Source organism: Rhizobium brockwellii (genome assembly GCF_000769405.2).
GTDB lineage: Bacteria > Pseudomonadota > Alphaproteobacteria > Rhizobiales > Rhizobiaceae > Rhizobium > Rhizobium brockwellii.
In genome coordinates this window covers 57,672-170,863 of the sequence record NZ_CP053441.1, presented here as the reverse complement: position 1 = coordinate 170,863, position 113,192 = coordinate 57,672, and the positions used below count along the sequence as shown (strand labels likewise).

Sequence of the window (113,192 nt, the reverse complement as noted above, 5' to 3'; positions counted from 1 at the left end):
GACCTTGCCTGGCGCACCCGCGAAGCCAATCAGATCGGCGTCAACGAATTCGTCGACTGGTGCAAGAAGGCGAATACCAAGCCGATGCTCGCCGTCAATCTCGGATCACGCGGCCTGGATGCCGCCCGCAATTTCCTCGAATATTGCAATCATCCGGGCGGCACCTACTGGTCTGATCTGCGCCGCAAGCACGGCTGGTCCAATCCGCACGATGTCAAATTGTGGTGCCTCGGCAACGAGATGGATGGTCCCTGGCAGGTCGGCCACAAGTCGGCCTATGAATATGGCCGGCTGGCGGATGAGACGGCCAAAGCCATGCGCGGCTTCGACAAGTCGCTCGAGCTCGTGGTCTGCGGCTCGTCCAATTCCGACATGAAGACCTATCCCGAGTGGGAGGCCCAGGTCCTCGAGCAGTGCTACGACAGCGCCGACCATATCTCGCTGCATATGTATTTCGCCAACCGCGAGAAAAACACGCTCAACTATCTCGCCCGCGCAACGAAGCTCGACCGCTACATCACCACGATCGGCGGCGTGATCGACTACATCAAGGCGAAAAAACGCTCGAAGAAGACGATCGGCATTTCCTTCGACGAATGGAATGTCTGGTATCATTCCAACCAGCAGGACAAGGAGATCCTGGCGCGCGACGAATGGCCGGATGCGCCGCATCTCTTGGAAGACATCTATAATTTCGAGGACGTGCTGCAGGTCGGCGGCATCCTCAACACCTTCATCCGGCGCTCCGACCGGGTGCGCATCGCCTGCATCGCGCAGCTCGTCAACGTCATTGCCCCGATCATGACCGAGGATGGCGGTGCGGCATGGCGCCAGACCATCTATTACCCCTTCTACTACACCTCCAGATATGGCCGTGGAACGGCGCTGCAGCTGGTCGTCGATGGCCCGACCTATGACAGCGACGAGGAGAACGACGTCCCCTATCTCGACGTATCGGCAGTCCATTCCGAAGACGGCAAGACGCTGACCTTCTTTGCCGTCAACCGCCATCCGAGCACGGCGCTCGATCTCGATGTGCGGCTGGAAGGCTTCGGAGATGCCCGGGTGGTCGAGCAGGTGGAGATGACCCACGGCGACCTCGGGGCCGTCAATACGGCAGCGCGGCCGAAGACGGTCGCCCCCGTCAATGTCGAGAGTGGAAAGATCGAGGATGGACGGCTGCGGGCGGCGTTGAAGCCGTTCTCCTACAACGTCATCCGGCTGTCGGTGTGACAGCTAGCGCCGGGTAGCCCATTCGGGCGCCCCCGGCTAGAACAGGATGATTTTAGGCCGGGGCGGCCTAAAATCTGAATCCTGTTCTAAATTAAAGAGTTAGAGCATGATGTCGTCCGAAAACCGCTGACACTTTTCGGCATTATGCTCTGGGATATTCGGCTCGCTGCGAGGAGGCAGGGAGCCGGAGAGATGGTTCACTGAGGTCCCGGACCTGACTGTTCAAGTCCTGACGCTTCTGCGAACCGACAACCGCGACGTGCCCATGCGTGCCCTTGCGGCCGCCGTATCGTCGCTTTCTAGGGAGGAGTTCATGCAACAGTGGAAGAGGCTCGCATTTGGCGTCGCGCTGGCCGCACTCGGCCTGACAGCCACGGCCAAGGCCGATGACTACACCTCCTTGCCGCGCAAGGAGACGCTCATCGTCGAAAATCCGGAAGGGACGATCAAAAATCCCGGCTGGTTCAACATCTGGGTCAATGGCGGCGGCGGCGTTTCGACCGGCCTGCAGCAGCTGACCATGGATACGCTCTGGTATATCGACCCCGAACAAGGACTTGGCGGCGCGACCTGGGACAATTCGCTGGCTGCCGACAAGCCGCAATATAATGCCGACTTCACCGAGATGACCGTGAAACTGCGCAAGGGGCTCTTCTGGAGCGACGGCGTGGAGTTCACGGCAGACGACGTGGTCTATACCGTCAAGACGCAGATGGATCATCCCGGCATGGTCTGGAGTGCTGCTTTCTCGGTGCAGGTTGCAAGCGTCGAGGCGACCGACCCCTCGACTGTGGTGTTCAAGCTGAAGAAGCCCAATTCGCGCTTCCATGCCATCTTCACCGTTCGCTGGAACGGCGCCTGGATCATGCCCAAGCATGTCTTCGAGAAAGTCGAAGATCCGCTTCGTTATGATTTCGCCAATCCCGTTTCGCTCGGCGCCTACAAGCTCAAGTCCTTCGACCCCCAGGGCAAGTGGTATACCTGGGAGAAGCGCGACGACTGGCAGCGCACCTCGCTTGCCCGCTTCGGCGAGCCGGCCCCGAAATATGTAACCTATGCCGATCCCGGCCCGCCGGATAAACGCACCATCGCTCAGCTCGAGCATAATCTCGATATCATTCACGACAACACGCCTGAGGGCATGTTCACGCTGAAGGAAAAATCCAAGACGATCGAAACCTGGTTCCCGGGCTTCCCCTTCGCCCATCCGGACCCGACGCTTCCGGCCGTGATCTTCAACACCCAGAATCCGCCCTTCGACAGCGCCGATGTACGCTGGGCGCTTGCCCTGCTGATCGACATCAAGGCGGTTGATATGGCGAGCTATCGCGGGGCAGCGACGCTTTCGGCGCTCGGCGTGCCGCCGACGGCGGCCACGATGAAGGACTATCAGGCGCCAATGCAGGATTGGCTGAAGAATTTCGAGATCGATACCGGCAAGAGCAAGATCAAGCCTTATGACCCGACGGTCGGGCAACAGACCGCCGATATCCTGCGCAAGCAGCCGAAGTTCAAGGACCAGATCCCGACCGACCCGGAGGCAATCAGCGGTGCCTTCGGCTATGGCTGGTGGAAACCGGATCCGAAGGCTGCCGGCGAACTGCTGGAGAAGGCAGGCTTCAAGAAATCCGGCGGCAAATGGCTGACCCCTGATGGACAGCCCTTCAAGATCCGGATGACGGTGGAAGGCGACACACGCTCGGTCTTCACCCGCGCCGGGACGCTGATCGCACAGCAATGGGCGGCATTCGGCATCGACGCCAAAGCCGTGCCGGCCGCGAAACTATGGCAGACGGCGCTACAGCCCGGCGATTTCCAGGTGGCGATTGCCTGGAGCGTCGAAACCTGGGGCGGCGACCCCGACCTGTCGTTCTTCCTCGATAGCTGGCATTCGCAGTTCGTGGCCAAGAAGGGTGACAATCAGCCGCCGCGCAACTGGCAGCGCTGGAGCAATCCGGAGCTCGACAAGATCATCGAAAGCATCCGCGGCATCAGCGCCGACGATCCGAAGGGCGTCGAGCTCGGCAAGGATTATCTGAAGCTGGTCGCCCGCGAAATGCCGACGATCCCGCTGATGTCGTATAACGTCTTCACCTCGATGGATACGACCTATTGGACCGGTTATCCGACGATATCGGATCCCTATACCGATCCGGTGCCGAATTGGGCAAACTCCAGGCTGATGATGGTCAAGCTGAAGCCGGCACAACCGAAATAATCCTCCCAACGCCGGCGCGAGTGTTGCGCGCCGGCCTCCTAATCGACGGGCATGTGGCATGTCCGTCGATCCTTTCCACTTGATGAAGGGAACCAGAGAGGAACCACCGCCCTATGACGTCCTATCTGATCTTTGTGCTGAAGCGGTTCGGTCAGTTTCTGCTCGTTGTATTTCTTGGCGTGACGATAACATTCTTCGTCACCCACCTGACCCCGATCGATCCGGTCGAAGAAAGCATAGGCGCCATCACCCAGATGGGGCAGTCCGATCCGAATGCGATCGAACTGATGCGTCAGTCGCTTCGCGAGCTTTACGGCATGGAGGGTTCGATCTGGCAGCAATACCTGCATTTCTGGCTTCGGCTAGCGACCGGTGATCTCGGTCCCTCGCTATCGGCTTTTCCCACGCCCGTTTCCACCATCATCCTGCGGTCCCTGCCCTGGACCATCGGTCTGATGACGGTGTCGACGCTGATCACTTTCGTGCTCGGCAATGCGATCGGCGCACTCGCCGGCTATTACCGCAAGGATATGGTGCTGAAGGCCGTCAGCCTCGTCTTCATCGCGCTACTTCCCATTCCCTATTACATTCTGGCCTTCGTGCTTCTGATTGTCTTCGGCTATCTCTGGCCGGTGCTGCCGATCAATGGCGGCTATGAGATGAACGCCAATCTGGACCTCTCCTTTGCCCTGGTCTTCGATATCCTGAAACACTCGATCCTGCCGGCCTTGTCGCTGATCATGGTCGGCGCCGGCAGCTGGCTGATCGGCATGCGCGCGCTCGTTTCCAACATCATCACCGAGGATTACGTCGTCTTCGCCGAGCTTGGCGGCGTTCCGAAGCGAAAGATCCTGCGCTCCTACATCGCCCGCAATGCCATGGTGCCGCAGTTCACCGGGCTTGCCATGTCGCTCGGCGCGATCTTCAACGGCACGGTCATTACCGAAATCGTCTTCGGCTATCCGGGCATCGGCAACCTGCTGATCGAAGCAGTGCATGCCGGCGACTACAGCCTGGTGCTCGGCCTCAGCGCATTGTCGATCGTCGGCGTCGCCGCCGCCGTCTTCATCATCGACATTCTGAGCCCGCTGATCGACCCGCGCATCAAGGTGGAATAGAGCATGTTTACGATCGTCCGCGACCTCGCGCGCCAGAATATGGAATTCCTCTGCGGCCTGCTGCTCTTTGCCGTCATCGTGGCAATAATAGTGGTGTCCTATTTCTCGCCTTACGGCGCGACCGACATCTATCTTCTGCCGCCTGACATGCCGCCGGATGGCGACTATTGGCTCGGCACGACGTCGCGCGGCCAGGACGTTTTCTGGCAGCTGACGACCGCGCTTCGCAACACCCTGTTTTTCGGCATTGGCGTCGCCTTCATTTCACGCATCATCTCGCTGGTCGTCGGCCTTGTCGCCGGTTATGCCGGCGGCGCGGTCGACCGGGTGCTGATGGCCATCAACGACAGCGTCATGGTCATCCCGCAATTTCCGCTGCTGATCCTGTTCTATTTCGTGCTGAAGGACAGCATGACCTGGACCGCGCTGATCCTCATCATGGCCGCGCTCGGGTGGTCCTATGATGCACGCCTCATTCGTTCGGTGGCGATCAGCCTGAAGACGAGGTCCTTCACCACCCAGAGCGTCTATTCCGGCATGAGCATGCGCAAGATCCTCGTCGAGGAGCACTTGCCCTATGTTCTGCCGATCGTCTTTGCCACCACGATGAACAACATGATCTGGTCGATCGGCATGGAGATCACCCTATCGGTGCTGGGCTTCACCGATATCGAGACGCCGACCATGGGCATGATGATCTATTGGGCCAATGCGCATTCGGCGCTGATATCAGGTATATGGTGGTGGGTGGCCGCCCCCGTCGCCGTCATCGTCGTCCTCTTCCTGGCGCTCTTCCTGCTGTCCATGTCGATGAACGAATACAATGATCCGCGCAGCCGGCTGAACCGGATGGGAAATTAGTATGGATCCTCTGGTCGAAATTGAGAACCTGAAAGCCTATTACCGTGCCTTCCTCTACGGCGTCGATCGCGAGGTGCGCGCCGTCGACGATATCAGCCTGACGATTGCCCGCGGTGAGGTCTATGGCGTTGCCGGTGAATCGAGCAGCGGCAAGACGACCTTGATCAAGACCATCGCCGGCGCGATCCGGCCGCCGCTGAGGGTCGTGTCCGGGAAGGTGACATTCCATTTCGACGGCGGCACCCAGGATATCTACGCGATGAAGCCGGAGGATCGGCTGGCGCTGCGATGGAAGCATCTGTCCTATATCATGCAGGGCTCGATGAATGTGCTCAATCCGGTGCGCCGGATCCGTCATTCCTTCACCGATTTCGCCTTTCGCCACATGAAGGTCAGCGGCCCGGTCTTTCTCGAAAGGGTCGCAACCCATCTGCAGCGGCTGAAGCTGGATCCGCATCTGCTCGATGCCTATCCCCACGAACTGTCGGGCGGCATGCGCCAGCGCATGACCATTGCGCTGGCGACTATCCTGACGCCGGAATTCATCATCGCCGACGAACCGACGACCGCGCTCGACGTCATCGTTCAGCGCGACGTGCTGTCGATGATCCGCGAGATCCAGCGCGAGATGGGCTCGTCCTTCCTGTTCGTCACCCATGATATGGGGGTTCACGCGACGGTCTCCGACCGCATCGGCATTGTCTATGCCGGGCGTCTCGTCGAGGAAGCGCCGACCGCCAAACTCTTCAACAAACCGCTCCACCCCTATACGCAGCACCTCGTCGGCAGCCTGCCGCGCATCGGCGATGCGACGGCTCGCCCTTCGCTGGAGGGGCGGCCGCCGAACCTCGCCATGCCGCCGGAGGGCTGCCGGTTTCACCCGCGCTGTCCGAAGCGCATGGAGATCTGCTCGCAGAAGGTTCCGCCGCTCGTCACCGTCGAGCCGCAGCGGCGCGTGGCGTGTTTTGCCGTTACGGGAGATCAGGTTTGAGCGCTCTTCTTAGCCTCTCGCATGTCACGAAAGTCTACCGGCAGGGCGGCATGCTTGGCCGGCGGCTGATCACGGCGGTCAAGGACGTCAGCTTCGAACTCGGAGCGGAGCCGGAGATCCTCTCGATCGTCGGAGAATCCGGCTCGGGAAAATCGACGATCGCGGCGATGATCCTCGGCCAGACCGAACCGACGGAAGGCGAGCTTCAATTCAGCGGCAGGACCGTCGCCATCCATAGCCGATCCGAACGCAAGGCTTTCATGAAGGAGGTCCAACCGGTTCTGCAGAACCCCTTCGAAGCCTTCAATCCGCTGAAACGGGTCGATCGTTATCTCTTCGAGACCGCCCGCAATTTTTCGTTCTCGGGAAACCGGCCGGACCGAGAGCAGGCGGAGAAGATGGCGGATGCAGCCCTCGTCCATGTCGGCCTGACCCTTGAAGAAGTGAAAGGCCGGTTTCCCCACGAACTATCCGGCGGCCAGCTCCAGCGCGTCGCCATCGCCCGCGCGCTGATCCCGCAACCCCGCCTGCTGGTGGCCGACGAACCGGTCTCCATGGTCGACGCATCGCTGCGCATGGCGATCGTCAACCTCTTCGGCCGCTTGAAAAACGAGCTCGGTCTTTCCATCGTCTACATCACCCACGACCTCGCCACCGCCTATTACATCAGCGACAACATCATCATCATGCGCAAAGGCGAAATCGTCGAGCGCGGACAGGCGCGGGCCGTGTTGGATAATCCGCAGCATGAGTATTCGCGGGCGCTCAAGGATGCGGTGCTGGCGGCGGATTTTAGTGCGGCGGTGTAAGTGCTGTGTATAGGGAGATGCGGCGAGTGCGAGCGTCTATCACCCGGTGATTTCTTTGCGGCGGGAGACGAGAAAAGGTGCTCATTCGCGCAAGTCAGCTAACGACAGCGACCGAAAAATCGGCCGCGGAAATCGACATAGGCACCCTGAGACGGGGTGGCTTGGACTTAATCGCAGTTCCCTGGCGTCAACCATTTGTTTGCACCACATGGATAAAACCGGTTACGTTTCAAATCGGTTTGGAGCCGAGACAATTTTCCAAAAATAGGCACGCGAGGATAGCATATGAGCACGCTCTCGGACGAACAAAAGCTCCAAATCCAGCAGTCGCGCGAAGCCACAGCACCCACCAGGAGAATAGTAGCTCCCGGCCTGGAAGAAATACTTTATGAGGCGATCCCAGTACTCGACCACGGTTTCGTCCGGGTTATTGACTATATGGGCGACGATAGCGCTGTTGTTCAGGCAGCACGGGTCTCCTACGGCCGCGGTACGCGACAAGTCAATGAAGATCGTGGCCTCATCAACTACTTGCTACGTCATTGGCACACGACTCCGTTCGAAATGGCCGAGATCAAGCTTCATGTGAAGATGCCGATCTTCGTTGCCCGCCAATGGATCCGCCACCGAATGGCGAACGTCAACGAATACTCCGCTCGCTATTCAATCCTCGACCGTGAGTTCTACCTACCTGCACCGGAGCAGCTGGCTGCCCAGTCGGTACAAAACCGGCAGGGTCGTGGTAACGTCGTTGGTCCGGCGGAAGCCAAACACATTCTCGAGCTGCTAAAAGAAGATTCCCAACGATCGTATGACCACTATTTGGACATGCTAAACCATGATGAGACTGGCGAAAGAATTGATGAGGACAGGCAAGGGTTGGCTCGTGAGCTTGCGCGCATGAACCTTTCGCTAAACTTCTACACCCAGTGGTACTGGAAGACCGACCTCCACAATCTTATGAATTTCCTTCGCCTTCGCGCTGATTCCCACGCGCAGTACGAGATCAGAGTTTACGCCGACGTCATTTTGGACGTTCTGCAGAAATGGGTCCCGCTGACCTACGCCGCGTTTCGCGAACACCGCCTCGACGCGGCGACTTTCTCAGGCGAGGGCGTCAAAGCCCTGCGCCGGATGCTGGCAGGAGAAAAAGTCGAGCACTCCGATACTGCGATGTCAAAGCGCGAGTGGGACGATTTTTTGTCGGTATTGGCGAAACGGTAAGTCTTTCAACTATGACACCTGGCGCAGAAATTCGTGATCGCCTCGCCCAAAGCGCCGTGTATGATAGACTCGAGTCAGTCCTCGGTCTTGTCAATGAGCGCTCAAGCAGCCTGACCGTCCCAAACAAGTGGCCTTTCGAGGCCAGAGCCGGCGGCTCGGTTAGCGGTGCACAACTGGCAATAACCTGGTCGCGCCGCAATGAACCTTCAGCAACACTGCATCTCAATGGCGATGTCGATCCAGAACACGCTGCCGAGACGTTACTCGACCGAACTTATGGATTAATCGCTGCATCCTTCGCCGATCGCATTATTGGCCGCGACGGCAAGCGTGACGTTACGGCCGGCATGCTGCGTTTGGTGAGCAAACGTCTAAACAAGCTCTATACTGGGACATTTGACCAAATAATCCACGGCCAGTCGCTTCCGTTGGTCTCAATCGATCACCTAGAGCGTGATGGCCCCAACCCGTTTCTCTATCATCCCCGAACCGGTGAGGTATTGGGTGATTTCACCGGACTTGTCCGACAAGCTTTGGTCAGGCTTATCAAGCGAAATAGGCTTCGCATGGAAGATGTAGATGCCGAGTTGCTTGCGAGTCTGTTTCGAGAACTCTTTTCGAACACACATCTCCACGCTCGGACAGACCTCGAAGGCGCACTCTACCGGCGTTCAGCTCGCGGTATTGTGTTCGCTCTCCGGCCGGTCGACATCCCCCATGAGGCGTTTTCTGCGGGCCTCTCCGCGCTCCGCGAATATATCGAAAGCATGGAACGTCTTGCAGCTCGGCCTCGCGTCGAGTTTCTCGAAGTCTCGGTTTTTGACAGCGGTCCGGGGCTCGCCGCGCGGGCCTTCGGTGCGCCAATTCCCGATGAGATGCCGATTGGAGGGGAGTACGAACTGGTTCACAAGTGCTTTCTGAAGAGCATTACTACGGTTCCCAATCCATCGCACGGATGGGGCCTTCCTCGAGTGATGCACGCCTTGAAATCCGCCGGAGGTTTTATGCGGCTGAGAACCGGCCGACTATCGCTATGCAAATGGTTTCCACCTGGAATGACAGAACCGCGGGTTACTGACGATGATCTTCGGTTTCTCGACATCGACGGCGGATCGCCTGAACAACATGCGCGAGTTGAGGGCGCTGTTTTCACAATTCTCATTCCGATTGGGCTCGGCAACTGATGAGCGCCTTCTACCATTTTCATTGGGCACGCAAGGAGCACGCTGATTGCCTTGTCCTCGTCACAACGCTTGCAGAGTTTCGGCAGCAGGATCTGGTTGAAATCGTCGATCAGGACATTCTGAGCGGCAATCCATATCCTGAAGCCCTGATTATCATCGCGCCGGCTGATGCTGCGCCAGCGATGAGAGATGCTCTAAGAGATATGATTCAAACGGACACCCTAATCCGATTGCCGGAAGGCACCGCGATCGTCCTTGCGTCATTTGATTCCTGCGGCCGAGTGACCGCGCCGACATCCTCGGTTTTACAGGGCAGCTTAGAGCTTGGCAGCGCCGACTTCCACAGCATCATTCAGGCCGGCACGCTCTATCTTGTTTCCTCGCGCGAAGCCGTTTTGGTTGCGCCCCATGCGCACCATTTCGTCCATCCGCGCCGACGCCATTCGCGCGCTTTCTTCAGAACAGCGAATACACTGATCCAAGGCGAGGAGATCGGTTTCCTCGCACTAGCTCTGCTACCCTATCTTGGCGAGCACGACGAAAAGGTCTGGGTCGACTCGTCCTCGATTGCCGCCTTGGTGTATGCCGCCTACGCATTGAAGGGGCGGCTAACCAACCGGACTTCGAGTATCCAGATACAGAGCTTTCTTTCTTACGAGGGATTGGATCGGCTCTGGATCCAAGATCCATCGAAGGAATTGGTGCTCATCTCCGCGACCGCCAGCGGTTCGCTTCCAGAAATTGTGGCAGGAAAGACGAAACTGCCACCGGAGCGCATCATTACCCTGTTCTCGACCACGAGGCAGCCTTCAGGGACGATTGTTTTCGACGCTCGCGAAACGATCAAGGAACTTGAGCCGCTGATGCTTGAGACTTTCGAGGAAACCCAATGCCCTTGGTGCCGTGATGGATCCCGTGTGATCACTTTTGTCGGCGACCAGTTTCTCGCCGATGCCGCCACAATCTCCGCGTATACGCTCGTCGAGGCAGCTGCCACGCCGGCGCTTATGGCGGTGATGAAGAAGTATCGTGGCCACAACGCATTCAGCCTGCGACAGCACAAAGAGCGGGCAGGTCACGGTCTGTTTGTCGACCTGGAACACACACTACTTGATGCCGGCAATCGATCCATCATCAGCAAGCTCGTTCAGCGAAACGTCCCGGCGTCCACTTCCCACATTTTACCGACCATGGGTAGGGACAGCGAGATACTGGCAGAAATTGTAGCGGATGAAGTCCACAAGCTCGGTCTTCCTAGACCGCAAATTCTGTCGAACTCAAAGCCTGATGATACAACGCGAAGCCGCAAAGGTGTGGTGATTGTCGCAGCTACCTTAGGATCAGGCCAGTCGTTTCAGGACGCCTCTCGAGATCTTCGCAAACCTTTCGAAAACTTGCCACGAACCTACCTTGCCGGCGTAAACAAACACAGCCTTGCCGAATATCAAGGAACGTTGCTCAAAGACCTTGAGCACAACAATAAGGAGCATAAGCATATCTTTTGCGTCGTGGATGCAATGACCTTGCCCCACGAGAACCAGTATTCGACCTGGACAAAAGAACTGGCCTTCTGGAGGAAGGTGAAAGTCGACCTGTCGATGGGCACTGCGAAGCAAAAGGTGATCCGCTTTATCGACCGGCGGATCCGCATTCTGTCCCGCACGATTGTTGGAGACGACTTCTTTCTCCCCAATACCTCCGTTCAGCCTCTCGAGTTGAGGCCAAGCTTTGCATTTTGGGACGGCGCTTATGGGTCTGAGATCAAGCAAGGAGATGTGTTTGCGACAATCGCAAGCATCCTTGAGAGCCGTCGAAAGCCATCGAAAACTGGACAAGCGTCCCCTTTGGCGCAATCACCTTTCCATATGAACGTGCTATCGAGCGAAAACTTCACGCGCTTCAATGACGGCATAATCCAAGCGTCCCTGCTTCGGGCGGCCTTCCCCCACGAATTGAGCTATGCCCACGCCGCCACGGCGAACCACAGCGCTAAGATCAGCCATTTGATATTAAAAATGCTCGAGCACCATGCGGACAGCCAAGGCGAGGCAATACTTGAATTTTTGGTGGCGCTTGCGACACGCCAGATGACCTTGGCCAATATTGACCTGCAACGGATTGTTGCGTTTCCCAAGAACAGGTTGCCGTCGCTGATCTCCGCCATTCTTCCCTACCTCGTTGAGGAAAATCCGAAAGCCATCATAGACGGTTTAGAAACGTCAAAGCCTGCCTGATAATTCGGGCCAGGCGAGCAATAGCTCGTTACAGTACAAAACACGAACCACCTTAAGCTTCACCGCACTTTGCGTGTTTTGAAACGCTCGCAGGTTTAGCGTTGCCTTAAAGAAACCGTGCAAGGATGAGGGCCTGTCACCCACGCCGGTAACCTGATGAAGTTTCGAAGCAATCTCGCTCGCTCTGTAATAAGCCATACCAGCGCATTCGCTCCGGCAATATTTGCGGCAATTATTGCAGCAATCGTCGTCTGGGTCGCAACGAACTGGCGGCTGGAGCGATCGCTGGCCGATGAACGCTCGATCGTTGCCGGCGAGCTTGCCACCATATCCTCCCGGCTTCAGACGAACCTCAACAGCAATGTGAAGCTGTTGCAGGGGCTGGCGGCCGGCATCGCAGTCAATCCAGAAATGGGCCAAAACGGATTTTCCAAACTTGCCGCGCAGATCCTGCAGCCCGATTCACAATTGCGAAGCTTCGCCGCTGCGCCCGACATGGTGGTCAGGTGGGTTTATCCGGAGAAAGGAAACGAAAAGGCCATCGGGCTCGACTACCGAACCAATGAGAAGCAACGGGCTGCCGCGATGCTGGCGCGCAACACGCACAATATCGTTCTGACAGGCCCGGTGGAGCTTGTTCAAGGTGGAACCGCTTTTGTGGTCAGATGCCCGATCTACATCAACAACGGAACAAGCCAGGTCTTTTGGGGCCTGCTTTCCGGAATAGTCGACATACCAAAGCTTTATCAGGAAAGTGGCCTTGGTTCGGCCGAGCTTGAGATCGCCATCAGCACCGTCCCCGAGCCGAATTCGCCCACACAGGTTTTTTTCGGCAGCCTGGCAACCTTTTCCAGGAAGCCGGTCCAGACATCCGTTGACATGGTTTATGGCCGATGGACCCTCGCCGCACTGCCAAAGCAGGGATGGGGCCAAAATAGCGGGATCGGCATTTTTGAGTTCTACGCGAGCCTGTTGGCCTTATGTGTCGTTGCGCCGATTGTCTGGATCGGTTTTCTGACCAGATCACGCCAAAGAACGATCGAAAAGCTTCGCCTTCACAAGAAGAAGCTTGTTCGAGCACGGCAGAGGCTGGAGTACCTGTCACTGCATGACGCATTGACGGGGCTTCCCAATCGACGATTTGTCGACCGGATGATCTCGCAACCGCCGAGACCGCGTCCACAAGATTGCCTGATCCTCATTCATATCGACCTGGATCGATTTAAAGAGATCAACGACACCAAAGGGCATGCGGGCGGTGACGCGGTCTTGCAGGCAACGGCTTCGCGCCTTGCCGATTTGGCTGGTCCAAACGATGCAGCGGCTCGGATCGGTGGAGATGAGTTCATCTTCGCCAGTTGGAGTGCCGATCCCGAGCCGAAGGCAAACGCATTGGCCCGGAAAATTGTCGATACGCTCGATCAACCCCTCTTCATCGAGGGTGCGGCCTGTGTTGTCGGTGCAAGCGTCGGCGTCGCCTGGGAGACTGAAGGTGCTCTCGGGCGGGACCTCGGCCAATTGCTTCTCAATGCCGATTTGGCTCTGTACGAGGCGAAGAAGGCGGGCCGCGGCCGTGCGGCGGTTTTCACGGAAGAGCTTCGTAGCGCCGCGATCCATTCGAAAGAATTGGCGGACGAATTCACGCATGCGCTCGATCGCGATGAACTCGTTGCATTCTTCCAACCGCAGTTCGATGCAATCACATTGGACATTGCCGGCGTCGAGACACTTGCCCGTTGGGATCACCCGCAAAAAGGTCTGCTCGCCCCGGACAAATTTCTTGAGGCCGCGGAAAAGCTGGGGCGCACCGGCGACATGGATAGGCTGATCCTGCACAAGGCCCTGTTCGAGCTGACAAGATGGGACAGCCTGGGAATGCAAATTCCCCGTGTCTCGGTCAACATTTCAGCGCGTCGGCTAGCGCAGGCAAATCTACTTGCCGAGCTGGCCGAGCTTCCCATCGCGAAGGGTCGCCTATGTTTCGAGCTGCTCGAGACAATCTCCTTCAATGATCTTCAACCTGTTCTCAAGGAGATCATTCCAGCCGTCAAAAAGCTTGGCATCGAAATCGAGATCGACGACTTCGGCACCGAACATGCCAGTATCGTCAGTCTGCTGCGATTTGAGCCGCGACGCCTGAAGATCGACCGCGAAATTATCAAGCCGATTATCGCGTCTCCATCTCAGCGCCGTCTGGTCTCCTCCATCATCGAAATCGGCCGATCGCAGAACATCGACATCGTTGCAGAGGGCGTGGAGACAATGGAGCATGCGAAGATCCTGAAAGATCTCGGTTGCCATATCTTGCAAGGTTACGCTCTGGCACGACCAATGACCTCGGAGCAGTTGATTGAATTTTGCCGTATGAAGGACAAAGGAATGACAGAGGCAGGTCGGTAGCCAAACCCTGCATTCGGGGTATGACTATTTACCGTGCGTGTTTCCCGATTGTTTTGTGGCTGCCTTTTTCGATAGAGCGGATTTCAACTCAGCACAGCCGTATGTAAGTTCCGATTGGCCCCTATTGCTATTCAAGCTCCACCTCGGGAAAACGGCCGGACCGGCAGCAGGCGGAGCGGATGGCGGATGCAGCCCTCGTCCATGTCGGCCTGACCCTGGAAGAAGTGAAAGGCCGGTTTCCCCACGAACTATCGGGCGGCCAGCTCCAGCGCGTCGCCATTGCCCGCGCGCTGATCCCGCAACCCCGCCTGCTGGTGGCCGATGAACCGGTCTCCATGGTCGACGCATCGCTGCGCATGGCCATCGTCAATCTCTTCGGCCGCCTGAAAAACGAGTTCGGTCTCTCAATCGTCTACATCACCCACGACCTCGCCACCGCCTATTACATCAGCGACAACATTATCATCATGCGCAAAGGCGAAATCGTCGAGCGCGGACAGGCGCGGACCGTGTTGGATAATCCGCAGCATGAGTATTCGCGGGCGCTGAAGTATGCGGTGCTTGCGGCAGATTTTAGTGCGGCGGGGTGAGTACTGCGAGGGAAGAGGGCGAATGCCTGCGACTGTTAGCTCGACACTGGAACCAGGTCCGGCGGCTGGAGGAAAGTAATAAAACACTTCCACGTGTGATCTGCCACCTCGACGTCCAACGCACAAAATGCTATTAATCCGGTAATCGTCATACTAAGGGCAGTGTAATGATCCGAATGCTCAAGATTATATTCCTAGTAATACTTACATTCTTGTCTCCGCCTGATTTAATGGCAGGTCCGGGGGGCGATCCCTGTTGCTGCTATCATTGCAATTAACGGGGACTGCGCAATGAACCTAGACGTCGTCGCGTTTATACTGAGCGTTATTTCTGCGGTTGCAGCGGTTTTAGCTGTGCCGGCTTTACAGCCGTACTTACAGCGCGCTCCCAAAAACATCTATGAACCGATCACACGATATCGTGGGCGCACCATTACAATCTTCAGTGTTCTTACAGTTGCAGTTTTGGCTGTGTATATCTTCTTTTTTTACCCGTGTCCTTGGTACAAAGCGAATTCGCTTCAACTCGACGCATTGAGATATTTCGAGCAAAAGCAGTGGACTTCCGCAAGCCGAGCTGGCGAAATGCTTTGCGATTGCGGTGCCAAGTCGATCGGCTGGGACATCCAAGCCAAAAGCAAATACGCGATGCGCGACTACCGGGGGGCAATAGACGCATGGAATAAGGCAATAGAAGCCGATCCAGATAACGGTGCGACCAAGCGCGCTAACATCGCAGATGCTTCAATCTGGATTGACGACTATAAGACGGCTGTGGAGAGATATGGAGCGTTATATAAAGGCGATCCTGAGAACAGCCGCTATCGTTATGGCTACGGGCGTGCCTTGGTCTTTGACGGCGATTATTCAAACGCACTCGATATACTTCGCGGCGTGACTAATGATGATGGCGGCAGCTCTGGGCAGTCGCGCGTCTTTGAGGGAATCGCTCGGCTCGGGCTTTCATCGACGAGTGGTGTGGCAGCTGATAAAGGGAAACATTTAGAATCCGCGATTAAAAACCTCTGTTCCGCAATCCAGATCGAACCGCAGTGGCGAGAGTGGCTCTTTCCAGACACCAACTCCGATGTTGGCCACCTGCGGGTTTTCCGTGATCTTTTGGCTACAATTTCGCCGTTGTCATGCACCTGAGGCCCTTTACCTAAGAATCCTGTTGGAGCCAACGGTAGACATTCGACCCTCGCTGAACGGAGCTGAACCACGAGCTCTCGTCTAATTGGGCGCAACTTAGGGGATGACGGTGCATTGGATGGGTCAGAAAACGAGGATAAAACCGCCGTCCAAAAGCGTTTCGCTGATATCTCGGGTAGCGCAGGAACTCGCTCAGCAAACGACGAGGGTGCGCGATGCGCCGGCTGCCTGATTGGCGCGGGCGCGGCGACGCAGCCAATTATCCAGCCCGGGAACGCCGGAACTGAATTGGTGCCGACGGGCGATGCGGCAGCGGAATTCGAAGAGATGGCCGTGAAATCGATTGCCGCCAGGATGGTCAAAGACCTCGATATAAAACGCGCAATATCAATATCATCTGCCAGCATGTCAGCCTCAATCACTCTCCGATACCGGCACTTATCGAAGCTGGCCAGATCGACGAGCAACTCCTCTTTTTGCAGGAAAAGCTGCCGATCAGACTGGCCGAACTATCTTAGTGCCTCTCACATCAACGGGAGTCACAGGTCCCAATGTCGCAAGCAAGACATACGCTGAATTACGTATAAACTTCTGCATCCCAACAACAGATAAATATTTATGGAAGCCATCAGGCATGCCTGCACCAAATTGATTGACAGAAATTATTCGATGTGTTTCCCTTATTGGTAGAGTGCGTGATGGGAGGTATATATGCCAAATAGAATTAGGGGTCTTTCTTTCGATTGCCGAATTAATGGTTCTGCCGGACTTTCTAAGCTTTTTCTCGGTGTTCTTGGGATCGAATATCCGATTCCATTCGTCTCTGGCGGCGTACAACACTTCGATGTCTACAGCATGGCGGCTACAACAAAGCCAACCGCTGACAAATTGCTATACGATTACATCAATCGAACAGCAAATCGGGAAGAATGGGCTTACTCAGATGGCGTTCTGCCCGTATATCTCAGGTTTCAGCCAGACGTTGGTTTCCCTCTTGACCAAGCTGCAAGTGGCGTTCCGAGCGGAGCAATTTACAATAGTTATTGGGTTGAACTCGACGAACCCGTCGTCACGATCACCGGTCAAGAGAGCAATGTCGACGACAACGGCTCTGTGACATATTCGGACGAACCCGTCACATTCGTCGTTCCGGTCAATCCCCCTGCGATCAGAAAGGTTCGCCTTTCGGTTCAGGATGGATTGATGCTTTTTCTCGCTCGTATAAGGTAGGCACCGATGCTCCCGGTTCATATTACATATTTCAATGTTTCAGCCGAGCAAGAATGGAATAACAAGAAGGGAAGTTTCGTTGACCTTGCCTACGAGGTCGACATTCAGGATTTGCCGGAGCAGCTCAGAGCGTTTGACTACTTGGAGAATATCCTTTTCCGGATGGAGTGGAAGGAATTCCTCGATGGCGACGAATACTTGATTACAAGCCACGAACTGTCCCCTTTTCCTGAAAAAATCATATTGATCGGGAATGAAGACAAAATAGTTGGTCGAAGAAAATGCTTTCTCGATCGGGAGAAGTTCTTGGCTTGGGAAAGCAAGTTCTACAACCTTTCCAATCTCCTATGCCGCGTCTCGCTCACGCCCGTTCTGGCCTCAACGCGAAAGTCCATCGCGATGGATAGGCAGATAGGATATTACCGACTGATCGCAACCACAGAGGGCAGTCCGCCATTGTCGTCGGTAACTGACTCCGTCACGTATTGAATAATGGAAGATGGAAGCGAAGGTTGTCTCAATCTGAGGTTATAGCCGCTTCGGCCGTGCGCAAGTGGGGTTTATCTGATGGTTATATGTGGAGTTCGGCTGTGACGCTTACGATCACCTTCATCAAATTGGGCACAAATTCCGAGGGCGGTGTTTTAGGCGAGCTTACACTTCTGGACAATGCAACGGTCGTGAAGCGATCGACTGCATTTTCCGGCGGCAGGTCCTTTAATCCTTTGGACGACGGGCATTACCGTATGCGCCTGGATATTCGTGGCGGTGAAGATACGAACGAAGCGAATACCGACGGAACTTTAAAGCCGTTCTACGGCATTCAGCAAGTTAGTCGAGACGTCCAGGACCATCAAGGTACCCACTGGGACATGCAGGTTGAGTGGGGTACGATACGCGCGCGCTTGAACCCTACAGCCGGAGCTCCCGACCACGGGGACTACATCCATGGAAAGCATAGAGCAAGAGATTACACACATGGCTGCATATGTGATCGATCCGAGGTCATCTTGGATCACCTATGGAACTTAACATCACCACCAGCTGCGATCGATGTGTTTGTTTCTGGCGGCGCCAACGTCGACTTGGAGAGTGTCATAAGAAAGAATGTTGGGAAGAAGCTGGAATCCATCGAGAAGACTAAGCAAGCGGGGCCGAAAAAGTGACCGAATAAGTTTCGGTGCTCGGTAGGCTGCATTCCATCGGCGACCGCCGGACGTAAAAATTAGTGCGTTCGCAGGTCAAATCGTCGAGCGCGGGCGGTGTTGGACGATCCGCAGCATGCGTATTCGCGGGCGCTGAAGGATGCGGTACTGGCGGCGGATTTTAGTGGGGTGGGTGATTAGCGTGGGGAGATGCCGCGAATGGTTTAGCGGCTTTGTGGATAGTCTGCGGATCAATCCTGAAAGGGATCCCCGGTAAGAACGAGAACCGACAGATCGGCCTTTGATGATTTCAGGGCACCGACCTCGATAACATAGTGCTTCGGCTCCGCATAGGGGATCGCGACACCGGACATACTGTCAAGGGACAGCATTTTCATTTCAAAGCAAGCTAAAGCGCTGCCGACGGTAATCAGCTTGCTCGCAAGAGGCGTTACGACAAGGCGGCTTCCACCAATCACTGACAATGTATTACGAAAGCGCAACACGGCCTCTAGCAGTTGCCTGTAAACTTCGAACGGATGGCCCCTTCTGCGCACAGATGCGCCGCAAGGGGAGGCAGGAGTGCGCGGCGAACGTGCGCCTAAGCAAAATCGACAAGCGGTGTCAAGCCTTCAGCGCGCTCTTCAGATCATACCATGACCGGGTCAAACCATCGGATCGGTCGTCAAAGTTTCAATTGACCGTTTCCGATGGCGAGGCGACACTCGCAACCTGCAGCGAGGCAGGAGGAAAAACGATGGACGACACAGACCGCTGGCGCGACATGGCAAGCGCACCGAGAGACGGTAGCCGGATCCTCGTCACGATTCGCCCGTCCGAACAGGGGCCGGCGGAAGTTGACCTCGCCTATTGGTCGCATGGCGATCAGTTCGCTGGAGAAGGCTGGCGCGCCTCTGATTCCTCGCCAGGGCACATCATCGAATATGCCGAGCCGGAATTGAAGTGTTGGATGCCGATGCCCTCGGCCAATCGCACCTCGATGCCCTCCCCTTGGGAAGGCGACGATGACCAGGAGCTCTACGGGTCGGGGATTTAGGAGATCGCGCGCAGTAGCATAGGTTCCTGCCTCAGCGAACAAGTCCAGATTGCCGTCAGCCACGACTGCGGCGCGTCGAAGTCGACTGATCACATTGAGGTTCAACCGTATAGATCTTTGTTTTTATGCATGTCGTTGTCCCGGAACCGCTGCACACTTCCGGGCGACATGCATTAGGCACTTAGGCTGCGCGCACCCTGTCCCGGCCGCTTAACTTGGCCGCATAGAGTGCTTGATCGGCGCGTCGATAAAGGTCGGACGCGCTGTCTGACGGGGCACAAGCGGCAATGCCGGCAGAACAGGTGTAGCTGAAGTCGGGAGATTCAGGCAGAGGCCGAGAGAACCGGATCACCGTCAGCATGCACTCGACGATGGCAATGGCGTCTTCCGGCCCGGTTGCCGGCATCACGAGCAGGAACTCTTCTCCGCCGACCCGCCCAAAACAATCGTTGCGGCGAACATTCTGATGAATGCGATGGGCAAAATCGCGCAGGACGACATCCCCGGCATGGTGACCAAGCCGATCGTTGATGTGTTTGAAATTGTCGATGTCGAAGACCGCAAGGCATCCGTTGTTTCCGTGCTCAGCGGCTGCCAGCATGTCATCGACGCGTGCCATCACAAAGCGGCGGTTGGCGACACCCGTTAGTTCGTCGGTGTAAGACGCCTTGATCGCCTGATCGCGATCTTGCCGGACAGTCCTGCCATGGGCTCGCAGACTGGTGATGTCGCTTGCAATGCACATCATCCAACCGTTCTTCTGGACCGCCTCGGTCATCCAAAACCATCGGCCATCGTAGAGGTCCGTCTCGAAAGCGCGATAGCCGATCTTGCCGCGGCGTGACTGTGTCGACCGCAGCCACTCGTCGAAATTGCTCGTCTGAATGACGGTGCCGCGCCGCAGCTCAAAATTGCGCCGCATGAGATCCGGCCAGAGTGGCGTTTCATCCGGCTCGATGAAATAGACCGAACGAAAGGCGCCGTTGGCGTATCGTAGCCGGTCATGACTATCGTAGACCGCAATCAGCGTTTCGGTGCGTGCGGAAAGGTGCAGCAGCTGTTCGAATATCTCGTCCATACCGAACCCCGTCTGGTTGCCTTGGGATGAGATGGCGCAGAAACCCTATGAGAAAAGAGCCAGTCAGCAAGCAAAGCGCCTGCAGTGATTACGGAAACGTCAACGAGATGCCGTTTTCAATCGTGATTGGACATCAGCTGCGACCTGAGAGACGCTATTTTCGGGAGGCGGACCATCTATTTTTCCGGAGATAGGAGGCCGAAATGGAACAGTACGCACTCGATCAGTTGAAAACCATCGCCAAGGTCAGCCCGACCTGCAAGCGCCTGGAAATAACGCGGCGCGAACGGCTTGAACGCTGGGCCGAAAGTCTGGAACGCAGCCCCAGGCCGTTTCTCAAGACCCTGCACGAAACCGAATATCAGCCGATGGCCGATCGGCTTGCTCTGAGAGATGACGGCACCCCGATCTCCGTTGCATTCGCTGATCCCATTCTGCGCGCGGCAGGAATGGAAAATGACAGCTATGGCGAAGCCAAACGCTTCTTCGAACTCAGTGATGAGCAATTGCATGATCTTGTCTGCTTCTGCCATTTCGGTGAACGCGTCAGCGCGGCAGTCGTCGCTCGCCGTTTGCGGAAGATGTCAGGCACCAAACCAGACGGGTTTTTCGCTCAGCTTCGTGCGTGGTTTGCCTGATTGAGGCCAAAGGCCACCATCTGACGTGCTGGTCGGGGATGCATCGATCCCCGTCGGCCTGTCGTGGGTGGCACAAACAGGCCGCACAGGCCATGGTCACGGCCTCCATTGGGCAGTGGCCGACACTCCAACGACCATTATGCCGATTGCAGATCATGCGCTTTCCGCAGCCGACGTGACAAATACAGAGGCTAGAGCGTTTCCGTTTTTCTCCGAATCACGGAAATGCTCTATCTCTTTGTTTTTGCGAAATTCCGGACGCAAAGCCGCTGCCCACTTTTGCTGGAATTGCTCTAGGTTCCGTGCGACAGTTGGGCTTTAAGCCTCAATATTGTCGAGCATCGAATTCTTCAATCGTTTCCGGGTCCTGCTTATATTCCCATTGCACACCGTTCAGCCGGCGCCAGATTTGTCCCGATGGGTTTCGGGCGGCGCCATCGACGAGTGGCACCGGGAGGAGTGTCTCGTGCTTGTGCCAGAGTGTGACGTCAGTGACGTTGGCCAGCTTAGGCTTCCGGAACAGGTTGAAAAGAAGTGCGAAGTCCATTGGCCGATTTTTCTCCAACGGATTCGACTATAGGGACATTTTGGGTACTTTCAAGTACCCAAAATTTTAGGAACCCGCCGCGTGGAAAATATTGGACCCTTACCAAGTACGCCAACAATGCAAGAATCGGGTGCGTTCCAGTTTCTGTCACGATTCCTCGGCATCGAGAAAATAAAGAACGAGGACTACCGATAGGTGACCGGCATCAGGTCAAGACTGTTGAGAATTCCTCTTACAGCTTTCGGCAGGTAGGCCGTCAATGGCGACAAATTGATGCGCGGTATCCGTCGATCGATGAACCCTTGGCAGCCGATGAACGCCGAAAGCCGCTATTCCAGCCTGTCATCGAAACTTTGGCATTGCTGCCCGAGAAGCAGTCGAGGTGCCGGCCGCGAAAATGTCTGGCGACCATCCTTCCAGCCCGTCACTGCGGGTGAAAGCCTGGCCACGGCGTCAGCGCCGGAGATCGCATCGAACAGAACGAGCGTGGCGGGACCTCCGATTTCAAGCCGGTACTGTTTCAGCCCCACAAGCCGGGCAGCGTTAATCGTTATCATATCGAACACCGCTTCAAGGCCACTGGCGGTGCCGATCTGCGCGACATTTGCATAGAGATTAGCCATGCGGATGAGGCTGACATCGCCGAAGGGGGTGAACGGATTGAGGACGTTGTTGGTCGAAAGCGTCGTGACGACGCCGAGTTCCGCCAGCCGATGCGCCGGCGTAACGCCGCGCGGAACAAGATGGGTTACCGCCCGCCCCGTCAGAAACAGATCCGTTGCCGGCAACACCGTCACGGCAATGCCGGCTTGCGCCAGACCACGGCCAACGGCCTCGAATGCCTCCGGCGGCAGGGCAGACAGCTTCGTCACATGACCGACCGATACGCGCTCCTGGTAGCCACGCACCAGAGTTTCAGCGATCACCAGGGGAAGATTGGATCCAGCCGGATCGAGATCGAAGTCCAGATGGAAATCGACCGGCACGCCGTAACGCTCGCCAAGATCGAAGATCCTGCGGATATGGTCGTCCGGGTTCGGATCGGTGTAGGGGCATCCGCCGACGAGATCCGCGCCGGACGCCAATGCCGTGTCCAGCATTTCCTCCGTACCCGGATCGTTGGTCAGCCCTTCCTGGGCGAAGGCGCAGATTTCGATGTCGATGGCGGCGGCGTAGTCGGCACGCAGCCGCTTGATGGCGTCAAAGGACCGGAACCCGGCGCGCCCGTCGATCTCCACGAATGTGCGCAGCCGGTTCGTGCCGTTGAGGATCGCCTGCTCTATGATCCCGGCAGAGCGCGCGTAAACATCCTCCTCGGTGAAGGCAGCTTTTGCCTTCGACGTCTCGCTGACGGCTTCAGCCAGCGTTCCCGTGCAGAGCACGCATCGACTGATAATCCCAGCCTTGTCGAGATGGATATGCGTTTCGATCAAACCCCCGCTGATCAACCGGCCGCGGGCATCGTACTCCGGCGCATCGCAAACGAAACGGGGCGCCATCGCAGCAATACGGCCATTCGCGAACGCGATATCCGTAAAGCCATCGGACCCCGGCAGAAATGCATTGCGGATCACGAGATCGATGGCCATGCTTGTCTCCTGGGCGTGTATTGGTGACACGTTGAAAACCGGTTTTGCCCAAAAGACAAGCCTTGGAAGAAAGAACGCATGACGCCGAACGAACCAGCGACCAATGGACCCGGATTTGCGCAGGGACGAGGTGGCATGGTGACGAGCCCGCATGCGCTGGCGAGCGAATCCGGCGCTCGTATTCTGCGGGATGGCGGAAATGCACTCGACGCCGCGATCGCCATCGGCGCGACGATTGCGGTGGTTTATCCGCATTTCTGTGGTCTTGGCGGCGACGCTGTCTGGATCGTCGCAGATGAAGAGGGCCGAAAGGACTGCTTCCTCCCGCGTGGCGAGGGGGTCGCATTGCTCGTGGAGCAGACGTGATGACTTACATTGGAGTAGCACCGGACACGGTAGTGGGCGCGAATTCCCCGTGCGGGAATACTTCCAAATCGGGCGGTCGTCTGCCCGACAACTTTCGATGCTCTTGATCGGAGTTATTGCAGGCACGACCAGCGAGCTCCCCGGCTGGCATGAAATATGCCTCTTCTCAAGCTTGTTGCACCGTTCGACAAGGGAAGGCTGATCATGATGCGACAGGCGAATGGGATGATGGATGTGCGTCTGATGCGCACGCTCCTGACCTTGCTGACGGAATGCAGCGTTTCGAAAACCGCCGACATTCTCGGGCAGGCCCAGCCGACGGTCAGCCTGACGCTGAAACGGTTGCGGGAAATGCTGGACGATCCGCTTCTGGTCAGATCAGGAGGGGCGCTGGTACCAACGGAGCGAGGTCTCGCCCTGAAGGAGACGTTGCGCGACATTCTCGGCCAGATCGACGCGCATCTGTCGCCTCACGCCACCTTCGACCCGGACAATGCGACGCGAAACTTCCGCATCATCGCGGACAATTGCCTCGGAGCCGTGTTTCTGCCTCAGCTGGTCGGAAAAATTGCACAAAAGGCACCCCATGTCGGCGTCGATGCGTCCCACATGCCGAGCTATGATGACCTTATCAGCCAGCTTGCGGACGGGTCCATCGATGCGGTCATCGGCAATTGGCCCCATCCGCCGGAGTATCTGCGGATGTCTCCCCTGTTAACGACCGACATTGTCTGCGTCGTCCGCCCGAACCATAGACTGGCAAGTCAACGTGAACCGATCTCGATGGGCGAGTTCCTGAAGGAAAAGCATCTTTCTCCGACGTCCGACAAGCGGGCCCATCTCAGCCCGATCGACGGGCGGCTGATCGAACTCGGGCTCAAGCGCAACATCGCTGTATCCGTGCCAGAATATGCGATCACGCCCTACGTGCTGACACAATCGGACCTCGTGTTCACGACGGGGCGGATTTTTGCCGAGCAAATCGCTCAGGCCTTTCCACTCGTCGTTCTGGAGGCGCCGCGCGAGCTCGGACAGATGCAGTTCTACATGCTCTGGCATGAGTGCAAGCACCAGTCTCCCGATCACGTCTGGCTCAGGCAGATGATCAAGTCGGTTGCGGCCGGCGTCCGCGTCTGCGATCCGACGGAGTCGGTACCGATCACATTCCTGCGGTCCGGCGCGCCGATCTTCGTTTAAACCAATCTCGCCGGATCGCGGCAGAGGTCTCCCGGCTTTTGCGCAGTGCAATATAGTCTATTTGGGTTCGGTTATAGGCTTTCCTGTCCAAACAAACGACATTGGTCGCAGTTCACTCGCAACCAGATGAGGGCATGATGGCAGGTTCAGGAGTTAGCCGACGTGAAGTGCTTGCAGGGATCGCCGCCGGCGCGGCGGCGGGGATGTTCGGTTCACTGAGCAGTGCCAAAGCTGCCGTTTCCGAAATGGTCTGGGCGACCTGGGATTCCAACGGGCACCCTGAATACATTGCGGCCTTCGAGGCGCAGACCGGCGTCAAGGTAAAGCTGTCCTATCTTTCCAGCGAGGACGCGCAGTTCGCGGCGCTCAAAACCGGCACGGCTTCCGACTGGGACATGATCAATCCGTCGCTGAATGGAAGCTGGCGCTACATCAAAGCAGGCCTGCTCGAAGAAATCGACATGGCGAAGATCCCCAACGCCGCCAAGATGTACGACGTCTTCAAGACCACGCCCAAGGTTCTCGATGCCTCGGGCAAGCAGTTCGCGGTTCCCTATCTCTGGGGCCTCAATCCAATCGTATACCGAAAGGACAAGTTCGAGAGCGAGCCTGATTACACGACGTTGTTCAACGAGAAATACAAGGGCCAGCTCGCCATGCGCGACTATGCGCTGGAATCCATTGGCATCGCCGGTCTGGTCGCCGGCGTGCCGCGCGACAAGGTCTTTCTCATGGAGACCAAGGAGCTGGCGGAAGCCAAGAAGCTTTTGGTTGCGCAAAAGCCGCTGCTGCGCACCTATTGGCAGACGATCGGCGATCTCACCAATCTGTTTGCCACCGGCGAGGTTTCCTGCGCGTTTTCGTGGCGGGTTCCCTATGATGCGTTGAAAGACAAGCTGGCGATGGGGATGGCCAAGCCGAAAGCCGGCATTATGGGCTGGTGCGACTGCTTTGCCATGCCGGCCACGCTGTCTGCGGAAAAGAGCGAGATCGGCTACAAGTTCATCGATTATCTGCTTGGGGCGGAATTCGCGACCCAGATCGCTAAAATCGGCAACTATGCGACCACGTCCTCGATCATCCGCGACGAATTGTCGAAGGAGCAGCAGGCAGCGATCTTCGTCGACGACATGGATGTCATGAAGTCGTTCATGTGGCCGGTCGCCCCGGAGAATTATTCCGAGTGGCTGAAGATCTGGAATGAAGTCAAGGCAAGCTGATCATGACGACGACGCCTGACATGGCGGCCGATCCGTCAAGATCCGGGCTTTTGCTTTCGGCGCGCGGTCTGACCAAGAATTACGGCAAGGACCGCGCGGTCGATAGCGTCGATCTCGATATTCCCGAAAGGGCTTTCACTACCTTTCTCGGCCCTTCCGGATGCGGCAAGACCACGATCTTGCGCATGATCGCCGGTTTCGAGACGCCGGACGCGGGATCGATCGTGCTTGACGGACGGTCGCTTTCTGGCGTTCCGCCGGAGCGACGTCCGGTCAACACCGTATTCCAGAGCTACGCGCTGTTTCCGCACCTCACCGTATTCGGAAATGTCGCGTTCTCGCTGACACTGCGGCGCCACAGCAATGTCGATGTGGCCGCGCGCGTCAAAAGGGCTCTGGATGCCGTGCATATGGCGGAGTTCGGCGATCGGTATCCACACCAGCTCTCTGGCGGCCAGCAGCAGCGGGTCGCGGTGGCCCGCGCCATCATCGCCGAGCCGCATCTGCTGCTTCTCGACGAACCCTTGTCTGCACTGGACAAAAAGATGCGCGGGCATTTGCAAATCGAACTGAAGGATTTGCAGCGGCGTCTCGGTATTGCCTTCGTCTACGTCACGCATGATCAGGAAGAGGCCTTTGCGCTCTCCGACATCGTCGTTGTCATGAACAAGGGGCGCATCGTTCAAAGGGCTGCGCCGCTGACAATCTATGCCCGTCCTGCCAACGCTTTCGTTGCCGACTTCATCGGCGCGGCGACACTCATTCCAGGCGAAATCGTCGATGGCGGCGGGGCCTGCGGATCGGCTGCGATCGATACGGCCATCTCTACCGTGCAATGCCCGGCAGTGGAGGGATTGGCGAAAGGGGATAAGGCAGTGCTCGCCATTCGGCCGGAGCATGTCCGTATTGGCACGGATGGCCTGAACGCGACGATCCGGCATGTGGTGTTCAAAGGAGATCGCTACCTTGTCGAGGCCGAGGTTAACGGTGTCATTTTGCGGTTCATGGCGGATAACCCGCTTTCGCCTGGCGCGAATGTCGGGCTCGTCGTCGATCAGGACCGCGCCTTCATCACGAGGATCGACTGATGGCTTCGGTTCTTCACCGGGCACATCTCGCGGTGCCAGTCGCCTTTATTTTAATCCTCGGATGCGTTCTACCGCTTGCCGTGCTCTTGGTTTTCAGCGTCTTTGAGGTGGATCTCGATGCCTTCACGCTCGTTCCGGCCTTTTCCGGACAGAGTTGGACTCAGATGTTTACCAATCCGGTCTTCACCTTTCTGATCGGGAAGTCGGTCGTCTCGGGCGCGGGCACGGCTTTACTGGCGGCTTTGATCGGATACCCGATCGCCGTCTCGATGACGCGGCTGCCCGTTCTCTGGAAAGGCATCGGCAGCATCGTCCTTTTGACGCCGCTCTATACCGGCGAGATCGTCCGGATATATGCCTGGCGGGTCGTTCTCGGCTCCGAAGGACTGGTCAACGCCGCTCTGAAATGGTTGGGCGTGATCGATGAGCCGGTGAAATTCCTGCTGTTTTCGCCGTTCACCACGCATCTCGTGCTTCTCTACAACAATTTGCCCTTCATGGTGCTGGCCATCTGGATATCGGCGGAATTGATCGACAAACGGTTGATCGAAGCCGCACGGGATCTCGGGGCTCGCCCGATAGACGCGTTCTTCAAGGTCATCTTGCCTTTGACCACGCCCGGACTGGCTGTCGGCGTCTTTACGGTCTTTGCACTCGCCGCCGGCGACATGATGACGCCGAGCCTTTTGGGCGGGACGTCGGGCGCGACGCCGATGGCGATGATCGACAACCTGTTCGGGACGGCGTTCGATTGGCCGCTGGCCTCCGCGTTATCCCTGAGCCTTCTCGTCATTCTGTTCGCCTTCGCCACCGGGTTTGTGACCATCCTGCTTCGGTTCGATGGCGCCCGCGCGGTCTTTCGACGGGGGGCACCATGAGCCGCCTGGTCATCCTCACGCTCGGTCTTGCCGTGTGTTTCTTCTATTTGCCGATCGTCGTTCTCGGAATTTTTTCCTTCAACGCAGCAAGCACGATGGCCTTCCCGTTGAGCGGTTTTACCCTCTCCTGGTATGCCGATCTTTTCGGCAACGAAGCGTTTCTGGGCGGCTTCGTCACCAGTTTTCTGATTGCACAGCCCGTCGGTCTGCTCGGCGCGCTGATTGGGTTGATGGCAGCATTGGCGGTGACGTCGCCACGCATGAAGTTCCGCGCAGCATTCGCCATCCTTGTCCTCGTGCCCTTTCTGGTGCCGAAGACGGTGCTTTCCATTGCGCAGGCCATGCTTATGAGCTGGGTGGGATTGGGCCGTGGGGCAACCGCGCTCATATTGGCGCAGACTTTGGTCGTCATTCCCTTCACCACTACAATCCTTGCCGCGGTGATGGTCCGGCTCGACCCGCGACTTGAGGAGGCGGCGCGGGATCTCGGCGCCACCCCATGGCAGAGTTTCCGGCGCGTTCTGCTGCCGCAGTTGAGCGTCGCGCTAAGTGCCGCCTATTCCATCGGGGTCATCCTGTCGCTGGCCGATCTGACCATTTCCATGTTCCTCGCCGGCCGCACGCAGCCCCTGTCGCTGATCGTCGCATCGGAATTCCGGCGCGAGCTGAAGCCCGACCTCAATGCCATGCAGGTGGCCGTCCTCGTGTTGACGGTCCTGATCGTGGCGCTGACCGAAATCAATCGCCGACGCCGCCTGCGCGGACGTATGGCCCATATACGAGATGACCTATGATGATTGCCCCAATCGATGCGCCGCGCGTGACGCTTGATGACCTGAAGCAGGCAGCCCTTGCCGATCTTGCCGCCCTCGGCTACCCGAGCGCAGCATGGCTCAGCGACCTGCCGAGACCAGACGCGGCTGACATCGCCGATGCGATCATCGTCGGTGGTGGCCAGTCAGGCGTCACGATCGCAGCAGCCCTGAAATGGGACGGGCTCCGGCACATCCGCGTCCTGGACAGCGGAGCGCCGGGCGCTGAGGGGCCATGGCTGACCTTTGCCCGCATGGAGGAATTGCGCACCCCGAAGACCCAGGTCGGCAACGAGTTCAACGTCGTCAATCTCTCCATCCGCCGCTGGTTCGAAACGCGCTATGGGCAGCAGGCCTGGACGGATCTGCCCCGCATTCCGCGAACAGACTGGAAGGCCTATCTCGACTGGTATGCCGACGTTTTCGAGATCGCCATCACCAATCATTGCGACGTCCTGGACGTCGCGCCGGAGGGCGATCTGATCGCGGTCACGACCCGCATCGGAGGCAGGATTGAAAAATCTCTGGCACGAACCGTGGTGCTGGCCACCGGGTATGATGGCGCCGGCGCATGGCGGGTGCCGCCCTTTGTGTCAGAAGCACTGGCGCCCGAAAAGTTCGATCACACGAACGGTCCCGTCGATTTCGACGCTTTGAAAGGATTGCGCGTCGGCGTTCTCGGCCATGGCGCCTCTGCGTTCGACAATGCGATCAAGGCGCTGGAAGCCGGTGCTGCCTCCGTCGATCTCTGCTTCCGGCGCGCGCGCCTGCCGCGCACCAATCCCCACCGCGCGGTCGAGACGCCCGGCATGATGACGCATTACCCTGAGCTTTCCGAGACCACACGCTGGGATATCGCCCGGTTCTTTCGCAGCGTCGATCAGCCGCCGCCGGTGCGCAGTTTCGAGACCGCAATGCGCCTTGAAAATTTCAAGCTTCGTCCCGCAACACCATGGCTGGAGGTCTCTCAACAGCCAGATGCGATCCGCGTCACCACCCCGGACGGTATTCTGGAGTTCGATCACCTGCTTCTTGCAACGGGGATGGATGTCGATCTCGCCGCCAGGCCTGAACTCAAAACCATTCATGACAAGGTCGCGCTTTGGGGCGAACGTTACACGCCGCAAGACGGCCGCGCGGATGCCCGGCTGGCACGGTTTCCCTATCTCGACGGATTCTACGGCTTCATCCCGAAAGATCCGGATGAGACGTGGGTCAGCCGGGTATTTGCCTTCAACAGCAGCAGTTTCGTCAGCCACGGTCCGCACTCGACGTCGATCAGTGGGCACAAGCATGCCATTCCACGGCTCGTGCGCGGCGTCCTGCGCCGGCTGCTGCTCGATCGGGAAGCGGTCATCCTGCCGGAACTGGCATCTTATGTCTCACCGGATCTGCCGATCGCCGACGACTTCGAGATCGTGATAGCCAAGGCCAATCGGCAATCGGCAAGCTCGCAAGATACCGGCAAGCCGGCCATGCGGAGTGGCGCATGACGCATTCCTTTTACTGGGCCGATTATTCGACCGCGGATTTTGCGTCCCGCGACCTGAGCGAGACCGTCGTCATCCTGCCGATTGCGGCTGTCGAGCAGCATGGCCCCCATCTTCCCGTACAGGTTGACGCCGCCATCAACGCAGCCATCATCGATCGGATGGTGCCGTTGTTTGACGCAAACGCGGACGTCCTCATCCTGCCGGCATTCGGTGTCGGCAAGTCAGATGAGCACCTCGCCTATCCGGGGACGCTGACCATATCGGCGCAAACCCTGCGGCTCGTCTGGCTCGATATGGCCAGAAGCGTGAAGCGGGCCGGCGTCCGAAAGATGATCCTGTTCAATTCTCATGGCGGGCAGATCTCGCTGATGGAGATGACCTGCCGCGATATCCGTGTCGAACTTGGCATGCTGGCGGTCGCCTGCTCCTGGTTCAGGATCGCGCCGGTCGACGATCTGTTTTCGTCCGCGGAAATCGTTCACGGCATTCACGGCGGCGATATCGAAACCAGCATGATGCTGGCCATCGCGCCGGAGCTGGTCGCCATGGACAAGGCCGAAGATTTCGTGCCGCTGACCGTCGACATCGAGCAGTCCGGCAGTCCGTTGACGGCGGAAGGCGCGGTCGGCTTTGGCTGGCAGGCCCAGGACCTTCATCCCGCAGGCGTTAGCGGAAATGCCGCCAATGCCGACGCCGTCAAAGGCGCGCTGGTGCTTGACCGGGCCGCGGCAGGTTTGGTGCGCCTCATCGAGGCGACGCGCAAATTCGACATGAAGAGGCTCACCTCCGAAACCCGCTTTTCGGTCATGAGATAAGCATGCTGGCACTTCGCGACATCGAAACTCTTCGAATGCGCATGGCGGACGGCGTTCATCTCGCAGCCGACGTCTATCGTCCCGTCGGCCCGGAGCGCCATCCCGTTCTGGTAATGCGCCTGCCCTATGGGCGAAAGGTCGCCTCGACGGTCGTTCTGGCCCATCCCGCATGGTATGCGGGCCAAGGTTACGTGGTGCTGGTGCAGGATGTTCGTGGCCGTGGAGATTCGGAAGGGGTCTTCAGCATTCTCGAGGACGATGTCGCTGATGGCGCGCAGACATTGTCGCTGGCGGCCGATCTTCCCGGCGGCAACGGCATGGTGGCAAGCTATGGCTTCAGCTACCACGGCATGAACCAGTTCCTGGCCCTTGCCGGCGCCCGAAAATCCGGCGGGAAAGTGCCCGATGCGATGGCGATCGCCATGGCGGCTTTTGATGTGCGCAACCACTGGGCCTTCGAAGGCGACGGGTTCCGTCTGCAGTCCAACCAGATGTGGGCGTGCCAGATGGCCGTCGAAAATGCCCGGCTGGCCGGCGACCTCGCCGTTGCTCATATGTTGCATGCGGCTTTGCCCTTTCTGCATTCTGGCGTGATTTCGGGACGGCCGGAGGTGCTTGAGCTGGCATCGAGGTACACACATTACCATGACTGGCTTGCCGATGATCTGTCCTATTGGCAGGCAAGGTCGCCGCAATCGCTGCTTGAGGGCGTGACGCTCGACGTTCCCGTCCTGCATATGGGCGGCTGGAACGACATTATGCTTGAGGGTACATTTGCTGCTTTCGAGGCCTTTTCCGCGGGCGATGGTCTGCAGCGGCTCTCGATCGGCCCGTGGTCGCATATCCCCTGGGGTCGAAGGGTTGGGGCTCTGGATGCCGGGGCCGGTGCGGCAGACGGCATCGACCGCGAGATCGTCGCATTCTTCGACGAGGCGCTCAAAGGCCGCGAGAATCCTTACCCGAAGGTCCGGCTCTACGATGTCGTCAAAAAGGCCTGGGCCGGTTTCGAAAGCCTGCCCACAGCCGAGATGCTGGTGCTTCATCTCTCATCTGGCGGCCGGGCGGCCGCGACGAGCATCGATGGAACGCTTGCCGAGAAGCCGGGGCTCGCGAGCGCCGATTATCTCGTCCACGATCCATGGCGGCCGGCCCCGAGCGTCGGGCTGCATCTCGGCACGCCGCCGGATTTTGCCGACCGGGCGGCCATCGACGACAGGGCCGACGTGTTGGTCTACACCTCCGATCCCCTCGACCGGCCGCTCCTGCTGACCGGAGCCCCGAAAGTGGACCTCTTCGTCACCGCCGACAGGCCGAGTTTCGACCTGGATTGCACCTTGAGCATGCTCACCTCTGATGGGGCCGCCATCAGCGTGACGTCGGGACATAAAACCGTAAAGGCCGACGGCGCAGGATCGCCGGTTTCCGTCGCGCTGCGGCCCGTTCACGTTACGGTGCGGGCGGGACATTGCCTGCGTCTATCGATACAGGCGGCGTCGTTTCCCGCTTTCCCCGTCAATCCTGGCACCGGCGCACGCCCGCAGGACGCGGCCGTAACGGATCGGCTGGTCACGACCCTCGTGCTGCGGTCAGGCGATGGCTACCCCTCCACCCTGCGATTGCCGGTGATGCGGCAGGCCGATGCGAAAGACAGCCAATCGCATACGGTAGAGGAGAACGGACATGAGCCTTGATCACGAAAGCCTTCTCAGATTGACCTTCGAGATTGCGCACCGGGCCAAAGCCCATGGCAATATGCCCTTCGGCGCGCTTCTTGCCGGTCCCGGCGGTGAAATCCTTCTTGAGCAAGAAAACGGATATTTCCCCGACCTCGATGCAACGGCCCATGCCGAGCGCCTGTTGGCGACGCGTGCCTCGAAGCTCTATCGCGAGCCGTTTCTGGCGCAGTGTACCTTGTACAGCTCGGCGGAACCCTGCGCCATGTGCGCCGGCGCCATCTACTGGGTCGGCATCGGCCGGGTCGTCTACGGCCTTTCCGAACATCGGCTGAAGGCCATGACAGGGGATCACCCGGACAACCCGACAATGAATTTGCCATGCCGCGATGTGTTTTCGGCGGGCCAGAAAAGCATCGAGGTCATCGGACCCTTGATTGAGACGGAAGCGGAAGCTGTTCACCGGGACGCCTGGCAACCAACTGTGTGAATGCAAGCGGGCATTCCGTTTTCAACGAGGAGTTTAGATCCATGGTACCAAAAGAAAGCACTTCGGACGAACTGAGAACGCTGCTAGCCGACATGCCGGCATGGGGTTCTGAATTTTCGCGCACATTCGCCAATCATGCGCCGATGGTCCTCGTCGCGCTGGACCGGATCGGCGGCGGGTCGGCTCAGCTTCGACGGTTCTTCCATCACTACCGAGACGCCAAGCAGCTTGCGCCCTTCGCCCAGCCATTGAAGCGCTTGGATGGCAAGAGCTGGAAAGCCGCCGTCGGAATGCGTGAGCGTGAGCCCGATCTGCGCGTCTTCTTTGCCGGCGAGGTGGCGCGGCTCGGAATACACGAGGCACTGGAGCTTTATCTTCCCGATCTTGCCGACGGCATTGGCGCCAGCGCTTTTCACGCGCTGATGCGGGCGGCCTACGGGGTACTTCGCGTCGACGAGACCGATGTCGCCATTGCGCTCGCCTACTGGAGCGCCACCTATCTGCCGCTGCCCGAAGCAAAAGGGACACCGGCGATCACGCACGACCCGGCCGAAGTCTTGGCCATGACCGCTGCGATCAAGCCCTTGCATGGCATGCAGCTTCACGACCTTCTTTGGCAGAACATGCGTGACGCCGGCAACGTGCTCGAATTTGCGCCCGTCGTCGATTGGCTCGACATCGGGCCGGACACGATGGAAAAAATGGCGGCAACTGCGCTCGCCATATTTGCAGCAACCCAGCATTTCGCCGCATTGCACATCATTACAGGGCTGCATTGGATCCGTCTCCTTGAGCCGCATTGCGATGAGGCGACCCTCCATCGGATGTTGCGGGTGTTCTGGCAGGGGATCGCCGCTCTGATGGGCGAACTCGGGTTTCCCGAGATGCCGGATAGAACGGCAGTCGATCGCTGGCGTCATATCCAGGTGCCGGATTGGCCCGAAATGCATGCGATCGCCGCGCAAAGCTACGACGAGCACGATATCAGTCTCGCCTTTTCCGCCAGCGAGGAAATGAAAGTCTATGGCGACCCGCTCTACCGCGTCGTGGTCGCTCGCCGCCTCGGATTGATCGGAGACTACACGAAATGAGCCTTGAAGAGCCGATGTCGGGTGACTGCATCATTGAAGCCGGAACCGTGCTGTGCGGTATTTTGCCTGACGGCACCATGTCCATGCGCCACGACGTGGGCCTCCGTGTCGCTGGCGGCATGATCGCGCAGATCGGGCCTCTTGCCGCCGTTGGCTACGGCAACGAGCATCTTGCCCGCTTCGGATCTCCCGACATGATCGCCATGCCGGGGCTGGTCAACAGCCACCACCATTTCGGGATCACGCCTTTGATGCAGGGCGTGCCCTTCGCGCCTCTGGAACTATGGCTGCCGCAGTTCCGGGCGATGCGGCAGGTCGATGTCCGGCTGGATACGCTCTATTCGGCGATCGAGATGTTGGAAAGCGGTACGACGATGGTGCAGCATATCAACAGTGGACTTGCGGGCGCACCCGAGAGCTGGATGGCGACGGCCGACGCCACGCTCAAGGCCTATACCGATATCGGCATGCGGGCCGGCTTTTCCTTCATGATCCGCGATCGCAATATTCTGACCTATGACGAAGACGCCAGGGTGCTGGCCACCCTTCCCGAAGCCGTTCGCAGCTGGATCGCCCCCAAACTCGACGCCTCGAACATCCCGATCGCAGACCTGATGACATTTTATCGCGCGCTCAGGGAAAGCTGGTTCGACGCACGGCCGGATCACGTCCGCATCAATCTCGCCCCCGCCAATCTGCACTGGTGCACCGACGAGTGCCTCCAGACGATTTTCGAGACGGCCCGCGAAACCGACGCGCAGGTCCATATGCATCTTCTGGAGACCGAGCGGCAATCAAGCTTCGCCCACAACACTTTCGGCCACAGCGCCGTCCAGCATTTGAAGGCACTCGAATGCCTCGGGCCAAACGTCACGCTCGGGCACGGCAACTGGATGAGCCGTGAGGATCTCGACATTATAGCCGATTGCGGCTGCAGCATGTGCCACAATGCCTCATCCGGCCTGCGGCTCGGCAGCGGCATCGCTCCCGTCAACGAAATGCGCCGTCGCGGCATTAAGATAGCGCTCGGCATAGACCAGTCGAACATCGCCGACGACCGGGACATGACGCTGGAAATGAAATTGGTCTGGGCACTGCACCGCGAAACGGGCCTGTGGAACGACCGTCCCGATGCTGGTGCCGTGCTGCAGATGGCGACGGAACATGGCGCCAAAACCGTCGGCTTCGGCGGCTTTACGGGCCGGCTCGAACCGGGTCAACAGGCCGACATCGTGCTGATGGACCGCCGCAAGATCGGCAGGCCGCATGTGAACTCCCGCACGCCGGCTGTGGAGAGTGTCATGCATCGCGGCGGACGGCATGCCATCACGCAGGTGTTCGTCGGCGGCCGTCTCGTCGTCGATAGCGGAAAAGTTGTGACAATCGACAGGGAAGCGGTTCTTGCGGAAATCGGCGAGCAACTGGAACGGCCCGAAACGGCAGGTGAAAGGCAAGCCTGGGATGCGATCGATGCCCTCCTGCCCCATCTTGCGGCCTATCACCGCAATTTCACGCCGTCAGCCGGATATCGCCACTATCGATATAACGCAATGGCAGACGGCGAGTAGAAGCGACCTGCGCATCGTGATGGATCCTCGCAGAATATGCGGTATACGACTGAAATTGTACCGGAAAGTTCGATTATTTTTACCCTGTTTTGGGTCGTTTTGGCCAGTTAGATTAGGGCCGGCCCGCCTTCTTCCCAGATTGGCCGCATCGCCGGCGCATTGACCTGGCTCGATGTCCATGGAAAGGGCCCCAGGAAGCCTCGGCCACATCACGAGATCGAAACCAAGGAATATGACATCGCCCGCTTTGAGGAGATCAAGGTGACTTATGTGAAGGCGCTCGAGCGGCGAGGGCAGGCGGCAAGATCCAGTTTCCTCACTTCGAACGAAGCAACGTTAAGTTTGTCGCAGGATGCCGGCCTCCTTCGCCGCAGCCTCAAATGCAGCTCGCGCTTCCGCACCGGGAACAACGCCATTCGCCGCGTCCAGACATACCTTCCGCGCTGTCGCGTAGCTTGCGCTTCTGTTATCGGGCCAGGATTTCTTCAAAAATGCGACCGCCTCTCGAGCGCTCCTGATGACGTGATGACGATCATCTATCTTCAATTCGACGTTCGCATCCCAGATGCTGATCATGGCGTCCTCCGTGGGGCAGGCTTCCCACAAACGTATATTAGGAAGATCTGTTCCAAGCGGACGATCCGGCCGGAATTTTGGCAGCAGCATGAGGCTCTTTCGTTTTAACCCAACAACCGCTCGCGATAGCCTTCGCTGTTGCGCTGCGTCCTACCGCCGTGCTTCGAAAGCCTCGCCTTATCTTCGGTTAAGCGCCTTCGATTCGGCTCTGAAGGGGCATTCAAGAAAGGGGTGACAGGATGTCGATCCGGCCATGCGAGTCACGTCCCCAAATCGCCAAACGCCCCATCCCCACGCAAAAGCCCCGCGGTTGTTGCGACCGCGGGGCTTCTTGACGCCTCACCCGGGAGAGGGGGTGTCAGGCGGCCTGTACTTTGCGGGTCGTGCGTGCCCATTCGGGCAGCCAGTCGCCGTGGGTGGCGAGCAGATCGTCGACCAGCGACCAGATCTGGTCGAGGTCGAGTTCGGCTGCCGTATGCGGGTCCATCATCGCGGCGTGGTAGATGTGCTCGCGATTTTCCGTCATCAGCGCCCGCACCGTCAGCTCCTGCACGTTGATATTGGTGCGGATCAGCGCGGTTAGCTGCGGCGGCAGGTCACCGATGAAGGTCGGCTGGATGCCGGAGGCATCGACGAGGCAGGGCACCTCGGCGGCGCAATTGGTCGGCAGCGAGGTGATGCAGCCATTGTTGCGGACATTGCCGTAGATCACCGAGGGTTCGCCGGTCCAGACCGAATTGATGATCGAGGAGGCATATTCCTTCGACGGCTGAACCTCGATCTTGTCGGCTGAACGATAGGCCTCCGCCTGCCCTTTCCAGCGCTCGATCTGCTCGATGCAACGCTTCGGATATTCATCGAGCGGAATGCCGAATTTCTCGATCAGGTCGTCGCGGCCCTCCTTGATGAAATAGGGCGTGTATTCGGCGAAATGCTCCGAGCTTTCGGTGACGAAATAGCCGAGCCGCGTCAGCATCTCGTAGCGCACCTTGTTCGGGCAGCGCGGGTTCCAGCCGGGCTTCGGCGCCCTGCCCTCGCGATAGGCGCGCAAGAGGTCGGGATAGAGGTTGCGGTAGGATCCGTCCGGCTGGCGATGCTCGAATTTGAGATAGAAGGCCATGTGGTTGATGCCGGCCGCCCGATAGCGGATTTCCTCGTAGGGGATGTCGAGGTCGTGGGCCAGTTCCATCGCCGTGCCCTGCACCGAATGGCAGAGGCCGACCTGGCGGATGGTTGGATATTTCTCCGATATCGCCCAGGTGTTGATCGCCATCGGGTTGACATATTGCAGCATGATCGCCTCGGGGCAGACGGCGAGCATGTCCTCGCAGACCTTCCAGAGATGCGGCACGGTGCGAAGCCCGCGCATGATGCCACCGACGCCGAGCGTATCGGCGATCGTCTGGCGCAACCCGTATTTCTTCGGCACTTCGAAATCGGTGACGGTGCAAGGCTCATAGCCGCCGATCTGGAAGGCGACGACGACGAAGTCGGCGCCCGCAAGCGCCTTGCGCTGGTCGGAATAGGTCTCGGCCTTCGCCTTCACGCCGAGCGTCGAGATCAGCTTGTTGACAACGATGGCGCTTTCTTCCAGCCGCTGCGGATTGAGATCCATCAAGGCGATGGTCGCACCTGACAGCGCGGGACGCTGCAGCACGTCGCCGACGATGTTCTTCATGAAGACGGTGGAGCCAGCTCCGATGAACGTGATTTTGGGATTTCTTGCCATTATAACCTCCGGCATTCGGCAATCATGCTACCTCGAAAGCGGCCTTGACGAGCCGTTCGGTGTAAGCGGTCTTGGGATGGGATAAAACTTCGTTGACGGGACCCTCTTCGACGATCTTGCCATGCTGCATGACGATGACGCGATGGCAGAGCGCGCGCACGACCTTGAGATCGTGGGAGATGAAGAGGTAACTTAAGCCGCGCTCGTCCTGCAGCTTGCGCAGCAGTTCGATGATCTGCGCCTGGACGGAAAGGTCGAGCGCCGATGTCGGCTCGTCGAGCAGGATGAATTCCGGTTCCAGCGCGATGGCGCGGGCAATGGCGATGCGCTGGCGCTGGCCACCGGAAAATTCGTGCGGGAAGCGCGACAGGATATTGCCCGGCATGCCGGCGGCGACAAGCGCCTCGCGCACCCGGTCCTGCCGTTCGCCCTTGGTCGCGCCCAGCCTGTTGACGACCAGCCCCTCCTCGATGATCTGGCCGATCGTCATGCGTGGGTTGAGCGATGAAAAAGGATCCTGGAACACCACCTGCATACGGGCGCGCAAGGGCCGCATCTCGGCCCGGGACAGTCCGTGGATCGGCTGATTGTCGAAACGGATCTCGCCGCTGTCGGGCGTGTTCAGCCGCAGGATCGCCTGGCCGAACGTCGTCTTGCCGGAACCGGATTCGCCCACCAGCCCCAGCGTCTCGTGACGGCGCAGCGTCAGGTCGAGGCTGTCGACGGCGACAAGCTCACGCATCGCCGGCTTGAGAAAGGTACCGTGACGCATCATGAAGGAGACGCGCACGCCCTTGGCATCGAGGATGACATCCGACCCTTCCGGCAGCGGATTGGCCTCGCCACGCGGCTCGGAGGCAAGCAGATGCTTGGTGTAGGCGTCCTGCGGATTGGCAAACAGAGCTTCGGTGGTGTTGTGCTCGCGCACTTCACCATACTGCATCACATAGACGTAATCGGAGAACTGCCGCACCACGGTCAGGTCGTGGGTGATGAGGATGACGGCCATCCCCAGTTCCTTCTGCAGGTTGCGGATCAGGTTCAGGATCTGCGCCTGCACGGTGACGTCGAGGGCCGTCGTCGGCTCGTCGGCGATCAGCACATCCGGATCGTTGGCAAGCGCCATGGCGATCATCACGCGCTGTCGCTGGCCGCCGGAAAGCTGATGCGGATATTGCATGAGCCGCGCGGCGGGATCGGGGATTTGCACATGTTCCAGCAGTTCGAGCGCGCGCTTTTGCGCATCCCTTTTGCTGATCCGGCGATGCACGCGGATCGCTTCGACGATCTGGCTTCCGATCGTATAGATCGGGTTCAGCGAGCTCATCGGCTCCTGGAAGATCATCGAGATGCGGTCGCCGCGCAGCTTGCGGCGCGCCCGCTCGGAGAATTTCAGGATATTGCTGCCGTCATAGGCGACCGTCGATTTCTCGGAGACGACGGCGCGCTTCGACAACAGCCCCATCACCGTTCGCGCCGTTACCGATTTACCTGATCCGGATTCGCCGACGATCGCGATCGTCTCGCCGCGATAGAGCTGGAAGGAGACGTCCTTGACGGCTTCGACCATGCCGTCTTCGACCTTGAAATTCACCGCCACGTTGCGGGCGTCGATAACAGGTGTGTCCGAACGGCCATCATGGTCATGGCGGACGGGTGGGGCGAAGGAATTGACCAATGCAAGTGCCATATCAATCACCTCAATAAGGATCGACCGCGTCGCGCAATCCGTCGCCGAGCGCGTTGAACGCGAAGACGGTGGCAAGCACGAAGCCGACGGGAGCGAGAATCCAGGGATAGGAGCCGATGACCGAATAGGTCGCCGTATCCTGCAGCATCAGCCCCCAGGAGATCAGCGGCGGCTTGACGGCGAAGCCGAGGAAACCGAGGAAGGATTCCAACAGCACGACGCTCGGTATGTGCAGCGTCACCGCGACGATGACGTGGCTCATCACGTTCGGGAAGATGTGCTGCATGATGATGCGCGTGTCGGTGGCGCCGACGGCCATGGCCGCCCGGACATAATCGATGCGGGCGAGCGCCAAGGTCTTGCCGCGCACCTCGCGCGACATTTGCGCCCAGCCGAGCGCCGACATGACGACGATGACGAAGGCAAGGAAGACATTGGTCGGCGCCGTCACCGGGATCAGCGAGGTCAGCGCCAGGTAGAGCGGCAATTGCGGGAAGGCCAGCACCAGGTCGACGAAACGCTGCAGCCAGACATCGAAGGTCCCGCCGAAGTAACCCGACACCATGCCGACGGTCGTGCCGATGATGGTGACGATGAAGACAACCGTCAGGGCGATCGTCAGCGAGATGCGCGAGCCGATGATGGCGCGCGACAGCACGTCGCGGCCGAACTTGTCGGTGCCGAGAAAATGCACCGGCTGGCCGTCGGTCGATCCAAAGAAGTGCCGGTTGGCCGGGATCAGGCCGAAAAGCCGGTATTCGGCACCCTTGACGAAGAAGCCGAGCAGCCGCGGATTATCGTAATCCATGCCGACGATCGGCTGGAAGGTAACCGGATCGAGCTCTTCGGAATCCGACAGCGCGTAGACGCGCGGCTGGAAGACGAAATTGCCATCCTTGTCGTGGAAGCTCATCACCTGTGGCGGCGCGAAGCCGACATCGGTCGCCTTCGGATCCATCGGCGCAAAGAAATCGGCAAAGATCGCCATGAGGATTAGCATCACGACGAGCACGAGCCCGGCCATGCCGGTCCAGGAACGTCTCAACCGGCGCCAGACAAGGGCGATATAGCTCTCATGCCCACGCGATGGCTTGGTCACGATGTCGGTTGTCGGCGGCGTTGCAGAAGAGTCGAAAGCAAGCATCTCAGGCTCCTCCATATTGGCGGACACGCGGATCGAGAAGAGCGAGCAGCATGTCGGCGATGATGTTGCCGATGATCAGGGTGGCCGACAGCACCATCATGAAGGTGGCGGTGACATAGACGTCGCCGACGGCCATCGAGCCGACGATCGCCGGACCGACGGTCGGCAATGCGAAGATGATGGCGGTTTCGATCTCGCCGGTCAGCATATAGGGCAGCACGACGCCCTGGTACATCACCAGCGGGTGCAGCGCGTTCGGCACCGCATGACGCATCACCACGGCTGCTCCGGAAAGCCCCTTGGCCTTGGCCGTCTCGACATATTGGGCGTTCAGCGTATCGAGCAGATTGCCGCGCATCACCCGCATGTTGTAGGCGAGCCCGCCGAAGGTGGCGATCGCGACGACCGGCCAGACATGGTGGACGAGATCGACGAATTTCGCCCAGGACCATGGCGCGCCGCCATATTGCGGCGAGAAGAAGCTGCCGATCTCGGAAACATTGAGCTGGAAGACCAGGAGATAGACGATGATCAGCGCCATCAGGAAGCGCGGCACCGTCATGCCGAGGAAGGAAATTCCCGATAGCAGGCTGTCGATCCAGCTGTACTGTCGCGTTGCCGCCCAGATGCCAAAACCGATGCCGAGCACCGAGGCAAAGAGATGGCAGACGAGCGCCAGAAGCAGGGTCCTCGGCAGGCGTTCGCCAACGACATCGGCGACCGGCTTGTTATAGAACATGCTGTATCCGAAATCGCCGCGCGTCACGATGCCGCCGATCCAGTTGACGTATTGGACGACCAGCGGCTTATCGAGCCCGTGTTCGACACGGTAAGCCTGCGCCTGCTCTTCGGCCTGCGCATAGGACGCGCCACCCTGGTTGATCAGCTGGGAGCGGATGTAGTCGGCGTAGTCGCCGGGTGGGGCCTGGATGATCGCGAAAGTCACCACGCTCAGGATGAAGAGAACGGGGATCGCGGAGGCTATGCGCACGAGCAGGAATCGTAACATTAGACGGTTCGCTTCTCCTTGCCGCCAGTCGCTCCTCGTCAGCGCGGCCGGCTTGTTGGTCTTGCCCGGCCGCGCGCTGCACGCGCGGCCGGAAGCTCACTTCAGCTGGGAGGGAGCTCTAGTTTATTGGACCCTTGTCGCCGGGCTTGCCGGGCAGCTGTTCGGGGAACAGCTCGTATTTGCCCTGCTTGTCGGCGGCCACCCACAGGCGTTCGCGGATAACCGAATCTTCAGCCCAGTTGAACATCATGATCGGCGTACCCTGGGGCACGTTGGAGAACCGCTTGTTGACGATCAGGGCGCCCGGATATTCCGTCAGGCCGACGGTGTTGACGTGCTCCGTCGAGATCTTCTGATACTGCTTCATCAGATCGACGCGCTCGTCGTTGCTTTGGCTCGTCCTGAACTTGTTGACGACATCGACAAGCTCCTTCTCGAACGGCATCAGATCAAGCTGATCATCCTTGCCGGCGCGATGATGCCAGCTGGTGCGCGGACCGACAGGGGCAAGCTGTTCGGTATTCTGCACCACCGACGACAGTTCCGTCGTGTTGCGCTGGATCAGCCAGTCGAAGCGGCCGGCATAATGGGCGTCATCACGCTTGGCGCCGTCGAGCGCATTGATGACGATCTTCAGCCCCAGCTTCTCCATCTGGCCGACGACACCTTCGGCAAGGCTCTTGTCGGTCGTGTACTGATTGTTGATCAGCATGACGATTTCGACATCCTTGCCGCCGAGCGTGCCGGCCGGGAAGTTCACGATGCCGTTGCCGTCGGTGTCCTTGAGGCCGGCCTTGGCGAGTTCCTCCTTGGCGCCCTTAAGATCGAAGGGATAGTAGACGGTCGAGTTGCGGTCGTAGAAGCTGGTGCCGGAGGAGAGCCCACCGGGATAGATCGCGGTGAACGGCCCCTTGACCAGCGAGTCGCCGATCGCCTTGCGGTCGAGCGCCATGGTGACGGCCTTGCGGAAATCCTCGTTGCGGTTCAGCTCGCGGATCGCCTCACCGCGCTCGTCCGGGTTGCCCCAGCCGTTGGCGGAGAAGTTCATGCGAAGATTGTAGCCGATGAGGCGCGGGCCGAAGGCGAGACGGGCGGGTGCGGTCTTTTCCGCGGCACGCTTCAGCGAGGCGACGAAATTCTCGGGTTGCTCGAGGTTGGAGAAATCGGCTGATCCCGCCACGGCCTGAACGTCGCGGTCGGCCCAGGTCGAGAGCTTGTAGTGCAGCTCGTTCAGATAGGGCAGCTGATCGCCCTTCTCGTCGACCTTCCAGTAGTAAGGGTTGCGGCGCATGACGATGATATCGTCGGAGCGATATTCCACCGGCACCCAGGCGCCCATGACCGGCATGTTCATGAACTCCGGCGGGAAAGCGTTCTTGAACTGGTCGTAGGTGTTCTTCGAATATTTCGGATGCTTCGGCTTGAGGATATGCGACGGACCCGGGCAGAAGTTCGGGTAGGACATCGTATAGAGATATTGTTTCGGGAAGGCCTCCTTGAAGGTCCATTCGACGGTGTAATCGTCGACCTTCTTCAGCGTCGTTCCGACGCCGAAAGCTTCCGGCGAGGCGCCGCCGCCAAGCGGCGAGACGTTCGGGTCGACGACTTCATCGTCCCAGTAGAACATGATGTCGTCGGCGTTGAACGGCGCGCCGTCGGACCATTTGGCGCCTTCGACCAGGTGCATGGTCAGCTTATGGCCGTCTTGCGACCAATCCCAGCTCTTGGCGAGGTTCGGCAGCGGCTCGGTGTCGGAGGCCTGCACCTGGAACAGCGGCGCGGTGCGCGTCAAGCATTCGGAAAGGCCGATATCGATGCCGCCCCAGCCCTGCGTCTGGCCGGCGCCATAGTTCCAGCCTTCCGGCCGGCCGCCGATGACGTGGCGCATCGTATCGCCGTAGACACCGATGCCGTCGGGCATATTGCCGGTCTTGAAGACCATTGGCTCCTTCGGCAGGCGGTCCTTGACCGGCGGCAGCTTGCCGGTGGCGACGAAATTCTTCGTGACCCAGTCGGGCTCGTGATATTCGGGCAGCGCCTTGAACTCCAGGATGGAGTCGCGCGCAACATAGTTGATCTTGCCTTCGGCCGGGAAGTCCGCCGGCGCCGGCGGAACGGTTGGCTCGGAGGCATATGCATTCAGCGCCGCGGCTGAGACGCTGAGCGCCAGTCCGGCCAGAATGCCTGCGTTACGAAAATTCATCATCGTTTCTCCCTCTTGTTCCGGAGCACGGCTCACGCGGCTCCTTTTTCCTCGAACGACATGAAAGCGGGCCTGACGCCATGGACTTCCCTCCCGGAAACCCATGACGACCCATCCTTCAAGAAAATCAGACGGCCTGTTTCAGCGCCGCCTTTTCCGCGCGCAGCTCCTCGATCGAGCGGACGTTGCGGCGTGCGGCCCCCGCCCAGTCGCGGGTCTGCACCTTCGATTTCGACAGCCGCTCCCTGGCGGCCGGCACGGCATGCGCATATTGCGGCAGCCAGCGCGCCTGGGCGACGACCATTTCATCGACCATCTGCCAGACCTCTTCCGGCGTCGAGACGGCGCCGACCAGCGGATCGTGCAGTACGGCAAGCTTTAAGAGGTCGATATCGCCCGATATTGCCGCATGCACCGACATGCGCTGGACATTGATCGAGGCGATGCAGGTGGCCGCACAAGCTTCCGGCAGGGTGACGCCGGAGACCATGTTGATGCCGAAGCGATCCACGAAGCCCGGCGATTCGATGATCGCATCGGACGGCAGGTTGGTGATGACGCCGTTGTTCTTGACGTTGAAATGGCCGCGATAGACCCGGTTCGTCTCCAGCGCCTCGAGGATATGGCTTGCATGTTCGTTCGAGCGCTTGGCGGGATCGATCGGCTTTGCAGCGGATTCCAGGAATTGCGGATATTCCGTCTCGAACCAGTTGCGCGTTTCGGTGGAATGGCGGAGATAGCCGCCGGTCTCGCCGTGGATCCAGTCGGACATGTCGATCCAGCGGGTGATTTCGTCCGGCCGCTTGCGATACCAGGGCAGGTATTCCGAGAGATGGCCGTTGCTTTCGGTGGAATAGACGCCGAAACGCTTCAGCACGTCGATGCGCAATTTCTCCTGCTGCGAATAGACGGGATGCGCCTCGAAGGCGGAGATCAGCTCGTCCTTGCCGATCCTGCGGCCGTTGAGGCGCAGGTCGATGAACCAGGTCTGATGGTTGATGCCGGAGCAGATATAGTCGAGCTCGCTCAGCGACTTGGCGCCGAGCACCTCGGCGATCTGTTCGGCGCCATGCTGGACGCCGTGGCAGAGACCGACGGTATCGACCTTGCCATATTCGATCGCCGCCCAGGTGTTCATCGCCATCGGGTTGGCATAGTTCAGGAATTTCGCGCCGGGCTCGGCGACCTCGCGGATATCCTTGCAGAAGTCGAGGATGACCGGAATGTTGCGCTGGCCATAGAGAATGCCGCCCGCGCAGATCGTATCGCCGACACACTGGTCGATGCCGTATTTCAGCGGGATCCGGATATCGTCGGCATAGGCCTCGAGCCCACCGACCCGGACGCAGCTGATGATATAACGCGCGCCTTCCAGCGCCTGGCGCCGGTTGGTCGTCGCCGTCACCTTCGTCGGCAGCCCGTTCGCCTCGACGACGCGGTCGAGGATTGCCTTGATCATTTCGAGATTATGCTCGCTGAGATCTGTCAGCGCGAATTCGACGTCGCGAAACTCGGGAACGCACAATATATCGGTAAACAGCTTCTTGGTGAAACCGACGCTGCCCGCACCGATGATAGCGATTTTGAAACTCATGATCTTCACCTCGACCCAATCGAATGCTAAGGAAAAGAAGGCCATGGAGGATCAGGCCGCATGCTGACGCATGTGGCTGAAAACGCCGTAAAATCTGCCTTTTTCCTCCCGGCCGCTCTGTCGACCGTGGTCTCTTCCTCTTGTCGGCCGGGATTATGCCCGAAATCGGCAGGGCGACCAGAGAAGGATTATGCTTTCGGGGGTAATTTTGTGCTGCAAGATTTGATCGCCAACGGACAGTCGATGAGGACGGTTTCTCTGCCCCGCGGCCGCCAGCGATTGCATGCCATGCCGACCAGCGCCGGCTATGAGGTGCGCGAGAACGAGAGCTATGACTGGGACGGCCGCCGGCGCGGCCAGACGCCCTTCACCGTGTTGCAGCACACGATCAGCGGCAGCGGCAAGTTGCGCTATCAGAATCGCAACTATCGCCTTCAGGGCGGCGATACACTTCTGGTGCTCGTCCCGCACAATCATCGCTACTGGCTGGAGAAGGGCGACCGCTGGGAATATTTCTGGATCTCGATGAATGGCGAGGAAACGCTGCGCATCCACCAGATGGTGCTGTCGACCGCCGGGCCGGTGCTGAAGCTGCAGCCCTCGACCATCGATCATCTCGCCGATTGCAGCCTGCGCCTGGTCAAGGGCGCAACGTCCCCGGGTGCCGCCTCGGCGATCGCCTATGAAGCGGCGATGGCGCTTTACGACGATGTCTTCGGCTCGTCGGCCTTTGCCGCTGAACTCAGCCTCATGCAGCCGGTGATCGACCATATCAATGCCAATCTCGAAAAGCCGCTGCCGGTGAGCGAACTCGCCGGTATCGTCGGCCTCAGCCGCGCGCATTTCTCGCGCAGCTTCGCCGAGAGCGAGGGCATGCCGCCGGCCGAATTCGTGCTGCAGCAACGCCTGCAGCGCGCCGTCAAGCTTCTGACCAAGGCCGACTTCCTGCCGGTCAAGGAAGTCGCCATCATGTGCGGCTTCGAGGACCCCAACTATTTCTCCAAGGTCTTCCGCCGCGTCTACGGCACCAACCCCACCGAATTCCGCACGACGGGCATGTATGCCAGCATCGGCAAGCTGAGATAGCCGGCCGCCTGGCAACCCGGTTGTTTCAAGCCCGCACCTCGAACACCATGTTAAACGGCGTTTCCGTCGCACGACGGAAATGCGTAAATCCGGCGTCGCGCGCGACCTTGCGAAGTTTCATTTCTCCCGCCTGCGCGCCGAGCCCGAGCCCCACCTCCTGGGAGAGCGATGCCGGCGTGCAGATCATCGTCGACGCTCCATAATAGACGCGCCCGACCGGGTTGAGATTGTCCTTGAGTTGGTCATGGGCAAAAGGCTCGACGATCAGCCACGTCCCATTCGGCCCAAGCGTGTCCTTGACATGTCGGCCGGCGCCGACGGGATCGCCCATATCGTGAAGGCAATCGAACATGGCGACCATATCATAGCCGCGCCCCGGAAATTCCGCCGCCGAGCCCTGCTCGAAGGTCACACGGTCAGCAACACCCGCATCCTTCGCGGCGGCCTTTGCTCTTTCGATCGACGGGCCATGATAGTCGAAGCCGGTAAAGCGGGACGCGGGATAGGCTTGCGCCATCAGGATGGTCGATGCCCCATGACCGCAGCCGACGTCGGCGACACTGGCGCCAGCCTTGAGCTTCGCCTCGACCCCGGCCAGAGCCGGTATCCATTCGGCGACGAGATGGCTGTTATAGCCCGGACGAAAGAACCGCTCCGTTCCCCGAAAGAGGCAGGTGCTATGCTCATGCCAGCCGAGACCCTTGCCGGTGCGGAAGGCATCGGCGACCTTTGACTCGTCCATCCACATGGATTGGACGACCTCGAAGGCTCCGACGAAGAAGGCCGGGCTGTTTTCCTCGGCAAACACCATCGCCTGTTCCGGCGTCAGGCTGAAACGATCGGTCTTTTCATCGTACGCAACATAGTCCGCAGCGGCCTGGGCGCTCAGCCATTCCCTGAGATAGCGCTCCTTTACTCCGGTTTTCGCGGCCAGATCCTGGACGCTCATCGGCGTTCCGTCGGCCATCGCTTTGAAGATTCCGACCTGGTCGCCAAGCACGACCAAGGCACCTGACATGGCGGCGCCGACGTCACCAACGAGACGACCGACGAGCGCATCGAGTTTCTGCATATCTGGCTCACGCATTGTAACCTCCCGGGTGCGTGATAAGGGGCTTTAAAATTAGGCTTTAATAATATTCAGTCAATCAACCTCCCCTTTCACTGGATGAGCGGAGTTATTAAAGGTCGAAAGAATCTCGTCGCGCGATAACATCTGGATTCCATTCCAGCGAACGGCAACCGCCTCTCGGCACGGCCCCAATCCATGTGTTTGCTCTCATCATCGCTTGTATCGAGATTGCGTTTTTAATATAATCTTCCCGAGGCAGAATCACACTTTTGATGCAAGGTTATTGTTTTGTGTCTATCCTCCGCTCAATGCCGCGCTGCTCGTGCCCTTTTGGCATGGTCACAGGACGACCTGTCTTCGGCCTCGAAAGTCGCCAAAGCGACGATTGCTAATTTCGAGGCGGGGAAGCGTTCTCCCTACGAACGAACCCTTCAGGATGTGAAGCACGCCCTGGAAGGCGGCGGCGTTATTTTCATCCCTGAAAATGGTGGGGGTGCGGGTGTTCGCCTTGCAAAACGCGCGCATGCGTCGATCGACACGAATGAAACCGAGACGGTTCAATATGAAGAATATCTCAAAAACGACGCACCGCCCGGTGCAGGTGGCTGAATGATGGCAAAGAAAGAAAAGCTCGAACACTCCGAACTGGCGGGAGAATTCACCGACGACGGGATCACCGTGCTCGTCGATATCTTCCGCACATTCGGCAGCAATGAAGACTGGACGATGGAAGTGGTCACGCAGGCGGAAGATCTGATCCGCTGGGACGAGCCATTTGCGACCGACCGGGATGCCTTCGACGAATTCCTGGCCGTCGTCGCGCGCGACGGCATTCGATCGTTTCTCGAAGATGAAGAGCCATCCGTGCATTGAGGAATATTTGTGAAAAGCATCAATGATCTCGTCGCATCGGCGAAGACCGTCTGCGATCGATACCGGGCCGGGCGGATGGAGCGCGAGACCGTGCGGGAATGGGTTCTCGGACTTGGCGCCTATCCGCCGCCGCATGGTGACCGCGTGCGCGAAGCAGCCGAATGGTTCCGGCTGCACAATCGCGAGCCTGTTTCCGAAGACATCGTGCTGGTGGACATCGACCGACTTGCAGCGATTGCAGCGCCTTGATCGTCGCGGCGCCGGCGCTGTTTTGCGGTTGTCTCGCCGCCTCGATCCGGACTGGCGCAATTACGCCGTTACTAGGCGGCGTAGGACCAATGACGATCACGCGCCTTATGCATAATACCCTCATCGCAGCTTCCATGCGGAGCGGTCTGGGGGTTCCGCTGTTTCGGCAAATGTGACACCCCTTACGAGGCTGGCATGGCTCCTGCATCTCACGCGCGAAGCGTACGTCAAGCGCGGCTAGGTCATTTTAATTCGTGCGATAAATAGAAGGAACAGCACGTGGCAGCATTTCCGGAAAAGGCAAAGGTCGTCATCATCGGGCTCGGCGGTATCGTCGGCGCCTCCATCGCGCATCATCTCGTCGAGCGGGGATGGGACGATATTGTCGGCATCGATAAGTCGGGCATACCGACCGATATCGGCTCGACAGCCCATGCCTCGGACTTCTGTTACACCACCAGCCATGACTATCTGTCGGTCTGGACCACGCAATATTCGATCGATTTCTACGAGAAGATGGGCCATTACGCCCGCATCGGCGGCCTCGAAGTGGCGCGCACCGGCGACGATGCCTGGATGGAGGAAATCAAGCGCAAGCTTTCCTCGGCACGCGCTTTCGGCACGCGCGCTCACTATGTCAGCCCTTCCGAGATCAAGGAGAAGTTCCCGCTGATCGAGGAAGATCAGGTGATGGGCGGCCTTTACGATCCGGATGCCGGCCTCGTCATTCCGCGCTCGCAGACCGTTGCCGGCAAGCTGGTCGATGCCGCCGAAAAGGCCGGCAAGCTGCAGGTGTTCGGCAACACGCCGGCGAAGTCGCTGATCGTCGAAGGCGGTCGCATCAAGGGCGTCGTCACCCATCGCGGCACGATCATGGCCGACCACGTCATCGTCTGTGCCGGCCTCTGGGGGCGCCTGATCGCGGAGATGGTCGGCGAAGACCTGCCGGTCATGCCGGTCGACCACCCGCTCACCTTCTTCGGTCCGTATAACGAGTTTGAAGGCACCGGCAAGGAAATTGGCTTCCCGCTGCTGCGCGACCAGGGCAACTCCGCCTATATGCGCGATACCGGCGACCCGGCGACGACGGAGGGCGGCCAGATCGAGTGGGGCTATTACGAGACCACCAATCCGCGCATGTGCCATCCGCGCGACATTCTCGAAAAACACGAAGCGCGCCTCTCGCCCTCGCAGCGCGACCTCGAGATGGAACAGATCATCGAGCCGCTCGAGCGCGCCATGGAACTGACGCCGATCCTCGGCGAACTCGGCTATAACGAAGGTCACTCCTTCAACGGCCTGTTGCAAGTTTCCGCCGGCGGCGGCGCATCCTGCGGCGAGAGCCAGAAGGTGCGCGGTCTCTGGTATTGCGTTGCCATCTGGGTCAAGGACGGCCCGGGCTATGGCAAGCTGATCGCCGACTGGATGACCGATGGCCGTACTGAAATCGATCACAACAGCATCGACTATGCCCGCTTCTATCCGCATCAGTTGACGGAAGAGTTCATCGAGGGCCGCTGCTACGAAGCCGCCCAGAAGATCTATTTCCCGGCTGTTCACACCCGCGAACCCTATGCATCCGGCCGCAATGCCAAACGCTCGCCCTTCTACGAGCGCGAAAAGGAGCTTGGCGGCTACTTCATGGAACTTGGCGGCTGGGAGCGTGCGCACGGCTACGCCGCCAACGAGCACCTTCTGGAGAAATACGCCGACCGCGTCCCGGTTCGCGAGAACGAATGGGACAGCCGCCATTTCTGGCGCGTGTCGAATGCCGAGCATCTGGCGATGAGCGAGGATTGCGGCATCGTCAATCTTAGCCACTTCCACATGGTCGATATCGAGGGACCTGACCATGTCGAACTGATGGAATGGCTGTGCGCCGCCAAGATCGGCGGCGATGCAAACATCGGCAAGGGCGTTTACACCCACTTCCTCGACGACGAAGGCATGGTCCGCGCTGACTTCACCGTCTTCCGCATGGCCGATCGGTGCCGTCTCGTCAACGGCGCCGATGCCGGACCGCGCGACCTGCACTATATGAAGCGCGTCGCCGAAGACCGTGGCCTTGACGTGATCATCACCGACGTCTCGGAAAAATTCGTAACGATCGGCATCTGGGGTCCGAACGCGCGCGACACGCTGAAGAAGGCTGTCGCCGATCCGGCCGGGCTCGATCAGGAAAACTTCGCCTTTGCGGCGATCAAGCCGATCGAAATCGCCGGTAAGCCTGTCACCGCCTTCCGCATTTCCTATGTCGGCGAGCAGGGCTGGGAACTGCACATGAAGTACGAAGACGGCCTCGCCGTCTGGGATGCGCTGCGCTCGACCGGCGTGATGGCCTTCGGCGTGGAGACCTATGCGAATTCGCGCCGCATGGAAAAGAGCCTGCGCCTGCAGAACGCCGACCTCTTGACCCAGTACAACCTGATCGAAGCCGATCTCGCCCGTCCGAAGGTCAAGGAAGCCGACTTCCGCGGCAAGGCAAAACATCTGGAATACAAAGCGCGTGAGCACCAGCCGGCCATGCTCTGCACCCTTGTGATGACCGAGAATACCGACAAATCAGGCGTGAAGCGTTATCCCGTCGGCAACATGCCGGTTGTCGATCCCGCCACGGGCGAGGTTCTGGTCGACGAGCTTGGCCGTCGATCCTACACGACCTCGGTCGCCTACGGCCCAACGGTCGGCAAGAACATTGCCTTGGCCTACCTGCCCTGGTCGCATTGCCAGGTTGGACGCCGGCTGAATGTCGAGTATTTTTCCGAGAGCTATCCGGTGGAGGTCGTCAGCGTCGGGTACAAGCCGATCTACGACCCAGAAAATCTGAAGCCGCGCACCTAAGCGCATCAGCCCCGCAAATCGGAATCGATTTTCGGAAAGCACGTGCGAGGATTGAAAGTGTTACAGCGCCGCGTGTCTTAAAAGACGCGCGGCGCTGTATGCGTTCCAGAACTTGTGACGCCGCAAGGACGGGGCGCCACAGACATGAGGTTGATTGTCAGCGCCACTCTGAACTGCGGCTCGGATGGTCGCTGGTGACCGGATCCGTCACCTGTCCGCTTCCGACGCTCTGGATGCTGGCGCTATTTTACGGTTGCCTCGCAGTCGGATTGGAAGTCAGGATGCGCGACGTCATCATTGGAATTCAATAGCGAGGGATTTTGACCGACAACCGCTCACACTTTTCGGCATCATGCTCTGGCGAGTGGACAGTCGATGCTTGATAATCCCACATGGTCCGGAGTGCTTGCCGATCCTGTCGTCCAGGCAGGGACGTTGGCTGTGGTCGGTGCGATCGTCACGCGCATAGCGCTTCGGCCCTTCCCGAGCTGGAAGCTCGCCGGCCAGGTGTTTTTCTTCGCGGCGCTCACCGTCCTGCTGCTCTATCATGACATCGTGCCCTACGAAGTCGGGCCGGCGCCGGCTTCGACCTTCGAACGCGTCTTCATCGCCCTTGCCAAGGTGGTCTGGTGGATCAATGCCGCCTGGGCACTGATCGCCTTCGTCCGCGTCTTCCTGATCTTCGAACGCCAGCCGAGAGAAGGTCGCCTCGTTCAGGATCTGGTCATCGGCCTGATCTATCTCGGCGCAATCCTCTCGGTGGTCGCCTATGTCTTCAGCTTTCCCGTCGGCACGCTGATCGCCACGTCGGGTGTCTTTGCCATCATCCTCGGCTTGGCGATGCAGAGCACCCTGAGCGACGTCTTTTCGGGCATCGCGCTCAATCTCGGCCGGCCCTACGCGATCGGCGACTGGATCGTGCTGAATGACGGTATCGAAGGCCGTGTCGTCGAAACCAACTGGCGTTCCACCCATCTGCTGAACGGCTCGAACGACCTTGTCGTCCTGCCCAACAGCTTTCTGGCCAAGATCGGGCTGACCAATCTCAGCAGCCCCGACCGCAGTCATGGCGCCTCACTGACGGTCCGGGTGGTGCCGACGATCGGGCCGTCGGCGATCATCGAGGTCATGCGCGCCGTGCTTTTGAGCAGCGACTCGATCCTGACCGAGCCGAAACCCGGTGTGCAGATCAAATCGCTGACATCGGATGCAGTGGAACTGGAACTCTCCTTCCGCGTCAGGGATATCGGCCAGGCGGGACCGGCAAAGAACGAGATATTCGATCTCCTCTACCGCCATATCAAGGCCGCAGGCCTCACCTTGGCCCGACCGCTCGACGCCGCCGGTCCACCGCCCGACCAGTTGCAGTCGGAAGAGGTGATAAAGCCGCACCGGCCGACGCCGCTCAAGCTTCTCGACGCCATCCCGCTGTTTTTCTCGCTGACCGAGGACGAGAAGGAAACGCTGGCAGCCTCCATGACGCGGCGGACCTACAAGAAGGACTCCATTCTCATCGAGCAGGGCGATACGGTCGCATCGCTGATGATCGTGCGCAGCGGCGCCCTCGTCGCCACGCGCCAGGAAGGCCATAAGGAAATCGAACTCGGCCGGCTGGCGCCGGGCGATTATTTCGGCGAAAGCGGGCTGCTGATCGGCGTCGGCGAGGCCGCCAGCCTGCGGGCGCTGACCTTCGTCGTCGTCTACGAGATTGCCCAGGCAAGCCTGACGCCGCTGCTGCACGACCGGCCCGGCATCGCCGAAGAGCTTGCCGCCACTTTGTCGCACCGCATCGAGACCGGCCAGCATTCCTTCGCGACCGAAGGCGCCGCGCTGAACGGTGGTTCGGTTGGCTCGCTGGTGACGCGTATCCGCCACCTGTTCAAGGTGCCGCAATAGGCTCCGCGCTATCTGATGTCGCCGCTTCCAGCGTCGGCGGCATCATCCGGCGCGCGGCTCGGAACGAACCGCTTCGAGATCAGCCAGCAGCCTAGCGCCCAGAGGGCGCCGGCGCACCACCCGGCGAAGACATCCGTGGGATAATGGACACCGAGATAAATCCGGCTCAAGCCGATGATCACCGCAAGGAAGACGCCGGTGCCTATGACGAAGATCCGCGTCGACCGGTAACGCTGTGTCCGGGCCAGCAGCGCCCCAAGCGTCAGATAGGTCACCGCCGAGACCATCGCATGCCCGGAGGGAAAGCTGAGATCGCTCACCTCGACCAGATGCGGCACGATATCAGGACGCGGCCGCGCGACGAGGATCTTTAAGAGCGTGCTCGCCAGCCAGCCTGTTAGTACCGAGGAAAAGACGAAGATCGCGATCGGCCAGCGCCGGTCGAGCAGAAGATAGACGGTGACGAGAACCGTCATCAGCGAGAGAACGGTGATACCGCCGAGGCTGGTGATATCGTCGACGGCATGCGTCAGCCAGCCAGGACCGATCGGCACGGCAAGTTCACCCGGCCGTCGCAACGCCAGCAGGATTGCCTCGTCGAAGCGAAATGTCTCACCCTCTAGGACTTCGCTCGTCAGCCGCTGTAGCACGAACAGTCCGCCCGCGATCGACGCGACCGTAATCAGCGTCAGCGGTTCATAGGCGGTAAGCCTTGTCAGAAAACCTCGTCGTTGAACCTCGGTCATGCCTGCCGTCGTGCTCCCTTTACACCATGTCGGTCTTCGCCAAATCGGCAATGCAACCCCGGGATTCAAGGTCCAGCGGCATTCTTTGGCCGCCATCCATGGTTCATCGGACACCCACCGCAAGATGGGGAAAGGCATTGACTCGGTTGCGTCCTGATAAAGGACTGCCGCAGCCGGGTCGGCAAAAATGTGTTACTGCCGCACTCCGTCAAGCGGCAATCGAACGCCGACCGTCGTCCTTCGAAGCGCAATGTCTACCGCCCCGATCCACTCACGATCCAATGCCTTAGTGGCCGCAATGAGCGTGGCTCCGGAAAATTGCTTCCGCAGAGAAGCAACGCATCCCACCCTTTCCGCCTCCGCCTCCACGGAGCCGGCTTCCAGCGCTGTGATGAAAATCACCGGAAGAGCTGTCCCCTCGGCCTTCAGCCTGCGTTGCCGACATCATGGGCCTCGCACTCCAATACAGTCTCAAGCTTCGACGGCGGCCGGTGGCGTTGAAACACGCGGAAGTTCTGGCGCGACGAGGCGTGGGGACCGGGAGATTTCGGACCTCATCGGGCAGTTGAAGCAGGCGATCAGCGGAAAATAGGTATTTTAGCTTGTTCAAATGTACTTCTCGCTGCACAGTGCTGACTGGGGACAGCAGTGCCGAGGCGGCCAACGAGATCGGGGGGATTCTCATGAAAGCCATATACCTGCGTGCCGTGCTTTTATTGGCGAGCATCTGCTGGGCGGCGGGCGGCAACGCCGCCGATATCACGCCGCTAGCGCCAGAGGCGAAGTCAATCGAGAGCCCGAGCGGCTGGGAATTCACATTCGCTCCATATTTCTGGGCGGCCGGCATCTCCGGCGACACGGCGCAGTTCGGGCTTCCGGAAGTCCATCTCGACTCCAACTTCAGCGATATTCTCGAAAATCTCGACTTCGCGTTCATGGCGGCAGGGGAAGCAAGATACGATCGCTTCAGCATCGTCGGAGACGTGATCTACACCAAGCTGGGTGCGGATGCCGACACGCCGGCCGGTATCCTTGCCGACAGCGTCGATGTGACATCGAAGACCTTCGCGGGATTTCTTGGCATCGGTTACGCCATACTCGAAGACCAAAATGGCCATCTCGACGTGGTCGGCGGCATGAAGGTCTGGTCGGTCGAAACCGAAATCTCCTTTAATGGCGGCATTCTGGCGGGAGTGGATGTCGAGGACAGCGCCACATGGGTCGATGCCGTCGCCGGCGTCAGGGGCAACTACTTCTTCACGCCGGAGATCTATCTCACGGGATGGGGTCTGGTGGGCGCCGGCGGCGCCGATCTCGACTGGGACTTGGCATTGGGGCTCGGCTACAAGTTTAACGACAGCATCTCGGCGATCGCCGGATATCGCGCACTGGGCGTCAATTACGAGAATGACGGCTTCGTCTTCGACGTCGTCCAGCAGGGGCCGATTTTCGGGGTCGCCATACGGTTCTAACGCCGGACTGGCGAACTTCGTCCGCGAGCGATTGTCCTCCCAACATGCTCGCCTTTTGAAGGCCTGGCCCAGGAGCCGGAACAACGCCCCCAGGAAGCAGAGAGCCGCCTTGGCAAGAACGGTGGTTCGCAGTTCGGTATCAAACACGGATCGATCCGAGCGATATCGTTTCACTCCGGAGGTAGCGTGCTTGGCGGGCTGGGTTCAATCGGATGATGGAGGGATTGATGAAGAAATCGCTTCGGACCAAGGGGAGACGAGGTTTCCTGTCATAGGTGCAAATCAACAAAGAGTCAGCTCAGACAGTTCAAGGATAACTTCTGCAAAAGGGGGAAGCGATGAACAAGATATCTGCGAAGTTGATAGTGGCGGGGCTCGTAGGCCTGGGCTCTGCCTTGCCGGCTGCGGCCCAGGAGACCACCGACATAGGTAGTCTGGACAGCGCGAAGGCTGGAAAGGCGTTTTCCAGCAAACCTGTCTACTCGCCCTATGCGGGGCGCAATTTTCCGACCCGGCCGCTCTTCGGCGACACGCATCTCCACACCGGAGCTTCGTTCGATGCCGGCGCATTCGGCGCACGGTTGACGCCTCGCGACGCCTACCGCTTCGCTCGCGGCGAGGAGATTACGGCGTCGAGCGGCCAGCCCGCTAAGTTGTCACGGCCGCTCGACTTTCTGGTGGTGGCCGACCACTCGGACAACATGGGCATGTTCCCCGACCTCTTCGCCGGCAAGCCGGAAGTCATTTCCGATCCGCAGGCCAAGACCTGGTACGAGGAGATCAAGGCGGGACAAGGAGGCAAGGCCGCACTCGAGATCATCTTCAGCTTCGGCAAGGGAACGCTTCCCAAGAGCATGATCTACGGGCCGGAGACACGTCCCTACAAGAACGCGTGGCAGGACACGATAAAGGCCGCCGAGGAATACAATGATCCGGGCCGCTTCACCGCCTTCATCGGCTATGAGTGGACCTCGAACACGGGAGGCAACAATCTGCATCGCAATGTCATCTTCCGCGACAATGCCGACAAGGCCGACCAGGTCGTGCCCTATACGACGCTTAAGCCCTTGGGTAGCGACAATCCGCGCGATCTATGGAAGTGGATGCAGGCCTATGAGGACAAGACCGGCGGCAACGTGCTGGCGATTGCGCACAACGGCAATCTGTCCAACGGCCGCATGTTCCCGTTGATTGAATCCTTCACCGGCAAGCCGGTCGACAAGGAATATGTCGAGCAGCGCTCCAGGTGGGAACGCCTCTACGAGACGACGCAGACGAAAGGCACCGGCGAGGCGCATCCGACGCTCTCGCCCAATGACGAGTTCGCCGACTTCGAGATCTGGGACTTCGGCAATCTCGACGCCAGCGTGCCTAAGACGCCCGATATGCTGGAGTTCGAATATACACGGTCCGCGCTGAAGAACGGCCTCAAGCTCGAAGCCGAGCTTGGCACGAACCCCTATAAGGTCGGGCTGGTCGGCAGCTCCGACGCGCATACGGGCCTTGCAGCCATGGAAGAGGAAAACTTCTTCGGAAAGACCACGCCGCAGGAGCCCAGCCCGGAACGCCTGACGGCAACATTCGTCAAGGATGCCAAGACTGGTATCACGGTGATGGACTGGGAGGTTGGCGCGTCGGGCTACGCGGCGGTCTGGGCGGCGGAAAACACGCGCGAGTCGATCTGGGACGCCATGCAGCGCAAGGAAACCTACGCGACAACCGGATCGCGCATGGCCGTGCGCTTCTTCGGCGGGTGGGATTTCTCGCCAGCCGATGCCGAGAGCCGCAACCCCGGCGCGATCGGCTACGGCAAGGGCGTTCCCATGGGTGGCGACCTGACAGCCGCGCCGGAAGGCAAGGCACCGGCGTTTCTCGTCGCCGCGCTGCGAGACCCGATCGGAGCCAATCTCGACCGCTATCAGATTATCAAGGGCTGGCTCGACGACAAGGGCGAGACACATGAGCAGATATACGACGTCGCTTGGGGCGGGGATCGCAAACCGGGCGCCGACGGCAAGGTGCCATCGGTCGGCAGCACCGTCGACATCGAGAACGCGACCTGGACCAACTCCATCGGTGCGCCGGAACTGATCGCTGTGTGGAAGGACCCCAGCTTCGATCCGAAGCAGAAAGCCTTCTACTATGGACGCGTCATCGAGATACCGACGCCGCGGTGGACCGCCTATGATGCCAAACGCTTTGGAACGAAGCCGCTTGAGGGTACGCGGATGACGATCACCGAACGCGCCTATACCTCGCCGATTTGGTACACGCCGTGACCGCGATGCCGGCGGCTGAACCGGCCGCCGGATCGTCGACCGCCCCAGCATACGGCAAAGTGTGGACGATCCTGTTGAAACCTGTGTTGAGGGAGCCGCTGGTCCACTTCCTGCTGCTCGCGCTGCTTGTCTTTGCGGCTTATGGGCTCTTTGGCGCCGATGCGGACGACAAGACGGACAGCATCGTCATTACGGCGCCAAAGATCGAGCAAATGGCCGCCGTGTTCGCGGGGACCTGGCAACGTCCGCCAACAGCCGAGGAACTAAAAGCCCTGATCGACGACTATGTGAAGGAGGAAATTCTGGTACGCCAGGCGCTGGGGCTCGGGCTCGACAGGGACGACACGGTGGTTCGTCGCCGCCTGCGCCAGAAGATGGAATTCCTGAACGTCGCCGACGCCGAAGCGCTGGCACCGACCGATGCGGAGTTGGACGCCTATCTGAAAGCCAATGCAGCCATGTTCCAGATCGGTTCGATGCTGGCCTTCCAGCAGGTGTACTTCAACCCTCAGCGGCGCGGCGACACGACCGCACAGGACGCAGCTTCCGTTCTCGAAGCGCTGCTGACCGATTCGGCCACGGATCGCACCCTATTTGGCGACCCCACGCTGCTCCCGCCCGACCTGCCGCTTTCGAGCAAGACATCGATCGGACAGACCTTCGGCGCCGATTTCGCGGAAGAACTCGACAAGATCCCTGCGGGCCAGTGGACGGGTCCCGTCAATTCCAGCTTCGGGCTGCACCTGATCCGCGTGACGGAGCGCGTGCCCGGCCGAGTGCCGACGCTCGACGAGGTTCGCGACGGCGTTGCGCGGGAGTGGACGAACGCTAGACGTAAAGAACTCGAGAACCAGCGCTTCGCCGAACTCCTTAAGCGCTATGTGGTGAGCGTCGAAAGCCCGGCCGGCGCGGGAACCGACCCATGACGCGGCTTGCGGCGCTGCTGGCCGTGCTGATGCCGGTGTTGCTGGCCACACCGGGGTACCCTCATGAGATTCGGCCGGCCTATCTCGACATGCGCGAAACGGCGAGCGATGAGTTCGCCGTCGTTTGGAAGGTTCCGGCGCAAGGCGACATGCGTCTCGGGCTTTATGCAAGACTGCCGAAGCGGTGCATCGAGAAAGCCGAACCGGCGATGTCGATCGTGGACGGAGCTTATCTGGAGCGAAGGACCGTCGCCTGTGCGGGGGGATTGAGGGGCGGCGAGATCGGCATCAACGGCCTCAAGTCGACCATGACCGAAGCGCTCGTCCGCATCGAATACGAGAACGGCGACACGGAGGTCGTGCGCCTCATGCCGGACGCGCCCTCCTTCACCGCAGCCGGCGCGCAGACCAGCCTCGAGTTCGCCCAGACCTATTTTCTGCTGGGCGTCGACCATATACTCTCGGGTCTCGATCACCTGCTCTTCGTGCTTGCGATCATGCTACTCATTCGAGACCGCTGGATGCTGGTCAAGACGATCACGGCCTTTACGATCGCACACAGCATCACGCTGGCTGGAGCGTCGCTCGGATATTTCAGTTTGCCGCAGAAACCGGTGGAAGCGACGATCGCCCTCAGTATCGCATTCGTCGCAAGCGAACTGATCAAGATGAAGCCGGGCGAAAGGCGGCTCTCCGAGAGCTACCCCTGGGTCGTTGCCTTCGCGTTCGGGCTGCTGCACGGCTTCGGTTTCGCCGGTGCCTTGATGGAAATCGGCTTGCCGCAATCCGATGTGCCACTGAGCCTTTTGACATTCAACCTGGGTGTCGAGGCAGGACAGCTGATCTTCGTCGCCGCGGCGCTGGTCGTGCTTCGGGCAGCAGGCGCGCTGAGCACGATACAGCCCGCACCGGCGCGTCAGTTCGGCGCCTACATAATCGGGACCGCCGCGATGCTGTGGCTGGTTTCGCGGATCGCGGGGTTGGCGGCGTGAGCAGCGCGATCCACTGAAGGGCAGGTAGAAACATTCGCCCATGACCAAGACATCATAGTCAGCTCAGTTCAGTTCGCCGCAGCGTCCAGCCGAATCTTAGCCGAACTCACAGCCAGAGGCGGCAAGCGGGAACAGCAGTTCAGACTGCTATAGCGTCCATGCACATGAAAAGTCGCGCGGCGCTTTAGTAGCAAAAGCTCAACCTTCTTTTGCTATTGCTGGAGCCGATTGCGTTGGAGATGGTTCGGCGATGAAAATTCCGACAGTGATGGTTCTGATGGCAGCCCTCCTGCAGCCGGTCTGCGCCTTCGGCGAGACCGAATGGATGGGCGGCGCGAGACAATGGTCAGTTGGCTTTGCGAATGAGAGCCCGCATCCCTATTGCCGCCTGCTGTGGGACAGCGAGATCGGCAAGACCATGGAATTCCGCCAGAGCGCAACCGAGACCTTCTGGCTGGTCGCAAAGACCACATGGGACATTCCGGCCGGGACCAAAACCGAGGTGACGCTGACGGACCGAATGGCGACGAAGGTAATCGCTGCCGATTTCTTCGACAAGAATACGCTTCGCCTCTGGGGCCCGGCCAGCAAGGGGAGCGCCGGTCTGAAGAAGATCATCAAGAATTCCTTTGCCGGAATGCCTGACGTGCAGATCACCTTTGCCGGTGACGAAGGCGACTGGACGCTGCCGCTCTCGCGGGTGGATCAGCTCTACCCCACCTTCGTCCAGTGCCTCAAACGTCTCGAGTCCGGCGAAAAGTCAAAGCAGAACTCCGAAACCCAGCCGTTCTGAGGCCGATTATACCGGCGGCGCAGTCTCGCGGATCAGGCTGCACACGGCTTCGATATCGCCGTTGAGCGGCCGTTCGTCACCATAATGCGAAACATGCTCCCGCACAGCCTTGTAAACCAGGTCCGTGCCTGCCGCCCGCGACGCCGTCGCTGCCAGAAAATCATGCGCCTGTGCCGCCGCCATCAGCTCGATCGCCAGGATATACTCGGCGTTGTCGATGACGGCGAGCAGCTTGCCGGCGGCAGCCGTCGGGTGTGCGAGGAAATCCTCCTGTAGGCCCGAGGTCAGCCCGCCGTCCATGGCCGCGGGTGCGGCAAGGCGGCGGTTCTCGTTGCTAAGGGCCGCGGCAGTATATTGGGCGATCATTAAGCCGGAATGGCTGCCGGCATCGCTGGCGAGGAAAGCCGGCAGACCGCTCACCAGCGGATTGACGAGCCGGTCCATGCGCCGCTCGCTGATCGCGCCGATCTGCGCCAGCGCAATGGCCAGGCTATCGGCCGCCTGACCCAGCGCCGGGGCAACCGCATGCGCCTCGGAGGAGACGATCGGCTGTTCCGGCGTGCCTGAAACAGCCGGATTGTCCGTCACCGAAGCAAGCTCCTGATCGGCGACGCGGGCGGAATTGTCGAAGATATCGCGGGCAGCGCCATGCGCATGCGGCACCGAACGAAGGCTGAGCGCATCCTGCGTGCGGCGGCCGAAGGCGGCGGCGACAAGGCCGCTGCCCTGAAGCCGCGCGCGCAGCGTCGCTCCCACTTTCTCTATTCCCGCCGATGGGCGCAGCGCCAGCACGGCCGCGTCGAAGGCGGCGATCTGGCAGCCCGCCGCTTCCAGCGTCAATGCTGCGATCGCATCGGCCCAGTCGAGCAGCCGTTCGGCGCGCGAAAGCGCGACAGTGGTCAGGCCGGTGGCGCAGGCGGTGCCGTTGACAAGGCTCAAGCCCTCCTTGGCGCCAAGCACTAAGGGCTCGAGGCCGATCGCGGCAAGCGCTTCGCGACCGCTCATGCGCCGGCCGTCCAGGTGAGCGCTGCCTTCGCCGATCAGAACAAGCGCAATATGGGCGTTGTGGACGAGGTAACCGGCAGAGCCCTTGGACGGCACGTCGGGAATGCAATCATGTTCCAGCAGGGCTGTGAGATGCTCGACGAGCTCGCGCCGCACGCCGGAATGGCCATGAGCGAAATTGGCGATCTCAGCGGCGATGATGGCACGCACCTCGCGGGCAGCCAGCAATGGCCCGACGCCGCAGGCATGGCTGAGCACGATACTGCGCGACAACAGGCTCTGCGAGGCACGATCGACCACCGTATCCGCCAGTGCCCCGACGCCGGTATTGACGCCATAAGCGCGCACGCCGGTCTCGACGATGCGCGCGACGATGCGGCTTGCCTGCTCTATGCGCGCCCAAGCGGCGGGCGACAGCGCAAGCGCTTCCCCTGCCCCGACGCGCGCGACATCGCGCCAGGTAAGCACGGCGTCGATGGTGATCGTCATTGACCGCTTCCGAAATGGCCGATGAACTGGCGAAACGCGGGTGTCGCGCCGCCGGTAAACATCTCGTCGGGCTTGCCACTGCTCTCGATCAACCCTTCGCGCATGAAGACGACGCGGTTCGAGACGTTGCGGGCAAAGCTCATCTCATGGGTGACGACGAGCATGGTCATGCCTTCCTCGGCCAGCGCGCGCATGACGCGCAGCACCTCGCCGACAAGTTCCGGATCAAGCGCCGAGGTCGGTTCGTCGAACAGCATCACCTTCGGCTTCATCGCCAGCGCCCGGGCGATTGCGGCGCGCTGCTGCTGGCCACCGGAGAGATGGGCGGGATAGGCGTGGCGCTTATCGGCGATGCCGACCTTTTCGAGCAGCGCTTCGGCCTCGGCGATGCAGTCGGCGCGCGGTCGCTTCAGCACGTGGATCGGCCCTTCGATGACGTTCTGCAGGATCGTCATATGGGACCAGAGATTGAAGGACTGGAACACCATGCCAAGCTCGGAGCGGATATGGTCCACCTGCTTCTGGCTGGCCGGCTTGCTCCGCCCGTTCTTGTGCACCATGCGGATCTCCTCGCCGTCGACCCAGATCTCACCGTCGCTGGCGGTTTCGAGCATGTTGATGCAGCGCAGAAAGGTCGATTTGCCGGAGCCGGAGGCGCCGAGCAGCGAAATCACGTCGCCGTCTTCCGCATCGAGGGAAATGCCGCGCAGCACCTCGTGCGTACCGAAGCTCTTGCGGATATTGCGGACCGATAGTCGGGTTACGCCTGGCATGGGTGCTCCAATCGGATCAAAAACTGCTTACGCCTTCAGCGCGTGCGGGGCTGCGCGGCGGTGTCGGGAGAGCGAATATTCGAGCAGAGCCATGCCCTGCAGGATGATGAAGTTGAGTACGAGGTAGATGATCGCCGCACAGAGAAAGACTTCCATTGTGCGGTAGGTCTGCGAGATCAGCCGCTGGGCGACGCCGGTGACTTCCCAGACGGTGACGAGGCTTGCGAGCGCCGTCGACTTCATCATCAGCACGATCTCGGTGGAATAGGCCGGCAGCGCGTGGCGGAAGGCGATCGGCGCCAGGATACGGCGCACCAGCAGGAAGCCGGACATGCCGATCGAGCGTGCCGCTTCGATCTCCTTCGGCGAGACGGCACGAATGCCGCCACGAAAGATCTCCGCCGTGTAGCCGGCGGTGCAGAGCGCCAGTGACAGCACCGCGCAGACCATCGGCTCACGCAGGAACGGCCAGAGGAAGGAATAGCGGATGAAGCCGAACTGGCCGAGGCCGTAGAATACCAGGAACATCTGGATCAGCAGCGGCGAGCCGCGGAAGATGAAGATGTAACCCTTGGCGAAGCCCGAAAGTACCTTGTTGCCGCTGGTCCGCATCCAGACGATGACGAGCGCCAGCAGGCCGCCAGAGACGATCGACAGGGAAAACAGGATGAGCGTCGTCGGTACGGCCTTGAGCAGGGTGACCAAGGTCGAGGCGATGAAGGTGAAATCCATAGTCGCCCCTTACGCCTGGCCCATGGCGGATGCCGGCATGCTGCGATTGGCGCGGCGCTCCGCCCCGTTGAAGATGCGGTCCGAAAGGCTGGTCAGGAGCAGATAGAGGCAGCCGCCGGCGATGAAGAACAGAAAATATTGCCGGGTCGAGCCCGCCGCCACCTGGCTGGTGCGCATCAGCTCGGCAAGACCGGTGACGGAGATCAGCGCCGAATCCTTGAGACTGAGCTGCCAGACGTTACCGAGGCCGGGAATGGCGAGGCGAAACACCTGCGGCATGATGATGCGGCGAAGGCGCATGCCGCGATGCATGCCGATCGCCGAGGCGGCCTCGAGCTCGCCCTTGGAGATGGCGAGAAAAGAGCCGCGGAAGACCTCCGCCTGGTAGGCGCCGGAGATGATGCCGACGGCAAGCGCGCCGGCGACAAAGGAGGGCAAGCCGAGGAAACCCTCGTAACCCATCGCCTGGCCGATCGAGGTGACGGCCGACGAGCCGCCGAAATAGATGAGATAGATGATCAGCAGTTCGGGCACGCCGCGAAACACGGTCGTGTAGACGTTACCGAGCGTGACAAGGACAAAATTGCCGGAGAGTTTCGCGGCCGCGACGATCGCGCCCAGCACCGCGCCGATCGCCAGCGCCGTCGCCGTGACAGCCAGCGTCATCAAGGCGGCGGCAATAAGCAGCGCGCCCCATCCCGTCGAGCCGAAGCCGAGAAGTTCCAAGCTTGCCATATCGTCCGTTCCCCGTCCGTGGCAGTGTTTTGCGGATTGACACCAGAGCATGATGCCGAAAAGTGTAAGCGGTTTTCGGACGACATCATGCTCTAACTCTTTAATTGAGAACAGGATTCAGATTTTAGGCCGACCCGGCCTAAAATCATCCTGTTCGAGCATGCGGTCTCCGGCGATGAAGCCGGAGACCGGTGTTTGCGGCCGAAAGGCCGAAACGCTTATTGCGGGCTGACGTCGACCTTGAACCACTTCATCGAGAGGTTCTTGACGGTGCCGTCGGCAAGCGCGGACTTGATCGCCTCGCTGAACTTGTCACGCAGGTCCGTATCGGCCTTGCGGACACCCAGACCTTCGCCCTCGCCCCAGATCGGACCGATGATCTCGGGGCCGGTGAAGTCGAGCGCGCCGTTGGCGGACGCGAAGGCATTGGCGAAATAGACGGCGTCGTCGAAGCCGAGGTCGATGCGGCCGTTCTGCAAGTCGAGGTCGCGGTCGGCACCGGTCTTATATTCGCGGATCTCGGCAATATCGCCGAAATTGTCATAGACGAACTTGGCGTAGACGGTGGCGGCCTGGATGCCGATCGTCTTGCCCTTGAAGGCGGCCTTCAGCGCGTCGATTTCCTTCACGCCGGTCTGGCCGGGTGTCATCTTGATCGTGGCGCCGGTGCCGGCGGCCTTTGCCAGCGGGCTATCTTTGGCGGTGGCAAAGGCGGCAGGCGTGGCGGCATAGGGAATGGTAAAGTCGATGACCTGCTTGCGCTCCTCGGTGATCGACAGCGCATCCATGATGACGTCGAACTTGCCGGCGTTGAGCGCCGGGATCATGCCGTCCCAATCGGAGGCGACCAGCGTGCATTCGATCTTGGCGCGCTCGCACAGCACCTTGGCGAGTTCCGGTTCGAAGCCGCCGAGCGTGCCGTCGGCATTGGTGAGGTTCCAGGGCGCATAGGCGCCTTCGAGTGTAATGGTCGCCTTCGTCCAGTCTTTGGAAAAGGCAGGCGCGGCGAAGGCGGAAAAAGCCGCCACGCCACAAAGCAGGATTGCGCTGAATTTCATTTGTGAATTCTCCTCTGGAATTGAAACAGACCTTGCGTCACCACGGCCGATCTTCGCCGGCTTGCCCTTTCCTGTCCTATTTCAATTTCTAGGACCAATTGGGAGGTTGTATATGGTACCATATGAAATATTTTATGATATGCAAGAGGAAAGTAGAATTATGTAGCGAATTCCCTGCGTGCAAAAGGAATAGGCAATGAAGCGTCCCGGCGAGATGAAGCGCGAACTGGCGGAGAATGATAGCACCCCGCTCTATGCCGGCGTCAAGCAAGTGATCCTCGACCGCATCCAGAGCGGCGAGTGGCCGCCGAAATATCGCGTGCCGTCGGAAAACGAACTGGTCGTCGAACTTGGCGTCAGCAAGATGACCGCCAACCGGGCGCTGCGCGAACTTGCCAATGAGGGCGAACTTGTCCGCATCCAGGGCGTCGGCTCCTTCGTTGCCGAGCGCAAGGGCTATTCGGCGCTGTTCGAGGTCCGCAACATTGCCGAGGAAATCGCCGAACGCGGGCATGTGCACGAGGCCTCCGTCGTCGTTCTCGCCCAGGAAACCGCGTCTCCCGAGGTCGCCGACGCGCTTGAACTGCCGATCGGTGCTGCGGTTTTCCATTCGCTGATCGTCCACAGCGAAAACGGCGTTCCGGTGCAGATCGAGGACCGTTTCGTCCATCCGGAAGCCGCCCCCGAATATCTCGCTCAGGATTTCGCGACGCTGACGCCGAACGCTTATCTGACGGCTGCGGCCCCGCTCAGCGGCTCCGAGCACGTTGTCGAGGCGGCGATGCCGCAGGCCTGGGAATGCAAGCTCTTGACCATCATGAAGACCGAACCGTGCCTGACGATCCGCCGGCGCACATGGTCGGCAAAGCAGGTGGTCTCGACCGCCCGCCTCGTCTATCCCGGCCACCGCTACCGGCTGGAAGCGCGCAGCGGCAAGATGTTCGAGGAATGAAAACACTGCCCATGTTGTATATGGAACATAGCAGACTTATTGTGATGCCGGCGTGAAACGCGCCACCAGCGCGTGGCGATCGCCCGGATAGGTGAAGCGCACATGCGTCACCGGGCCGGCGCCGCTCCAGGTCCGGCGTTCGACCACGAGGCAGGCGGTATTGCGCGCTATGTCGAGGACGGCGGCGACTTCGGCACTGGCCGAGACGGCGTGGATCCGGTGTTCGGCCGTGCTCCAAGGCACCTGGTTGAGCAGCCACGGCCCCGGCGCCATCGTCAGGAAATCGGCATTGGCGGCCTCTGGCACCGTCGCAAGACTGATCAGCCGCTCCTCCAGGCAGAAGGGCCGCGCACCGGCATTGTGGATGCAGACGACCTCGACGACCGAGGATGCCACAGGCAGTTCCAGCCTTCGACTGTCTTCCGCCTTGGCCTTGCGGCTCGTCTTCTTCGATACCGCATAGGAATAGGGCAGGTTCAGCGACTGCACCTCGGCCTTGATATCGTGGATTTCGAGAACCGCCGATTGCGCCTGCGGCTGGGTGACGAAGCTGCCGGACTTCTTGCGGCGCTCGATAAGGCCGGCCTTGGCGAGCTGGGTCAGCACCTTGTTCATCGTCATGCGCGAGCAGTCATATTGCGTGGCGAGATCGACCTCGAAGGGAATACGGTGCCCCGGCGGCCAATCGCCCGAGACGATACGGCCCTCGATGTCGCTGAGGATGCGCTGATGCAAGGTGGGATCCCTGCTTTGGTTCATCGCCACGTTCCGATTGGTCTCCCGCTATCTCTTTGTTTTTACGCAATTCGGGACGAAAAACCACTACACATTTTTGCTGGAATTGCTCTAATTCGAATGCCTGGACAGGAAAAGCTCTTTTTCAGGCAGCCAGCAATTCGCCCATCGCAGCGAGGAATCGCCCGTCGATGGCATCACGCCTGAGATGGCGGCCGCCCTCCACCTGCTTGCGGCCGCGTGCCCAAACGCAATCGATGGAAATGCCGCCTGCAAACAGCCAGTGATCGAGGATCTGGTCGCCTGTGAGATAAGGAACGGCTTTGGTGTCGAGTGAGACGATATCGGCGGAATGGCCCTCAACGAGGCCGGCCGGCGCCTTCAGCGCGGCACCGCCGCCGGCAAGTGCATGTGTGAACAGTGAAAGCGCAGTCGAACCGCCGGGTGCCGCGACGACGTTGCGGGCGCGAAGCGCCAGACGCTGCGAATATTCGAGCTGGCGCAGTTCCTCCGGCACGGAAATCAGCACGTTGGAATCCGAGCCGATGCCATAACGCCCGCCCTCTTCGAGGAAGAGCGGCGCGGCAAAGGCGCCGTCGCCGAGATTGGCTTCGGTGATCGGGCAGAGGCCGGCAATCGCGCCGCTTTTCGCCATCCGCCGCGTTTCGTCCTCGGTCATGTGCGTCGCATGGATCAGGCACCAGCGCTCATCGACAGGCGCATGATCGAGCAGCCATTCCACAGGCCGCGCGCCGGACCAGGCGATGCAGTCCTCGACCTCCTTCACCTGCTCGGCGACATGGATATGGATGGGACCGTCGCCCGCCATCGGCACGAGCCTTGTAAGCTCGTCCGGCGTCGCAGCGCGCAGGCTGTGCGGCGCCAGCCCGAGCTCGGCGCCATCGAGCCGGCCGGTCATCGTCCGGCATCCTTCCATCAGCATTTCGAAGCTTTCGAGCGAATTGATGAAACGCCGCTGGCCGTCGATCGGGGCAGCTCCGCCGAAGCCGGAATGGGCATAGAAGACCGGCAGCAGCGTCAGGCCAATACCGGTCTCTTCGCTTGCCGCGCCGATGCGTTCGGCAAGCTCGGCGATATTGGCGTAAGTGCCGCCATCCCTGTCGTGGTGGAGATAGTGGAACTCGCCGACGCGGGAAAACCCGGCCTCCAGCATTTCCGCATAAAGCTTGGCCGCCACCGCCTCGACATGATCAGGCGTCATCGCCAGGGCAAATTTGTACATGACAGTGCGCCAGCTCCAGAAGCTGTCATTGGCTGGGCCGCGCACTTCGGCAAGGCCGGCCATCGCCCGCTGGAAGGCATGGCTGTGCAGGTTCCCCATGGCAGGAACAAGGAGAGCGTGGCGTTCGTCGCCGGGCTCGGGAGCAGTGCCGATTTCGACCCGCGCGATGCGCCCGGCCTTAAGCGTCAGCCGCACGTCCTTCTGCCAGCCCTGCGGCGTCAGCGCCGTGCCTGCGTGAAGTGTGGTCATGACCTTCCCTCTCCTCTTGCCGTGCCGCCGATCTTTCTTTTCCAGAAAAGCGCACAAAATTTCTCTTGTCACCTGTCGATTATGTATATACATGTTTTGACATAAGGAAAGGCGCAAAGCTGATGACCGGGAACAATTTTTCAGAGAAAGCCCCATCTGCCGACACCCGCCCAGTGCTGTGGCGCAATGCGCGGCTCGCCACGCTTGCGCCTGATAAAGAGGGTCTCGGCATCGTCGAAAAGGGCGTTTTGCTTGTCGAAAACGGCCGCATCGCCTTTGCCGGCGCCGAAAGCGAGCTCCCAGCATCGGCCATCGAACACTCCGAAATCGTCGATCTCGAAGGCCGCTGGGTGACGCCCGGCCTCGTCGACTGCCACACCCATATCGTCCATGGCGGCAACCGAGCCCGTGAGTTCGAAATGCGCCTTGCAGGCGCCACCTATGAGGAGGTCGCGCGTGCCGGAGGCGGCATCGTCTCCTCGGTGAAAGCGACCAATGCGCTGTCGGTCGAGGAGCTTGTCGCGCAGGCTCTGCCGCGGCTCGACACGCTGCTTGCCGAAGGTGTCACGACGATCGAGGTCAAGTCCGGCTACGGACTGAACCGGAGCGGCGAAGTGAAGATGCTGCAGAGCGCCCGCCTGCTCGGCCATATCCGCCCGGTCCGCGTCGCCACCAGCTATCTCGGCGCCCATGCGACGCCTGTGGACTACAAGAATCGCAACGGCGATTATCTCGATGATGTCGTCCTGCCCGGTCTCGACGACATGCATGGCCTCGGTCTTGCCGATGCTGTCGATGGCTTCTGCGAGGGCATTGCTTTTTCCACGGCCGAGATCGCCCGCGTCTTCGACAAGGCGAAGGCGCTTGGCCTGCCGGTAAAGCTGCATGCCGAGCAGCTCTCCAATCTTGGCGGCGCCAAGCTCGCCGCGTCCTATGGCGCACTGTCAGCCGATCACCTCGAATATCTCGACGAAGATGGCGTTGCGGCGATGGCCGCAGCCGGCACCGTCGCCGTGCTGCTGCCCGGCGCCTTCTACGCCATCCATGAAAAGCAGAAGCCGCCGGTAGAGGCGTTGCGGCGGGCAGGCGTGCCGATTGCGATCGCCACCGATTGCAATCCCGGCACCTCGCCGCTCACCTCGATGCTGCTCACCATGAACATGTCGGCGACGCTCTTCGGCCTCACCGTCGAGGAATGCATCGCCGGCGCCACCCGTGAAGGCGCCCGCGCCCTCGGTCTGCTCGACAAGACAGGAACGCTCGAAGCCGGCAAATCCGCCGATCTCGCCATCTGGAATATCGAAAGCCTCGCCGAGCTCGTCTACCGCATCGGCTTCAATCCGCTTCACGCACGCGTCTTCAAGGGCGAAAGGAACGGTCGATGACCATCACACTCCACCCGGGCTCCGTCTCGCTCAAGGACCTGGAAACCATCTACTGGACCGGTGTGCCGGCAAGGCTCGATCCCGCCTTCGATGCCGGGATCGCCAAGGCCGCTGCCCGCATCGCCGAGATCGCCGCCGGCAATGCGCCGGTCTACGGCATCAATACCGGCTTCGGCAAACTCGCCTCGATCAAGATCGACAGCGCCGACGTGACCACCTTGCAGCGCAATCTCATCCTGTCGCATTGCTGCGGCGTCGGCGCGCCACTGCCTGAGAATATCGTGCGGCTGATCATGGCGCTGAAGCTGGTCTCGCTCGGGCGCGGCGCCTCCGGCGTGCGGCTGGAGCTGGTCCGGCTGATCGAAGGCATGCTGGAAAAGGGCGTCATTCCGCTGATCCCGGAAAAAGGCTCGGTCGGCGCCTCCGGCGATCTTGCGCCCCTTGCCCATATGGCGGCGGTGATGATGGGCGAGGCTGAAGCCTTCTTCGCCGGCGAACGGCTCCCGGGCGCGCAAGCCCTCGAAAGGGCCGGCCTCAAACCGGTCGTGCTCGCCGCCAAGGAGGGCCTGGCGCTGATCAACGGCACCCAGACCTCGACGGCGCTGGCGCTTGCCGGCCTCTTCCGCGCCCATCGTGCCGCACAGGCAGCTCTCATCACCGGCGCCATGTCCACCGATGCCGCCATGGGTTCTTCGGCGCCCTTCCATCCGGACATTCACACATTGCGTGGCCATAAGGGCCAGATCGACACGGCAGCCGCGCTTCGCGCGCTCCTCGAAAACTCCATCATCCGCCAGAGCCACATCGAGGGCGACGAGCGCGTCCAGGATCCCTATTGCATCCGCTGCCAGCCGCAGGTCGACGGCGCCTGCCTCGATCTGCTGCGCTCGGTTGCCCGCACCCTTGAGATCGAAGCCAATGCGGTCACCGACAATCCGCTGGTGCTGTCGGACAATTCCGTCGTCTCCGGCGGCAATTTCCACGCCGAACCCGTCGCCTTCGCCGCCGACCAGATCGCGCTTGCCGTCTGCGAGATCGGCGCGATTTCGCAGCGCCGCATCGCGCTGCTGGTCGATCCAACCCTTTCCTACGGCCTACCGGCCTTCCTCGCCAAGAAGCCGGGCTTGAACTCCGGCCTGATGATCGCCGAGGTGACGTCTGCGGCGCTGATGTCCGAGAACAAGCAGATGTCGCACCCGGCCTCGGTCGATTCGACGCCGACGTCGGCCAACCAGGAAGACCATGTCTCGATGGCCTGCCATGGCGCCCGCCGCCTGCTCGCCATGACCGAGAACCTGTTCGGCATCATCGGCATCGAGGCGCTGACCGCCGCCCAAGGCGTTGAACTGCGCGCGCCGCTATCGACAAGCCCGGAACTTGGCAAGGCGATCACCGCGATCCGCACCAAGGTTCCGAGCCTCGACGTCGATCGCTACATGGCAAACGACCTCGCCGCCGCCGCCGAACTGGTGGCGACGGGCGCGCTGAACGCCTCGGTTTCATCTGGCATATTGCCGGTATTGGAGGGTTGAGACGATGGCGACGGAAAAAGTCTCCTCTCCATGCGAAATTCGCCAAGGCACCTCGCCCGTCATCCTCGGTTTCCCCCATACCGGGACCGACGTGCCGGCTGAGATTGCCGACCGCCTCAACGGCAACGGCAGGATGCTGGCCGACACCGACTGGCACATCCATGAGCTCTATGACGGCCTGCTCGACGATGTCACGGTGGTGCGTGCCACCTTCCACCGCTATGTGATCGACGCCAACCGCGATCCGGCGGGCGTCAGCCTCTATCCCGGCCAGAATACCACCGGCCTTGTTCCTGAAACGGATTTCGACGGCAAGGCGATCTGGAAGGATGGGCAGGCGCCTGACGAAGCCGACGTCGCGGCGCGGCTGCGGGACTTCCATGCGCCCTATCATGCCGCACTTGCCGCCGAGATCGAGCGCGTGAGAGCAATCCATGGCGTCGCAATTCTCTACGACTGCCACTCGATCCGCTCCCACATTCCCTTCCTCTTCGAAGGCAAGTTGCCGGATTTCAATATCGGCACCGACATGGGCAAGACGTGCGACAGCGCGATCGAGCAGGCGACGCTCACCGTCGTCGAAGCCGCCGAAGGTTACGACAGTGTGCTGAACGGTCGCTTCAAGGGCGGCTGGACGACACGCCACTATGGTCGGCCCGATACCGGTGTGCACGCGATCCAGATGGAGCTCGCGCAATCGACGCATCTCCAAACCGAGGCGGCGCCCTTTGCCTGCGATGGCGCCAAGGCAGACAGACTTCGCGTCCATCTCAAGAACATTCTGGTGCGCATCGAACAGATTGCGCCAGGCCTGAAACGATAACGATCACTCGACAGGGGAACCGCCATGAACAATCCACGCCACAATATCCGCGAAATCCGCGCGCCCCGCGGCAACGATCTCAATGCCAAGAGCTGGATGACCGAAGCGCCGCTGCGCATGCTGATGAACAATCTCGATCCCGACGTCGCCGAAAATCCGAACGAGCTCGTCGTTTATGGCGGCATCGGCCGCGCCGCCCGCACCTGGGAGGATTTCGACCGCATCGTCGCGACGCTGAAGACGCTGACGGAAGAAGAAACCCTGGTGGTACAGTCCGGCAAGCCGGTCGGCGTGTTCCGCACCCACAAGGATGCGCCGCGGGTGCTGATCGCCAATTCCAACCTCGTGCCGCATTGGGCGACCTGGGATCATTTCAACGAGTTGGATAAGAAGGGCCTTGCCATGTACGGCCAGATGACGGCCGGCTCGTGGATCTATATCGGCACGCAGGGCATCGTGCAGGGCACCTATGAGACCTTCGTCGAGGCCGGCCGCCAGCATTACGGCGGCAATCTCAAGGGCAAATGGATCCTGACCGGCGGCCTCGGCGGCATGGGCGGCGCCCAGCCGCTCGCCGCCGTCATGGCCGGCGCCTGCTGCCTGGCCGTCGAATGCAATCCCGACTCGATCGATTTCCGCCTGCGCACCCGCTATGTCGACGCCAAGGCCGAGACGCTCGATGAAGCGCTTGAGATGATCGACCGCTGGACCAAGGCCGGCGAGGCGAAGTCCGTCGGCCTGCTCGGCAATGCTGCCGAAATCCTGCCGGAGATGGTCCGCCGCGGCATCCGCCCCGATATCGTCACCGACCAGACCTCGGCGCACGACCCGATCAACGGCTATCTGCCGAAGGGCTGGACGATGGGCGAATGGAAGGCGAAGCGCGAAAGCGATCCGAAGGCCGTGGAAAAAGCGGCCCGCGCCTCGATGCGCGAGCATGTCGAAGCGATGATCGCCTTCTGGAATGCCGACGTGCCGACACTCGATTATGGCAACAATATCCGCCAGGTCGCCAAGGACGAAGGCCTCGAAAACGCCTTCGCCTTCCCAGGCTTCGTACCGGCCTATATCCGCCCGCTGTTTTGCCGCGGCATCGGCCCCTTCCGCTGGGCGGCCCTTTCCGGCGATCCGGAGGATATCTACAAGACCGATGCCAAGGTGAAGGAGCTGCTGCCTGACAACAAGCACCTGCACAACTGGCTCGACATGGCCAGGGAGCGCATCGCCTTCCAGGGTCTGCCGGCCCGCATCTGCTGGGTGGGCTTGGGCGACCGCCACAAGCTTGGCCTCGCCTTCAACGAGATGGTGAGAACAGGCGAACTCTCCGCCCCGATCGTCATCGGCCGCGACCATCTGGACTCCGGCTCCGTCGCCTCGCCGAACCGCGAGACCGAAGCGATGAAGGACGGTTCCGACGCCGTTTCCGACTGGCCGCTGCTCAACGCCCTGCTCAACACGGCGTCGGGCGCCACCTGGGTGTCGCTGCATCACGGCGGCGGTGTCGGCATGGGCTTCTCGCAGCACTCCGGCATGGTCATTTGCGCCGATGGCACGGACGATGCCGCAAGACGCCTCGAGCGCGTGCTCTGGAACGATCCGGCGACCGGCGTCATGCGCCACGCCGATGCCGGCTACGAGATCGCCATCGACTGCGCCAAGGAAAAGGGCCTGCGCCTGCCCGGCATTCTCGGGAACTGAGCTCTCATGAGGGTCTTGCGCGCCGGCGATCACAAACGCATGCCCTGGAAAAACGGCAAGGGACAGACGGTGGAGATCGCCGTCTGTCCGCCTGACGCATCGATCAACGACTTCGATTGGCGCATCAGCATGGCGACGGTCGCAGAGGACGGCCCGTTTTCGATCTTTCCAGGCATCGACCGCACGCTGGCGATCCTTGATGGCAAAGGCATGGTGCTCGATGTCGCAGGCAGCACGCCGGTGCTGCTGACAATGGCAAGCGATCCCCTGGCCTTCCCGGCGGATATCCCCGTCGCAGCCAGGCTCGAGGACGGAGAGATCACCGATCTCAACGTCATGACGCGCCGTGACGGGCTCACTCACACGCTGATCCGGATCGATGTCGACGGCAGCAAGACCGTGCCGCTGCCACCCTCGACATGCCTGTTCCTCTGCCATCGCGGCACACTATCATTCCGGCGGGACGGCGAGACCGGCGCGCTTGCGGCCGGCGATGCACTGCTGATCGAGGACGCGGCCGCAACCGTGCTCGAAATCGATGGCGAAGCCAGATGTTATCTCGCTTCGATCACCACGGGCTGATCTTAGAACAACGAATTGAAAACATTAAACAATCGAGGATTTGGCGAAGCATCCGCATAAACCATCGCCATCTCGGGCCATGGACGTCATTCCTCGTTTCGGTCTAAACTTCGCCCTTCTGATGCAGAAGAAGACCTAGACTGCCCGCAACGTGCCGGGGAGCAAGGGAGCAGGCGTGACGGATCCATACGATATTCTCGGCGTTGAACGCGATGCGGACGAGGCGCAACTGAAGGCCGCCTATCGGCGCCTGGCGAAAGTTGCCCACCCCGATTCGGGTGGTGATTCGGAAGCCTTTGCCAATCTCCAGAAAGCCTATGGGCTGCTTCTCGATCCGGTCCGGCGCAAGGTCTACGACGATACCGGCTACGACGTCGAATTCGCCGATGCCGCCGAATTGCAGGCGCTCGTGATGATCGAGAAGCTCGTCACCGACGCAGTGCTCGACGAGCGCGCACCCGGAAGTTTCGATCCCGTCGCCGTCATGCAGGACAGTCTTTCCGAAGAACTGCGCAAGGCGCGTTTCAGCAAGAGTGAGCTGGAGCGCCACGCCTCGCGCGTCGGCCTGCATCTGGAACGGCTCGAAAAGCAGTCAGGCCGCGATGTGCTCGCCCACATGTTCCGCGCCCGCATCGAAGCGATCTCCAAGGCGGTCGCCGAAACCGAGGCGAAGATCAAGGCGACGGAACGCGCCGCCGACATGCTCTCCGGCTATGTCTACGACATCGATCCGCCGCCGCTGCCGGATGCCGCGGTCACCAGCATCGAATGGGTCGAGGCGTCCAGAAACCGCTCCACCGGCTGACGCCGGACGACGCCATCTTCTTAGTAGGACAGCTTCGGATACCAGTCCGCCGGCCGGCCTTCGGGCGTCGAATCGATGACGGTCCAGAGCGGCATCAGGTCGGGCGCGCCGCGCGGATCCTCACCGGGATCGGCCGTCACCCCGCCCATCTCCTGGCTCCAGAAATGGCGGATGGTGCCGTCGCGCCGCGTGAACACGTTGAAGGCGGCGTCATCGCCGCCATCACCGCCGATCGCGTGATAGTCGCGGCTGTAATCGTCCGTCATGTCAGAATAAAGCGGCAGGTGATGCCAGCCACGCTCCTTCTTGAAGGCGAGCAGCCTTTCAATCGGCGAGCGGGCGATCACCGCAAGGGCTGCGCGCTGCTGAATGTCAGGCACTTCGCCGTCCCAGGCCGAGAGCAGCGAAGTGCACATCGGGCACGGGCGCTCGCGTTGCGGGCCGAACATGTAACTGTAGACGATCAGCGTGTCCTTGTCGGCGAAGAGCTCGCTGAAGGAGATCGGCCCGCCGCTGCCTTCGAAGCGGTAGTCTTTCGTGACCTCACCGCCCGGCGGCAGCGCCCGGCGCTGTACCGCCACGCGCTCGATGTGCCGGCGCAATTCGATCTCTTCGGCCAGCAGCTCGTCGCGGGCGCTGCGATACGCTTCGCTCTCATTGGGGAAACGTACACCGTTCTTGACCGCAAGCACGGCGGCGGGGACCAGATTCCGATTATCCATGACGATATCCTCCTTCTATTGCCGCGCGTCTCAGACGCGCAAAGGACGTGCTGAACACGACCGCGATGCCAGCACATCATGACAAGGACGATCGGCTGATGCGAAAATCGACAGAGCCGACGGAAAATATTTGCCCCCCGCTTTGGCCGGCTCGGCGCCCGGATCGCCAAAGCCAAGCTGCCGGTGCACAACCTCGACGAAGACGGCGATGTGGACGAGACGGCTTGATCTAGCTGCACCACGTGGTGCGATTCCAATTCCTCAGAACATGACCATGGAAGTCGGGCAGATAAGGCCGAAGAGCGCCGTGAAACTCAGTGAACGGTGATCACCGGAATGCCAGCTTCGTCGGCGGCGCGGATAAGCGCTGCCCGCGCGTCCTGAGCTGGAATTTCCCCATGAATTGCATTCCGACACGCCCTAATCGCTATGAGATATTCTTCTCCATCGTCGATCGGCCAGCCAGCTGTCAGCATCTCGGCAGCCTGGAAAAGGGTCGCCACAAGCTTGTATTTTTCCGACCCACTCACAAGGAGCATCAGAGGGGCAAACTCTGCAGATGTGTGCCAGTTCATGACATTAGGTCTCCCCACAATAAACATATTAGTAACCGTGCAAGAACCGTTCCGCGATCTCCGCTGGCATGCCGAAGCTGGTTTCCCAGGCCGCATAATGAAAAGGAGACCATTTCTTAAAGGCGCTTTAGTCGCCTCAGCATCGCCAGCGTCAGCATGGGCACCTGTTGACAGGGAAACGCTCGCCAGCCTCATTAACCCGCCATGCTGAAACCGATAAGGCCGCCGCCGAAAGATCGATCAGCTCTGCCTTCGGCCGGCTGGCTCCAAGGGAGGCGGCGCACAATCGCAGGAAGCTCAATACCTATAAAACAAGAGAGTTATTGACTGAGAGCCTGAGGGGTGCCGGACCTCTGCTCAAAGGTAAGCTCGCGAAAAGAACACCGCGGTCGTTAAAAAGGCGACCGTGAGGGTTAGCAACCGGACGACCGATGATGGGAGCCTTCGTCCGATATGCGCTCCGATCCACCCGCCGATAACGGCTCCAATCGTCATGGGAATGCACTCCTGCCATACGATCGCCCCGGCAAGTACGAAGACGACGACGGCGACCGCGTTGGCGGCAGTGACCATCACCATTCTTGTCGGGTTCAGGCTCTTGATGTCCCCGCCCCCGAGCACGCTCCATGCCGCAAGCATCATGAGACCCACCGCGCCGCCAAAATAACCGCCATAAAGACCGAGAAAGAACTGAACCGTTGCGAACGCCAGAACACTCGGACGTGCCTGCGTCTGGAGCCGGGCGCTGAGCCTCGGACCTGCAGTCAGCATCAATGTCGCCACCAGCAAAAGCCATGGCAGGAGACCATCGAAAATCCTGGATGGGGTTAGCAGCAATAGAATACTTCCGGCCACGCCACCCGTGACCGTCACGATGGCAATGGGCACGACATTGACGCCGCACACACTCCTAACCCCGTCACGATAGACCCACGAGCTCGCCATACCGCCGGGAAACAAGGCTAGGGTGCTTGTCGCGTTTGCCGCTACCGACGGCACTCCGACCGATATCAGCGCAGGCAGGGAGACGAACGACCCGCCGCCCGCCAACGCATTCATGCTGCCTGCTAACAAGCCAGCAAGGAAAAGAAGAATGATATCGTACATGTTCAGATCGCCTTAGCACCCAAGCCTGAGTCCGGCCGAGCCTCTCGTCCAATACCGCCGTCAACTCGCCGCACGCCGTTGCGCGTCCAGGAGAGTCCGCCCCACGACTGCCATTCGCCGTAGTCAAGGAAACGCAATTGAGAGCCATTCATCCGATCACCATGAGCGTAACCGATGCTATCCCGAGGAGTACGCCAACCGCCTGATGCCAGCCGAGCCGCTCGTCGAAAACCAAAACGGCGATCGCGTTGATGGCGATGAGCTGCGCGACCGAAGACAACGAAATGGCAAGGGAAAGCCCACTTGTCCGCATGAGAGCGATCATCGAAAGATTGCCTAATGTGTAGAGGACCAGCGCGGTGGCGAGCAGCCAAAGGTTAGAGTTGCTCACATATGCGCGGGAAGCGGTCGCTCCCGCCAAGAATAGGCAGACGGCTATGAAGAGGATGGCGGCAACACGCATCGATAAACTCCTGCTGACGCGTTTTGTCTAACGCCGGGCGGCCCGTCAATCCATCGGAGACTATCCCCTTTCCTCGATCGCGGCGTACGGCTACATGGTGATCCGTCTATTCTACACCCAGCTCGACGTTAGCTACCAAGAAGAAGGCTCTCAAGCCGTCCAAATCGTCCAAGGCGGCCAGGATCAAAAAGGACGACGCCGCGAAAGTTTTTCGAACGTCATCAACATCATGGATGTTCTCAAGAAGAGCGTTGAAGCCGACATGAAAGATCGAGAAAGCGGGCTGATAAAATCCGCTGGCTCACGACCAGTCCCCTTATGATGCAGTCTCTGGAGGAGCCTCGCTTCTGCGCCGGCGGAACCCCTTCCGCCATCACACGACAAGACGAAAGCGATGATATGCGCAAGGGCTGGAAAGCAAAAAGGGCGCTCGACCCTTGCGGGGAGCGCCCTTATCCTGTCGGACAACGAACAGTTCGACGACGTCGATACCGCGCGCATCCATTTTTCAGGCAGGACGGGTATATGGACCCTTCCAACCGGGGTTTCAAGAGGCGGTTCTGCGGTTCTACACGATAATTGACCGTAGCCAATCAGGAGGCGACCCCGGTGATCGGATTGATCACGGGTCGTTCGCTTTTGTCCCTGACCCCAGCCGGCTGCACCGCCGGCGGCGCCATTGATTCAGAGTCTGCGGGCTCCGGCTTTTCAGGAACGGCGCCGACATCTTTGGGGCGCCGCTGTTCGGGCTTTACGTTTTGATCATTCGTCGACATTCTCAGTCTCCTTTCCAGGAAGAAGTCACGGCCGTCGACATGGTTCCGACGATGGCATGGAGGATTACCGATGCTTGACCGGTTTCTGCTGCAGGGGCCTCAGGATGCGCGCTTCACCATCCTTCTGGCACATGGCGCCGGCGCACCGATGGATTCGGCATCGATGACAGCAGCGGCAAATGCACTCGCCGGCGTTGGCTTCCGTGTGGCCCGTTTCGAATTCGCCTATATGGCCGCCCGCCGCACCTTAGAAGGCCGCAAGCCGCCGCCGCGCGCCGAAACGCTCAATCCCGAATACGAGGCGGCCATTGCCGAGCTCGGCGCCAGCGGTCCGCTTATCATCGGCGGCAAGTCGATGGGCGGCCGGGTTGCCAGCATGATCGCCGATGATCGTCATCGTCGGGGAAAGATCGTCGGTCTGCTCTGCCTTGGCTATCCCTTCCATCCGCCCGGCCAGCCGGAGAAGCTGCGCACCGGCCATCTCACGGGGCTGACGACGCCGGCGCTGATCTGCCAGGGAACACGCGACGAATTTGGCACGCGGGACGAGGTGCCGGGCTATGATGTGTCCGACAGGATCGAGATCCTCTGGCTCGAGGACGGCGATCACGACCTCAAGCCGCGCAAGACGATTTCCGGTTTCTCCAGTGCCGACCACCTGGCCACGATGGCGGAGGCGGCGATGGCATGGGCCGAACGACTGCCAGCTTGAGCATCACCATATCTCCGGTTTCGGCGGCCTGTCGGTGCCGCCGTCAGGCCGCGAGCTTCCTGACATCGATGCGTCGGTCGGTGGCGGAAATGGTGATTTCGAAGTGATCGGCCTGCACCACGCCCTGAATATTGCGCGGCCGGTGCGCGACGATCGCCACTCCGCCTCTCAGCCGGACACTATCATAGAGGATACCGGCGCCGCCGCTCGAGCGCACCGCTTCTCCCAACACCTGCGACGCCGCATAGCTGGTGCCGTCATAGACATCGGGCCGCAGCATTTGCTCTCCGCGAATGTCGAGGTAATCACCAATCAGAGCGGCCGAATAGCTTCGATAGGTGCGCGCCATCGTCGCCACCCCGCGCGCGACGGCTTCGCGCCTGAGATGATGGCCAACCTCCGCGGCGGCCGTCTTGAGATCGTCGGCGGCATACCAGGCGCCGAGATCAGGGCCGTTGAAGCGCATTCCTCCCGGCGCAACATGCAGGAACGCCGCCATGACGATGCTGGCATTGGCAACGCCATAAACCCATTGGTCCTCGGGAAGCCGTTGGATGCGGTCGGCGACGAGCCGGTCGTTGGTCCAGCCGACGAGCTCCATCACGGCTTCGAGATCGGCCGCCCGCGTCACCGTCTCAAAAAGCCCGATCGGTGGAAATTGCGACGGGATCAGCCGGTACGACGGACGCGGCGCCTGGGCAAAACGATCCCTCACCGGAAGACGATGTCCGTATCTTCGTAGGGCGTGAACGCTTCGTCGAGTATATTTGGCTGCATGTAGAGACCACCGCGGGCGCCATCGAGAAACCGGCGGACGGTCATCAACCCGTCCTGGGTCCCGTTCGTCACGACATCAAGCGGCGGATGCCCGCTGAAAACGAGCGCCTGGTGCGGTGTGCGCAGCCAGGCGACGCCGGCGCGTTCATCGGAAAAAAGCACGCCGAGTGCCTGATGGATACCGAGCACGGCTGAGATTCGGGTCAGCGTATCGACATCGAGCGTGAAAGCGCCGTGCTCGCGCGCCTGTTTGGCCCAATTGTGGTAGGTCGACCGGGATGGATAACCGAGCATGAGCAGACGCTGCTCTTCCGTCAGCCCCCAGAGATCGGCGATCGCCAGAAAGGTTCGCAGGGCCGGGGCGCTCAGCCTCTTGCGGTTGGCGGGAGCAAACCGCTCCATGTCCAGCCGCTGTGGCCCCTGGTCTTCCCGTTGCTCCCGTCGCGCATGCTGCATGAAAGCCTCCTGTCTTGAATTAGACTTAGTCCAAATCTGGGCATTCATCAAGCGAATTTAAAGGGCCGCCTCTCCTGCGGCCTCGCGGATCGTCTGCATCAGGATCGATTGCGGCAGGGACGGCACGGCATCGGCGCGCATCGTCAACCCGACCGGCCCCTTGGTCTCGCCGGTATCAACAGGCAGAAGCGCCAGCCGCCCGTCGGCGACATCGCCGGCCACCACGCCGTTGGAAATGATCCAGATCGCGTCACTTGCCCTGAGGAACGCGCGGCCGAAGGAATCCGACACCGTCTCGATCTGGTTCGGCAGGCTGGAGACGCCGTTGGCGATGAGGAAATTTTCGACCACCGGCCGGATGATCGAACCCCGCGTCGGCATCAGCACCGTATAGTCGCCGAAGCCGGCAAACGGCGATTGCCGGCCGTCGAGCAGCGGATGGCCGGCGCGCACGGCAAACACCACCTGCTCGGAATAAAGATGTTCGAAGGAAAAGCCCGCCATATTCTCGGCGCCGGCCAGACGTCCGACAACGATATCGAGATCTCCTACGCGAAGCTGTTCCAGCAGTACCGCGTTCTCGCCGGTGACGATCTTCACCCGGCTCCAGGTCTTTTCCTTGAGGAAGAGTTCCATCGCCCGCGGCATGATGCGCGATGACACCGTCGGCAGCGCGCCGATCCGGATCGGCGGCGCATCGGCGAACTGCTCCTGCGAGACGGAATCGAGACCCTGGCGCAGCGCCGTCAGCGCCGCGCCGGCGTGCCGCAGGAAGACCTCGCCGTAGCGGGTGATCTTGATGCCGCGACCATCGCGCTCGAAAACATCGACACCCAGCACCTGTTCCAGTTCGCGGATCGTCTTGGTGACCGCCGGCTGACTGACATGCAGCAATTCGGCGGCCTTCATGACGCTCTTCTGCCGCGCCACCTCGACAAAGGTTTGCAGATGGCGGAACTTGACCCGGCTGTCGATCATTGGTCGCATAACTCCAGGGTTATCGAAACGCCAATAAATATCATTTTACTTAACCGGATCAACCAGTCAGTTTCACATTCGGGAGGAGAGTGACGTGCAATTTGCCAGCATAAACGACGTGACGATCCATTATCAGATCATTGGTGCCCCCGCCGACAGGCCGGTGATCGTCTTTACCAATTCACTGGGAACGGATTTCCGCATCTGGCGTGATGTCGTGGTACGGCTTGCCGGCGAATTCGCCATCGTGCTTTACGACCAGCGCGGCCACGGCCTCTCCGATGTCGGCCAGCTCCCTTCATCGATCGAGGACCACGCGACGGATCTCGCCGGCCTGCTCGATCTGCTGTCGGTCAAGGATGCCGTCATCTGCGGCCTCTCCGTCGGCGGCCTCATCGCCCAGTCGCTCTATCACCGCCGGCCGGACCTGGTCCGCGCGCTCATCCTCTGCGACACCGCCCACAAGATCGGCACGGCGGAGAGCTGGAACGCCCGCATCGCCGCCGTCGAGCAAGACGGCATCGGCAGCATTGTCGACGCCATCATGGAACGCTGGTTCACACCCGCCTTCCGCCGGCCCGAGAACACTGCCTATGCCGGCTATTGCAACATGCTGACGCGCCAGCCCGTCGAGGGTTATATCGCCGCCTGCGCTGCGATCCGCGATGCCGATTTCACCGAAATCGCAAAGACGATCGCTGTCCCGACGATCTGCATCGTCGGCGACCAGGACGGCTCGACGCCGCCCGATCTCGTGCTTTCGACCGCGAAGCTGATATCAGGCGCTCGCTACGAAGTGATCCGCAATTGCGCGCACATTCCCTGTGTCGAGCAGCCGGAGGCGCTGACGGCGATCATCCGCGCCTTCCTCACATCCATTCCGCCTGGAGAAGTCAGCCCATGAATGAGACCGCATCCTCCTCCGAGCGCTATCGCCAGGGCATGGCGACCCGCCGCGCCGTACTTGGCGACGCCCATGTCGACCGCGCCGCCACTGCTGCGACGGAGTTCGACCGCCCCTTCCAGGAACTGATCACCGAAGCGGCCTGGGGCCATGTCTGGTCACGCCCGGCGCTGACGAAGCGCGAGCGCTCGATCGTCACGATCGCTCTGCTTGCGGCCCTCGGCCAGGACGACGAGGTCGCCATGCATGTGCGCGCCACCGCCAATACGGGCGCGACCCGCGAGGATATTTGCGAGGCGCTGCTGCATGTTGCAATCTATGCCGGCGTTCCCGCCGCCAATCACGCGATCAAGATCGCAAAACAGGCTTTTGAACAGATGGACGCCGAAAAGGCGGCCTGAGAGGGGGAACATGTCCGAACGACCGAACCGCAAGCCCGAGACCGGCGGCTTCTTCGCCCGCGACCGCGCCTGGCATGCGCCAGCGCTGACCCCCGGCTACAAGACCTCCGTGCTGCGCGCGCCGCAGCGCGCGCTGCTCTCGCTCGACGGCACGATTTCCGAAACCACCGGTCCGGTCTTCGGCCATTCGATGATCGGCGAACTCGACAACGACCTGATCCTGAACTACGCGCAGCCCGGCGAAAGTGCCATCGGCGAACGCATCATCGTCCATGGCCGCGTGCTCGACGAGCGCGCCAGGCCGGTTGCTGGCGCCTTGGTCGAGTTCTGGCAGGCCAATGCCGGCGGCCGCTATCGCCACAAGAAGGAAACCTACCTGGCGGCGATCGACCCGAATTTCGGCGGCTGCGGCCGCGCCATCACCGACGAGGACGGCCGCTACCATTTCCGCACCATCCGCCCCGGCGCCTATCCCTGGCCGAACGGCATCAACGATTGGCGTCCCGCCCATATCCATTTTTCGATCTTCGGACACGGCTTTGCCCAGCGCCTGATCACCCAGATGTATTTCGAAGGCGATCCGATGATCTGGAAATGTCCGATCGTCGGCACGATCCCCGACAAAGCGGCGATCGAGCAGCTGATCGCGCCGCTCGACTGGGGCAACACCATTCCGATGGATTCACGTGCCTATAAATTCGATATCGTGCTGCGTGGCCGCCGCTCGACGATGTTCGAAAGCAGACCGGAGGGCAACTGACCATGCAGCAGCTCGGCTATCTCAAGGAAACCCCGTCGCAAACGGCCGGGCCCTATGTCCATATCGGCCTGACGCCGAATTTCTGCGACATCTCGGGCGTCTACGACACCGATCTCGGCATCGAGATGGTCAACGACAAGACGCTCGGCGAGCGTATCACCGTCACCGGCCGGATCTTCGACGGCGCCGGCGCGCTGGTGCGCGATGCGGTCATCGAGATCTGGCAGGCCGACAGCGCCGGCCTCTATAGCAGCCCCTCGGAAATGCGCGGCGCCGCCGATCCCAATTTCACCGGCTGGGGCCGCTGCCCGACCCGCGCTGAAGACGGCGTCTACAGCTTCGAGACCGTCAAGCCCGGCCGCGTCCCCTTCAAGGACGGCCGCAGACAAGCCCCGCACATCACATTCTGGATCGTCGCCCGCGGCATCAATATCGGCCTGCATACACGCATGTATTTTCCGGAGGAGACGGAGGCCAATGCCGCCGACCCGCTGCTTTCCCGCATCGAACATCGCGAGCGCGTCGCAACGATGATCGCCACCCGCGACGACGCGACCTGTCATTTCGACATCTATCTGCAGGGTCCGAAGGAAACGGTGTTTCTGGATATCTGAGAACGAGCCGCGCAAGTCGCTTGTCCACGGGGCGCCGCGCAAGTAGCGTCCCCCTCGCCCTACCCTCTCCCCGAGGGGCGAGGGGGACATGGCACACGAGATGACTTGCCCAGAAGGCGCCGGCGCCGCCCCGAGTCCCTTCTCCCCAGCGGGGGGAAGGTGGCGGCAGCCGGATGAGGGGGCCACCACCACAAACCGAGACGATCATGACCGTATCGCCCTTCGACCACCCCTTCCTTTCCGGCCTGCTCGGCGACGATGAAATCGCCCCCTATTTCTCCGCCGAGGCGGATATACGGGCCATGCTCTCCTTCGAGGCCGCACTCGCAAAGGCTGAAGCCGCTCATGGCCTGATCCCTGCCGAAGCCGCAAGGCGCATCGCTGATACCTGCGCCGCCTTCTCACCCGATATGCCCAGTCTCCGATCGGCAACGGCAAGGGACGGCGTGGTCGTTCCCGACCTCGTCAAGCAACTGCGCGCTGACGCCGGCGAGGAGGCGGCAAAAAGCCTGCATCTAGGCGCGACCAGCCAAGATGTCATCGATACCAGCCTGATGATCCGCCTGAAAGCCGTCGTCTTCCTGTTTGCCGGCCGGCTTTCCACCATTGCCGCAGGGCTCGATGGGCTCGACCGCCAGTTCGGCCGGAACCAGCTGATGGGTCATACCCGCATGCAGGCGGCGATCTCGATCACCGTCGCCGATCGCCTCAATGCGTGGCGTGCACCACTGGCGACCTATCGCGACCGCCTGACCGAGCAGGGTTTTCCCGTCCAGTTCGGGGGCGCGGCCGGCACGCTCGACAAGCTCGGGTCGCAGGCCGCTGCCATCCGCGCCTCGCTCGCCCAGGAACTCGGCCTCACCGATGCACCGCAATGGCAGAGCGGGCGTCTGCCGATCGCCGATATCGCCGGCCTGTTCTCATCGATATCGGGCAGTCTCGGCAAGATGGGGCAGGATATCGCGCTGCTTGCCCAGGCCGGCGATGAAATCGAAATCTCGGGCGGTGGCACCTCGTCGGCGATGGCACACAAGCAGAACCCCGTTTCCGCCGAAGTCCTCATCTCGCTCGCGCGCTTCAACGCCACTGTTCTATCGGGCATCCACCAGTCCCTCGTCCACGAACAGGAACGTTCCGGAGCTGCCTGGACGCTCGAATGGCTGCTGCTGCCGCAAATAACGATGGCAACCGCCGCTAGCCTGCGACTGGCGAAGGAGCTGACGGGGAATATCCGGCGGCTTGGAACGACGTGATTCAGCGCTTTTGCATCTCATGCCGTAAACCGGCTATGCAGAGTGCAATGAAATCAGGAGCAGTCTCGTGACCTTTCCCCTCTTCGACCTCTCAGGCCGCCGCGCCCTCGTCACCGGCTCCAGCCAGGGAATCGGCCGCGCGTTGGCGGTCGGGCTTGCCGAGCATGGTGCCTCGATCATCATCAACGGCCGCAACGCGCAGAAGGCGGAGGCCGCCGCCGAGGATATCCGTCGCAGCCATCGCCATGCCGTCAGCGCCGCCTTCGACGTCACCGATGCGGAGGCGAGCCGCACCGCCATCGCCTATATCGAGGCGGAGATCGGCCCGATCGACATCCTCGTCAACAATGCCGGTATGCAGTTCCGCGCACCGCTGGAGAACTTCCCGGTCGACAAATGGGACGAGATCTTCAAGACCAACGTCTCCAGCCTGTTCTATGTGAGCCAGCCGGTCGCCCAGGCGATGATATCGCGCGGCCGCGGCAAGATCATCAACATCGCCTCCGTCCAGGCCGAACTCGCCCGTCCCGGCATCGCGCCCTATACCGCCACCAAGGGCGCAGTGAAGAACCTGACGCGCGGCATGGCGACCGACTGGGCGAAATACGGCCTGCAGGTCAATGCGATCGCGCCGGGCTATTTCCGCACTCCGCTTAACCAGGCGCTCGTCGACGATCCCAAGTTTTCCGGCTGGCTGGAAACCCGCACGCCAGCCGGCCGCTGGGGCGAGGTCAAGGAGCTTGTCGGCGCCGCCGTCTTCCTGGCCTCGGATGCCTCCTCCTTCGTCAACGGCCACATGCTCACGGTGGATGGCGGCATCACCGCCTCGCTGTAGAACAGGCTGTCTCCGAAAACCGCCTACACTTCGGCGTCATGCTCTAAATTCGCATCATCCGAGTTTGGCGATGGCACGCAGATTGTCGGCCGTCGTCGTCGGGAATTCGAAGAATTCGAGATAGGCGGGGATCTGTTCGAACAACATGTCCGTCCCCACCTGAAATGCACAGCCGCGCGCCCGCACGGCCTCGAGAAAAGGGGTTATCTCCTTCGTCAGCACGACTTCGCCGACGAAGGTCGAAGGCGAAATGCGGTCGATATCGATTGGCAGCGGGTCACCCCGTCGCATTCCGAGAGGTGTCGCATTGACGACAATGTCGAAACCTGCCGGATCGGCAGAGCCCACCGTCACTTCAAGCTGCGGATAGTATTTCTTCAGCCTGTCCAGCAGCGCGGTCGCGGTCGTCTCGTTGGCGTCGAAGATCGCCAGATGCTTCACGCCCGCCTGCGCCAACGACGCCGCGATCGCCGAGCCGACGCCGCCGGCACCCGCGATGAGCGCATGTGCTCCTTCAACCTTTTTACCCTTGCGCAACACGCCCCGAACGAAGCCCTCGCCATCGAACATGTCACCGATCAGCCTGCCGTCCGAACCGAGACGCACTGCATTGCACGAGCCGGCGACTTTCGCGTTGGTCGACGTTTCGTCGAGCAGCGCCATCGTCGAAATCTTATGCGGCATCGTGATCAGAGCACCGTGGATATTGGATAGCCGGAACAGAAGCTTCAGAAACGCCGGATAGTCCTCCGGCCTGCAGCCCATCGGCACGACGACGGCATCAATTCCGTTCTTCTCGAAGTACGGATTGTAGATCAGCGGGGCCTTGAAGGACTCCGTGGGATAGCCGAGGTGCGCGATGAGTTTGGTCGTCCCGGTGATCATGTGGTCAGACTTTCTGGGGATCGGAAGAGGCGCTCGCGTTGGAGAGGTGGATCATCTGTCCCGAGCGCGCCGATCTCTTGATCGCTTCGATGACCCTGAGCGTAGCGAGGCCCTCCCGGCCACTCACCAGAGGCGTGGCATCGCCACGAATGACGTCGCAAAAATGTCTGAGCTGAACGCAAAGGGGATCGGCTGCTGTGTAAGGCACGCGTTCCTGGGCAAGCTGCTCCAGCCAATCGGGCCTCGAAGGGCTCGTCCACAGCGTCAGATCGGGAATTCCGAGCGAACCCTTGGCGCCGCCGATCTGGTAGCAGAATTGATCGTAGCGGGGGAAAGCGGGGTTCTCCCCGGTGGTCATCTCCCAGCTCCAGGGCGCAGCCACGGCATCACTGCCGTTGAGAGTGGCAAGCACCCCATTTGCGAAACGCAGCGTCACGACAGCCGTATCCTCGACGGCATGGTTCCGCACGGCCTGCGATTCCATCGCATGGACGGCTTCGACCTCACCGAAGAGATATCGGAAGAGATCGACATCGTGGATCAGGTTGACGAAGACCGGGCCGGCGCCCGCTTCGCGCCGCCAGGGTATATCGAAATAGTCGTCGGGCTTGGCGACCCAGAACGTGCCGTGCACCGCGATGATCCGGCCAAGCCTTCCGCCGTCGACGATCTGTTTGACCGCCTGGATCATCGGATTGTGGCGCCTGTGATGGCCGACCAGCAGCGGTATGCCTGCCTTCTCGCCGGCGGCAACCAGTGCCGCTGCAGCATCGACATCGTCGGCGATCGGTTTCTCGATCAGGACAGGGATGCCGGCAGCGACGATCTCCATTCCGTTCTCAACGTGGAGCTGGTTCGGCGTTGCCACGATGACGCCGTGAGGCCTGTCCTCGACGCGGATGTCCGAGAAGCTCCGGTACCATCGGGCGCCGACATTCTCGGCAAAGTCGCGACCAGCCGGAGAAGGATCGACCACCGCCGAAAGAATGGTCCCGGGCTCGGATATAATTCGCTCGGCGTGGCGTCTGCCAATGAGGCCGACTCCCATGACTGCAATCTTTAACGGCTTCATTGTCAGCTCCCGGAATTTGCCAGATTTCGACGACATATCGATCTTGAAACCACTTACTTCCGCAGGATTTCTCCGAGGAATTTCCTGGTTCGCTCATGCTGCGGACTTGTGAAAAACTCGGCTGGCGGGGCTTCCTCGACGATCGCGCCGCTTGCCATGAAGATCACGCGATCGGCGACCTGGCGGGCAAAGCCCATTTCGTGCGTGACGCAGATCATCGTCATGCCCTCATCGGCCAGCGCGATCATCGTATCCAGAACCTCCTTGACCATCTCCGGATCAAGCGCCGACGTCGGCTCATCGAACAGCATCACCTTCGGCCGCATGCACAGCGCGCGGGCAATGGCGACGCGCTGCTGCTGGCCACCCGAAAGCTGCACCGGATATTTGTCGGCCTGCTCCAGGATCTTGACCCGCTCGAGCAGCCCGCGTGCCCTTTCCTCAGCCTCCGCCTTGCCGACGCCGGCAGCCTTCATCGGCGCCAGCATGCAGTTCTGCAGCACGGTCAGATGCGGAAACAGATTGAACTGCTGGAAGACCATGCCGACCTCACGACGGATCGCATCGATGGTCTTGGCCTGATTGCCTAGGAGAATCCCGCCGACGCGGATTTCACCTTTTTCGTAGGTCTCGAGGTGGTTGATGCAGCGAATGAGCGTCGACTTGCCGCTGCCGGAGGGCCCGCACAAGACGATCCTCTCGCCGCTGCGAACCGATATGTTGATGTCGTGCAGGGCTTGAAAAGCGCCATACCACTTCTCCACCCGCTCCATGGTAATCATGGTTTCTGCGCCTTGAGCAGGACTGGGACTGGTCATCAGTAGAACTCCATATTGGCGGGCTGGACCGCATCGAAGACGAGGGATGCGGATCAGCGCGCAGAGGCGGCAAACTTTCGTTCGAGGCGCGCGCCAAGAATCGTCAGTGGGCAACACATCAGAAAATAGAGAATGCCGACGACGCCGAAGACCGTCAGCGGTTGGAAGATCTGGTTGGAGATGATGTTGCCGGCCCGCGTCAGCTCGGTGAAGCCGACGATCGATGCAAGCGAGGTGCCCTTGATCAGCTGCACGAGGAAGCCGACCGTGGCAGGCAGCGAGATGCGCAGCGCCTGCGGCAGGATGACATCCTTCATGCGGGAGATGTATCTGAGGCTGAGAGCCTTTGCCGCTTCCGTCTGGCCGCGCGGAACCGCTTCGATCGATCCGCGCCAGATCTCGCCCAGATAGGCGCTGGCATGCAGGGTCAGGCCGATGGCAACGGCCACCCAGGCGTCGAGCATCAGCCCCACCAGCGCCAGGCCGTAATAGACGACGAAAAGCTGCATCAGCAGCGGTGTTCCCTGGAAGACGGCGATATAGCCGGCCGTCAGGCGTTCCAGCAGCGGTATGCCCGAGGCGCGCGCAAGGGCGACGCCGAGCCCTGCAATGCCGCCGCAGACGAAGCCGACGGCCGACAGGACCACGGTCCATTTCAAGCCGATCAGGAGGAAGACGAATTCTTCGTGACCCATGGAATTCCTCCTACTTGACCGGATATTTGAAGTAGCGCGCCGAAAACAGCGCGAAGATGCGCATCATCAGCCAGGAGATCACGAAATAGAAAACCGTGACCGTGAAGTAGACCTCGAAGCTCCGAAAACTCTCCGACTCGATGCGCTGCGATACGGAGGTCAGCTCGTAGGCCGAAATCGCCGATGCAATGCTGGTGGTCAGCGTCAGGAGGACGAACTGGCTGGTCAAAGACGGATAGATCGCCCGCAGTGCCGGCTTGAGAATGATCAGCCGGAAGACCTGAGCCTTGTGCAGACCAAGGGCCAGCCCCGCTTCCATCTGTCCCTTCGGGATCGACTGAACGCCGCCGCGAATGATCTCGATGGCGTAGGCGCCGCCGTTGATGCCGAGCGCGATAATCGCCGTCGGCGTCGGATCCAGTCTGATGCCTGTCAGCGGAAGTGCGAAGTAGATGAAGAAGATCTGCACCAGAAACGGCGTGTTGCGGATCAATTCGACGAAGGCGATGACCAGCCATCGTGCTGGCTTCAGAGCGGAATCGCGCAGCGCAACGCCGCCAATTCCGATGATGATCGCCAGCAGCATCCCACAAATGGCAAGCAAGAATGTCCCGAGGCAGCCGAGCAGAAGGTTCGGCAGGCCATCTATGACCGGGGTGAAATCCAACTTATAATTCATGGCGATCCTTCCGGTCCGTCTTCCTGAAAATTCAGTCCCTCTTGACCATTCCTGCCATCGCCTGGATAGCCAGTTCGTAGCCATCGGCTCCAAAGCCGATCATGATCGCCGTGGCAACGCGCGAGATCAGCGAATTATGGTAGATGCTCTCGCGCGCATGGACATTGGAGATATGCAGTTCGATCTTCGGCGGGTCGAACATTTTCAAGGCATCGAGAAGAGCGATCGATGTGAAGGTATAACCGGCGGGATTGATGATGATGCCACAAGCATCGGTCCGGGCCTGGTGCACGCTCTCGACCAGTTCGCCCTCGAAATTGGTCTGCCGAAACTCGACGTCGAACCCCAAAGACTTTGCCTTGGCAACGCATCGTTTCTTGATGTCGGCAAGCGTCGTGGTCCCGTAGATTGCCGGCTCGCGCTGACCGAGAAGATTGAGATTCGGCCCGTTGAGCACAAAAATGGTTCTGGTCATGTCGCGCACCTCAAACGGGCCTGGCCATAGGCATGGCGGTTGCGTTGACGGGCATGGCTGCCCGCCTTCATTGGGAAGGGCTTCGTCTGGACGTCAAAATCCCCGCCCCAAGGCGATCGCCGCCTGCCCCTCATCCGGCTGCCGCCACCTTCTCCCCGCAGGCGGGGAGAAGGGACAAGCTGCGACCTCTCCGTCCCTCGCGCACCCCTCGCAGGGCACGTCCCCTCTCCCCGTTTTTACGGGGAGAGGGTTAGGGTGAGGGGCAGCCATCCTTTACCGTTGGCTCAGTTCGCCGCGAACGGAATGCCTTCCAGCGTTTCCGGGAATTCCGGGACCGGAACCTTCATCCACTTGTCGTAGACGGCCTTGAGTTCGCCGTTGGCCTTGATCTTGTCGATGAAGGTGTTCAGCGCCGCATTGATTTCCTTTTCGCCGAGACGCGTGCAAGCACCGTTGTAGAGCTTCTGGAATTCAAGCTTGTTTTCGAATTCGCCCGGACGGGCCTTCTCCAGCCGATCCATGTAGAAGATGTTGCCGCCAAGCGTCTCGACCTGGCCGGACACCAGCGCCTGGACGCTTGCCGCGTCTCCGTCATAGCGCCGGATCGTGGTGCTCGGCGGCGCGTTCTTGGTGACCTGCGTGTCCTGAGCAGCTCCCTTGGCGACGCCGACCGTGAACTTGGCCATGTCGGCATTCGTTTTGATCTCAGCCTTTTTCGGACCGATCAGGACGATGGCATTGGCGACATAGGGCTTGCTGAACTGCACGGCCTTTGCGCGATCCGGCAGCATCGCCATCGTCGCGAACAGAACGTCGACGCGGCCGGCCGTCAGAGCGGGAATGCGGTTGTTGACTTCAAGCGGCACGAACTCGACGGAAACGCCGAGTTCCTTGGCAAACAGCGTTGCGATGTCGGCGTCGAGGCCGTCCTGCTTGCCGCCGCTGGTCACGAAGCCCCAGGGCGGGTTGTCACCCTGAATTCCGACGATGATCTTGCCGCGAGCCTTGATCTCATCGGGCGTGACGGCGGCGGCCGGCTGCGCCAGGGTGACGGCTGCCACGAGGGCGGCGGCTCCGAGCATCGCGTTTCGACGCGTTAGCATAGACTTGAACATGTAATTTCTCCTCCTTGGAACGGTCCATGGACCGGACAGCCACCTCACCTTTTGACTGTGAGAGGAATGATTGCCAGAGACGAGCACTCAAATCAACAGAGTTTTTCAAAATCATATGAGAATTTATAATAAGACACGCTATTTGAATTCCTCACGACATTTGCCATAATAGTAGCGAGCGGTTTCTGGGACGCATCGTCGTGTTTGACGCTCGGTTTATCTCGCACCGATATCGGAAGGGCTTTGACATGAGGACCTCGATTGCGACTGTCACGATCAGCGGCGAACTTCCGGAAAAGCTCGAGGCGATCGCCCGAGCGGGCTTCGACGGCGTCGAGATCTTCGAAAATGATTTCCTCGCCTTCGACGGAAGCCCGGCCGATGTCGGAAAACTCGTCCGCGATCATGGCCTGGAGATCACCCTGTTTCAGCCGTTCCGTGATTTCGAAGGCATGCCGGAGCCGCTGCGAAGCCGCACGTTTGACCGCGCGGAACGGAAGTTCGACGTCATGCAGCAGCTCGGAACGGAGCTGGTGCTCGTCTGCTCGAACGTCTCGCCGGCAGCCATCGGCGGCATCGACCGGGCGGCGGCGGACTTTCATGAACTCGGCGAGCGTGCCGCCCGGCGTGGACTGAGGGTTGGCTACGAGGCGCTTGCCTGGGGCCGCCATATCAGCGACCACCGCGACGCCTGGGAGATCGTCCGTCGCGCCGATCATCCGAATGTCGGTCTTATCCTCGACAGCTTCCACACCTTGTCGCGCAAGATCGACGTCAATTCCATCCGTTCGATTCCCAAGGAGAAGATCTTCATCGTCCAGCTTGCCGATGCCCCGTTGATCGACATGGACCTGCTCTATTGGAGCCGCCACTTCCGAAACATGCCGGGGGAAGGCGATCTTCCCGTCACGGCGTTTACCGAAGCCGTCGCGGCGACAGGTTATGACGGGTATTTCTCCCTGGAGATCTTCAACGACCAGTTTCGAGGCGGTTTGTCACGGGCGATTGCCGCCGATGGCCACCGCTCGCTGATCTATCTTGGCGATCAGGTCCGACGCCATCTCGGCATCGGCAGCATGACCGGAGCGGCGATGCCGGAAAGGCCCTCCGTCAAGGGCGTCGGTTTCGTCGAGTTCGCCACGGACGAGGAAGACGAAGTCGAGCTGGTTGCATTGCTGCGCACCCTCGGTTTCAAAAAGACGGCAATCCACCGCACGAAGAAAGTCTCTCTTTTCGAGCAGGGCGAGATCCGGATCCTCGTCAATGTCGATCAGGCAGGATTCGCCAACGCGGCTTATGCCGTTCACGGCACTTTTGCCTATGCCATGGCCCTGGTCGTCGACGATGCCGCAAAGGCCTATGAGCGCGCGCTCGCCTTGGATGCCGAGCCATTCACCCAGCCTGTCGCAGACGGTGAACTCGAGCTGCCTGCCATTCGGGGCGTAGGGGGTGGGATCGTCTATCTCATCGACGACAAGAGCGCATTGGGTCGCTTCTCCGAAATCGACTTTCAACCGGTCACGGACGATACCGACGCGCCGTCCGCGGGGCTTTTGCGCATTGATCACGTCGCCCAGACGGTCGGTTACGATGAAATGCTCACCTGGCTTTTGTTCTACACGTCGATTTTCGAGACGCGGAAGACCCCGATGGTCGATATCATCGATCCGGCCGGGGTGGTGCGCAGCCAAGTCGTCGAGAACGACACCGGGGCGCTGCGCATCACCATGAACGGTGCCGAGAATCGCCGCACTCTGGCGGGACATTTCATCGCCGAAAAATTCGGGGCCGGCATACAGCACCTGGCGTTCTTGACGGACGATATCTTTGTGACCGCGGAAAGCCTTCGTGTTTGCGGTTTCAGATCGCTGCACATCTCGCCGAACTACTACGACGACGTCGAAGCCCGCTTCGGCCTCGATCCTGCATTGACCGAGCGGCTGAAGGCGGAAAACATCCTCTATGACCGCGACGAGCATGGCGAATATTTCCAGCTCTATAGCGGAACCTATGGAGAGGGTTTCTTTTTCGAGATCGTCGAGCGCCGCGGCTACCGCGGCTATGGCGCGCCGAACGCTATTTTCCGGATCGCCGCTCTGAAGAAACAGATGCGTCCGGAAGGAATTCCGAAAGACGCCTATTGAGCTATGGTTTAGGCAATCCGCCCGCTCTTGAGCACATGCTCCACGCCGCTTTGAACGTGCCGTCTGACGACGTCGGTCGCGCCGGCGACGTCGCGCTGAATGGAAAGTTCAAACAGAAGCCTGTGGTCATCGACAACAGGCTTTCCGCGAAAACTTTCGGCCAGCATATGGTAGCGGAGAAAGCGGTCGAAGACCGATGACAATGTCGCCATCAGCGTCGCTGAATTGCAGGCCGAGACAATGGCCTGATGGAACTCCCAGTCGTATCGGACCCAGTCGACTGTCCGCGAGACGTCGCCCGCAAGGAGCTTGCGTTCGGCGGCAGCCAGCCGGTGGTGGGCGGCGACGATACGCCCCTCCCATTCAAGATTTCCCGCAGCGAAGGCAAGGCCGATCGCATGTGTTTCAAGAACGATCCTGAGGTCGGCGAGTTCGAGGAGTTCGCGGCGCGAAGCGGGGCTGACTTCAAAACCACGCTGCCCTTCGGCGACAACGAGGTTTTCCGTGGTCAGGCGGCTCAGAATTTCGCGCAGCGATGAAATGCCGATGGAGTAACGCTCCTTTGCCTGTTCCAGCTTGATCTTGGCTCCCGGCGGCAATGTCCCGGATATGATATCCTCGCGGATCTGCCGGAAGACGACATCGCTTACTGTTTCAGCCGGGTCGTGGATTTGCTTGAGCATGGCTTTTCCTGGTTTCGCCGAAACACAATTTACGTGGTGGACCTAAAGTTCGAAGAGAAACGTCCGAACCATTTCTATCTCAGCGTCCCTCTCGCCAGCGCATGTTCGACGCCGCCTTGAATATGCATCACAAGAACCCGCTTCGCCGTCTCCGCGTCACGTCGCAATGCCGCATCCAAAAGCTGTTGGTGTTCATTGGCCGCGACATCGCCTCGATAAGACAAGGCAACCATCTGATATCTGAGATATCTGTCAAAGATCACCGAATGCGTCTCCATCAGCAGTTTCGACCCGCAGGCGGATATCAAGGCTTGGTGGAACTCCCAGTCGTAGCGCTTCCAGTCCTCGGCCCTGCTGGTGTCACCGGATGCCATCACCTGTTCCATCCGCGCCAATTTGTAATGTGCGGATACCAGCGGAGCTTCCCACTCCACGTCGCCATGCACGAACGACTGCTCCAGCGCATGTGTTTCCAGGAGAAGCCTCAGCGCCGCCGTCTCCTTGAGGTCTGAAACCGACACCGGAGACACTTCGAAACCTTTTTGCCCCTCGGCGACGACAAGCCCCTCGGAGGACAGCCGGTTCAGCACTTCGCGAAGTGTGCTGATGCTGGTCTCGTAGGACTCCTTCAGGCTTTCCAGCTTCAATTTTTGCCCGGGAGTCAGCCGGCCAAAAATGATGTCGGCCCGAATGCGCCTGTAGCTGCTCTCGGCAATGGTCTCGTTGATAACCGGCTGCAACATGGCGAGTCTCTTATATTTCCTATATCCTCGGATATATCGCTTTTTCGCAATTGCAATCAAGGAAACATTCGCACAATAGGAAGCCCAATTTTCTCATATGATGCTGGTTTTCCCGGACAAGGCGGAAGCCACCGGGTCGGACAGGACCGGCCCAAATAGGCCGCCCCAAGCCTGTTGGACCAGGCCCTTCGGCGCGGCTTTCCTGCTGCTCTTAAAACCTGGATTTCCGCCTCAACATGGCGGCAATTGCTTTTTCAATCGCGCGCAACCATCTAATAGGCATGACTTACGGGAAAATGTTCCCCGCCCTCGGCAGCGCGTTTACCGAAAACCAACCATACTGGCTTGCTTTCCGAACCGAAAGCCGATTGCTTAGGAAAATCTACTTCTTCTTCCGTTAGCGGTTAGGAGAATACAAAGGGGAACAGACAAACCCGTGGAATTCTGCTGCTTCGCATCGAGATGAACTATGACTACGATGGCGATGCGGGAAGGCCGGTTTGAAGAAAGATGACGACAGAACTGTTTCAGGTAAAATTTTGGGGCGTCCGCGGCAGTATCCCCGTGTCTGGCCCCGAGTTCGATCGCTACGGCGGTAACACTTCCTGCATCGAAATTCGCTGCGGAGAACATCGGATGATCTTCGACGCAGGCTCCGGCCTGCGCGAGGCGGGGTTGTCGTTGCTCGCCGACAGCGTCAGCGACGTCGACCTGTTCTTCAGCCACTGCCATTACGACCACATCATCGGCCTGCCGTTCTTCAAGGCGATCTATTATCCCTCGATCAACGTCAACATCTGGTCCGGCCATCTCGATGGCAAGATGAGCACGCGGGAAATGGTCGAGCAGTTCATCAGCCCGCCCTGGTTTCCCGTCAAGACCGACATCTGTCAGGCGACGATGAATTTCAGCGATTTTCATGCCGGTCAGGTGCTGAACCCGCGGCCGGGCGTCAAGATCAAGACCTTCATGCTGAACCATCCAGGCGGTGCCATTGGTTACCGCATCGAATGGCAGGGCCGTTCGGTCGCTCTCATCTACGATATCGAGCATATTCCCGGCAGCTACGATCCGGTCTCGCTCGAGATGATGCAGGACGCCGATCTCGTCGTCTACGACTGCACCTACAATGAAGACGAGATGCAGCGTTTCAAGGGCTTCGGCCATTCGACCTGGCAGCACGGCACCGAGCTCGCGAAGATGGCAGGCGCCAAGCGCTTTGCCCTGTTCCACCACGCTCCCTCCCGCACCGACGAACAACTGGCGCAGATGGAAATGCAGGCGCAGGCAGCCTTTCCCGAATCCTTTGCCGCGCGCGACAATCAGGTCGTGGTGATCTAGCAGGCCGCTGAAGCCGCCTTCATCTTGTCCAGTCTGACGCTCTTCGACAGAGAACCTATCCGTCGAACTGAGCAGTCCTGCGACGTCACGACGGAACAGATGCCGGGCCGGACCGTTTTACCGGCAGCGCAAATCAACGAAACAGGCATCAGTCATGACCGTGCTTTCCGGAAAGTGTCTCTGCGGGCAGGTGCATATTTCTGTCCGGGGCGAACCCTTGCGCGTTGGAATCTGTCATTGCACGGACTGCAGGCAAGAAAGCGGTTCGGCCTTTACCTTCTACGGGATCTGGCCAGCTGGCCAATTCGAACATTCAGGGCAAACCGCCGCGTTCCAAGGTCGGCATTTCTGCACCGGCTGCGGTTCGCGGCTGTTTTCCGCCGACGACCAGGAGGCGGAAATCAAGCTTGGCATTCTGTCCGAGGCCCCGACACCTCTTGTGCCGAGCTACGAACTCTGGATCAAACGCCGTGAGCCGTGGCTGCGACCGGTGGAAGGCGCCGAGCAGTATGAGGAAGACCGAAGCTGAAGAGAAACGAAGAACGGTTCTGAGGAGCTTCACCGAAGGAGAACCGGGCCTGGTGTCCGGAACACTGCAAATACCTCAGCGAATACCGGCCTCCGACCTTGATCGTCTGGGGTCCGAACGACCACTTCATGCCGGAAAAAACGGCGCGGGCCAATCTGCGCGATCTGGCGGATGCCGAACTGCATCTGCTCGGCAGCGGCCACTGGCTGCTCGAGACGCATCTCGATGCCATCGTACTCATGCGAGAGTTTGTCGGACGCGTTCACGCCGCCTGATCGGCAATGTCTAAGGCCCTAGCAGTTCCGACGCCGCCGACCAACCGACGGCGGGATGCCGGGCAGTGATCGCAAACAAGGCCGACAGGAAATCCCAGGCTGCCGCATCATGCACCAGATGGTGGGTTAGGACACCGATAGGTTCCTCGCTGCCGGCAAACCGGTCGCGAAGCTCGGCCACCAGTTCGACCACCAATTCCGCCTCGCCCCGTCCGCCGCGCGTACCGTGCCAGTCGATGATGTCGACATGGGTGTTGAGCAGCGGCACCGGACCCTCCTGCTTTGCCCGCCCGTAGACCGAAAGGGCTGCAAATCCGAGCCCGGGCAACGCCGGGATGAGGGCCGCGTCGATCCGATTCCACGGCGGCACCAGCATCGGCAGGAAGCGGGCCGGATGCAGCCGCTTTAGCAGCCGGAACCCTTCACGCAACTCGCCGAGCACGACCTCCGCCGGCCGCTCACCGCCGAGTTCCTGCTTCTTCGCCTCCGGCCCCGCATGGTTCGTATGAGACCAGCCATGCACCGCAACAGTGATGACTGTTTCCTCCACTAGGCGCGCGGCCAAGGCCTCGCCGGTCAGGCCGGGAATGACCGCGAGCATCAGCGGAACCCCGCTTTCGCCCGCCAGCGCCATCAGCGTCTCCAGCGCCTGCGTCGGCTCGATGGCGTCGTCATCCCGCAGCCAGAACCGCGCCACGCGGCCGGCGGCCTGCCAGCGGTCAAGCTCGCGGCGCAGGGGGTCCCAGGCTATTCCGTCGGTCATCACGTCACTCCTGTTGCTGCGCTGTCGCGCAAAATTCCGTTCAATAGCTGCGCCGCCATCGCAAGCGAGCGCTCGCCGAGCACGAAGCGCCGCGCCGCCTGCCCCATGGCGTCGCGCCTTTGCCTGTCGTCAAGCAGGGCAGCCACGGCGTCGGCATAGGCGGCGACATCGCCATCCGGCGTCAGCAGCCCGGTCACGCCAGCCTCGACCACCGCTGGCACGCCTGCCGTTTCCTGCGCGACGACGGGCAGGCCGGCGGCCTGGGCCTCCAGATAGGCAAGGCCATAGGCCTCGCCGCAGCCGGGCCAGACATAGACGCCGCCGCGCCCGAGCAGTTCGGCGATCTCGCCGGCATTCCGCTCGCCCAGCCATTCGATTCGGCCGGGAAAGTCGGCAAAGAGCGCCTGCACCTCCTGCCGCATCGGACCATCGCCGATGACGGCCAGCGTCCAAGGCTGGTCTTCGATCAGCCGCAACGCTTTTGCAAGCATCGCGTAACTGTCCATCTTATCGCCGGCCCGCATCATCGCGACGGTCATCAGCCGGTGCGGATCGGACGCCGGCGACACCTTCTCGAACAGCGCCGTCTCGATGAAAGGTGTCAGCCCGGCAAGCCTCGCCTGCGGAAAGGTGGCTGAAAGCCCGGCCTGGTCACGTTCGGTGAAGCTGATATTGACCGCCGCCTGCATGATCGCCTCGCCCACGCGCTTCTGTGATGCTGCCCAGCCGGTTCGGTCACGTTTTGCCGCATAGGAGGCTTCGGCGGTGACATAGGGAATGGCGAATTCGGCAGATATCGCCGGCCCGAAGGGATCGGGCGATTTGTAATAGGGGTGATAGCAGAACCAGAGTTCCGGTCGCAGCTCGGATTTCCATGTCAGCCGCAGTCGCTCCAGCTCCGCGCGGATAGCGGGTTCGAGCGCGGCTGCCGCCTCCGGCGTCGAGGCATAGGTGCGGAATTCGGAGACGACGTCGACCTCGTGCCCGGCGAGCTCCAGCGCCTGGATCAACAGCCGCGCCATCAGCCGGTCGCCGGACGGCACCGGATGGTTCGGCGATTTCATCGGCGCGTAGAAAGCCACCCGCATTGGAACACCTCAGGTAAGACACACTGTTTACAACTTTCGCGCCTGTCGGGAAAATTCCGCTATTGTCCCTTTGCCGAAAACTTGCGCATAAGCATATGAAATGTGATCGCGATCGAAGCAATTCCGCCTCTTTCTCAATCTCTATGGGCCTGCAGTTACATCGACAAGAACGGGAATGAATGACGACGGTCTCGGCCACAGGGATTTTTTCGGAACGTGCGATCAGAAGGGCGAGGCTCGGTTCCGGCCTCGTCATTTTCATCTTCGTTCTGCTGCATTTGTCGAACCATGCGATTGGCCTGATTTCAGTCACCGCTGCCGATAAGGCTGCCCACCTCTTTCTGGCGATCTGGCGCAATCCTCTGGGTACCGCAATCTTCTATTCGTCGGTGCTCATCCATATCGCACTGGTGCTGCGCGCCATCTACATGCGCCGCAGCCTCGTCATGCCGAAGGGGGAAATGGCGCAGATCGTGCTCGGCCTGATGATCCCGCTGCTGCTCATGGATCATGTCATCGGCACGCGCATCGCCCACGAGTTCTACGGCTACATCGATGACTACGAGACGGTCATCAGTACGCTCTGGATCAGGAACCCGACAAACGGCGTGCGGCAGGTGTTCGGTGTCGTCGCCGTCTGGATCCACGGCTGCATCGGCATCCATTTCTGGCTGCGCTATCGGCCCTGGTATCCGGACTTTGCGCCGCTGCTGCTGGCGCTTGCGATCCTTGTGCCGGTGCTCTCGCTGCTCGGCTTCGTCGAAATGGGCCGGACGCTTGCCGATCCCTCCTACCAGGAGGCAATGACGATCAGCGCCTACAAGGAGGGCGTCAACACCCGTTACGCCTCGAACCCGGAAGTTCACCGGCAGGTCGCCATGATCCGTGCCGGGCTCTACGGCGCCTTCTCCGCCTCTCTCCTCATCGTCGTCTTCGCCCGCGCCCGGCGCAAGCTGAAGGAGCGACTTGACCAGGTCGCCGTGCATTATCCGGGCGGCGAGGTGATCCGTGTGCCGCGCGGCTTCTCGGTGCTGGAAGCAAGCCGGCTCGGCGGCCTACCGCACTATGCCGTCTGCGGCGGCAAGGGCCAGTGCTCCACCTGCCGCGTGCAGATCCTTGGCGATTATGACAGCCTGCCGGCCCCCGACAAGATGGAACAGACGACATTGAGGCGCATCAATGCCGGCCCGGATGTCCGGCTCGCCTGCCAGCTTCGCCCGAACCGCGACGTTGCCGTCGCGCCACTTCTCGTGCCGGCGATCGAGGCGGCCCTTCCCGCCAACAGCCAGGAGACGAGCCCCGGCCGCGAGCGCGAGATCGCCGTGCTCTTCGTCGATATCCGCCATTTCACCACGCTGACGGAAACCCGCCTGCCCTTCGATGTCGTCTTCCTGCTGAACCGCTATTTCGCCATCATCGGCAAGGCGGTGGAGCAGTCGGGCGGGCGGCTCGACAAGTTCATCGGCGACGGCGCCATGGCGCTCTTCGGGCTCAACTCCACGCCGGAGGAAGCCTGCCGCCAGGCGCTCGCCGCTGCAGCAGCGATCGTCGCCGAGATCGAGAAACTCGCCGCCGAGCTGGCCGACGAACTGGCGCTGCCGCTGCGCATCGCGATCGGCATTCACACCGGCCCGGCCGTCGTCGGCACGATGGGATACGGCCGGGTGCGCAGCATGACGGCGATCGGCGATACCGTCAATGTTGCGAGCCGGCTCGAGACCGCTGCCAAGGAGTTTGAGGCGGCGATCGTCATCTCCGAGCCGGTAGCGACCCTTTCGGGTGCTGATCTCGCCGGCATCGAAAGCCGTGAAATCAGTGTGCGCGGCCGGGCCCTGCCCTTGAAAGTCTACGTCATTCCGAGAGAGAAAGCGGCAGAGCCGCTCGAAGGAAAAGCCTGATGCCCGGCAAGCCCTGGCTGACCGCCAAATACTGGAGCCGCCGCTTGCGCAAGGCGCGCAATGCCGCCGCTTCGCGCTTCTTCGACACCCGCTTCGGCCGCCGCCTGCTGATCGAGAATATCGGCCCGCGCGTCGTCTCGATGACGGTCGATGCCGGCGACCACCTGATGACCTTCTCGCCCGCCGACTATATCGGCCGCAAGGTCTTCCGGAAGGGCCATTTCGAACGCGAGGCCGTCGACCGGCTGATCGTCATCCTGCGCGAGCGCGGCCTTTTGCGAAAGGACGCGACGCTGCTGGAGATCGGCGGCAATATCGGCACCCAGACCGTCTATTTCGCCCTCAGCGACACCTACATCAAAATCATCAGCATCGAGCCCGATCCACGCAATTTCCCGCTTCTTCAACTTAACATCCGCCAGAACCGGCTGGAGGAGAAGGTCCGCCTCGTCAACTGCGCCGCCGGCGAACACGAAGGCGAGATCGACTTTTTCCTCAACCTCAACAATCACGGCAAGAGCAGCGCCATCCGCCAAAGCCCGACAGACAAGAAGATCAGTGTGCCGGTGAAGCCGGTTTCCGAGATCCTTGCCGGACTTTCGGTCGATCCGGCCGCAATCGGCCTTGTCTGGATGGATATCGAGGGCTACGAGCCGGTCGCCTGCCGCTCAATGCAGCCGCTGCTTGCCCGCCGCGTGCCGCTCTACATGGAGTTCACGCCGCTTTTTTACGGCCCGGAGGGAACGAAGGCCTTCATATCAATGCTTTCCGGCTTCTACGAGAATTGCCTCGTCATCTTCGAGGATCGCGAAGAGGAAATGAAGGTCCGTGAGCTGCCGGGCGATTTCGATCAGTACAACGTACTGTTTTTGCCTTAGAGGCTATACGGCCGACTGCATGACAAGCGATTGATGGCAGTGCACGCCGGCGAGCACGCCTGAGGCGGAGGCGAGCGTGGCATTGTGCATGGCGCTTGCCGCATCGCCGGCGGCGAAGACACCCTTGACGGTGGTTTCCTTGTTATCGGCGATCCGAATGATTGGCCCGAACGGGCCGTCGTCAAAGGCGCAGCCGAGCTGTTCGGCAACCGGGCTCGCCATCGCCGTTTTCGGCGCGACGAAGACGGCATCGAGCGGCAGGACGCGGCCATCGGCGAGGCGAACGGCCTCAAGCTTCGGATTTTCGCCCAACAATTCCACGATAGGGCTGCGTTCGATCCGGACGCCTCGGCCGGTCAGCTTCACCAATTGCTCTTCATCAGGCTCGAACAGCGCTTGGGTGAAAAAGGTCGTCGCTCCCCAGTCCGGGATCATCATGGCCGAATGGGCCGAATGCGGATGGTTTGCGAGAACGCCGAGCTTGCCGCCGCTGACCTCAAAACCGTGGCAATAGGGACAGTGCAGCGCGGAGCGGCCCCATCGCTCCTGCAGGCCGGGGATTTTGGGCAGCGTGTCGCTGACGCCGGTTGCAAGTAGGATGCGCGCGGCTCGTTCTTCGCCGCCGTCTTCGGTGCTGACGATGAACGCGTCACCATCGCTCTGCGCCCGGACGACTTTCCCCTCGCGGATGGTGATGCTCGGATAGAGCGAAAGCTGCCGTTTTCCCTCCCGCATGATCGCTGCCGGCGTCTGGCCGTCCTGGCCCAAGAACCCATGCGACGCTTCAGAAAACCGATTGCGCGGCGCTCCGGCGTCAATAAGCAGAACCCGCCGCCGCGCCCGGGCCAGCTGCATGGCGGCCGAAAGGCCGGCGAAGTTTCCGCCGATGATAATGGCTTCGAACGGCATGGGGCTCTCCCTTGATATTGAACTCATGACTCAACATAAGTTACATGAACTGGCGCCGTCAAGCATCATGTTACTTGTCTTGTTACGATCGGCTTGCGATAATGACCCTCCCGATCGACAGGAAGAGAATCATGCGCAATGACAGCCGCCTTTCACGCATGCTGCACGTGCTGATCCACATGGATAAACACCAGCATTCGGCGACCTCCGACATGATTGCGAAAATGCTGAACACCAATCCGGTTGTCGTCCGCCGCACCATGGCCGGCCTTCGCGAACAGGGCTACGTCCGCTCCGAAAAAGGCCATGGCGGTGGCTGGACGCTGGTGCGCCCGTTGTCTGAGATTACCCTTCTCGACGTCTACCGCGCCATCGGCGAGCCGCATCTCTTCGCCATCGGCCCAGCCGACGATCAGCCGCAGTGTCGTGTGGAGCAGGCGGTGAATGTCGCCCTTGGCGACGCGATGAAGGAAGCCCAGGCCCTGCTCCTGCAACGGTTGGACAGCGTGACGCTGGACAAAATCGCCGCCGACTTCGAGGCAAAACTGACCGCGCTCCCGGCGACATCCTATTCCTGCGCCTCCTGAGCGGGGATTACGTCCTGCGGTAGAGGAAATAGCGGCCCTCCTTGACGTCGGCAGGCAGAGGCAGAAGCTCGGGGTGCTCCAGCGGTAGACAACTGACGGCGATGCCGTTATCGGCGAGCACGCCGGTCGACCTGTCTCCTCGCAAGCGCACAAGGTGTGTCGTTTCCGCATCACTTTCTGTAAGGTTGCAAATATCCGCTTGGCAATGGCGAATTGCTTCGGTACAAAACGCTCACCGCTTTAGTTCAAACATAAGGGAGGCGTTGCATGCCAGCAATCATCGAAACCTTCCCGTGCGGAATGTCCCGACACTAGGTCATTTCCATTCGCGGCCCGCCTCAAGCGCGCCCGACATGCGGTTTTCCCTTAATTCATAGCCCGATTGATCTGATGGGATCATTTCGTCTCCCGCTTGGGCTGTGCCATCCAACTCTCGATTTTGAGGACCGGCAGCCGACATGGCGCCGAGCGATTAAAATGACTCGCAAGAAGCTCGATTTCCGCGCCGATGCCTATCGCCATGTGCTCGGCTTTGTTTTCCATCATTGGCGCCATCGACCTGTATTGGTGGGCGTTATTATTGTGCTGGTCATTGCCAGCACGCTGGCCGAAGTCATGGTGCCGGTGTTTTCCGGCCAGATCGTCGATGCCATTGCCGGCAGCAATGCGGCTGACCGGGCGCTCCGCGCCTTCGTCATCGTCGTGGCTCTGGGCCTGACCAGCGTGGCACTGCGCTGGTTCATCTTCAACGGCATCATCCGGCTGACGCTGCGCACCATGGCGGATGTGACGAATAACGGTTTCCACAAGGTGCAACGGTTCTCGACCGACTGGCACGCCAACAGCTTTGCCGGTTCGACGGTGCGCAAGATCACCCGCGGCATGTGGGCGCTCGACGCGCTCAACGACTTGCCGCTGGTAGCCCTGCTGCCGTCCATCGTCATGCTGGTTGGCGCCAGCATCGTGCTCGGCAGCTACTGGCCGATCATGGGCCTGATCGTGGCTGCGGGATCGCTGATCTATATCGGCGTGACCGTGGCACTATCCATGGGCTTCGTGTCGCCGGCGGCAAGGCTTGCCAATGCCTGGGACACCAAGCTTGGTGGCGCACTGGCGGATGCCATCAGCTGCAATTCGGTGGTCAAGGCCTTCGGGGCCGAGAGACGCGAAGAGACGCGACTGGGCCAGGTGCTCGCCAGATGGGACAGCCGCACGCGACGGACATGGAAGCGCGGCACATTGAGCGGCACGATCCAGGGCTTCCTGATGGTTTCGATGCAGGCAGGCATTCTGGGAACTGGCCTGGTGATGTGGCGGCAGGGGCTGGCGACGCCTGGCGACATCACCTTCGTGCTGGCAATGTTCTTCGTTCTGCAAGGCTATCTGCGCAATGTCGGCCAGGACATCCGCAATCTGCAGCGTGCCGTCAACGACATGGAAGAACTGGTGCTGCTCGACAAGATGCCGCTCGGCATCGAGGACAAGCCGAACGCCAAGCCGATCAAGATTGGCGAGGGAGAGATCGTCTTCGATCGCATCACCTTCCAGTATGGCGCTCATCCCACTCCGCTTTATGAAGACTTTTCGGTCATCATCAAGCCGGGTGAGCGCGTCGGCCTGGTAGGACATTCGGGTTCTGGCAAGACGACCTTCGTCAAGCTCATCCAGCGCCTCTATGACGTCAACTCGGGCCAAATCCGCATCGACGGACAGGATATCGCAGCAGTCAAGCAATCCAGCCTGCGCGGCCAGATCGCCATCGTGCAGCAGGAGCCCATCCTGTTCCACCGTACGCTGGCGGAAAACATCGCCTATTCCAGGCCGAACGCCTCGCGGCGCGAGATCGAGCAGGCGGCAAAACAGGCCAGCGCCCACGACTTCATCATGGACCTTCCCAAGGGCTATGAGACGATGGTGGGGGAACGCGGCGTCAAGCTGTCGGGCGGCGAGCGGCAGCGTGTCGCCATTGCCCGTGCCTTCCTGGCGGACGCGCCGGTGCTGATTCTGGACGAAGCGACATCGAGCCTCGACAGCGAGAGCGAAGTGCAGATCCAGCAGGCCATGGAACGCCTGATGAACGGCCGCACGACACTTGTCATCGCGCACCGGCTGTCCACAGTGCGAGCGCTGGACCGGCTGCTGGTCTTCGACAAGGGAAAGATTGTTGAAGAAGGTGACCACCAGGCGCTGATCAGGCTTAACAACGGTATCTATCGCCGGCTGTTCGAGCGCCAGGCGCTGGAACTGACCAAGGGCCTGGTGGCGTAACCGAAACACGACAGCGCCGCGCCTCTTTTCAGACGCGCGGCGCTGTAGCACTTTCAATTGCTGATGCTATCTCCTCCGATAAAGGAAATAACGGCCTTCCTTGATGCCGTCAGGCAGTGGCAGCGCCACCAGCTCGGGATGCTCCAGCGGCAGCCCGCTGACGGCGATGCCGTTATGGGCGAGCACGCCGGCCATCAGCTGCGGCAGCCAGGTCAGGGTCACCGCGTCGATCTCGTCATGGCCGGTGCCGATGTCGGCATGGGCAAGTGCTGCGCCGATGCCGACGAAGGTCTGGCCGGACTCGCGGATATTGCCGGTCACCATATCTTGTGCCGCTGGTGTTGAGGCCGAATAGGAACGCACTTCCCAGTCGAAAGCGACAATGCGCCGGCCGGGAAAATTCTCGCGGAGATGATCATAAGTGCGGCCATTGCCGAGGCCGAATTCCAGCACCGGGCCTTGAATTTCCCCCACCAGATCGATGATCGAGTTCAGAATGTCGCGTTGAGCCGTCAACCGGCGAATGAAGCTGTCGAGGCGGCTCATCTAATCCGTATCCGTCATGAAGTCGTTAGCGGTCCTGGAGCAATTCCAGCAAAAAGTGCGGGAGCGGTTTTGCGTTCGGAATTGCATAAAAACAAAAAGATAGGGCGTTTCCGTGCGTCCCGGAAACGAAGAAAGGCTCTAACACATGAAACCTTGCCAAGTCGATTGCCGTAAATGGGAATTGGCGTTGCAGTGGCAACATGGGTCTGTGCTAAGCTCGATGACATGAAAACCGTGACCGACGAAGATTTCTTTGCCGAAGTGCCGCTCTTCAGCGAATTCGAGGGCGTGACCGACGCTGCCAACTACCGGCCGCTGCCGGATGGATGGGTGCTGGCGCTCGCCGATATCGTCGGCTCGACGCAGGCGATCGGCGCCGGCCGTTACAAGGACGTCAACATGGCGGGCGCCAGCGTCATTTCAGCGGTGTTGAATGCCGTCGGCAAGGGCGACTATCCCTTCGTCTTCGGCGGCGACGGCGCGCTGATCGCGCTTCCGGGTTCGCTGGAGGCGGCGGCACGCGACGCCCTTGCCGCCGCGCAGGTCTGGGTCGAGGAAGATCTGAACCTGGTGCTGCGCATCGCCATCGTGCCGGTCGCCGACACCCGCGCCGAGGGCCTCGACGTCCGCGTCGCGCGTTATTCCGCAAGCCCTTATGTCACCTATGCGATGTTCTGGGGCGGCGGCACCAGCTGGGCCGAAAGACAGATGAAGCTCGGCCGTTACGGCATTGCCCGCGCGCCCGCTGGAACCCGCCCGGATCTTACCGGTCTCTCCTGCCGCTGGAGCCCGATCGATGCCCGAAACGGCGAGATCGTCTCGATTATCGCCGTGCCCGGCGAAGGCCGGCCAGGCCGAGATTTTCAAGAGCTCGTCAGCGGCATCGTCGCCATCACCACCGAGCAGAATCGAAACAGCCATCCGGTACCGGCCGATGGTCCGGACCTTGCCTTCTCGCTGCATGGCATCAATCGCGAGGCCAAAGCCACCGCGCCACCGCGCCGGCGGTTGTGGCAGAAGCTCTTCATCTTCCTGCAACTCGGCATCACGGTCGCGTGCTACAGGTTCGGCATTCCGCTCGGCCGCTTCGATGCCCGCCGCTACAAGCGCGACGTCGCCGACAATTCCGATTTCCGCAAGTTCGACGACGGGCTGAAGATGACAATCGACGTCGACGCCGAACACCTGAAGCGCATCGAGACCCTGCTGCAACAGGCGCGGGCCAAGGGTGTGGCCCGCTACGGCCTGCATCGACAATCCTCAGCGCTGATGACCTGCTTCGTGCCGACGCCGATCGCGCGCGATCACATCCATTTCATCGATGGCGCCGCTGGCGGTTATGCGGTGGCCGCGAGCCAGATCACCGGCAAGTCGCTTTCGGCTGTTTCCGTTACGCCTTGATGACGTGATCGGCCGAGAGGCCGAGCCGGTTGAAGACGTTGCGCGTGTCGATGATCAGCGAGGCGTTTTTTGCGAGCGCCGCATAATCCACCTTGTCGTGATCGGTCGCCACCAGCACTGCATCGTAGCCGGCAATGGTATCAAGCGTCAGCGTCACCGATTTGCGGCCCTTCAGCGCCTGGTATTCGCGCGTCGGCGGGATCTCGGCGACGAAGGGATCATGGTAATCTGCGTGTCCGCCACGCTCCTCGATGATCTCGATTAGCCGCAGCGACGGGCTCTCGCGGATATCGGCGACGTTCTTCTTGTAGGCGAGCCCGAGCACCAGCACCCTGCTGCGGCTCAGCGCCTTGCCAGCGCGGATATCGAGCGCTTCGGCAAGCTTGCCGACGACATAACGCGGCATGGCCGAATTGATCTCGCCAGCGAGTTCGATGAAGCGGGTCGGCAGCTCGTACTCGCGCGATTTCCAGGTGAGGTAGAAGGGATCGATCGGGATGCAATGGCCGCCAAGGCCGGGGCCGGGGTAGAAGGGCATGTAGCCGAAGGGCTTGGTCTTGGCCGCGTCGATGACTTCCCAGACGTCGATGCCCATTGCCGCATAGACGGTCTTCAGCTCGTTGACGAGGGCGATGTTGACCGAGCGGAAGATGTTTTCGGTAAGCTTCACGGCCTCGGCCGTCGCATTCGACGAGACCGGAACGACGGATGATACCGCCGCCCCATAAAAGGCCTTCATCAGCGCCAGCGCCTCAGGCCCGTCGCCGGCGACGACCTTGGGGATGGTGGCGGTATGATAATGCTGGTTGCCCGGATCCTCGCGCTCCGGCGAGAAGCCGACGAAGAAGTCAGAGCCGGATTTCAGCCCGGTGCCTTCGAGAATGACCTTCACCACGTCATCGGTTGTGCCGGGATAGGTGGTCGATTCCAGTACGACGAGCTGACCGGGGCGCAAATGCGCGGCAATCGAGCGCGACGTCGCCTCGACGAAGGAAAGGTCGGGATCTCGATGTTTGGTGAGCGGCGTTGGCACACAGATGATGACGACGTCGCACTCGGCAAGGCCGGCGAAATCGGTTGTCGCCTTGAAGCGGCCCGCATCGATCTCGGCAGACAGCGCCTCGTCGCTCACCGCGTCGATATAGGAGCGGCGGCCATCGAGAGCCACCATCTTGCCCGGATCGATGTCGAAGCCGGTGACCGCAAAGCCGCTGCGCGCCACCGCCATCGCCAGCGGCAGGCCGACATAGCCGAGGCCGATGATGCCGGCACGGGCCGCGCGGGTTTCGATCTTCTGCAAAAGCGTATCGAAGGTGGAGGTGGCCAAGGCGGGATCTTTCAAACGGGGAAGAGAAGGCTGATCTAATGCATGATCCAGGCAAATTAAACCCGGGCGCGGATCTTCCTCGTCTTTCCGGCGGCACGGCCGTCCGATTGGCGCCAATGGCAGCGCTCAGCCTAACCCTCTCGCCGATCTCCTGGGCCGGGATGTCGCGTGACATTGATACCCAAATCCGCTAGCAGGCCGTGGCGGAAATGACTCAGGCCTCACCCTTTGCTGCAACTTGAGCGCACAAAAAATTGAAGCTCCCATTGTTTCGCATTTGCAGCATCCCTATTTTGACTTTTGATAATGAACCACCGTGAAAGGACCACCCGTCCGATCCCCGAATATGGGGAGCTGAGGGGCGCTGCTGCCGGGCTTTCGGCAGATCGTTGACACAATAATACCGCTCGTACATCCTGATTTCCTTGTGACCTGCGCATGAAAATGTGCCGGCCGAGGGACTTTTGGCTCTTGGGGATGGCGTGCCTTATGAGGATCATACCGAGAATGAGCACGATCGAATCCAGCGTGTCGTCCATCCTGTTGGACCGGGTCGCTGAATGGCTGACGAACTCTTCGCTGGCCGGAGACGAGCTTGAGAACATTGTCCGAGGTTTCTGCGAAAGGCTGACTGCTGCGGGCCTGCCACTTGCGCGCGTGCATCTTTCCTTCTCGATGCTGCATCCGCTCTACGATGCGCTGAGCTTCACCTGGCGGCGCGCCAGCGGCGTCACCATCGAGGGCTTCCGCATGCCTGCCGGGCAAAAGCCGGACCGCTTCCTGCAGAGCCCTTATTATTACCTGCTCGACAACAATCTGCAGCACATCCGCCGCCGGCTGATTCAGGATGGGCCGAACGAATTTCCGATTTTCGAGGACCTGCGCAAGGACAGCATCACCGACTACCTGGCCTTCGTGCAGCCCTTTGGCGACGGCTCGGTGCAGGGCATGATGGGCTCCTGGTCGACGGACCACAACACCGGCTTTTCCGACGACATGATCGATGCGCTGCTCAGGATGCAGAACCATCTGGCGGTCGCCGCCAAGATGGCGGTGCTCGGCAAGCTCGCCAACAACATGCTGACCACCTATCTCGGCGGCGACGCCGGCAAGCGGGTGCTGAACGGCCAGATCCGCCGCGGCGACGGCGAGACGATCCGCGCAGCCCTGGTCATGGGCGACATGCGCGAATCCACCGTCTATGCCGAAAAGGAAGGCCGGCAGGCCTATATCGACACGCTAAACCAGTTCTTCGACGCGATCGCCGCCCCGTTCAACCGCAATGGCGGCGAGATCCTGAGTTTCCTCGGCGACGGCTTCCTTGCGGTCTATCCTTGCGGACGCCATAAGGACCCATCGAAAATTGCCTGCGAGGCGGCGCTTTCGGCCGTCCATCAGGCGCAGGCGCGGGTCGCCGAACTCAACAGGGACCGCGAGCAGAAGGGCCTGACCAGGGTCGGCTACGGCATCGGCCTGCATGTCGGCAACGTCATGTTCGGCAATGTCGGCCTCAAGGACCGCCTGACCTTCTCGGCCTTCGGCTCGGCGGTCAACGAGGTCCAACGCCTGCAGATCCTGACCAAGAAATACGGCCGCGAGGTCGTCGCCAGTCAGGCCTTCGCCGGTTATTGCGGCGGTGAGTGGACGACACTCGGCGAAGAGAAGCTGCGCGGCATCCGACAGAAGGTGACGGTGCTGCAGCCGCGCGCGCCGGCGCCGGCCATCAACGTCGACGAGAGCTTCCGCGAGGCCGTGCAGAACGGACTTTCGGAAGCCGAGCAGGTCATTCTCCTGCATCGCGACGCAAAGAAACATGTCGAGCGCACCAGCATGGAGAAATTCATCCAGTAACAGCCTAGAACCCCTGTCATAATCTGCGCGTCTCGCCCTGGGAACTTCGGCGGGAGGTGGGGGTTTTTCTATGATTGTCATCAGCTAGACACCCCGTTTGCGGTACGATAGTGTGCCTTAACGGGAACATAGAAGACTGGGGAATTTCATTGGTATGGCGTCTGCAGCCGATCTGTTGCGTATTGAAAATCTCGACGTCTCCTTCTCGGTTTTCGGTGACCGACTCCGCGTCGTAAAACAAGCCAATCTTCGCATTCTTCCGGGCAAGGTCACTGCTCTCGTCGGTGAATCCGGCTCGGGAAAATCGGTGATCAGCCAGTCGATCATGGGCATCCTGCCCAATCCGGCCAAGGCCTCGGGCAGCATCCTTTTCACCGATCCGCTCGACGGCAGCACGACCGATATCCTGTCCTTTCCGCGCGACAGCGAGGAAATGCGCGACCTGCGCGGCCGCCGCATGGCGACGATCTTCCAGGAGCCGATGACCTCGCTCTCGCCGCTGCATACGATCGGCAACCAGATCAGCGAAGTGCTGCTGATCCATACCGAAGCCGACAAGCAGGAAGCCCGTGAAAAGACCGAGGAGATGCTTGGCCTGGTCGGCTTTTCCAACCCACATCGCACCTACGACATGTATCCGTTCGAACTGTCCGGCGGCATGCGCCAGCGCGCGATGATCGCCATGGCGCTGATCTGCAAGCCGGCGCTTTTGATCGCCGACGAGCCGACGACGGCGCTTGACGTGACGATCCAGGCGCAGATCCTGGAATTGCTCCGCGAGCTGCAGGCCAAGCTCGGCATGGCGATGCTGCTGATCACTCACGATCTCGGCATCGTCGCCAACATGGCCGACGAGGTGGTCGTCATCTACCACGGCGAGATCATGGAGGCCGGGCCGGTCGAGGCTATCTTCCGCAATCCCCAGCATCCCTAC

Annotated in this window: 106 protein-coding genes and 6 pseudogenes (2 of these 112 cut by a window edge); 68 read left to right on the top strand and 44 right to left on the bottom strand. The window is 60.5% G+C overall.

Features of this window, described 5'->3' with window-relative positions; translation table 11 throughout:
• The 16 genes and pseudogenes from arfA to RLCC275e_RS34435 form a co-directional block, all read left to right on the top strand.
• Window positions 1-1,233 carry the 3' portion of an arabinosylfuranosidase ArfA gene (arfA, locus tag RLCC275e_RS28890; RefSeq protein WP_033183700.1) on the top strand. It extends 276 nt beyond the left edge of the window, so 1,233 of the gene's 1,509 nt are visible here — the last part of the coding sequence; the start codon falls outside the window, past its left edge; the stop codon is at window positions 1,231-1,233.
• Between the two features lie 313 nt (window positions 1,234-1,546).
• Window positions 1,547-3,451 (top strand): ABC transporter substrate-binding protein, encoded by a 1,905-nt coding sequence (locus RLCC275e_RS28885; protein WP_130748677.1) that lies wholly within the window; start codon window positions 1,547-1,549, stop codon window positions 3,449-3,451.
• A 113-nt stretch (window positions 3,452-3,564) separates the two neighbouring features.
• Window positions 3,565-4,569 carry an ABC transporter permease gene (locus tag RLCC275e_RS28880; protein ID WP_003554064.1) on the top strand — a complete coding sequence of 335 codons (1,005 nt, stop codon included), beginning with the start codon at window positions 3,565-3,567 and terminating at the stop codon, window positions 4,567-4,569.
• 3 nt (window positions 4,570-4,572) lie between these two features.
• On the top strand, window positions 4,573-5,430 hold the full coding sequence (locus tag RLCC275e_RS28875) for an ABC transporter permease (RefSeq protein WP_033183701.1): 858 nt from the start codon (window positions 4,573-4,575) through the stop codon (window positions 5,428-5,430).
• A 1-nt stretch (window position 5,431) separates the two neighbouring features.
• Entirely contained in the window at window positions 5,432-6,421 is a 990-nt protein-coding gene (locus tag RLCC275e_RS28870; protein WP_003554069.1) for an ABC transporter ATP-binding protein, read from the top strand.
• Entirely contained in the window at window positions 6,418-7,230 is an 813-nt protein-coding gene (locus RLCC275e_RS28865; protein WP_033183702.1) for an ABC transporter ATP-binding protein, read from the top strand. Before RLCC275e_RS28870 ends, RLCC275e_RS28865 begins: the two co-directional genes overlap by 4 nt.
• Before the next feature lie 285 nt (window positions 7,231-7,515).
• Entirely contained in the window at window positions 7,516-8,454 is a 939-nt protein-coding gene (gene thyX, locus RLCC275e_RS28860; RefSeq protein WP_033183703.1) for an FAD-dependent thymidylate synthase, read from the top strand.
• Window positions 8,418-9,638: a hypothetical protein gene (locus RLCC275e_RS28855; RefSeq protein ID WP_246723441.1), complete on the top strand. Its 1,221-nt coding sequence runs from the start codon at window positions 8,418-8,420 to the stop codon at window positions 9,636-9,638. Before thyX ends, RLCC275e_RS28855 begins: the two co-directional genes overlap by 37 nt.
• The gene (locus tag RLCC275e_RS28850) at window positions 9,638-11,872 is read left to right on the top strand and encodes a hypothetical protein (protein ID WP_033183705.1); all 2,235 of its coding nucleotides are present in this window, start codon (window positions 9,638-9,640) and stop codon (window positions 11,870-11,872) included. The genes RLCC275e_RS28855 and RLCC275e_RS28850 overlap by 1 nt, the downstream gene beginning before the upstream one ends.
• 156 nt (window positions 11,873-12,028) lie before the next feature.
• Window positions 12,029-14,272, top strand: coding sequence for a bifunctional diguanylate cyclase/phosphodiesterase (locus RLCC275e_RS28845; protein WP_033183706.1), 2,244 nt, complete (start codon window positions 12,029-12,031; stop codon window positions 14,270-14,272).
• Window positions 14,273-14,409: 137 nt separating this feature from the next.
• Window positions 14,410-14,862, top strand: a pseudogene (locus tag RLCC275e_RS28840) (ATP-binding cassette domain-containing protein); the annotation flags it as partial.
• 291 nt (window positions 14,863-15,153) lie between these two features.
• Complete coding sequence (locus tag RLCC275e_RS28835) at window positions 15,154-16,014, top strand: tetratricopeptide repeat protein (protein ID WP_033183707.1); 861 nt, start codon at window positions 15,154-15,156, stop codon at window positions 16,012-16,014.
• Between the two features lie 711 nt (window positions 16,015-16,725).
• The gene (locus RLCC275e_RS28830; RefSeq protein ID WP_141653429.1) at window positions 16,726-17,244 is read left to right on the top strand and encodes a hypothetical protein; all 519 of its coding nucleotides are present in this window, start codon (window positions 16,726-16,728) and stop codon (window positions 17,242-17,244) included.
• Between the two features lie 6 nt (window positions 17,245-17,250).
• Window positions 17,251-17,733, top strand: coding sequence for a hypothetical protein (locus RLCC275e_RS28825; protein WP_033183709.1), 483 nt, complete (start codon window positions 17,251-17,253; stop codon window positions 17,731-17,733).
• Between the two features lie 101 nt (window positions 17,734-17,834).
• Window positions 17,835-18,410 carry a hypothetical protein gene (locus tag RLCC275e_RS28820; RefSeq protein ID WP_141653430.1) on the top strand — a complete coding sequence of 192 codons (576 nt, stop codon included), beginning with the start codon at window positions 17,835-17,837 and terminating at the stop codon, window positions 18,408-18,410.
• A gap of 84 nt (window positions 18,411-18,494) precedes the next feature.
• Window positions 18,495-18,590 (top strand): annotated as a pseudogene (locus RLCC275e_RS34435) (ABC transporter ATP-binding protein); the annotation flags it as partial.
• Between the two features lie 50 nt (window positions 18,591-18,640).
• Here RLCC275e_RS34435 and RLCC275e_RS28815 read toward each other — a convergent pair.
• Entirely contained in the window at window positions 18,641-18,892 is a 252-nt protein-coding gene (locus tag RLCC275e_RS28815; RefSeq protein WP_141653431.1) for a hypothetical protein, read from the bottom strand.
• A 254-nt stretch (window positions 18,893-19,146) separates the two neighbouring features.
• Between RLCC275e_RS28815 and RLCC275e_RS28810 the strand changes: the two genes are divergently transcribed.
• Entirely contained in the window at window positions 19,147-19,446 is a 300-nt protein-coding gene (locus RLCC275e_RS28810; RefSeq protein WP_033183711.1) for a hypothetical protein, read from the top strand.
• A 181-nt stretch (window positions 19,447-19,627) separates the two neighbouring features.
• Here the strand turns inward: RLCC275e_RS28810 and RLCC275e_RS28805 are convergent, their stop codons facing one another.
• Complete coding sequence (locus RLCC275e_RS28805; RefSeq protein WP_033183712.1) at window positions 19,628-20,524, bottom strand: GGDEF domain-containing protein; 897 nt, start codon at window positions 20,522-20,524, stop codon at window positions 19,628-19,630.
• A 203-nt stretch (window positions 20,525-20,727) separates the two neighbouring features.
• Here RLCC275e_RS28805 and RLCC275e_RS28800 point away from each other — a divergent pair, with 203 nt between their 5' ends.
• Window positions 20,728-21,162 (top strand): hypothetical protein, encoded by a 435-nt coding sequence (locus RLCC275e_RS28800; protein WP_033183713.1) that lies wholly within the window; start codon window positions 20,728-20,730, stop codon window positions 21,160-21,162.
• A 325-nt stretch (window positions 21,163-21,487) separates the two neighbouring features.
• Here RLCC275e_RS28800 and RLCC275e_RS28795 read toward each other — a convergent pair whose 3' ends face one another.
• Complete coding sequence (locus RLCC275e_RS28795; protein ID WP_033183714.1) at window positions 21,488-21,709, bottom strand: hypothetical protein; 222 nt, start codon at window positions 21,707-21,709, stop codon at window positions 21,488-21,490.
• A gap of 329 nt (window positions 21,710-22,038) precedes the next feature.
• Entirely contained in the window at window positions 22,039-23,298 is a 1,260-nt protein-coding gene (locus RLCC275e_RS28790; RefSeq protein WP_033183715.1) for an amidohydrolase family protein, read from the bottom strand.
• A 135-nt stretch (window positions 23,299-23,433) separates the two neighbouring features.
• On the opposite strand from RLCC275e_RS28790, the pseudogene RLCC275e_RS28785 reads away from it, so the two are divergent.
• The 12 genes and pseudogenes from RLCC275e_RS28785 to RLCC275e_RS28730 all read left to right on the top strand — a co-directional run.
• Window positions 23,434-23,634, top strand: a pseudogene (locus RLCC275e_RS28785) (gamma-glutamyltransferase); the annotation flags it as partial.
• A gap of 186 nt (window positions 23,635-23,820) precedes the next feature.
• Window positions 23,821-24,861: a LysR family transcriptional regulator gene (locus RLCC275e_RS28780; protein ID WP_033183717.1), complete on the top strand. Its 1,041-nt coding sequence runs from the start codon at window positions 23,821-23,823 to the stop codon at window positions 24,859-24,861.
• A 137-nt stretch (window positions 24,862-24,998) separates the two neighbouring features.
• The gene (locus tag RLCC275e_RS28775; RefSeq protein ID WP_245483585.1) at window positions 24,999-26,081 is read left to right on the top strand and encodes an ABC transporter substrate-binding protein; all 1,083 of its coding nucleotides are present in this window, start codon (window positions 24,999-25,001) and stop codon (window positions 26,079-26,081) included.
• A gap of 2 nt (window positions 26,082-26,083) precedes the next feature.
• A complete protein-coding gene (locus RLCC275e_RS28770; RefSeq protein WP_033183719.1) occupies window positions 26,084-27,169 on the top strand; it encodes an ABC transporter ATP-binding protein in 1,086 nt (361 codons plus the stop codon).
• Window positions 27,169-28,047, top strand: coding sequence for an ABC transporter permease (locus RLCC275e_RS28765; protein WP_033183720.1), 879 nt, complete (start codon window positions 27,169-27,171; stop codon window positions 28,045-28,047). The genes RLCC275e_RS28770 and RLCC275e_RS28765 overlap by 1 nt, the downstream gene beginning before the upstream one ends.
• Window positions 28,044-28,841, top strand: a complete 798-nt coding sequence (locus tag RLCC275e_RS28760; RefSeq protein ID WP_033183721.1) for an ABC transporter permease — start codon at window positions 28,044-28,046, stop codon at window positions 28,839-28,841. The genes RLCC275e_RS28765 and RLCC275e_RS28760 overlap by 4 nt, the downstream gene beginning before the upstream one ends.
• Complete coding sequence (locus tag RLCC275e_RS28755) at window positions 28,838-30,352, top strand: NAD(P)-binding domain-containing protein (RefSeq protein WP_033183722.1); 1,515 nt, start codon at window positions 28,838-28,840, stop codon at window positions 30,350-30,352. The genes RLCC275e_RS28760 and RLCC275e_RS28755 overlap by 4 nt, the downstream gene beginning before the upstream one ends.
• Entirely contained in the window at window positions 30,349-31,167 is an 819-nt protein-coding gene (locus tag RLCC275e_RS28750) for a creatininase family protein (protein ID WP_033183723.1), read from the top strand. The genes RLCC275e_RS28755 and RLCC275e_RS28750 overlap by 4 nt, the downstream gene beginning before the upstream one ends.
• Before the next feature lie 2 nt (window positions 31,168-31,169).
• Window positions 31,170-32,858, top strand: coding sequence for a CocE/NonD family hydrolase (locus RLCC275e_RS28745; protein WP_033183724.1), 1,689 nt, complete (start codon window positions 31,170-31,172; stop codon window positions 32,856-32,858).
• Window positions 32,848-33,330: a nucleoside deaminase gene (locus RLCC275e_RS28740; RefSeq protein WP_033183725.1), complete on the top strand. Its 483-nt coding sequence runs from the start codon at window positions 32,848-32,850 to the stop codon at window positions 33,328-33,330. The genes RLCC275e_RS28745 and RLCC275e_RS28740 overlap by 11 nt, the downstream gene beginning before the upstream one ends.
• 41 nt (window positions 33,331-33,371) lie before the next feature.
• Window positions 33,372-34,421, top strand: coding sequence for a questin oxidase family protein (locus tag RLCC275e_RS28735; protein ID WP_033183726.1), 1,050 nt, complete (start codon window positions 33,372-33,374; stop codon window positions 34,419-34,421).
• On the top strand, window positions 34,418-35,989 hold the full coding sequence (locus RLCC275e_RS28730; RefSeq protein WP_033183727.1) for an amidohydrolase family protein: 1,572 nt from the start codon (window positions 34,418-34,420) through the stop codon (window positions 35,987-35,989). The genes RLCC275e_RS28735 and RLCC275e_RS28730 overlap by 4 nt, the downstream gene beginning before the upstream one ends.
• A 336-nt stretch (window positions 35,990-36,325) precedes the next feature.
• Here RLCC275e_RS28730 and RLCC275e_RS28725 read toward each other — a convergent pair whose 3' ends face one another.
• The 7 genes from RLCC275e_RS28725 to RLCC275e_RS28695 form a co-directional block, all read right to left on the bottom strand.
• Window positions 36,326-36,565: a DUF982 domain-containing protein gene (locus RLCC275e_RS28725; RefSeq protein ID WP_017992211.1), complete on the bottom strand. Its 240-nt coding sequence runs from the start codon at window positions 36,563-36,565 to the stop codon at window positions 36,326-36,328.
• A 358-nt stretch (window positions 36,566-36,923) separates the two neighbouring features.
• Window positions 36,924-38,294, bottom strand: coding sequence for an alpha-glucosidase/alpha-galactosidase (locus RLCC275e_RS28720; protein WP_033183728.1), 1,371 nt, complete (start codon window positions 38,292-38,294; stop codon window positions 36,924-36,926).
• A gap of 22 nt (window positions 38,295-38,316) precedes the next feature.
• The gene (locus RLCC275e_RS28715) at window positions 38,317-39,984 is read right to left on the bottom strand and encodes an ABC transporter ATP-binding protein (protein WP_130708115.1); all 1,668 of its coding nucleotides are present in this window, start codon (window positions 39,982-39,984) and stop codon (window positions 38,317-38,319) included.
• Between the two features lie 10 nt (window positions 39,985-39,994).
• Window positions 39,995-41,128, bottom strand: a complete 1,134-nt coding sequence (locus RLCC275e_RS28710; protein ID WP_033183730.1) for an ABC transporter permease — start codon at window positions 41,126-41,128, stop codon at window positions 39,995-39,997.
• Between the two features lies 1 nt (window position 41,129).
• Window positions 41,130-42,137: an ABC transporter permease gene (locus tag RLCC275e_RS28705; protein WP_012763387.1), complete on the bottom strand. Its 1,008-nt coding sequence runs from the start codon at window positions 42,135-42,137 to the stop codon at window positions 41,130-41,132.
• Between the two features lie 118 nt (window positions 42,138-42,255).
• Window positions 42,256-44,343, bottom strand: coding sequence for an ABC transporter substrate-binding protein (locus tag RLCC275e_RS28700; RefSeq protein ID WP_033183731.1), 2,088 nt, complete (start codon window positions 44,341-44,343; stop codon window positions 42,256-42,258).
• Window positions 44,344-44,467: 124 nt separating this feature from the next.
• The gene (locus tag RLCC275e_RS28695) at window positions 44,468-45,934 is read right to left on the bottom strand and encodes an alpha-glucosidase/alpha-galactosidase (protein WP_033183891.1); all 1,467 of its coding nucleotides are present in this window, start codon (window positions 45,932-45,934) and stop codon (window positions 44,468-44,470) included.
• A 60-nt stretch (window positions 45,935-45,994) separates the two neighbouring features.
• Here RLCC275e_RS28695 and RLCC275e_RS28690 point away from each other — a divergent pair, with 60 nt between their 5' ends.
• The gene (locus RLCC275e_RS28690; protein WP_171816978.1) at window positions 45,995-47,020 is read left to right on the top strand and encodes an AraC family transcriptional regulator; all 1,026 of its coding nucleotides are present in this window, start codon (window positions 45,995-45,997) and stop codon (window positions 47,018-47,020) included.
• Between the two features lie 25 nt (window positions 47,021-47,045).
• On the opposite strand, the gene RLCC275e_RS28685 is transcribed toward RLCC275e_RS28690, so the two are convergent.
• Window positions 47,046-48,107 carry a class I SAM-dependent methyltransferase gene (locus RLCC275e_RS28685; RefSeq protein ID WP_033183732.1) on the bottom strand — a complete coding sequence of 354 codons (1,062 nt, stop codon included), beginning with the start codon at window positions 48,105-48,107 and terminating at the stop codon, window positions 47,046-47,048.
• A 273-nt stretch (window positions 48,108-48,380) separates the two neighbouring features.
• Between RLCC275e_RS28685 and RLCC275e_RS28680 the strand changes: the two genes are divergently transcribed.
• The 6 genes from RLCC275e_RS28680 (at window position 48,381) to RLCC275e_RS28655 (ending at window position 53,951) form a co-directional block, all read left to right on the top strand.
• Window positions 48,381-48,701 carry a helix-turn-helix domain-containing protein gene (locus tag RLCC275e_RS28680; protein WP_033183733.1) on the top strand — a complete coding sequence of 107 codons (321 nt, stop codon included), beginning with the start codon at window positions 48,381-48,383 and terminating at the stop codon, window positions 48,699-48,701.
• A 3-nt stretch (window positions 48,702-48,704) separates the two neighbouring features.
• Window positions 48,705-48,965 carry a hypothetical protein gene (locus tag RLCC275e_RS28675; protein ID WP_033183893.1) on the top strand — a complete coding sequence of 87 codons (261 nt, stop codon included), beginning with the start codon at window positions 48,705-48,707 and terminating at the stop codon, window positions 48,963-48,965.
• Window positions 48,966-48,974: 9 nt separating this feature from the next.
• Complete coding sequence (locus RLCC275e_RS28670; protein ID WP_017957896.1) at window positions 48,975-49,214, top strand: hypothetical protein; 240 nt, start codon at window positions 48,975-48,977, stop codon at window positions 49,212-49,214.
• Complete coding sequence (locus RLCC275e_RS34810) at window positions 49,127-49,390, top strand: hypothetical protein (RefSeq protein ID WP_082229844.1); 264 nt, start codon at window positions 49,127-49,129, stop codon at window positions 49,388-49,390. Before RLCC275e_RS28670 ends, RLCC275e_RS34810 begins: the two co-directional genes overlap by 88 nt.
• A 103-nt stretch (window positions 49,391-49,493) precedes the next feature.
• On the top strand, window positions 49,494-52,055 hold the full coding sequence (locus RLCC275e_RS28660) for a GcvT family protein (protein WP_033183734.1): 2,562 nt from the start codon (window positions 49,494-49,496) through the stop codon (window positions 52,053-52,055).
• A 375-nt stretch (window positions 52,056-52,430) separates the two neighbouring features.
• Window positions 52,431-53,951, top strand: coding sequence for a mechanosensitive ion channel family protein (locus tag RLCC275e_RS28655; protein ID WP_033183735.1), 1,521 nt, complete (start codon window positions 52,431-52,433; stop codon window positions 53,949-53,951).
• 8 nt (window positions 53,952-53,959) lie between these two features.
• Here the strand turns inward: RLCC275e_RS28655 and RLCC275e_RS28650 are convergent, their stop codons facing one another.
• The gene (locus RLCC275e_RS28650; RefSeq protein WP_033183736.1) at window positions 53,960-54,697 is read right to left on the bottom strand and encodes a phosphatase PAP2 family protein; all 738 of its coding nucleotides are present in this window, start codon (window positions 54,695-54,697) and stop codon (window positions 53,960-53,962) included.
• Between the two features lie 279 nt (window positions 54,698-54,976).
• Window positions 54,977-55,135, bottom strand: a pseudogene (locus tag RLCC275e_RS34425) (two-component system response regulator); the annotation flags it as partial.
• 245 nt (window positions 55,136-55,380) lie between these two features.
• Here RLCC275e_RS34425 and RLCC275e_RS28645 point away from each other — a divergent pair.
• The 5 genes from RLCC275e_RS28645 (at window position 55,381) to RLCC275e_RS28625 (ending at window position 61,159) form a co-directional block, all read left to right on the top strand.
• Entirely contained in the window at window positions 55,381-56,169 is a 789-nt protein-coding gene (locus RLCC275e_RS28645; RefSeq protein ID WP_033183737.1) for a hypothetical protein, read from the top strand.
• Between the two features lie 338 nt (window positions 56,170-56,507).
• Complete coding sequence (locus RLCC275e_RS28640; RefSeq protein ID WP_033183738.1) at window positions 56,508-58,448, top strand: DUF3604 domain-containing protein; 1,941 nt, start codon at window positions 56,508-56,510, stop codon at window positions 58,446-58,448.
• Between the two features lie 5 nt (window positions 58,449-58,453).
• Window positions 58,454-59,374, top strand: a complete 921-nt coding sequence (locus RLCC275e_RS28635) for a peptidyl-prolyl cis-trans isomerase (protein WP_245485098.1) — start codon at window positions 58,454-58,456, stop codon at window positions 59,372-59,374.
• Window positions 59,371-60,366 (top strand): HupE/UreJ family protein, encoded by a 996-nt coding sequence (locus RLCC275e_RS28630; protein WP_033183740.1) that lies wholly within the window; start codon window positions 59,371-59,373, stop codon window positions 60,364-60,366. Before RLCC275e_RS28635 ends, RLCC275e_RS28630 begins: the two co-directional genes overlap by 4 nt.
• Before the next feature lie 250 nt (window positions 60,367-60,616).
• The gene (locus tag RLCC275e_RS28625; RefSeq protein ID WP_033183741.1) at window positions 60,617-61,159 is read left to right on the top strand and encodes a hypothetical protein; all 543 of its coding nucleotides are present in this window, start codon (window positions 60,617-60,619) and stop codon (window positions 61,157-61,159) included.
• A gap of 6 nt (window positions 61,160-61,165) precedes the next feature.
• On the opposite strand, the gene RLCC275e_RS28620 is transcribed toward RLCC275e_RS28625, so the two are convergent.
• From RLCC275e_RS28620 to RLCC275e_RS28600, 5 genes are all read right to left on the bottom strand, one after another.
• Window positions 61,166-62,653 carry an HAL/PAL/TAL family ammonia-lyase gene (locus RLCC275e_RS28620; protein ID WP_033183742.1) on the bottom strand — a complete coding sequence of 496 codons (1,488 nt, stop codon included), beginning with the start codon at window positions 62,651-62,653 and terminating at the stop codon, window positions 61,166-61,168.
• Window positions 62,650-63,426, bottom strand: coding sequence for an ABC transporter ATP-binding protein (locus RLCC275e_RS28615; RefSeq protein ID WP_027687824.1), 777 nt, complete (start codon window positions 63,424-63,426; stop codon window positions 62,650-62,652). Before RLCC275e_RS28615 ends, RLCC275e_RS28620 begins: the two co-directional genes overlap by 4 nt.
• Before the next feature lie 27 nt (window positions 63,427-63,453).
• Window positions 63,454-64,158 carry an ABC transporter permease gene (locus tag RLCC275e_RS28610; protein ID WP_033183743.1) on the bottom strand — a complete coding sequence of 235 codons (705 nt, stop codon included), beginning with the start codon at window positions 64,156-64,158 and terminating at the stop codon, window positions 63,454-63,456.
• Window positions 64,159-64,167: 9 nt separating this feature from the next.
• Window positions 64,168-64,893, bottom strand: coding sequence for an ABC transporter permease (locus RLCC275e_RS28605; RefSeq protein ID WP_033183744.1), 726 nt, complete (start codon window positions 64,891-64,893; stop codon window positions 64,168-64,170).
• A gap of 218 nt (window positions 64,894-65,111) precedes the next feature.
• The gene (locus RLCC275e_RS28600) at window positions 65,112-65,951 is read right to left on the bottom strand and encodes a transporter substrate-binding domain-containing protein (protein ID WP_018069854.1); all 840 of its coding nucleotides are present in this window, start codon (window positions 65,949-65,951) and stop codon (window positions 65,112-65,114) included.
• 196 nt (window positions 65,952-66,147) lie between these two features.
• Between RLCC275e_RS28600 and hutC (RLCC275e_RS28595) the strand changes: the two genes are divergently transcribed.
• Window positions 66,148-66,903, top strand: a complete 756-nt coding sequence (hutC, locus tag RLCC275e_RS28595) for a histidine utilization transcriptional repressor HutC (RefSeq protein ID WP_033183745.1) — start codon at window positions 66,148-66,150, stop codon at window positions 66,901-66,903.
• A 36-nt stretch (window positions 66,904-66,939) separates the two neighbouring features.
• Here hutC (RLCC275e_RS28595) and hutC (RLCC275e_RS28590) read toward each other — a convergent pair whose 3' ends face one another.
• Window positions 66,940-67,662: a histidine utilization transcriptional repressor HutC gene (gene hutC, locus RLCC275e_RS28590; protein WP_033183746.1), complete on the bottom strand. Its 723-nt coding sequence runs from the start codon at window positions 67,660-67,662 to the stop codon at window positions 66,940-66,942.
• Between the two features lie 121 nt (window positions 67,663-67,783).
• On the bottom strand, window positions 67,784-69,130 hold the full coding sequence (locus tag RLCC275e_RS28585; protein WP_033183747.1) for a formimidoylglutamate deiminase: 1,347 nt from the start codon (window positions 69,128-69,130) through the stop codon (window positions 67,784-67,786).
• 122 nt (window positions 69,131-69,252) lie between these two features.
• Between RLCC275e_RS28585 and hutI the strand changes: the two genes are divergently transcribed.
• The 6 genes from hutI (at window position 69,253) to RLCC275e_RS28555 (ending at window position 75,955) form a co-directional block, all read left to right on the top strand.
• Window positions 69,253-70,515, top strand: a complete 1,263-nt coding sequence (gene hutI, locus RLCC275e_RS28580) for an imidazolonepropionase (RefSeq protein ID WP_033183748.1) — start codon at window positions 69,253-69,255, stop codon at window positions 70,513-70,515.
• Entirely contained in the window at window positions 70,512-72,047 is a 1,536-nt protein-coding gene (gene hutH / locus RLCC275e_RS28575) for a histidine ammonia-lyase (protein ID WP_033183749.1), read from the top strand. The genes hutI and hutH overlap by 4 nt, the downstream gene beginning before the upstream one ends.
• Window positions 72,048-72,051: 4 nt before the next feature.
• Window positions 72,052-72,870 (top strand): N-formylglutamate deformylase, encoded by an 819-nt coding sequence (hutG, locus tag RLCC275e_RS28570; RefSeq protein WP_033183750.1) that lies wholly within the window; start codon window positions 72,052-72,054, stop codon window positions 72,868-72,870.
• A 24-nt stretch (window positions 72,871-72,894) separates the two neighbouring features.
• The gene (gene hutU, locus RLCC275e_RS28565; RefSeq protein ID WP_130708076.1) at window positions 72,895-74,568 is read left to right on the top strand and encodes a urocanate hydratase; all 1,674 of its coding nucleotides are present in this window, start codon (window positions 72,895-72,897) and stop codon (window positions 74,566-74,568) included.
• A gap of 6 nt (window positions 74,569-74,574) precedes the next feature.
• Window positions 74,575-75,150, top strand: coding sequence for a HutD/Ves family protein (locus RLCC275e_RS28560; RefSeq protein WP_033183751.1), 576 nt, complete (start codon window positions 74,575-74,577; stop codon window positions 75,148-75,150).
• A 175-nt stretch (window positions 75,151-75,325) separates the two neighbouring features.
• Window positions 75,326-75,955 carry a J domain-containing protein gene (locus tag RLCC275e_RS28555; protein WP_033183752.1) on the top strand — a complete coding sequence of 210 codons (630 nt, stop codon included), beginning with the start codon at window positions 75,326-75,328 and terminating at the stop codon, window positions 75,953-75,955.
• 20 nt (window positions 75,956-75,975) lie between these two features.
• Here the strand turns inward: RLCC275e_RS28555 and RLCC275e_RS28550 are convergent, their stop codons facing one another.
• The 4 genes from RLCC275e_RS28550 to RLCC275e_RS28535 all read right to left on the bottom strand — a co-directional run bounded on the left by RLCC275e_RS28550 (window position 75,976) and on the right by RLCC275e_RS28535 (window position 78,822).
• Window positions 75,976-76,677, bottom strand: a complete 702-nt coding sequence (locus tag RLCC275e_RS28550; protein WP_033183753.1) for a DUF899 family protein — start codon at window positions 76,675-76,677, stop codon at window positions 75,976-75,978.
• Between the two features lie 314 nt (window positions 76,678-76,991).
• Entirely contained in the window at window positions 76,992-77,252 is a 261-nt protein-coding gene (locus tag RLCC275e_RS28545; RefSeq protein WP_033183895.1) for a DUF982 domain-containing protein, read from the bottom strand.
• A gap of 357 nt (window positions 77,253-77,609) precedes the next feature.
• Window positions 77,610-78,359, bottom strand: a complete 750-nt coding sequence (locus RLCC275e_RS28540) for a sulfite exporter TauE/SafE family protein (protein WP_033183754.1) — start codon at window positions 78,357-78,359, stop codon at window positions 77,610-77,612.
• 148 nt (window positions 78,360-78,507) lie between these two features.
• Complete coding sequence (locus RLCC275e_RS28535) at window positions 78,508-78,822, bottom strand: EamA family transporter (protein ID WP_033183755.1); 315 nt, start codon at window positions 78,820-78,822, stop codon at window positions 78,508-78,510.
• A 94-nt stretch (window positions 78,823-78,916) separates the two neighbouring features.
• On the opposite strand from RLCC275e_RS28535, the gene RLCC275e_RS28530 reads away from it, so the two are divergent.
• Window positions 78,917-79,144: a hypothetical protein gene (locus RLCC275e_RS28530; protein WP_033183756.1), complete on the top strand. Its 228-nt coding sequence runs from the start codon at window positions 78,917-78,919 to the stop codon at window positions 79,142-79,144.
• Between the two features lie 271 nt (window positions 79,145-79,415).
• On the opposite strand, the gene RLCC275e_RS28525 is transcribed toward RLCC275e_RS28530, so the two are convergent.
• Window positions 79,416-79,598: a hypothetical protein gene (locus RLCC275e_RS28525; protein WP_033183757.1), complete on the bottom strand. Its 183-nt coding sequence runs from the start codon at window positions 79,596-79,598 to the stop codon at window positions 79,416-79,418.
• Window positions 79,599-79,668: 70 nt separating this feature from the next.
• Between RLCC275e_RS28525 and RLCC275e_RS28520 the strand changes: the two genes are divergently transcribed.
• The gene (locus RLCC275e_RS28520) at window positions 79,669-80,310 is read left to right on the top strand and encodes an alpha/beta hydrolase family protein (protein ID WP_033183758.1); all 642 of its coding nucleotides are present in this window, start codon (window positions 79,669-79,671) and stop codon (window positions 80,308-80,310) included.
• A gap of 43 nt (window positions 80,311-80,353) precedes the next feature.
• Here the strand turns inward: RLCC275e_RS28520 and RLCC275e_RS28515 are convergent, their stop codons facing one another.
• From RLCC275e_RS28515 to pcaQ, 3 genes are read right to left on the bottom strand one after another with little or no spacing between them, the layout of a single operon-like run.
• Entirely contained in the window at window positions 80,354-81,025 is a 672-nt protein-coding gene (locus RLCC275e_RS28515) for an RES family NAD+ phosphorylase (protein WP_033183759.1), read from the bottom strand.
• On the bottom strand, window positions 81,022-81,543 hold the full coding sequence (locus RLCC275e_RS28510) for an MbcA/ParS/Xre antitoxin family protein (RefSeq protein ID WP_033183760.1): 522 nt from the start codon (window positions 81,541-81,543) through the stop codon (window positions 81,022-81,024). The genes RLCC275e_RS28515 and RLCC275e_RS28510 overlap by 4 nt, the downstream gene beginning before the upstream one ends.
• A gap of 57 nt (window positions 81,544-81,600) precedes the next feature.
• On the bottom strand, window positions 81,601-82,521 hold the full coding sequence (gene pcaQ, locus RLCC275e_RS28505) for a pca operon transcription factor PcaQ (RefSeq protein WP_033183761.1): 921 nt from the start codon (window positions 82,519-82,521) through the stop codon (window positions 81,601-81,603).
• 94 nt (window positions 82,522-82,615) lie between these two features.
• On the opposite strand from pcaQ, the gene pcaD reads away from it, so the two are divergent.
• The 6 genes from pcaD (at window position 82,616) to RLCC275e_RS28475 (ending at window position 87,288) form a co-directional block, all read left to right on the top strand.
• Complete coding sequence (pcaD, locus tag RLCC275e_RS28500) at window positions 82,616-83,425, top strand: 3-oxoadipate enol-lactonase (protein WP_033183762.1); 810 nt, start codon at window positions 82,616-82,618, stop codon at window positions 83,423-83,425.
• Window positions 83,422-83,826: a 4-carboxymuconolactone decarboxylase gene (gene pcaC / locus RLCC275e_RS28495; protein WP_033183763.1), complete on the top strand. Its 405-nt coding sequence runs from the start codon at window positions 83,422-83,424 to the stop codon at window positions 83,824-83,826. Before pcaD ends, pcaC begins: the two co-directional genes overlap by 4 nt.
• 10 nt (window positions 83,827-83,836) lie before the next feature.
• Window positions 83,837-84,586, top strand: coding sequence for a protocatechuate 3,4-dioxygenase subunit beta (gene pcaH / locus RLCC275e_RS28490; protein WP_033183764.1), 750 nt, complete (start codon window positions 83,837-83,839; stop codon window positions 84,584-84,586).
• A 2-nt stretch (window positions 84,587-84,588) separates the two neighbouring features.
• The gene (pcaG, locus tag RLCC275e_RS28485) at window positions 84,589-85,200 is read left to right on the top strand and encodes a protocatechuate 3,4-dioxygenase subunit alpha (RefSeq protein ID WP_033183765.1); all 612 of its coding nucleotides are present in this window, start codon (window positions 84,589-84,591) and stop codon (window positions 85,198-85,200) included.
• A gap of 206 nt (window positions 85,201-85,406) precedes the next feature.
• Window positions 85,407-86,453 carry a 3-carboxy-cis,cis-muconate cycloisomerase gene (locus RLCC275e_RS28480; RefSeq protein WP_130708074.1) on the top strand — a complete coding sequence of 349 codons (1,047 nt, stop codon included), beginning with the start codon at window positions 85,407-85,409 and terminating at the stop codon, window positions 86,451-86,453.
• Window positions 86,454-86,520: 67 nt separating this feature from the next.
• Window positions 86,521-87,288, top strand: a complete 768-nt coding sequence (locus RLCC275e_RS28475) for an SDR family oxidoreductase (RefSeq protein WP_033183766.1) — start codon at window positions 86,521-86,523, stop codon at window positions 87,286-87,288.
• 54 nt (window positions 87,289-87,342) lie between these two features.
• On the opposite strand, the gene RLCC275e_RS28470 is transcribed toward RLCC275e_RS28475, so the two are convergent.
• From RLCC275e_RS28470 to RLCC275e_RS28440, 7 genes are all read right to left on the bottom strand, one after another.
• A complete protein-coding gene (locus tag RLCC275e_RS28470; protein ID WP_033183767.1) occupies window positions 87,343-88,173 on the bottom strand; it encodes a shikimate dehydrogenase family protein in 831 nt (276 codons plus the stop codon).
• Window positions 88,174-88,177: 4 nt separating this feature from the next.
• Entirely contained in the window at window positions 88,178-89,245 is a 1,068-nt protein-coding gene (locus RLCC275e_RS28465; RefSeq protein WP_033183896.1) for a Gfo/Idh/MocA family protein, read from the bottom strand.
• Between the two features lie 53 nt (window positions 89,246-89,298).
• The gene (locus RLCC275e_RS28460) at window positions 89,299-90,063 is read right to left on the bottom strand and encodes an amino acid ABC transporter ATP-binding protein (RefSeq protein WP_033183768.1); all 765 of its coding nucleotides are present in this window, start codon (window positions 90,061-90,063) and stop codon (window positions 89,299-89,301) included.
• Window positions 90,064-90,116: 53 nt separating this feature from the next.
• Window positions 90,117-90,758, bottom strand: a complete 642-nt coding sequence (locus RLCC275e_RS28455; protein WP_033183769.1) for an amino acid ABC transporter permease — start codon at window positions 90,756-90,758, stop codon at window positions 90,117-90,119.
• Window positions 90,759-90,768: 10 nt separating this feature from the next.
• Window positions 90,769-91,437: an amino acid ABC transporter permease gene (locus RLCC275e_RS28450; RefSeq protein ID WP_130679361.1), complete on the bottom strand. Its 669-nt coding sequence runs from the start codon at window positions 91,435-91,437 to the stop codon at window positions 90,769-90,771.
• 31 nt (window positions 91,438-91,468) lie between these two features.
• Window positions 91,469-91,912 carry a type II 3-dehydroquinate dehydratase gene (locus tag RLCC275e_RS28445; RefSeq protein WP_033183770.1) on the bottom strand — a complete coding sequence of 148 codons (444 nt, stop codon included), beginning with the start codon at window positions 91,910-91,912 and terminating at the stop codon, window positions 91,469-91,471.
• Between the two features lie 284 nt (window positions 91,913-92,196).
• The gene (locus tag RLCC275e_RS28440) at window positions 92,197-93,027 is read right to left on the bottom strand and encodes a transporter substrate-binding domain-containing protein (RefSeq protein WP_033183771.1); all 831 of its coding nucleotides are present in this window, start codon (window positions 93,025-93,027) and stop codon (window positions 92,197-92,199) included.
• A 248-nt stretch (window positions 93,028-93,275) separates the two neighbouring features.
• Here RLCC275e_RS28440 and RLCC275e_RS28435 point away from each other — a divergent pair, with 248 nt between their 5' ends.
• Window positions 93,276-95,171 (top strand): bifunctional sugar phosphate isomerase/epimerase/4-hydroxyphenylpyruvate dioxygenase family protein, encoded by a 1,896-nt coding sequence (locus RLCC275e_RS28435; RefSeq protein ID WP_033183772.1) that lies wholly within the window; start codon window positions 93,276-93,278, stop codon window positions 95,169-95,171.
• 8 nt (window positions 95,172-95,179) lie between these two features.
• On the opposite strand, the gene RLCC275e_RS28430 is transcribed toward RLCC275e_RS28435, so the two are convergent.
• The gene (locus RLCC275e_RS28430; RefSeq protein WP_033183773.1) at window positions 95,180-95,854 is read right to left on the bottom strand and encodes a GntR family transcriptional regulator; all 675 of its coding nucleotides are present in this window, start codon (window positions 95,852-95,854) and stop codon (window positions 95,180-95,182) included.
• A 74-nt stretch (window positions 95,855-95,928) separates the two neighbouring features.
• The gene (locus RLCC275e_RS28425) at window positions 95,929-96,597 is read right to left on the bottom strand and encodes a GntR family transcriptional regulator (RefSeq protein ID WP_033183774.1); all 669 of its coding nucleotides are present in this window, start codon (window positions 96,595-96,597) and stop codon (window positions 95,929-95,931) included.
• 510 nt (window positions 96,598-97,107) lie between these two features.
• On the opposite strand from RLCC275e_RS28425, the gene RLCC275e_RS28420 reads away from it, so the two are divergent.
• The 3 genes and pseudogenes from RLCC275e_RS28420 to RLCC275e_RS28410 form a co-directional block, all read left to right on the top strand.
• Window positions 97,108-97,938: an MBL fold metallo-hydrolase gene (locus RLCC275e_RS28420; RefSeq protein ID WP_033183775.1), complete on the top strand. Its 831-nt coding sequence runs from the start codon at window positions 97,108-97,110 to the stop codon at window positions 97,936-97,938.
• Between the two features lie 154 nt (window positions 97,939-98,092).
• Window positions 98,093-98,467 (top strand): GFA family protein, encoded by a 375-nt coding sequence (locus RLCC275e_RS28415; RefSeq protein ID WP_033183776.1) that lies wholly within the window; start codon window positions 98,093-98,095, stop codon window positions 98,465-98,467.
• A 26-nt stretch (window positions 98,468-98,493) separates the two neighbouring features.
• Window positions 98,494-98,742: pseudogene (locus RLCC275e_RS28410) on the top strand (alpha/beta fold hydrolase); the annotation flags it as partial.
• Between the two features lie 10 nt (window positions 98,743-98,752).
• Here the strand turns inward: RLCC275e_RS28410 and RLCC275e_RS28405 are convergent.
• Both RLCC275e_RS28405 and RLCC275e_RS28400 read right to left on the bottom strand, forming a co-directional pair.
• Entirely contained in the window at window positions 98,753-99,505 is a 753-nt protein-coding gene (locus RLCC275e_RS28405) for a polysaccharide deacetylase family protein (protein WP_033183777.1), read from the bottom strand.
• Window positions 99,505-100,593, bottom strand: a complete 1,089-nt coding sequence (locus tag RLCC275e_RS28400) for a glycosyltransferase family 4 protein (protein ID WP_033183778.1) — start codon at window positions 100,591-100,593, stop codon at window positions 99,505-99,507. Before RLCC275e_RS28400 ends, RLCC275e_RS28405 begins: the two co-directional genes overlap by 1 nt.
• A 179-nt stretch (window positions 100,594-100,772) precedes the next feature.
• On the opposite strand from RLCC275e_RS28400, the gene RLCC275e_RS28395 reads away from it, so the two are divergent.
• Complete coding sequence (locus RLCC275e_RS28395) at window positions 100,773-102,491, top strand: adenylate/guanylate cyclase domain-containing protein (protein ID WP_130712248.1); 1,719 nt, start codon at window positions 100,773-100,775, stop codon at window positions 102,489-102,491.
• Window positions 102,491-103,369, top strand: a complete 879-nt coding sequence (locus tag RLCC275e_RS28390) for an FkbM family methyltransferase (protein ID WP_033183779.1) — start codon at window positions 102,491-102,493, stop codon at window positions 103,367-103,369. The genes RLCC275e_RS28395 and RLCC275e_RS28390 overlap by 1 nt, the downstream gene beginning before the upstream one ends.
• A 3-nt stretch (window positions 103,370-103,372) precedes the next feature.
• Here RLCC275e_RS28390 and RLCC275e_RS28385 read toward each other — a convergent pair whose 3' ends face one another.
• A complete protein-coding gene (locus RLCC275e_RS28385; RefSeq protein WP_033183780.1) occupies window positions 103,373-104,278 on the bottom strand; it encodes an NAD(P)/FAD-dependent oxidoreductase in 906 nt (301 codons plus the stop codon).
• A 131-nt stretch (window positions 104,279-104,409) separates the two neighbouring features.
• Here RLCC275e_RS28385 and RLCC275e_RS28380 point away from each other — a divergent pair, with 131 nt between their 5' ends.
• Entirely contained in the window at window positions 104,410-104,865 is a 456-nt protein-coding gene (locus tag RLCC275e_RS28380) for an Rrf2 family transcriptional regulator (protein WP_033183781.1), read from the top strand.
• Window positions 104,866-104,872: 7 nt separating this feature from the next.
• Here RLCC275e_RS28380 and RLCC275e_RS34135 read toward each other — a convergent pair.
• Window positions 104,873-104,989, bottom strand: a pseudogene (locus RLCC275e_RS34135) (class I SAM-dependent methyltransferase); the annotation flags it as partial.
• Between the two features lie 353 nt (window positions 104,990-105,342).
• On the opposite strand from RLCC275e_RS34135, the gene RLCC275e_RS28370 reads away from it, so the two are divergent.
• The gene (locus RLCC275e_RS28370) at window positions 105,343-107,133 is read left to right on the top strand and encodes an ABC transporter ATP-binding protein (protein ID WP_033183782.1); all 1,791 of its coding nucleotides are present in this window, start codon (window positions 105,343-105,345) and stop codon (window positions 107,131-107,133) included.
• A 66-nt stretch (window positions 107,134-107,199) separates the two neighbouring features.
• On the opposite strand, the gene RLCC275e_RS28365 is transcribed toward RLCC275e_RS28370, so the two are convergent.
• Window positions 107,200-107,679 carry a class I SAM-dependent methyltransferase gene (locus tag RLCC275e_RS28365; RefSeq protein ID WP_033183783.1) on the bottom strand — a complete coding sequence of 160 codons (480 nt, stop codon included), beginning with the start codon at window positions 107,677-107,679 and terminating at the stop codon, window positions 107,200-107,202.
• 174 nt (window positions 107,680-107,853) lie between these two features.
• On the opposite strand from RLCC275e_RS28365, the gene RLCC275e_RS28360 reads away from it, so the two are divergent.
• On the top strand, window positions 107,854-109,080 hold the full coding sequence (locus RLCC275e_RS28360; RefSeq protein WP_171816979.1) for a DUF3095 domain-containing protein: 1,227 nt from the start codon (window positions 107,854-107,856) through the stop codon (window positions 109,078-109,080).
• On the opposite strand, the gene RLCC275e_RS28355 is transcribed toward RLCC275e_RS28360, so the two are convergent.
• The gene (locus RLCC275e_RS28355) at window positions 109,070-110,407 is read right to left on the bottom strand and encodes a nucleotide sugar dehydrogenase (RefSeq protein WP_033183785.1); all 1,338 of its coding nucleotides are present in this window, start codon (window positions 110,405-110,407) and stop codon (window positions 109,070-109,072) included. The two genes, RLCC275e_RS28360 and RLCC275e_RS28355, sit on opposite strands and share 11 nt — an antisense overlap.
• Before the next feature lie 507 nt (window positions 110,408-110,914).
• Here RLCC275e_RS28355 and RLCC275e_RS28350 point away from each other — a divergent pair.
• Window positions 110,915-112,258, top strand: a complete 1,344-nt coding sequence (locus RLCC275e_RS28350) for an adenylate/guanylate cyclase domain-containing protein (RefSeq protein ID WP_033183786.1) — start codon at window positions 110,915-110,917, stop codon at window positions 112,256-112,258.
• Window positions 112,259-112,412: 154 nt separating this feature from the next.
• On the top strand, window positions 112,413-113,192 hold the beginning of the coding sequence (locus tag RLCC275e_RS28345) for an ABC transporter ATP-binding protein (protein ID WP_033183787.1). It continues 1,110 nt past the right edge of the window; the window shows 780 of its 1,890 coding nt (coding positions 1-780); the start codon lies at window positions 112,413-112,415; its stop codon lies beyond the right edge, outside the window.

Bases quoted from the DNA above. Each gene is read 5' to 3' on its own strand.
- RLCC275e_RS28645 (WP_033183737.1), top strand. From the start codon at position 55,381: ATGAAAGCCATATACCTGCGTGCCGTGCTTTTATTGGCGAGCATCTGC.
- RLCC275e_RS28585 (WP_033183747.1), bottom strand. From the start codon at position 69,130: ATGACCACACTTCACGCAGGCACGGCGCTGACGCCGCAGGGCTGGCAG.
- RLCC275e_RS28560 (WP_033183751.1), top strand. From the start codon at position 74,575: ATGAGGGTCTTGCGCGCCGGCGATCACAAACGCATGCCCTGGAAAAAC.
- RLCC275e_RS28775 (WP_245483585.1), top strand. From the start codon at position 24,999: ATGGCAGGTTCAGGAGTTAGCCGACGTGAAGTGCTTGCAGGGATCGCC.
- RLCC275e_RS28460 (WP_033183768.1), bottom strand. From the start codon at position 90,063: ATGACCAGTCCCAGTCCTGCTCAAGGCGCAGAAACCATGATTACCATG.
- RLCC275e_RS28545 (WP_033183895.1), bottom strand. From the start codon at position 77,252: ATGAACTGGCACACATCTGCAGAGTTTGCCCCTCTGATGCTCCTTGTG.
- RLCC275e_RS28600 (WP_018069854.1), bottom strand. From the start codon at position 65,951: ATGAAATTCAGCGCAATCCTGCTTTGTGGCGTGGCGGCTTTTTCCGCC.
- RLCC275e_RS28730 (WP_033183727.1), top strand. From the start codon at position 34,418: ATGAGCCTTGAAGAGCCGATGTCGGGTGACTGCATCATTGAAGCCGGA.
- RLCC275e_RS28770 (WP_033183719.1), top strand. From the start codon at position 26,084: ATGACGACGACGCCTGACATGGCGGCCGATCCGTCAAGATCCGGGCTT.
- RLCC275e_RS28455 (WP_033183769.1), bottom strand. From the start codon at position 90,758: ATGGGTCACGAAGAATTCGTCTTCCTCCTGATCGGCTTGAAATGGACC.
- pcaC (WP_033183763.1), top strand. From the start codon at position 83,422: ATGAATGAGACCGCATCCTCCTCCGAGCGCTATCGCCAGGGCATGGCG.
- pcaG (WP_033183765.1), top strand. From the start codon at position 84,589: ATGCAGCAGCTCGGCTATCTCAAGGAAACCCCGTCGCAAACGGCCGGG.
- RLCC275e_RS28395 (WP_130712248.1), top strand. From the start codon at position 100,773: ATGACGACGGTCTCGGCCACAGGGATTTTTTCGGAACGTGCGATCAGA.
- RLCC275e_RS28810 (WP_033183711.1), top strand. From the start codon at position 19,147: ATGGACGACACAGACCGCTGGCGCGACATGGCAAGCGCACCGAGAGAC.
- thyX (WP_033183703.1), top strand. From the start codon at position 7,516: ATGAGCACGCTCTCGGACGAACAAAAGCTCCAAATCCAGCAGTCGCGC.
- RLCC275e_RS28370 (WP_033183782.1), top strand. From the start codon at position 105,343: ATGACTCGCAAGAAGCTCGATTTCCGCGCCGATGCCTATCGCCATGTG.
- RLCC275e_RS28470 (WP_033183767.1), bottom strand. From the start codon at position 88,173: ATGATCACCGGGACGACCAAACTCATCGCGCACCTCGGCTATCCCACG.
- RLCC275e_RS28635 (WP_245485098.1), top strand. From the start codon at position 58,454: ATGCCGGCGGCTGAACCGGCCGCCGGATCGTCGACCGCCCCAGCATAC.
- RLCC275e_RS28435 (WP_033183772.1), top strand. From the start codon at position 93,276: ATGAGGACCTCGATTGCGACTGTCACGATCAGCGGCGAACTTCCGGAA.
- RLCC275e_RS28540 (WP_033183754.1), bottom strand. From the start codon at position 78,359: ATGTACGATATCATTCTTCTTTTCCTTGCTGGCTTGTTAGCAGGCAGC.
- RLCC275e_RS28790 (WP_033183715.1), bottom strand. From the start codon at position 23,298: ATGGCCATCGATCTCGTGATCCGCAATGCATTTCTGCCGGGGTCCGAT.
- RLCC275e_RS28425 (WP_033183774.1), bottom strand. From the start codon at position 96,597: ATGTTGCAGCCGGTTATCAACGAGACCATTGCCGAGAGCAGCTACAGG.
- RLCC275e_RS28650 (WP_033183736.1), bottom strand. From the start codon at position 54,697: ATGACCGAGGTTCAACGACGAGGTTTTCTGACAAGGCTTACCGCCTAT.
- RLCC275e_RS28685 (WP_033183732.1), bottom strand. From the start codon at position 48,107: ATGCGTGAGCCAGATATGCAGAAACTCGATGCGCTCGTCGGTCGTCTC.
- RLCC275e_RS28450 (WP_130679361.1), bottom strand. From the start codon at position 91,437: ATGAATTATAAGTTGGATTTCACCCCGGTCATAGATGGCCTGCCGAAC.
- RLCC275e_RS28740 (WP_033183725.1), top strand. From the start codon at position 32,848: ATGAGCCTTGATCACGAAAGCCTTCTCAGATTGACCTTCGAGATTGCG.
- hutC (WP_033183746.1), bottom strand. From the start codon at position 67,662: ATGAACCAAAGCAGGGATCCCACCTTGCATCAGCGCATCCTCAGCGAC.
- hutI (WP_033183748.1), top strand. From the start codon at position 69,253: ATGACCGGGAACAATTTTTCAGAGAAAGCCCCATCTGCCGACACCCGC.
- hutG (WP_033183750.1), top strand. From the start codon at position 72,052: ATGGCGACGGAAAAAGTCTCCTCTCCATGCGAAATTCGCCAAGGCACC.
- hutU (WP_130708076.1), top strand. From the start codon at position 72,895: ATGAACAATCCACGCCACAATATCCGCGAAATCCGCGCGCCCCGCGGC.
- RLCC275e_RS28625 (WP_033183741.1), top strand. From the start codon at position 60,617: ATGAAAATTCCGACAGTGATGGTTCTGATGGCAGCCCTCCTGCAGCCG.
- RLCC275e_RS28360 (WP_171816979.1), top strand. From the start codon at position 107,854: ATGGGAATTGGCGTTGCAGTGGCAACATGGGTCTGTGCTAAGCTCGAT.
- RLCC275e_RS28735 (WP_033183726.1), top strand. From the start codon at position 33,372: ATGGTACCAAAAGAAAGCACTTCGGACGAACTGAGAACGCTGCTAGCC.
- RLCC275e_RS28365 (WP_033183783.1), bottom strand. From the start codon at position 107,679: ATGAGCCGCCTCGACAGCTTCATTCGCCGGTTGACGGCTCAACGCGAC.
- hutC (WP_033183745.1), top strand. From the start codon at position 66,148: ATGAAGCGTCCCGGCGAGATGAAGCGCGAACTGGCGGAGAATGATAGC.
- RLCC275e_RS28525 (WP_033183757.1), bottom strand. From the start codon at position 79,598: ATGTCGACGAATGATCAAAACGTAAAGCCCGAACAGCGGCGCCCCAAA.
- pcaH (WP_033183764.1), top strand. From the start codon at position 83,837: ATGTCCGAACGACCGAACCGCAAGCCCGAGACCGGCGGCTTCTTCGCC.
- RLCC275e_RS28510 (WP_033183760.1), bottom strand. From the start codon at position 81,543: ATGCAGCATGCGCGACGGGAGCAACGGGAAGACCAGGGGCCACAGCGG.
- RLCC275e_RS28695 (WP_033183891.1), bottom strand. From the start codon at position 45,934: ATGAGTTTCAAAATCGCTATCATCGGTGCGGGCAGCGTCGGTTTCACC.
- RLCC275e_RS28350 (WP_033183786.1), top strand. From the start codon at position 110,915: ATGAGCACGATCGAATCCAGCGTGTCGTCCATCCTGTTGGACCGGGTC.
- pcaQ (WP_033183761.1), bottom strand. From the start codon at position 82,521: ATGATCGACAGCCGGGTCAAGTTCCGCCATCTGCAAACCTTTGTCGAG.
- RLCC275e_RS28710 (WP_033183730.1), bottom strand. From the start codon at position 41,128: ATGCTTGCTTTCGACTCTTCTGCAACGCCGCCGACAACCGACATCGTG.
- RLCC275e_RS28620 (WP_033183742.1), bottom strand. From the start codon at position 62,653: ATGACGATCACCATCGACGCCGTGCTTACCTGGCGCGATGTCGCGCGC.
- RLCC275e_RS28880 (WP_003554064.1), top strand. From the start codon at position 3,565: ATGACGTCCTATCTGATCTTTGTGCTGAAGCGGTTCGGTCAGTTTCTG.
- RLCC275e_RS28720 (WP_033183728.1), bottom strand. From the start codon at position 38,294: ATGGCAAGAAATCCCAAAATCACGTTCATCGGAGCTGGCTCCACCGTC.
- RLCC275e_RS28420 (WP_033183775.1), top strand. From the start codon at position 97,108: ATGACGACAGAACTGTTTCAGGTAAAATTTTGGGGCGTCCGCGGCAGT.
- RLCC275e_RS28430 (WP_033183773.1), bottom strand. From the start codon at position 95,854: ATGCTCAAGCAAATCCACGACCCGGCTGAAACAGTAAGCGATGTCGTC.
- RLCC275e_RS28405 (WP_033183777.1), bottom strand. From the start codon at position 99,505: ATGACCGACGGAATAGCCTGGGACCCCCTGCGCCGCGAGCTTGACCGC.
- RLCC275e_RS28530 (WP_033183756.1), top strand. From the start codon at position 78,917: ATGGTGATCCGTCTATTCTACACCCAGCTCGACGTTAGCTACCAAGAA.
- RLCC275e_RS28640 (WP_033183738.1), top strand. From the start codon at position 56,508: ATGAACAAGATATCTGCGAAGTTGATAGTGGCGGGGCTCGTAGGCCTG.
- RLCC275e_RS28745 (WP_033183724.1), top strand. From the start codon at position 31,170: ATGCTGGCACTTCGCGACATCGAAACTCTTCGAATGCGCATGGCGGAC.
- RLCC275e_RS28690 (WP_171816978.1), top strand. From the start codon at position 45,995: ATGCTGACGCATGTGGCTGAAAACGCCGTAAAATCTGCCTTTTTCCTC.
- RLCC275e_RS28715 (WP_130708115.1), bottom strand. From the start codon at position 39,984: ATGGCACTTGCATTGGTCAATTCCTTCGCCCCACCCGTCCGCCATGAC.
- RLCC275e_RS28630 (WP_033183740.1), top strand. From the start codon at position 59,371: ATGACGCGGCTTGCGGCGCTGCTGGCCGTGCTGATGCCGGTGTTGCTG.
- RLCC275e_RS28480 (WP_130708074.1), top strand. From the start codon at position 85,407: ATGACCGTATCGCCCTTCGACCACCCCTTCCTTTCCGGCCTGCTCGGC.
- RLCC275e_RS28655 (WP_033183735.1), top strand. From the start codon at position 52,431: ATGCTTGATAATCCCACATGGTCCGGAGTGCTTGCCGATCCTGTCGTC.
- RLCC275e_RS28610 (WP_033183743.1), bottom strand. From the start codon at position 64,158: ATGGATTTCACCTTCATCGCCTCGACCTTGGTCACCCTGCTCAAGGCC.
- RLCC275e_RS28760 (WP_033183721.1), top strand. From the start codon at position 28,044: ATGAGCCGCCTGGTCATCCTCACGCTCGGTCTTGCCGTGTGTTTCTTC.
- RLCC275e_RS28870 (WP_003554069.1), top strand. From the start codon at position 5,432: ATGGATCCTCTGGTCGAAATTGAGAACCTGAAAGCCTATTACCGTGCC.
- RLCC275e_RS28445 (WP_033183770.1), bottom strand. From the start codon at position 91,912: ATGACCAGAACCATTTTTGTGCTCAACGGGCCGAATCTCAATCTTCTC.
- RLCC275e_RS28825 (WP_033183709.1), top strand. From the start codon at position 17,251: ATGCTCCCGGTTCATATTACATATTTCAATGTTTCAGCCGAGCAAGAA.
- RLCC275e_RS28835 (WP_033183707.1), top strand. From the start codon at position 15,154: ATGAACCTAGACGTCGTCGCGTTTATACTGAGCGTTATTTCTGCGGTT.
- RLCC275e_RS28550 (WP_033183753.1), bottom strand. From the start codon at position 76,677: ATGGATAATCGGAATCTGGTCCCCGCCGCCGTGCTTGCGGTCAAGAAC.
- RLCC275e_RS28385 (WP_033183780.1), bottom strand. From the start codon at position 104,278: ATGCCGTTCGAAGCCATTATCATCGGCGGAAACTTCGCCGGCCTTTCG.
- RLCC275e_RS28830 (WP_141653429.1), top strand. From the start codon at position 16,726: ATGCCAAATAGAATTAGGGGTCTTTCTTTCGATTGCCGAATTAATGGT.
- RLCC275e_RS28885 (WP_130748677.1), top strand. From the start codon at position 1,547: ATGCAACAGTGGAAGAGGCTCGCATTTGGCGTCGCGCTGGCCGCACTC.
- RLCC275e_RS28440 (WP_033183771.1), bottom strand. From the start codon at position 93,027: ATGTTCAAGTCTATGCTAACGCGTCGAAACGCGATGCTCGGAGCCGCC.
- hutH (WP_033183749.1), top strand. From the start codon at position 70,512: ATGACCATCACACTCCACCCGGGCTCCGTCTCGCTCAAGGACCTGGAA.
- RLCC275e_RS28705 (WP_012763387.1), bottom strand. From the start codon at position 42,137: ATGTTACGATTCCTGCTCGTGCGCATAGCCTCCGCGATCCCCGTTCTC.
- RLCC275e_RS28845 (WP_033183706.1), top strand. From the start codon at position 12,029: ATGAAGTTTCGAAGCAATCTCGCTCGCTCTGTAATAAGCCATACCAGC.
- RLCC275e_RS28765 (WP_033183720.1), top strand. From the start codon at position 27,169: ATGGCTTCGGTTCTTCACCGGGCACATCTCGCGGTGCCAGTCGCCTTT.
- RLCC275e_RS28800 (WP_033183713.1), top strand. From the start codon at position 20,728: ATGGAACAGTACGCACTCGATCAGTTGAAAACCATCGCCAAGGTCAGC.
- RLCC275e_RS28390 (WP_033183779.1), top strand. From the start codon at position 102,491: ATGCCCGGCAAGCCCTGGCTGACCGCCAAATACTGGAGCCGCCGCTTG.
- RLCC275e_RS28795 (WP_033183714.1), bottom strand. From the start codon at position 21,709: ATGGACTTCGCACTTCTTTTCAACCTGTTCCGGAAGCCTAAGCTGGCC.
- RLCC275e_RS28400 (WP_033183778.1), bottom strand. From the start codon at position 100,593: ATGCGGGTGGCTTTCTACGCGCCGATGAAATCGCCGAACCATCCGGTG.
- RLCC275e_RS28805 (WP_033183712.1), bottom strand. From the start codon at position 20,524: ATGGACGAGATATTCGAACAGCTGCTGCACCTTTCCGCACGCACCGAA.
- RLCC275e_RS34810 (WP_082229844.1), top strand. From the start codon at position 49,127: ATGGTTCCGGCTGCACAATCGCGAGCCTGTTTCCGAAGACATCGTGCT.
- RLCC275e_RS28535 (WP_033183755.1), bottom strand. From the start codon at position 78,822: ATGCGTGTTGCCGCCATCCTCTTCATAGCCGTCTGCCTATTCTTGGCG.
- RLCC275e_RS28850 (WP_033183705.1), top strand. From the start codon at position 9,638: ATGAGCGCCTTCTACCATTTTCATTGGGCACGCAAGGAGCACGCTGAT.
- RLCC275e_RS28875 (WP_033183701.1), top strand. From the start codon at position 4,573: ATGTTTACGATCGTCCGCGACCTCGCGCGCCAGAATATGGAATTCCTC.
- RLCC275e_RS28415 (WP_033183776.1), top strand. From the start codon at position 98,093: ATGACCGTGCTTTCCGGAAAGTGTCTCTGCGGGCAGGTGCATATTTCT.
- RLCC275e_RS28615 (WP_027687824.1), bottom strand. From the start codon at position 63,426: ATGCCAGGCGTAACCCGACTATCGGTCCGCAATATCCGCAAGAGCTTC.
- RLCC275e_RS28605 (WP_033183744.1), bottom strand. From the start codon at position 64,893: ATGGCAAGCTTGGAACTTCTCGGCTTCGGCTCGACGGGATGGGGCGCG.
- RLCC275e_RS28380 (WP_033183781.1), top strand. From the start codon at position 104,410: ATGCGCAATGACAGCCGCCTTTCACGCATGCTGCACGTGCTGATCCAC.
- RLCC275e_RS28465 (WP_033183896.1), bottom strand. From the start codon at position 89,245: ATGAAGCCGTTAAAGATTGCAGTCATGGGAGTCGGCCTCATTGGCAGA.
- RLCC275e_RS28675 (WP_033183893.1), top strand. From the start codon at position 48,705: ATGGCAAAGAAAGAAAAGCTCGAACACTCCGAACTGGCGGGAGAATTC.
- RLCC275e_RS28755 (WP_033183722.1), top strand. From the start codon at position 28,838: ATGATGATTGCCCCAATCGATGCGCCGCGCGTGACGCTTGATGACCTG.
- RLCC275e_RS28520 (WP_033183758.1), top strand. From the start codon at position 79,669: ATGCTTGACCGGTTTCTGCTGCAGGGGCCTCAGGATGCGCGCTTCACC.
- RLCC275e_RS28700 (WP_033183731.1), bottom strand. From the start codon at position 44,343: ATGATGAATTTTCGTAACGCAGGCATTCTGGCCGGACTGGCGCTCAGC.
- RLCC275e_RS28725 (WP_017992211.1), bottom strand. From the start codon at position 36,565: ATGATCAGCATCTGGGATGCGAACGTCGAATTGAAGATAGATGATCGT.
- RLCC275e_RS28750 (WP_033183723.1), top strand. From the start codon at position 30,349: ATGACGCATTCCTTTTACTGGGCCGATTATTCGACCGCGGATTTTGCG.
- RLCC275e_RS28780 (WP_033183717.1), top strand. From the start codon at position 23,821: ATGCCTCTTCTCAAGCTTGTTGCACCGTTCGACAAGGGAAGGCTGATC.